This window comes from Flavobacterium sp. (assembly GCF_035299005.1).
Taxonomy (GTDB): Bacteria; Bacteroidota; Bacteroidia; order Flavobacteriales; family Flavobacteriaceae; genus Flavobacterium.
In genome coordinates this window covers 1-115343 of the sequence record NZ_DATGXL010000015.1, presented here as the reverse complement: position 1 = coordinate 115343, position 115343 = coordinate 1, and the positions used below count along the sequence as shown (strand labels likewise).

General features: G+C 31.7%; 113 protein-coding genes, 1 tRNA gene, 1 other RNA gene and 2 pseudogenes. 65 read left to right on the top strand and 52 right to left on the bottom strand.

Annotation, left to right across the window (positions count from 1 at the left end; translation table 11 throughout):
• Positions 1–106: 106 nt before the first annotated feature.
• The 4 genes from nirK to VK164_RS12085 are packed head-to-tail and all read left to right on the top strand — an operon-like array spanning position 107 to position 4300.
• A complete protein-coding gene (gene nirK, locus VK164_RS12100) occupies positions 107–1576 on the top strand; it encodes a copper-containing nitrite reductase (protein ID WP_262318204.1) in 1470 nt (489 codons plus the stop codon).
• 15 nt (positions 1577–1591) lie between these two features.
• Positions 1592–2377 (top strand): formylglycine-generating enzyme family protein, encoded by a 786-nt coding sequence (locus tag VK164_RS12095; RefSeq protein ID WP_324209598.1) that lies wholly within the window; start codon positions 1592–1594, stop codon positions 2375–2377.
• 23 nt (positions 2378–2400) lie between these two features.
• Positions 2401–2994 (top strand): SCO family protein, encoded by a 594-nt coding sequence (locus VK164_RS12090; protein WP_324209597.1) that lies wholly within the window; start codon positions 2401–2403, stop codon positions 2992–2994.
• 28 nt (positions 2995–3022) lie between these two features.
• Positions 3023–4300, top strand: coding sequence for an alginate export family protein (locus VK164_RS12085; RefSeq protein WP_324209596.1), 1278 nt, complete (start codon positions 3023–3025; stop codon positions 4298–4300).
• Between the two features lie 127 nt (positions 4301–4427).
• On the opposite strand, the gene ric is transcribed toward VK164_RS12085, so the two are convergent.
• Positions 4428–5150, bottom strand: a complete 723-nt coding sequence (gene ric / locus VK164_RS12080) for an iron-sulfur cluster repair di-iron protein (protein WP_324209595.1) — start codon at positions 5148–5150, stop codon at positions 4428–4430.
• Between the two features lie 164 nt (positions 5151–5314).
• On the opposite strand from ric, the gene VK164_RS12075 reads away from it, so the two are divergent.
• The 18 genes from VK164_RS12075 (at position 5315) to VK164_RS11990 (ending at position 21491) form a co-directional block, all read left to right on the top strand.
• The gene (locus VK164_RS12075; protein WP_324209594.1) at positions 5315–5749 is read left to right on the top strand and encodes a cytochrome c; all 435 of its coding nucleotides are present in this window, start codon (positions 5315–5317) and stop codon (positions 5747–5749) included.
• 16 nt (positions 5750–5765) lie between these two features.
• Positions 5766–7103 (top strand): cbb3-type cytochrome c oxidase subunit I, encoded by a 1338-nt coding sequence (locus VK164_RS12070; RefSeq protein WP_133606764.1) that lies wholly within the window; start codon positions 5766–5768, stop codon positions 7101–7103.
• Between the two features lie 108 nt (positions 7104–7211).
• A complete protein-coding gene (locus tag VK164_RS12065) occupies positions 7212–7997 on the top strand; it encodes a CbbQ/NirQ/NorQ/GpvN family protein (RefSeq protein WP_324209593.1) in 786 nt (261 codons plus the stop codon).
• A 12-nt stretch (positions 7998–8009) separates the two neighbouring features.
• Complete coding sequence (locus VK164_RS12060) at positions 8010–9776, top strand: nitric oxide reductase activation protein NorD (protein WP_324209592.1); 1767 nt, start codon at positions 8010–8012, stop codon at positions 9774–9776.
• 1 nt (position 9777) lies between these two features.
• Complete coding sequence (locus VK164_RS12055; RefSeq protein WP_324209591.1) at positions 9778–10749, top strand: DUF438 domain-containing protein; 972 nt, start codon at positions 9778–9780, stop codon at positions 10747–10749.
• Positions 10750–10760: 11 nt separating this feature from the next.
• The gene (locus VK164_RS12050; RefSeq protein WP_324209590.1) at positions 10761–11423 is read left to right on the top strand and encodes a carbonic anhydrase; all 663 of its coding nucleotides are present in this window, start codon (positions 10761–10763) and stop codon (positions 11421–11423) included.
• On the top strand, positions 11420–11989 hold the full coding sequence (locus tag VK164_RS12045; RefSeq protein WP_324209589.1) for a cytochrome c oxidase subunit 3: 570 nt from the start codon (positions 11420–11422) through the stop codon (positions 11987–11989). Before VK164_RS12050 ends, VK164_RS12045 begins: the two co-directional genes overlap by 4 nt.
• Positions 11990–11999: 10 nt before the next feature.
• The gene (locus VK164_RS12040; RefSeq protein ID WP_324209588.1) at positions 12000–12239 is read left to right on the top strand and encodes a cytochrome C oxidase subunit IV family protein; all 240 of its coding nucleotides are present in this window, start codon (positions 12000–12002) and stop codon (positions 12237–12239) included.
• 121 nt (positions 12240–12360) lie between these two features.
• Positions 12361–14151, top strand: coding sequence for a hypothetical protein (locus VK164_RS12035; RefSeq protein WP_324209587.1), 1791 nt, complete (start codon positions 12361–12363; stop codon positions 14149–14151).
• Positions 14152–14355: 204 nt separating this feature from the next.
• Positions 14356–14835, top strand: a complete 480-nt coding sequence (locus VK164_RS12030; protein ID WP_297868302.1) for a c-type cytochrome — start codon at positions 14356–14358, stop codon at positions 14833–14835.
• 61 nt (positions 14836–14896) lie between these two features.
• Positions 14897–16876, top strand: coding sequence for a Sec-dependent nitrous-oxide reductase (gene nosZ / locus VK164_RS12025; protein WP_324209586.1), 1980 nt, complete (start codon positions 14897–14899; stop codon positions 16874–16876).
• A 53-nt stretch (positions 16877–16929) separates the two neighbouring features.
• Positions 16930–17523, top strand: coding sequence for a hypothetical protein (locus VK164_RS12020; protein ID WP_324209585.1), 594 nt, complete (start codon positions 16930–16932; stop codon positions 17521–17523).
• A 2-nt stretch (positions 17524–17525) separates the two neighbouring features.
• Positions 17526–17951 carry a nitrous oxide reductase accessory protein NosL gene (locus VK164_RS12015; RefSeq protein WP_324209584.1) on the top strand — a complete coding sequence of 142 codons (426 nt, stop codon included), beginning with the start codon at positions 17526–17528 and terminating at the stop codon, positions 17949–17951.
• Positions 17951–19183 carry a nitrous oxide reductase family maturation protein NosD gene (locus VK164_RS12010; RefSeq protein ID WP_324209583.1) on the top strand — a complete coding sequence of 411 codons (1233 nt, stop codon included), beginning with the start codon at positions 17951–17953 and terminating at the stop codon, positions 19181–19183. The genes VK164_RS12015 and VK164_RS12010 overlap by 1 nt, the downstream gene beginning before the upstream one ends.
• Positions 19180–19902, top strand: a complete 723-nt coding sequence (locus tag VK164_RS12005; RefSeq protein WP_324209582.1) for an ABC transporter ATP-binding protein — start codon at positions 19180–19182, stop codon at positions 19900–19902. Before VK164_RS12010 ends, VK164_RS12005 begins: the two co-directional genes overlap by 4 nt.
• The gene (locus VK164_RS12000) at positions 19886–20653 is read left to right on the top strand and encodes an ABC transporter permease subunit (protein WP_324209581.1); all 768 of its coding nucleotides are present in this window, start codon (positions 19886–19888) and stop codon (positions 20651–20653) included. Before VK164_RS12005 ends, VK164_RS12000 begins: the two co-directional genes overlap by 17 nt.
• A 23-nt stretch (positions 20654–20676) precedes the next feature.
• A complete protein-coding gene (locus VK164_RS11995; protein ID WP_111567259.1) occupies positions 20677–21048 on the top strand; it encodes a group III truncated hemoglobin in 372 nt (123 codons plus the stop codon).
• Entirely contained in the window at positions 21048–21491 is a 444-nt protein-coding gene (locus VK164_RS11990; RefSeq protein WP_324209580.1) for a copper resistance protein CopD, read from the top strand. Before VK164_RS11995 ends, VK164_RS11990 begins: the two co-directional genes overlap by 1 nt.
• A 68-nt stretch (positions 21492–21559) precedes the next feature.
• On the opposite strand, the gene VK164_RS11985 is transcribed toward VK164_RS11990, so the two are convergent.
• The 3 genes from VK164_RS11985 to VK164_RS11975 form a co-directional block, all read right to left on the bottom strand.
• Positions 21560–22114, bottom strand: a complete 555-nt coding sequence (locus VK164_RS11985) for a fasciclin domain-containing protein (protein ID WP_324209579.1) — start codon at positions 22112–22114, stop codon at positions 21560–21562.
• 78 nt (positions 22115–22192) lie between these two features.
• Positions 22193–23410: a hypothetical protein gene (locus VK164_RS11980; RefSeq protein ID WP_324209578.1), complete on the bottom strand. Its 1218-nt coding sequence runs from the start codon at positions 23408–23410 to the stop codon at positions 22193–22195.
• On the bottom strand, positions 23410–23997 hold the full coding sequence (locus VK164_RS11975) for a Crp/Fnr family transcriptional regulator (RefSeq protein WP_324209577.1): 588 nt from the start codon (positions 23995–23997) through the stop codon (positions 23410–23412). Before VK164_RS11975 ends, VK164_RS11980 begins: the two co-directional genes overlap by 1 nt.
• Before the next feature lie 121 nt (positions 23998–24118).
• On the opposite strand from VK164_RS11975, the gene VK164_RS11970 reads away from it, so the two are divergent.
• From VK164_RS11970 to VK164_RS11960, 3 genes are all read left to right on the top strand, one after another.
• Positions 24119–24493 carry a hypothetical protein gene (locus VK164_RS11970; protein ID WP_324209576.1) on the top strand — a complete coding sequence of 125 codons (375 nt, stop codon included), beginning with the start codon at positions 24119–24121 and terminating at the stop codon, positions 24491–24493.
• A gap of 116 nt (positions 24494–24609) precedes the next feature.
• Entirely contained in the window at positions 24610–25455 is an 846-nt protein-coding gene (locus VK164_RS11965) for a hypothetical protein (protein ID WP_324209575.1), read from the top strand.
• Between the two features lie 63 nt (positions 25456–25518).
• Positions 25519–27504, top strand: coding sequence for a TonB-dependent receptor plug domain-containing protein (locus VK164_RS11960; RefSeq protein ID WP_324209574.1), 1986 nt, complete (start codon positions 25519–25521; stop codon positions 27502–27504).
• 25 nt (positions 27505–27529) lie between these two features.
• Here VK164_RS11960 and VK164_RS11955 read toward each other — a convergent pair whose 3' ends face one another.
• From VK164_RS11955 to VK164_RS11915, 9 genes are all read right to left on the bottom strand, one after another.
• Positions 27530–27967, bottom strand: coding sequence for an Rrf2 family transcriptional regulator (locus VK164_RS11955; RefSeq protein ID WP_324209573.1), 438 nt, complete (start codon positions 27965–27967; stop codon positions 27530–27532).
• A 93-nt stretch (positions 27968–28060) separates the two neighbouring features.
• Positions 28061–29386 carry a cbb3-type cytochrome c oxidase subunit I gene (locus VK164_RS11950; RefSeq protein WP_324209572.1) on the bottom strand — a complete coding sequence of 442 codons (1326 nt, stop codon included), beginning with the start codon at positions 29384–29386 and terminating at the stop codon, positions 28061–28063.
• A complete protein-coding gene (locus VK164_RS11945) occupies positions 29383–29814 on the bottom strand; it encodes a cytochrome c (protein ID WP_324209571.1) in 432 nt (143 codons plus the stop codon). The genes VK164_RS11950 and VK164_RS11945 overlap by 4 nt, the downstream gene beginning before the upstream one ends.
• Positions 29814–31337, bottom strand: coding sequence for an L-aspartate oxidase (gene nadB / locus VK164_RS11940; protein WP_324209570.1), 1524 nt, complete (start codon positions 31335–31337; stop codon positions 29814–29816). Before nadB ends, VK164_RS11945 begins: the two co-directional genes overlap by 1 nt.
• 6 nt (positions 31338–31343) lie before the next feature.
• Positions 31344–32279 (bottom strand): quinolinate synthase NadA, encoded by a 936-nt coding sequence (gene nadA / locus VK164_RS11935; RefSeq protein WP_324209569.1) that lies wholly within the window; start codon positions 32277–32279, stop codon positions 31344–31346.
• Positions 32280–32315: 36 nt separating this feature from the next.
• On the bottom strand, positions 32316–32750 hold the full coding sequence (locus tag VK164_RS11930; protein WP_264549169.1) for an RrF2 family transcriptional regulator: 435 nt from the start codon (positions 32748–32750) through the stop codon (positions 32316–32318).
• Positions 32751–32783: 33 nt separating this feature from the next.
• A complete protein-coding gene (locus VK164_RS11925; protein WP_324209568.1) occupies positions 32784–33506 on the bottom strand; it encodes an anaerobic ribonucleoside-triphosphate reductase activating protein in 723 nt (240 codons plus the stop codon).
• The gene (gene nrdD / locus VK164_RS11920; protein WP_111567273.1) at positions 33463–33627 is read right to left on the bottom strand and encodes an anaerobic ribonucleoside-triphosphate reductase; all 165 of its coding nucleotides are present in this window, start codon (positions 33625–33627) and stop codon (positions 33463–33465) included. The genes VK164_RS11925 and nrdD overlap by 44 nt, the downstream gene beginning before the upstream one ends.
• Positions 33608–35725, bottom strand: a complete 2118-nt coding sequence (locus VK164_RS11915; RefSeq protein ID WP_324209567.1) for a ribonucleoside triphosphate reductase — start codon at positions 35723–35725, stop codon at positions 33608–33610. Before VK164_RS11915 ends, nrdD begins: the two co-directional genes overlap by 20 nt.
• A gap of 747 nt (positions 35726–36472) precedes the next feature.
• Here VK164_RS11915 and VK164_RS11910 point away from each other — a divergent pair.
• The 5 genes and pseudogenes from VK164_RS11910 to VK164_RS12915 form a co-directional block, all read left to right on the top strand.
• The gene (locus VK164_RS11910; RefSeq protein ID WP_111565928.1) at positions 36473–36796 is read left to right on the top strand and encodes a hypothetical protein; all 324 of its coding nucleotides are present in this window, start codon (positions 36473–36475) and stop codon (positions 36794–36796) included.
• On the top strand, positions 36789–37631 hold the full coding sequence (locus VK164_RS11905; protein WP_324209566.1) for a hypothetical protein: 843 nt from the start codon (positions 36789–36791) through the stop codon (positions 37629–37631). Before VK164_RS11910 ends, VK164_RS11905 begins: the two co-directional genes overlap by 8 nt.
• Positions 37632–37783: 152 nt before the next feature.
• On the top strand, positions 37784–39583 hold the full coding sequence (locus VK164_RS11900) for a DUF6119 family protein (protein ID WP_324209565.1): 1800 nt from the start codon (positions 37784–37786) through the stop codon (positions 39581–39583).
• A 465-nt stretch (positions 39584–40048) separates the two neighbouring features.
• Positions 40049–40957, top strand: a complete 909-nt coding sequence (locus VK164_RS11895; protein WP_324209564.1) for a hypothetical protein — start codon at positions 40049–40051, stop codon at positions 40955–40957.
• A 214-nt stretch (positions 40958–41171) separates the two neighbouring features.
• Positions 41172–42110: pseudogene (locus VK164_RS12915) on the top strand (recombinase family protein); the annotation flags it as partial.
• A gap of 568 nt (positions 42111–42678) precedes the next feature.
• On the opposite strand, the gene ssrA reads toward VK164_RS12915, so the two are convergent.
• Positions 42679–43076, bottom strand: a transfer-messenger RNA (tmRNA) gene (ssrA, locus tag VK164_RS11890).
• A gap of 153 nt (positions 43077–43229) precedes the next feature.
• On the opposite strand from ssrA, the gene VK164_RS11885 reads away from it, so the two are divergent.
• The 3 genes from VK164_RS11885 to VK164_RS11875 all read left to right on the top strand — a co-directional run bounded on the left by VK164_RS11885 (position 43230) and on the right by VK164_RS11875 (position 48235).
• The gene (locus VK164_RS11885; protein WP_324209563.1) at positions 43230–44432 is read left to right on the top strand and encodes an NAD(P)-dependent oxidoreductase; all 1203 of its coding nucleotides are present in this window, start codon (positions 43230–43232) and stop codon (positions 44430–44432) included.
• 236 nt (positions 44433–44668) lie between these two features.
• A complete protein-coding gene (locus VK164_RS11880) occupies positions 44669–46768 on the top strand; it encodes a glycoside hydrolase family 97 protein (RefSeq protein ID WP_324209562.1) in 2100 nt (699 codons plus the stop codon).
• Positions 46769–46798: 30 nt separating this feature from the next.
• Positions 46799–48235 carry an MFS transporter gene (locus VK164_RS11875; RefSeq protein WP_324209561.1) on the top strand — a complete coding sequence of 479 codons (1437 nt, stop codon included), beginning with the start codon at positions 46799–46801 and terminating at the stop codon, positions 48233–48235.
• Between the two features lie 67 nt (positions 48236–48302).
• Here the strand turns inward: VK164_RS11875 and creD are convergent, their stop codons facing one another.
• The 6 genes from creD to VK164_RS11845 all read right to left on the bottom strand — a co-directional run bounded on the left by creD (position 48303) and on the right by VK164_RS11845 (position 52105).
• Complete coding sequence (gene creD / locus VK164_RS11870) at positions 48303–49592, bottom strand: cell envelope integrity protein CreD (protein WP_324209560.1); 1290 nt, start codon at positions 49590–49592, stop codon at positions 48303–48305.
• 13 nt (positions 49593–49605) lie between these two features.
• Positions 49606–49923: a hypothetical protein gene (locus VK164_RS11865; RefSeq protein WP_324209559.1), complete on the bottom strand. Its 318-nt coding sequence runs from the start codon at positions 49921–49923 to the stop codon at positions 49606–49608.
• A gap of 108 nt (positions 49924–50031) precedes the next feature.
• Positions 50032–50487 carry a hypothetical protein gene (locus VK164_RS11860; RefSeq protein WP_324209558.1) on the bottom strand — a complete coding sequence of 152 codons (456 nt, stop codon included), beginning with the start codon at positions 50485–50487 and terminating at the stop codon, positions 50032–50034.
• Positions 50488–50542: 55 nt separating this feature from the next.
• Positions 50543–50839: a winged helix-turn-helix domain-containing protein gene (locus VK164_RS11855; RefSeq protein ID WP_166236747.1), complete on the bottom strand. Its 297-nt coding sequence runs from the start codon at positions 50837–50839 to the stop codon at positions 50543–50545.
• 25 nt (positions 50840–50864) lie between these two features.
• Positions 50865–51491 carry a YiiX family permuted papain-like enzyme gene (locus VK164_RS11850; protein ID WP_324209557.1) on the bottom strand — a complete coding sequence of 209 codons (627 nt, stop codon included), beginning with the start codon at positions 51489–51491 and terminating at the stop codon, positions 50865–50867.
• Complete coding sequence (locus VK164_RS11845; RefSeq protein ID WP_324209556.1) at positions 51488–52105, bottom strand: hypothetical protein; 618 nt, start codon at positions 52103–52105, stop codon at positions 51488–51490. Before VK164_RS11845 ends, VK164_RS11850 begins: the two co-directional genes overlap by 4 nt.
• Before the next feature lie 84 nt (positions 52106–52189).
• Between VK164_RS11845 and VK164_RS11840 the strand changes: the two genes are divergently transcribed.
• Entirely contained in the window at positions 52190–52540 is a 351-nt protein-coding gene (locus VK164_RS11840) for a DUF1801 domain-containing protein (protein ID WP_324209555.1), read from the top strand.
• A 55-nt stretch (positions 52541–52595) separates the two neighbouring features.
• On the opposite strand, the gene VK164_RS11835 is transcribed toward VK164_RS11840, so the two are convergent.
• The 4 genes from VK164_RS11835 to VK164_RS11820 all read right to left on the bottom strand — a co-directional run bounded on the left by VK164_RS11835 (position 52596) and on the right by VK164_RS11820 (position 55332).
• Positions 52596–53441, bottom strand: coding sequence for a hypothetical protein (locus tag VK164_RS11835; RefSeq protein ID WP_324209554.1), 846 nt, complete (start codon positions 53439–53441; stop codon positions 52596–52598).
• A gap of 16 nt (positions 53442–53457) precedes the next feature.
• The gene (gene kdsA / locus VK164_RS11830) at positions 53458–54276 is read right to left on the bottom strand and encodes a 3-deoxy-8-phosphooctulonate synthase (RefSeq protein WP_324209553.1); all 819 of its coding nucleotides are present in this window, start codon (positions 54274–54276) and stop codon (positions 53458–53460) included.
• A 96-nt stretch (positions 54277–54372) separates the two neighbouring features.
• The gene (locus VK164_RS11825) at positions 54373–54828 is read right to left on the bottom strand and encodes a 2-dehydro-3-deoxyphosphooctonate aldolase (RefSeq protein WP_324209552.1); all 456 of its coding nucleotides are present in this window, start codon (positions 54826–54828) and stop codon (positions 54373–54375) included.
• Positions 54829–54834: 6 nt separating this feature from the next.
• A complete protein-coding gene (locus tag VK164_RS11820) occupies positions 54835–55332 on the bottom strand; it encodes a DUF4199 domain-containing protein (RefSeq protein WP_324209551.1) in 498 nt (165 codons plus the stop codon).
• Positions 55333–55435: 103 nt separating this feature from the next.
• Between VK164_RS11820 and VK164_RS11815 the strand changes: the two genes are divergently transcribed.
• From VK164_RS11815 to VK164_RS11800, 4 genes are all read left to right on the top strand, one after another.
• Positions 55436–56002 (top strand): YeeE/YedE family protein, encoded by a 567-nt coding sequence (locus VK164_RS11815; protein WP_324209550.1) that lies wholly within the window; start codon positions 55436–55438, stop codon positions 56000–56002.
• 2 nt (positions 56003–56004) lie between these two features.
• The gene (locus VK164_RS11810) at positions 56005–56418 is read left to right on the top strand and encodes a DUF6691 family protein (RefSeq protein WP_324209549.1); all 414 of its coding nucleotides are present in this window, start codon (positions 56005–56007) and stop codon (positions 56416–56418) included.
• An 80-nt stretch (positions 56419–56498) separates the two neighbouring features.
• A complete protein-coding gene (locus tag VK164_RS11805) occupies positions 56499–56765 on the top strand; it encodes a heavy-metal-associated domain-containing protein (protein WP_324209548.1) in 267 nt (88 codons plus the stop codon).
• A 63-nt stretch (positions 56766–56828) separates the two neighbouring features.
• Positions 56829–57263: a hypothetical protein gene (locus VK164_RS11800; RefSeq protein ID WP_324209547.1), complete on the top strand. Its 435-nt coding sequence runs from the start codon at positions 56829–56831 to the stop codon at positions 57261–57263.
• Between the two features lie 36 nt (positions 57264–57299).
• Here VK164_RS11800 and VK164_RS11795 read toward each other — a convergent pair whose 3' ends face one another.
• Together VK164_RS11795 and prmA are read right to left on the bottom strand one after the other, a co-directional pair.
• Positions 57300–57575, bottom strand: a complete 276-nt coding sequence (locus VK164_RS11795) for an ATP-dependent Clp protease adaptor ClpS (RefSeq protein WP_324209546.1) — start codon at positions 57573–57575, stop codon at positions 57300–57302.
• Positions 57576–57635: 60 nt separating this feature from the next.
• The gene (gene prmA / locus VK164_RS11790; RefSeq protein ID WP_324209545.1) at positions 57636–58469 is read right to left on the bottom strand and encodes a 50S ribosomal protein L11 methyltransferase; all 834 of its coding nucleotides are present in this window, start codon (positions 58467–58469) and stop codon (positions 57636–57638) included.
• A gap of 91 nt (positions 58470–58560) precedes the next feature.
• Here prmA and VK164_RS11785 point away from each other — a divergent pair, with 91 nt between their 5' ends.
• The 4 genes from VK164_RS11785 (at position 58561) to ygiD (ending at position 61976) form a co-directional block, all read left to right on the top strand.
• Complete coding sequence (locus tag VK164_RS11785; RefSeq protein WP_324209544.1) at positions 58561–59778, top strand: porin; 1218 nt, start codon at positions 58561–58563, stop codon at positions 59776–59778.
• Positions 59779–59911: 133 nt separating this feature from the next.
• The gene (locus VK164_RS11780; RefSeq protein WP_324209543.1) at positions 59912–60748 is read left to right on the top strand and encodes a CvfB family protein; all 837 of its coding nucleotides are present in this window, start codon (positions 59912–59914) and stop codon (positions 60746–60748) included.
• A gap of 1 nt (position 60749) precedes the next feature.
• On the top strand, positions 60750–61034 hold the full coding sequence (locus tag VK164_RS11775) for a hypothetical protein (RefSeq protein ID WP_324209542.1): 285 nt from the start codon (positions 60750–60752) through the stop codon (positions 61032–61034).
• A 63-nt stretch (positions 61035–61097) separates the two neighbouring features.
• Positions 61098–61976 (top strand): 4,5-DOPA dioxygenase extradiol, encoded by an 879-nt coding sequence (ygiD, locus tag VK164_RS11770; protein ID WP_324209541.1) that lies wholly within the window; start codon positions 61098–61100, stop codon positions 61974–61976.
• Here ygiD and VK164_RS11765 read toward each other — a convergent pair whose 3' ends face one another.
• Entirely contained in the window at positions 61977–63158 is a 1182-nt protein-coding gene (locus tag VK164_RS11765; RefSeq protein ID WP_324209540.1) for a serine hydrolase domain-containing protein, read from the bottom strand.
• A 21-nt stretch (positions 63159–63179) separates the two neighbouring features.
• On the bottom strand, positions 63180–64298 hold the full coding sequence (locus tag VK164_RS11760; protein WP_324209539.1) for a C1 family peptidase: 1119 nt from the start codon (positions 64296–64298) through the stop codon (positions 63180–63182).
• Positions 64299–64399: 101 nt separating this feature from the next.
• Here VK164_RS11760 and VK164_RS11755 point away from each other — a divergent pair, with 101 nt between their 5' ends.
• From VK164_RS11755 to VK164_RS11710, 10 genes are all read left to right on the top strand, one after another.
• Complete coding sequence (locus VK164_RS11755; RefSeq protein WP_166236766.1) at positions 64400–65239, top strand: 1,4-dihydroxy-2-naphthoyl-CoA synthase; 840 nt, start codon at positions 64400–64402, stop codon at positions 65237–65239.
• A 39-nt stretch (positions 65240–65278) separates the two neighbouring features.
• A complete protein-coding gene (locus tag VK164_RS11750) occupies positions 65279–65851 on the top strand; it encodes a PH domain-containing protein (protein ID WP_324209538.1) in 573 nt (190 codons plus the stop codon).
• A complete protein-coding gene (locus VK164_RS11745; protein ID WP_324209537.1) occupies positions 65844–67349 on the top strand; it encodes a PH domain-containing protein in 1506 nt (501 codons plus the stop codon). Before VK164_RS11750 ends, VK164_RS11745 begins: the two co-directional genes overlap by 8 nt.
• A 17-nt stretch (positions 67350–67366) precedes the next feature.
• Positions 67367–67582, top strand: a complete 216-nt coding sequence (locus VK164_RS11740; RefSeq protein ID WP_324209536.1) for a hypothetical protein — start codon at positions 67367–67369, stop codon at positions 67580–67582.
• Positions 67583–67646: 64 nt separating this feature from the next.
• Complete coding sequence (gene menA, locus VK164_RS11735) at positions 67647–68543, top strand: 1,4-dihydroxy-2-naphthoate octaprenyltransferase (protein WP_324209535.1); 897 nt, start codon at positions 67647–67649, stop codon at positions 68541–68543.
• A 17-nt stretch (positions 68544–68560) separates the two neighbouring features.
• Complete coding sequence (locus tag VK164_RS11730) at positions 68561–69238, top strand: metal-dependent hydrolase (RefSeq protein ID WP_324209534.1); 678 nt, start codon at positions 68561–68563, stop codon at positions 69236–69238.
• A 41-nt stretch (positions 69239–69279) separates the two neighbouring features.
• Positions 69280–70476, top strand: coding sequence for a tetratricopeptide repeat protein (locus tag VK164_RS11725; RefSeq protein WP_324209533.1), 1197 nt, complete (start codon positions 69280–69282; stop codon positions 70474–70476).
• Positions 70477–70490: 14 nt separating this feature from the next.
• Complete coding sequence (locus VK164_RS11720; RefSeq protein WP_324209532.1) at positions 70491–71054, top strand: TPM domain-containing protein; 564 nt, start codon at positions 70491–70493, stop codon at positions 71052–71054.
• A gap of 39 nt (positions 71055–71093) precedes the next feature.
• Positions 71094–72143, top strand: a complete 1050-nt coding sequence (locus VK164_RS11715) for an o-succinylbenzoate synthase (RefSeq protein ID WP_324209531.1) — start codon at positions 71094–71096, stop codon at positions 72141–72143.
• A gap of 102 nt (positions 72144–72245) precedes the next feature.
• Positions 72246–72827 carry a tRNA-(ms[2]io[6]A)-hydroxylase gene (locus VK164_RS11710; protein ID WP_324209530.1) on the top strand — a complete coding sequence of 194 codons (582 nt, stop codon included), beginning with the start codon at positions 72246–72248 and terminating at the stop codon, positions 72825–72827.
• A 35-nt stretch (positions 72828–72862) separates the two neighbouring features.
• Here VK164_RS11710 and VK164_RS11705 read toward each other — a convergent pair whose 3' ends face one another.
• Together VK164_RS11705 and VK164_RS11700 are read right to left on the bottom strand one after the other, a co-directional pair.
• Positions 72863–73237 carry a PUR family DNA/RNA-binding protein gene (locus VK164_RS11705; RefSeq protein ID WP_166236775.1) on the bottom strand — a complete coding sequence of 125 codons (375 nt, stop codon included), beginning with the start codon at positions 73235–73237 and terminating at the stop codon, positions 72863–72865.
• A gap of 69 nt (positions 73238–73306) precedes the next feature.
• Positions 73307–75073 (bottom strand): ABC transporter ATP-binding protein, encoded by a 1767-nt coding sequence (locus VK164_RS11700; RefSeq protein ID WP_324209529.1) that lies wholly within the window; start codon positions 75071–75073, stop codon positions 73307–73309.
• Positions 75074–75266: 193 nt separating this feature from the next.
• Between VK164_RS11700 and VK164_RS11695 the strand changes: the two genes are divergently transcribed.
• The 4 genes from VK164_RS11695 to yajC all read left to right on the top strand — a co-directional run bounded on the left by VK164_RS11695 (position 75267) and on the right by yajC (position 78162).
• Entirely contained in the window at positions 75267–76370 is a 1104-nt protein-coding gene (locus VK164_RS11695) for a Glu/Leu/Phe/Val dehydrogenase dimerization domain-containing protein (RefSeq protein ID WP_324209528.1), read from the top strand.
• An 83-nt stretch (positions 76371–76453) separates the two neighbouring features.
• A complete protein-coding gene (nusB, locus tag VK164_RS11690; RefSeq protein ID WP_414655552.1) occupies positions 76454–77395 on the top strand; it encodes a transcription antitermination factor NusB in 942 nt (313 codons plus the stop codon).
• Between the two features lie 11 nt (positions 77396–77406).
• Positions 77407–77883, top strand: a complete 477-nt coding sequence (locus VK164_RS11685; RefSeq protein ID WP_324209527.1) for a DUF1573 domain-containing protein — start codon at positions 77407–77409, stop codon at positions 77881–77883.
• Between the two features lie 9 nt (positions 77884–77892).
• A complete protein-coding gene (gene yajC, locus VK164_RS11680; RefSeq protein ID WP_324209526.1) occupies positions 77893–78162 on the top strand; it encodes a preprotein translocase subunit YajC in 270 nt (89 codons plus the stop codon).
• Between the two features lie 52 nt (positions 78163–78214).
• On the opposite strand, the gene VK164_RS11675 is transcribed toward yajC, so the two are convergent.
• The 3 genes from VK164_RS11675 to pepT form a co-directional block, all read right to left on the bottom strand.
• On the bottom strand, positions 78215–78793 hold the full coding sequence (locus tag VK164_RS11675; RefSeq protein ID WP_324209525.1) for a YdeI/OmpD-associated family protein: 579 nt from the start codon (positions 78791–78793) through the stop codon (positions 78215–78217).
• 76 nt (positions 78794–78869) lie between these two features.
• Positions 78870–81107 carry a M20/M25/M40 family metallo-hydrolase gene (locus VK164_RS11670; protein WP_324209524.1) on the bottom strand — a complete coding sequence of 746 codons (2238 nt, stop codon included), beginning with the start codon at positions 81105–81107 and terminating at the stop codon, positions 78870–78872.
• Between the two features lie 104 nt (positions 81108–81211).
• Positions 81212–82456: a peptidase T gene (gene pepT, locus VK164_RS11665; RefSeq protein WP_324209523.1), complete on the bottom strand. Its 1245-nt coding sequence runs from the start codon at positions 82454–82456 to the stop codon at positions 81212–81214.
• A gap of 96 nt (positions 82457–82552) precedes the next feature.
• On the opposite strand from pepT, the gene VK164_RS11660 reads away from it, so the two are divergent.
• The gene (locus VK164_RS11660) at positions 82553–84040 is read left to right on the top strand and encodes an aminotransferase class V-fold PLP-dependent enzyme (protein ID WP_324209522.1); all 1488 of its coding nucleotides are present in this window, start codon (positions 82553–82555) and stop codon (positions 84038–84040) included.
• On the opposite strand, the gene VK164_RS11655 is transcribed toward VK164_RS11660, so the two are convergent.
• The gene (locus VK164_RS11655) at positions 84037–84909 is read right to left on the bottom strand and encodes a lysophospholipid acyltransferase family protein (RefSeq protein ID WP_324209521.1); all 873 of its coding nucleotides are present in this window, start codon (positions 84907–84909) and stop codon (positions 84037–84039) included. The genes VK164_RS11660 and VK164_RS11655 overlap by 4 nt on opposite strands.
• A gap of 83 nt (positions 84910–84992) precedes the next feature.
• Between VK164_RS11655 and VK164_RS11650 the strand changes: the two genes are divergently transcribed.
• Both VK164_RS11650 and VK164_RS11645 read left to right on the top strand, forming a co-directional pair.
• Complete coding sequence (locus VK164_RS11650) at positions 84993–85619, top strand: rhomboid family intramembrane serine protease (RefSeq protein ID WP_324209520.1); 627 nt, start codon at positions 84993–84995, stop codon at positions 85617–85619.
• 47 nt (positions 85620–85666) lie between these two features.
• Positions 85667–86359, top strand: coding sequence for an SIMPL domain-containing protein (locus VK164_RS11645; RefSeq protein ID WP_324209519.1), 693 nt, complete (start codon positions 85667–85669; stop codon positions 86357–86359).
• A gap of 81 nt (positions 86360–86440) precedes the next feature.
• On the opposite strand, the gene VK164_RS11640 is transcribed toward VK164_RS11645, so the two are convergent.
• The 11 genes from VK164_RS11640 to VK164_RS11590 all read right to left on the bottom strand — a co-directional run bounded on the left by VK164_RS11640 (position 86441) and on the right by VK164_RS11590 (position 102685).
• Positions 86441–88231 carry an acyl-CoA dehydrogenase family protein gene (locus VK164_RS11640; protein ID WP_324209518.1) on the bottom strand — a complete coding sequence of 597 codons (1791 nt, stop codon included), beginning with the start codon at positions 88229–88231 and terminating at the stop codon, positions 86441–86443.
• A gap of 138 nt (positions 88232–88369) precedes the next feature.
• A complete protein-coding gene (locus tag VK164_RS11635) occupies positions 88370–89557 on the bottom strand; it encodes an acetyl-CoA C-acyltransferase (RefSeq protein WP_324209517.1) in 1188 nt (395 codons plus the stop codon).
• A gap of 45 nt (positions 89558–89602) precedes the next feature.
• The gene (locus VK164_RS11630; protein ID WP_324209516.1) at positions 89603–89959 is read right to left on the bottom strand and encodes a four helix bundle protein; all 357 of its coding nucleotides are present in this window, start codon (positions 89957–89959) and stop codon (positions 89603–89605) included.
• Positions 89960–90004: 45 nt separating this feature from the next.
• Entirely contained in the window at positions 90005–92395 is a 2391-nt protein-coding gene (locus VK164_RS11625) for a 3-hydroxyacyl-CoA dehydrogenase/enoyl-CoA hydratase family protein (RefSeq protein WP_324209515.1), read from the bottom strand.
• A 20-nt stretch (positions 92396–92415) separates the two neighbouring features.
• Positions 92416–92856 carry a MarR family winged helix-turn-helix transcriptional regulator gene (locus tag VK164_RS11620; protein WP_324209514.1) on the bottom strand — a complete coding sequence of 147 codons (441 nt, stop codon included), beginning with the start codon at positions 92854–92856 and terminating at the stop codon, positions 92416–92418.
• 122 nt (positions 92857–92978) lie between these two features.
• Entirely contained in the window at positions 92979–94760 is a 1782-nt protein-coding gene (locus VK164_RS11615) for a long-chain fatty acid--CoA ligase (RefSeq protein WP_324209513.1), read from the bottom strand.
• A gap of 123 nt (positions 94761–94883) precedes the next feature.
• Complete coding sequence (locus VK164_RS11610) at positions 94884–95744, bottom strand: DMT family transporter (protein WP_324209512.1); 861 nt, start codon at positions 95742–95744, stop codon at positions 94884–94886.
• A 2-nt stretch (positions 95745–95746) separates the two neighbouring features.
• Positions 95747–96538: a DUF3667 domain-containing protein gene (locus tag VK164_RS11605; RefSeq protein ID WP_324209511.1), complete on the bottom strand. Its 792-nt coding sequence runs from the start codon at positions 96536–96538 to the stop codon at positions 95747–95749.
• Positions 96539–96602: 64 nt separating this feature from the next.
• Positions 96603–100316 carry a phosphoribosylformylglycinamidine synthase gene (gene purL, locus VK164_RS11600; protein WP_324209510.1) on the bottom strand — a complete coding sequence of 1238 codons (3714 nt, stop codon included), beginning with the start codon at positions 100314–100316 and terminating at the stop codon, positions 96603–96605.
• Between the two features lie 162 nt (positions 100317–100478).
• Entirely contained in the window at positions 100479–101111 is a 633-nt protein-coding gene (locus tag VK164_RS11595) for a DUF1579 domain-containing protein (RefSeq protein ID WP_324209509.1), read from the bottom strand.
• Between the two features lie 20 nt (positions 101112–101131).
• A complete protein-coding gene (locus VK164_RS11590; protein ID WP_324209508.1) occupies positions 101132–102685 on the bottom strand; it encodes a hypothetical protein in 1554 nt (517 codons plus the stop codon).
• A 138-nt stretch (positions 102686–102823) separates the two neighbouring features.
• Here VK164_RS11590 and VK164_RS11585 point away from each other — a divergent pair, with 138 nt between their 5' ends.
• The 4 genes from VK164_RS11585 (at position 102824) to VK164_RS11570 (ending at position 105184) form a co-directional block, all read left to right on the top strand.
• On the top strand, positions 102824–103246 hold the full coding sequence (locus VK164_RS11585) for a hotdog fold thioesterase (protein WP_324209507.1): 423 nt from the start codon (positions 102824–102826) through the stop codon (positions 103244–103246).
• Complete coding sequence (locus VK164_RS11580) at positions 103246–104280, top strand: isochorismate synthase (protein WP_324209506.1); 1035 nt, start codon at positions 103246–103248, stop codon at positions 104278–104280. Before VK164_RS11585 ends, VK164_RS11580 begins: the two co-directional genes overlap by 1 nt.
• A 13-nt stretch (positions 104281–104293) precedes the next feature.
• Positions 104294–105010, top strand: coding sequence for a bacillithiol biosynthesis deacetylase BshB1 (gene bshB1 / locus VK164_RS11575; RefSeq protein ID WP_324209505.1), 717 nt, complete (start codon positions 104294–104296; stop codon positions 105008–105010).
• A gap of 98 nt (positions 105011–105108) precedes the next feature.
• A tRNA-His gene (locus VK164_RS11570) sits at positions 105109–105184 on the top strand.
• 55 nt (positions 105185–105239) lie between these two features.
• Here VK164_RS11570 and VK164_RS11565 read toward each other — a convergent pair.
• Positions 105240–106163 carry an SIMPL domain-containing protein gene (locus VK164_RS11565; protein ID WP_324209504.1) on the bottom strand — a complete coding sequence of 308 codons (924 nt, stop codon included), beginning with the start codon at positions 106161–106163 and terminating at the stop codon, positions 105240–105242.
• Between the two features lie 161 nt (positions 106164–106324).
• Here VK164_RS11565 and VK164_RS11560 point away from each other — a divergent pair, with 161 nt between their 5' ends.
• Complete coding sequence (locus tag VK164_RS11560; protein WP_324209503.1) at positions 106325–107233, top strand: hypothetical protein; 909 nt, start codon at positions 106325–106327, stop codon at positions 107231–107233.
• A gap of 4 nt (positions 107234–107237) precedes the next feature.
• Positions 107238–107774 carry a hypothetical protein gene (locus tag VK164_RS11555; RefSeq protein WP_324209502.1) on the top strand — a complete coding sequence of 179 codons (537 nt, stop codon included), beginning with the start codon at positions 107238–107240 and terminating at the stop codon, positions 107772–107774.
• Between the two features lie 120 nt (positions 107775–107894).
• Here the strand turns inward: VK164_RS11555 and VK164_RS11550 are convergent, their stop codons facing one another.
• From VK164_RS11550 to VK164_RS11525, 6 genes and pseudogenes are all read right to left on the bottom strand, one after another.
• Entirely contained in the window at positions 107895–108386 is a 492-nt protein-coding gene (locus VK164_RS11550) for a hypothetical protein (protein WP_324209501.1), read from the bottom strand.
• Positions 108387–109289, bottom strand: coding sequence for a DUF5655 domain-containing protein (locus VK164_RS11545; RefSeq protein WP_324209500.1), 903 nt, complete (start codon positions 109287–109289; stop codon positions 108387–108389). It lies immediately after the preceding gene.
• A 479-nt stretch (positions 109290–109768) separates the two neighbouring features.
• A pseudogene (locus tag VK164_RS11540) lies at positions 109769–110563 on the bottom strand (DNA-methyltransferase); the annotation flags it as partial.
• Entirely contained in the window at positions 110564–112852 is a 2289-nt protein-coding gene (locus VK164_RS11535) for a DGQHR domain-containing protein (protein ID WP_324209499.1), read from the bottom strand.
• A 5-nt stretch (positions 112853–112857) separates the two neighbouring features.
• A complete protein-coding gene (locus VK164_RS11530) occupies positions 112858–113760 on the bottom strand; it encodes a type II restriction endonuclease (RefSeq protein ID WP_324209498.1) in 903 nt (300 codons plus the stop codon).
• On the bottom strand, positions 113735–114646 hold the full coding sequence (locus VK164_RS11525) for a DNA adenine methylase (RefSeq protein WP_324209497.1): 912 nt from the start codon (positions 114644–114646) through the stop codon (positions 113735–113737). The genes VK164_RS11530 and VK164_RS11525 overlap by 26 nt, the downstream gene beginning before the upstream one ends.
• Between the last annotated feature and the right edge of the window lie 697 nt (positions 114647–115343).

Genomic DNA, 115343 nt, shown 5'->3' with positions numbered 1-115343 from the left:
TCAAACATGACTTTTGTCATATTAAAGGATGTTTTTGTCTTTTAAATTTGTCTCGTAAAACAATAATAAAAAACTGTTTATAACCAAAAAAACTAAAACTTTTATCATGAGTAATCTTATTAAAAAATCTATTGTTGTATTTGTAGCTTGTATCACAAGTATTGCATGTAAACAGAACAACGACAAAAATTCTAACTATGCTGATATTTCAGTTGGTGATGAAATGATTGCAGAATTAACAGCTCCTCCATTTGTACCCAAGCCAGTTGGAGATCGTTCTGCAAAAAAATTAATAGTAAACATGGAAATTAAAGAAATCGAAGGTGAAATGGCGGACGGTGTAAAATATGTTTACTGGACTTTTGGAGGTAGCGTACCAGGAAGTTTCATTAGAACAAGGGTAGGTGACGAAGTAGAATTTACATTAAAAAATCACCCAGACAACAAATTGCCTCACAACATCGATTTACATGCGGTTACAGGACCTGGAGGAGGAGCTGCTTCTTCATTAGTAGCACCAGGTCATGAAAAAACTTTTAATTTCAAATGTATCAATCCAGGATTATACGTGTACCACTGTGCTACAGCTCCTGTGGGAATGCATATTGCAAACGGGATGTATGGTTTAATTTTGGTAGAACCTGAAGGAGGTCTACCTCCTGTAGATAAAGAATACTATGTAATGCAAGGAGATTTTTATACTACTGGCAAATATGGAGAGCCAGGTTTGCAACCTTTTGACATGACAAAAGCCGTGGAAGAACATCCTGACTATGTTGTGTTTAATGGTAAAGTTGGTGCTTTAACAGGTGATAAAGCTTTAACAGCAAAGGTCGGTGAAACTGTTAGAATTTATATGGGTAATGGTGGTCCAAATTTAGTTTCATCGTTCCATGTTATTGGGGAAATTTTTGACAAAGTTCACATCGAAGGAGGTGATATGATTAATAAAAACGTTCAAACAACTCTAATTCCGGCTGGAGGTTCAGCTATTGTAGAATTCAAAGTAGATGTACCAGGAACTTTCATTTTAGTAGATCACTCTATTTTCAGGGCATTTAATAAAGGAGCCTTAGGAATGTTAAAAGTTGAAGGAGCCGAAAATTCTAAAATTTATTCAGGAACAACTCAAGAGGGAATTTATCATCCAGAAGGAGGTACTATTCAAAATATGCCAAAATCCGGAAACGGAAAAGATGTTGTGATGAATAAAACACTTGCACAACAAATAACTGATGGCAAAAATATTTATTCAAGAACTTGTTTTGCTTGTCACCAATCAGAAGGTCAAGGTATCCCATCAGCGTTTCCTCCTTTAGCTAAATCTGATTTCTTAAATGCTGACCCAAATAGAGCAATAAATGCAGTACTTCATGGATTAAGTGGTGAAATTACAGTTAATGGAAAAAAATTCAATTCAGTAATGACAAGTCAAAATTTAACAGACCAAGAAATTTCAGATGTTTTAACTTATGTATACAGCAGTTGGGGAAATAACAAAACGAAAGTTACTCCAGAAATGGTTAAGACACAGAGAGCAAAACCAGCTCCGAAGTCTAATAATGACATACATTAATACAAAAATTATATAATGGAAACTCAATTTATTAAACGATTTCACCACTGCCTAATTTTATTATTTTGGGTTTCCATTTCTTTTTCTCAGGCGCCTGAAGATATGGTAACTATAGGAGCTGGAAGTTACGTTCCTTTATATGGAACAGCAGATAAAAAACCAGTTAAAATTCAATCTTTCTTTTTAGATGTTTATCCTGTTACCAACCAAGATTATTTAGAGTTTACTAAATTAAATCCAAATTACAGAAAGTCTAAAATTAAACGATTATTTGCTAATACTACTTATTTATATGAATGGAGTGGAGATTTGAGTTTTGGGAATTTAAATTCAAATGCACCAGTTACAAATGTTTCTTGGTTTGCAGCAAAAGAATATTGTGAGTGTCAAGGTAAAAGACTACCAACATTAGATGAATGGGAATATGTCGCCATGGCTGACGAAAAAAGAAAAGATGCCAGAACTAGAGAAGAGTTCAATAAGTATATTTTGAGTTGGTACGAAAAAAATAAAACGTATAATAATTCAGTAGGAAAAACATTCAAAAATTATTGGGGTGTTTACGATATGCATGGTTTAGTTTGGGAATGGACTTTCGATTTTAACAGCATCTTTTTATCAGGAGAATCCAGAAAAGATAAAGATACCGATAAGGATTTGTTCTGCGGAAGCGGTTCTGTCAATGCAACCGATTTAATGAATTATGCCGCTTTTATGCGTTATGCTTTTAGAGGCAGTATAAAAGCGAATTATACTACAAAAAATTTAGGCTTCAGATGTGCTAAAAGCATCTCTAATTGAGTTTTCTATTAAAAAAATAAGTTATGAAAAAGATGATTTTACTAGTAATTGCCTCTCTTTTTATTTTAGGATGCAATTCAAAAGAAGAAAAACAAGATATAAAAGATAAACCTATAACCGATTTATCAATTTATAATTTGCCTGAAAAATGGACCAATCAAGACGGAAAAGATATTGAACTCAAAGAATTAAGAGGAAAAGTATTAGTTATGGTGATGATTTATACTTCATGCAAATCAGCTTGTCCAAGATTAGTAGCTGATATGCGAAATATTGAATCTAAAATTCCGAAAGAATACAAAGATAAAGTGCAATTGGTTTTAGTAAGCATCGACCCAACGGTTGACACTCCAAAGCGTCTAAAAGATTTCTCTATCGAAAATAAAATGACAGGAAATCAATGGGTTTTCTTGCGTTCAAATGAAGAAAATACCAGAGAATTCGCTGCAGTTTTGGCAGTAAATTACAAAAAAATATCTCCAATAGATTTCTCACATTCCAATATCATCAGTGTATTTAATGCTGAAGGTGAATTGGCATTCCAACAAGAAGGATTAGGAGTTAGTTACGATAAAACGATTTCAAAAATCAAAGAAGAAGCAGACAAAGTAGAGTAGTGGCTTCCCTAAAAAAAATCAATACAACATGAAACTTCAAAATAAAATGCTAGTTGCAGTTGCTTTTGCAATTTCTACAGTGGGTTCTTTTGCTCAAGAGTTAGAAGTGAACCTACAAATACGACCTCGTTTTGAATATCGAAACGGGTTCAAAGAATTAATGAAAGACAATTTTTATCCCACTTCATTTGTTTCCCAGCGTTCAAGAATGAATTTCTCCTATAAGCAAGAAAAATTTAAAGCTAATGTATCGTTCCAAAACGTAAGAGTTTGGGGTGATGTGGCTACAACTTCTGCATCAGACAAAAACGGAGTAGCATTATTTGAATCTTGGATTTCTTATGATTTCAATACCAATTGGACAGCAAAATTCGGTCGACAAGTACTTTCGTATGACAATCAAAGAATCATTGGCGGAATAGACTGGCTTCAACAAGGTCAAAGTCACGATGCGGTTTTGGTTACGAATAAGAAAAATAAGTACCAATTGGATTTCGGAGCTGCATTAAATAATAACAACGAAGCTCTTTACGAATCAGCATATGTGACGAACTACAAAAACATGCAGTTTATTTGGTTCAACCAAAAATTTTCAAAACTAAGTTTGAGCTTTTTAGCTCTGAATAATGGATACCAATATGAAAATTTAACCGAAAATAAATTCCAAGTTGCCTATTTGCAAACCATCGGAACTTATGGTAAATGGTATGCTTCAAAATTTTATGGTGATTTCGGTTTGTATGTTCAAATGGGTGAAGCTGCTGTATCTAATGATAAGGTGGATGTTGGTGCCTATTATGCGGGATTTAATTTAGGATACAAATTCACCAATTCATTTAAAGCCGAATTAGGTTTCGAATATTTATCAGGTAAAGATCAAAATGATACCGATTCTAAAGTAAAATCATTCACACCATTATTTGGAACCAACCACGGCTTCAATGGTTTAATGGATTATTTCTACGTCGGAAATCATAAAAATTCCGTTGGATTACAAGATTTTTATACCAAATTCATTTACGATAAGAATAAATGGCAAGTAACATTATCGCCACACCTTTTTTATAGTGCTGAATCGGTTTATAACATGACAACTTTAGAAAAACAAGACAATTATTTAGGAACTGAAATTGATGTAACAATATCTTATAAAGTGGATAAAAATTTTCTGATTACTGGTGGTATTTCAAAAATGTTAGCTAGTGATACTATGGAAGTCTTAAAAGGAGGGAATAACAGCAATTGCAACAATTGGGCATGGGTAATGGTATCATTTAATCCGCAATTGTTTACATATAAAAAATAGGTTAATTAATTATAAATAGGGTTATTGTTAATTAAAAAAGGACTGCTAATATAAAATTTAGCAGTCCTTTTACTTTAAAAAGAGTCGCCATGTAATTATAACGACTCCGTTTAAAGAACCTAATTAACTAATAAAACTTATCTTGTAAAACAACGGCACTTGGAAACAAAATATTATTTTCTAAATGAATGTGCGCATGTAAATCTGCTTCAAATTCTTGTAACATTTGGTACGTTACTTTGTACGTGTTACAAGCATCTGTAGGCGGTGTATAATTGTTTGATAATTCTACAATTTTTTCAAATCGTTCACCTTCATTTTCATGTTCTTCCATCATCATTGCAATTGGGTTGGCTACAGAACCAAATCCAGGAATATTTATAGGTGAATTATTTCTATTGGCTTCCACCATTTTTTTGATGAATGGAAATAAAATTAACTCTTCTTTTTTCATGTGTTGCGTTAATTCATCAGCACTTCTTTTGAATAATTTTTTAATTTCAAAAAGTTCTGGATGTTGTGCACCATGTACTTGCTCTAGCTTAATTAAAAACGAAAGCAATTGCGGGATTTTCTCTTCCACATAACGATGGTGTTTTTTTTCAATATAATCAATCAGTAAATCTAATTCCCAAGATTTAAAATCAATGCCTTGATTATTATTGGTAGATGTTACTCTTTCTAATTCATCTAAAAGAGCAAATTTATCTAGTCCTTTTTTTGCACATACTTCATCAATAGTTCGGTTCCCTTTACAACAAAAATCGATACCTAATTGGCTAAAAACACCAGCAGTTCTATAATCATCTGCTACTATTGTGCCTACTGTTTTGTTTGAATCTATAACCATGTTTCTATATTTAATTTAATAAAAGACAAATTTATCTTTAATATATTTTTTATTGTATGATTCTAATCATATTTAATGATTTTTTTTGTTGGTTATTTTGCTATATAATTAAAAAGGATAAAAATATCTTTAATTATAAATTATTCTTAACTAATATCTAAAATATGTTATCAAAATCACAAGCACGAGCATTTTTTTTAGGTGGAACAGTAGTTACCTTTTTAGTCTTTATTGGATTAACTATCTATTCGTTCATGCCTAAAAATGATCAAACTTATCATGAAAAGATTGATGCAAAAGTTATTCGAGGAAAAGAAATTTGGGAATCGAATAATTGTATGGGTTGTCATACCATACTTGGTGAAGGAGCGTATTATGCTCCAGAACTTACCAAGGTAATTGAAAGAAGAGGAGAAGGCTACGTAAAAGCGGTCTTACAATCTCCAGTTCCTTGGGGGCCAAAAGGCAGAAAAATGGTCAAATACGAAATGAATGATGCCGATGCAGAAGCGATGATCGCTTACTTTAAATGGATTGGCAACATTGATTTGAATGGTTTTGATCGAGTGGTTTCTCCTTTAGCTAAAGACAAAAAATAATCCAAAATATAGAGTTATGAAATATAAATCACAAAAAGTAGCGTATTGGTTCTTTGGATTATGCATGTTATTATTTGCATTACAAATTATCTATGGTTTTATTATGGGCTTTGCCCGAATTGGAATGGATGGTCTTCATGACTTTATTCCGTTCAATACAGCGAGAGCCGTTCACACTAATTTATTAGTAGTTTGGTTATTAACAGGTTTCATGGGGGCCGCATATTATATTATTCCTGAAGAAGCGCAACGAGAATTAGTTAATGTGAAATTGGCTTATGTACAGTTGATTTCCTTAGCAGTTGTTGGAGTTTTAGCTATCGTTGGGTATCACTTTAATATTTGGGAAGGCCGAAAATTCCTCGAAATTCCAAGAGAATTAGATGTTTTGGTTGTTATCAATGTCTTATTGTTCTTAGGTTTAATTTTAACCACTTTATACAAGGCTGAACGCAGAACTACAACCGCTTTAGTTTTAACAATGGGATTGGTTTTTGCAGCATTGTTATATTTACCTGGTATGATTTGGTTCGATAGTCAAGTTACCGATTCATTCTTCCGTTGGTGGGTAGTCCATTTATGGGTTGAAGGAGTTTGGGAACTAATCATGGGAGGTATTTTATCGTACTTATTAATCAAACTTACTGGTGTTGATAGAGAAGTTATTGAAAAATGGTTATATGTAATTGTAGGATTAACGTTCCTTTCAGGTTTATTAGGAACAGGTCATCATTATTATTATATAGGAGTTAATAAAATTTGGTTAATCGTAGGTGGAATTTTCTCAGCATTAGAACCATTAGCGTTCTTAGCGATGGCATTATTCGCAGTGTACATGTATAGAAAAGGTGAAAAATCACATCCAAACAAAATTGCTTTATTCTGGACAATCGGCGCTTCTATTGTATCTTTTGTAGGAGCTGGGTTATTAGGTTTTGCACATACATTACCACAAACGAATCTTTACACACACGGAACATTAGTAACAGCAATGCACGGTCACTACGCATTCTGGGGTGCTTATGCTATGATTGTTTTAGCAATCATCAGCTATGCGTTGCCCAATTTAACAGGAAGAAAACGTTACAACAATACAAGTGGTCATATGGCTTTTTGGTTGTCAAATGTGGGAATGTTAGGAATGACGGTAGCTTTTGGAGTTGCTGGTGTTGCTCAAGTATATTTAGAACGTAAAATGAAATTAGATTTCATGGATGTTCAAAATGAAATTGCAATTCACTTCGTAGTGTTACTGCTTTGTGCAACCCTTTTTACAACAGGAATTACATTATTCATTATTGAGTTTATCAAATATGGCAAACCCACAGATGAAGCACTTGTAAAAGAAGAATAGTTATTAATTATTTTGGTTAGAAATTTAAAATTAATAGCTAACCGAGACCAAGTGCCCAGAGTTGTCGCTGCCAGCATTTGGTTTCGGTTTTTTTTAAAATAAATTGTCATGATAGTAGCAGAAAAAACAAAATTTTATAAAGCAGTAGGTTCAGAAATTGAAGTTTTCAATCAGATTAACCAATTGCAATTGCCTTTATTATTAAAAGGGCCAACAGGTTCTGGAAAGTCTCGTTTTATCGAATACATGGCGAATGAATTGAATAAAACATTAGTCACCGTAAGTTGTCACGAAGAAACTTCAGCAACCGATTTAATTGGGCGTTTCATTATCAAAGGAGCCGAAACCATTTGGATTGATGGACCTTTATCCATAGCCGTAAAAAACGGATATATTTTATATCTAGATGAAGTTGCCGAAGCACGACCAGATGTCATCGTAGCCATTCACTCCTTAACCGATCACAGAAGAGAACTTTTCATTGATAAATTAGGAGAAACTATTAAAGCACATCCTGATTTTTTATTAGTCGCTTCGTTTAATCCTGGCTACCAAAAAGGATTTAAAGAATTAAAACCATCAACTCGTCAACGATTTGTAGCACTTTCATTCGATTATCCTAATACAAAAGTTGAAACAGAAATTTTAATTAACGAAACAGGAATTGAAGCTGATATTGCTCAAAAGTTAGTTACTATAGGAACTAAAATTAGAAATCTTACCGAATTAGGTTTAACCGAAACCGTTTCTACTCGATTATTAGTTGACGCAGCCAAATTGATCAACAACGGATTACCAAAACGATTAGCGGTTCACGTTGCCGTTGTAGAACCTTTAACAGACGAACAAGAAACCATTCAAGCCTTAAAAGATTTGTGTGATTTAATGATTTAAAAGAATTGAAAAATGGGCTTTGAATTAGATGAGATTATTTATAAAAAAGTACTCAAATACTTTAAAAACAAGCGACTAAATGATGTTGAAACTCTTAGCCGTCAAATCAACTTGTCTGATATTAAACCACGATTAACACTTTTTGCAAGAGCCATCTCTAGTGCTCCAATCGAAATTTTTCCTGCCGAACGCGAAGGGGGTTACAAAAACAAAAACTTTTTCTTACCAATTAATTGTTCGCTATTTCCAACAAAAGAAGAAAATCTAAAATTCTATTTTTTTAGAACTGTGTATTTGAGTGTTCAAAAACAATTGAATTTGAATTGGGATAACCAAGACATTTTACCTGAACTTTCTTTGGAAAAAGCTACAGAAACCGCACCATTGGTTTTAGAAAAAATGTTTCAGGATTATCCATCCATGCAAGAGTTTTATTATGATGCGGTGTCAAAATTACCCATCAATAAAAAAGATCAAACCATTGATTATTCTTGGTTGTACGGAAAATGGATGAAAAATACGCACGAAATTGAAGACGAAAATGTGTTGAAAAACTTTGATGACAATACTAAGAAAATTCAAAATAACGTAGTAGCCGAAACCACACTTCATGCGAAAGCCGTTGAAGAAATAGAATCGCTTGCGATTGACAAAAAACAACAAGAAGATTACGTATTAATGCACAGTTTCGAGAAAATTGAAACAGCAGAAGAATTCAACGGAAATTGGCGCGATTTTGATGGTGCCGATGATTTAGAACAACATCAAGAAGCTTTAGAAGAAATGAACATGCGATTCACCGTTCGTGTAGATGATATGGTGCATTCTGTTTATCAAGTGGATTTTGTCGAAAATACTTCCATAGCCGAAAGTGCTGAGGTAGATGAAAAAGGCTTCCATTTAAAATATGACGAATGGGATTTCAAAAAACGAAATTACTTAACAAACTTCTGTAAAGTATATCCGAAAACCCAACTTAAAACTCACGCAACTTATTATAAAAACACGATGGCAAAGTACAAAACCACTTTAAATGGTTTACGAAAAATGCTTACTAGCGTGAATAATAAAATGCAACAACAACGAAGACAATTACAAGGTGACGCTTTCGATTTAGACGCGTTAACCGATTTATATACCGATATTCATTCTGGAAAATCGCCAGACGAACGCATTTATTTATCCCAAAGAAAGAAAAATAAAGAAATTGCTATTTTGGTTTTGTTAGACATTAGTCTTTCAAGCGATGGTTATGCCGCTGGAAATCGGGTGATTGATGTAGAAAAAGAAGTTTCCATTTTATTTGGTGAAATTTTACATGAGTTCGACATCGATTTTGCGATTGACGGATTTTATTCCAAAACTAGAAATTTTACGACTTATCTAACTTTGAAAGATTTCAACGAAAGTTGGGACAAAGCCAAACATAAAATAGGAGCCGTCGAACCTAATGGCTACACCCGAATTGGTCCCGCTTTACGTCATGCCGGCGCTAGAATGGATCAATTGGAAACCAAAAACAAATGGATTATTGTGCTTTCCGATGGAAAACCAAACGATTACGATAAATACGAAGGGCAACATGGCATTCAAGACATTAAACAAGCGCTGCGAGAATTGAATGAACGAAAAATCAATTCGTATGCTTTAGCTATTGAAGCGCAAGCCAAATATTATTTACCGCAAATGTTCGGTCAAAATCATTATCAAATATTAACGTCTCCTGAAGCTTTACTTAAATCATTGGTAAAACTTTATGAGAAAATCAAACATCAATAAAATGTCAACATCAGAAACACATACAAACGTGATTGAAGGACATCCCATTCATACTTATTTTGTAGAAACCGATTTGATTCATCAATTATTAGAAGAATTAAATGCGATCAATCCAAAAGAAGAATTTCAAAAATTTTACAATGTTTTCAATCATTTAGCAACCGTTGAACGACGTTTTGAACGAAAAGAAAATCAATTATTTCCATTTTTAGAACAAAAAGGTTGGACAGGACCATCTCGAAATATGTGGTCGTTTCACGATACGATTAGGGAAATGTTTCGCATTGTTAGAAAAAATTTAGATGACCAAGATTTTACTTCTGCCAAGCACAATGCCAATTTGATTTCTCAAAATTTATATCGATTACTAGAAGTAGAAGAAAATGTGTTATTTCCAAATGCTTTAGAAATGCTATCTGATGAAGATTGGATTAAAATGCGAAAAGGAGAAGATGAAATTGGTTGGATGTTATCAGAAGCACCACCAAAATTTCCAAAAGAATCCGAATACATTCATCCTTCTCAAGATACAGAACGCAGAACCGATGTGGTTTTCAACGAAAATGCAGCACATTACGATGAAGGCTTCATGACAATTGAACAAGTAAATCTACTTTTCAAAACCTTACCAATCGATTTAACTTATGTTGATGAAAACGATAAAGTAATTTTCTACAATCGAGGTGAAGAACGCGTGTTTCCAAGAAGTGCAGGAATTATTGGTAGGGAAGTTCGTTTTTGTCACCCACCCAAAAGTGTGGATACCGTTTTACAAATTTTAGAAGCGTTTAGAAATGGCGAACAAAACGAAGCTTCTTTCTGGATTAACTACAAAGAACGCCTGATTTACATTCGCTATTTCGCAGTTAGAGATGCTCAAAAACTATATAAAGGCGTAATCGAAATGTCGCAAGATATTACTGATATCAAACAAATTAATGGCGAAAAGCGATTATTAGAATGGAATAATTAATTTAGAAAGTTATGAGAATTATAGGTACGATTTTATTCAGCATTTTTATCATTATTATTTTTTCTTGTGAAACAACAGAGCATCATCATGTTCCAAAAACAGCAAATGAAGCTTTGAAAGAATTAATGGCAGGAAACAAACGCTACATAAATAATGCACCTATACATCATGATTTTATTGATGAAGCGCACCATTCTGAAAAAGACCAACATCCGCACACTTTTGTATTGTCTTGTATCGATTCTCGTGTACCACCTGAAATTATTTTTGATCAGGGAATTGGAAATTTATTTGTTGCTCGTGTAGCTGGAAATATCGAAGACGACAATATTTTAGGAAGCATGGAATATGCTGTTCAGGTAAAAGGAACCAAATTATTGGTTGTGTTAGGACATTCCAATTGTGGTGCGGTTCAAGGAGCAATTGATAATGTGAATTTGGGACATCTAACCCAATTAACCAATCAAATCAAAGTGGCATTTAGTAATCACAGAACGTATCCATTACCCGAACATTTATCAGATGAAACGGGTCGGTTGAACGTGCTTTCCACCATAGATCACATTCTCTCTTCGAGCAAAATTATTAGAGAATTGGTCCATCAGAAAAAAATAAAAATAGTAGGAACATTTTACGATTTACACACCGGTAAAGTCGAATTATTACAATCATGAACAAAACAAAATCTATATATTATCCACCTGGAGGAGTTTTAATTTGGATAATCATTTATTTGGAACTCATCACTTTCGGAATGGCCATTTTAGCATTAGTTTATTACGGTTCGGAAGAACGAGAATTGTTTCACAATAGCAGTTTAAAACTGAATAAAACAATTGGAACAATAAATACAATTCTGTTGTTAACCAGCGGATTTTTTGTAGCCAAAGGAATTCATTTTTTTAAAGCCGCTAATATCAAAAAGACGTTGTTTTATTTCAATTGGGCAATGGTTGGAGGTTTCGGATTTTTAGTTTTAAAATCATTTGAATATTACGAAAAATTACAAGCCGAATTGCACATGGATTATAATTCGTTTTTTAGATTTTATTGGTTATTAACGGGTTTTCATTTTATACATGTTTTGGTGGGATTGGTAATTTTATTGCTAATTACATTTTCCATCAGAAAAAAACAAACCGAAGCATCCTTTGAAGACATCGAAGCAAGCGCCATTTTTTGGCATATGTGCGATTTAATTTGGTTGCTTTTATTCCCTGTACTTTATTTACTTTTTTAAATGTAAGATTATGAAAGACACTATTTCATCTACGTTTATTTTGTTGCTAGCACTTACCGTAATCGCTGCTTTTTTAGCATTAAATGTAAGTGCAGAAATTATGGCAACAAGGGTTGTGACTTTAGCTTTAATCAAGTTTTGGTTGGTAGCTTTTCAATTTATGGAATTAAAAAAAGCTCATCCTTTTTGGAAATATTTGATATTAGGTTTTGGTGGTTTGATGGGAATAATTTTAGTGATTTTACTCTAAACTTCTCCAATTTTCAAAGCATGATAATAATCATATATTAATCTGAAGGATTATATTTTATTTGTCACTATTTATTTTGTTAAGAAATAAATCGAATGCAAATATTAACCAAGAAAACAATATGACTTTACTAAAAAGCGTACACACTTTTCACATTCCTGTTATGGGATTGGCTTTCACTATTGATAGTCCGGTGCGAGTGGCGCAATACGGAATTGATTCCGTAATTTCGATTATGGATGACGATTTGATTGAAAAAATGACCGCTTTTTATGCTGAAAAATTCAAACAACCTTACGAAGAAATCTCGCAAAAAGTAGAAGATTTTAGAGCCAAAAGAATTACCAATTATTTGAATTTACTCGATACAGTTGTTACTCAAAAATTCGAAAGTTTTAAATCAGAATTGATTGAAAAAAGAACACAATTAGAAGATTTTATCGCTATTTTGCCAACAACTTCGGAATTAAAAATCAAATTAGAGCATTTAATTGATTCAGGAAAAAACAATATGATGGAATTGAAAGCAATCTTAGACCATCATTTTGCACCGGGAAGTATCGATGTGAATATCATGACAAAAATCGATAAAGATAATTTTAATGATGACGAACAATTACCAGTAATTTACAACGATGCTCATGCTGCTTTACGAGGTTTTGTAAACAGTACCACAAATTCATCGGTAGTTTTTTCTGCTGGAATGAATCCAAGAATTTACAGTTACATGGAAATTTTTGATGCTTTTTATCCCAATGCAAACGGAGAATTTCAAAAGAGAATCATTTTAAAAGTGAGCGATTTCCGTTCAGCGATGATTCAAGGAAATTTTCTAGCTAAAAAAGGACTTTGGGTTTCCGAATATCGAATCGAGTCAGGTTTAAACTGTGGCGGTCATGCATTCGCAACAGATGGATTTTTATTAGGTCCAATTTTAGAAGAATTCAAAAATAAAAAAGATGAATTGATTCAATCAGCCTATTCACTATTTACAAATGCTTTAGCATCAAAAAATAAAATAGTTCCAAACGAGCCACCTGTTTTAAAAATCACAGTTCAAGGCGGAGTTGGAACTGCGGAAGAGCATCAGTTTTTATTAGATCATTACCAAGTGGATGCTGTGGGCTGGGGTTCGCCGTTTCTTTTAGTTCCAGAAGCGACTTCAGTTGATGCAGAAACTAGAAAATTATTAGCCGATGCTAAAGAAAAAGATTTGTATTTGAGTAAAATTTCGCCGCTTGGAGTTCCGTTCAATACGATTAAAGGCATGACAAATGATTTCTTTAAAAGCCAACGTATAGCTTCTGGAAAAGCAGGAAGTTCTTGCCCCAAAAAATATCTAGCGTTAAGTAAAGAATACAAAAAAGAAGGTACCTGTACCGCTTCAAAAAAACATCAAGACAAGAAATTAGAAGAATTAGAAGCAAAACGCAATAGTATTTCGTTCGAAGCTTACACAAAAGAATACAATTCAATCACAGAAAAATCATGTTTGTGTGTGGGATTAGCAAATGCTAGTCATATCGAATTAGGAATTCCTATTAAAGGTCAAGCGCAAGGTGTTGTGATTTGTCCTGGTCCAAACATGGCTTATTTTTCTAAAGAATTTTCATTGAAAGAGATGATTCAGCACATTTACGGCAAGAAAGAAATCGAAAATCATACCGATAGACCTAATATGTTTGTGAAAGAATTAGGTTTATATGTTTCGTATTTATCAAACCAAATTAATGAAGTTTTCGAAATTACGCCCCAACAAATTAAAAAATGGGAAACATTTAAAACGAATCTTTTAAATGGAATTGAGTATTACAAATCAATTTTTCAAGAAAAGAATTCAAAAATTCAAAACGATATTTTACAATTGGAATTACAATTAAATAAATTAGAATTTAATACAATTTCTGTTTAAAAGATAATTGCTTAATAATGAGGGTTATGTAATTTTCATAAGTAGTTTTTTGCAAAAGGCTGTTTTCAATTTTTGGAAACAGCTTTTTTTTGTTCAACAATTGTTAATAATAAAGATAAAAATATCCTTTTTTATGATTGTAATCATACTTTTAAAGCGCTCAATTTCAGAAATTTGTAGTAATAATTTTAATATTAAAATATCATGAACAAATCAATTTTACTTGTTTTATCTCTTGCTTTAGCTGTAGCATGTGGTAAAAAAGAAGCATCTGCTGAAGACAATTATCAGCCAGGTGGAGGTGAAGCAACAACAGAAGCTGCTGATCCAGCATCGTATGATCCAAAACGTGGTGAAGGAAAATTTGACACTGTTGAATTAGGAGCTACTTTAGACCAAGCTATGGCAAAAAAAGGTGAAGAAGTTGCAGGTGTAAAATGTGCATCATGTCACAAAACAACAGATGAAAAATTAGTTGGACCAGGTTGGAAAGGTGTAACTGAAAGAAGAACACCTCAATGGATTATGAATTTTATTACTAATCCAGATCCAATGATTGACAAAGATCCTGAGGTGCAAGCGCAATTGGAAATTTGTTTGGTTCGTATGCCTAATCAAGGTGTTTCTGATGATGAAGCTAGAGGAATTCTAGAGTATATGCGTAAAAATGACGGTGTGAAATAAACGTAAAAGGGTATTGTGTTAAGTGAAAGTAATACGATACCTTAATTTAACTACATATATCATGAAAAATAAATTTGTACAGGCAGTTTTAGTAATTGCCCTAGGAAGTGCTTTGGTGACTTCCTGTAAACCAAAAAGCTCAGGAGATGCTGTAAGTGGCGATGCTGCTGAGAAGGCGTATGTTGCACCAGGAAAATACGATGAGTTTTACAATTTCGTTTCAGGTGGTTTTAGTGGACAATTAAGTGTTTACGGATTACCAAGCGGACGTTTATTCCGAGTTATTCCCGTATTTTCGGTTGACCCAGAAAAGGGTTGGGGATACAGCGAAGAAACAAAACCAATGTTAAATACCTCTCACGGATTTGTGCCTTGGGACGATTTACACCACACCGAAATGTCTCAAACTAACGGTGAAGTTGACGGTCGTTGGGTTTTTGGGAATGCTAACAATACACCGCGTATTGCTAGAATTGATTTAAAAACATTTAAAACGGCTGAAATTATTGAACTTCCAAACAGTGGAGGTAATCACTCTTCTCCATTCATTACAGAAAATACAGAATATGTGGTAGCGGGTACTCGTTTTAGTGTTCCTGCCGATTATTCTAATGGAGACGTTCCAATCAACACTTATAAAGAAAATTACAAAGGACACATCAGTTTTGTAAGCGTGGATAAAAAATCAGGAGAAATGGATTTGGCTTTCCAAATTGTAACTCCAGGTGTAAACTTCGACCTTTCGCATGCTGGTAAAGGAAAATCGCACGGATGGTTCTTCTTCTCGTGCTACAACACAGAACAAGCCAACACATTGTTAGAAGTAAATGCTTCTCAAAAAGATAAAGACTTTATCATGGCAGTGAACTGGAAAAAAGCGGAAGAATATATCAAAGCTGGAAAAGGTAAAAAACAAAAAGTGAAATATGCACACAACACTTGGGATGAGCATACGCACTCTGCAAAATCTACTATGAAAGATGAAGTATTGGTTTTAGATGCTTCTGAATTAAAAGATATTTGTTATATGATTCCTTGTCCAAAATCGCCTCACGGATGTGATGTCGATCCAACAGGTGAATTTATCGTAGGTTCTGGTAAATTAGCAGCTTTAATTCCTGTATTTAGTTTTGATAAATTACAATCAGCTATCAAAGGGAAAAAATTTGAAGGCGACTATGGAGGAATACCAGTTGTGAAATATGAAGCAGCTTTACATGGTGAAGTTCAAAAACCAGGTTTAGGTCCATTACACACTGAATTTGACGGAAAAGGAAATGCTTACACCACTTTCTTCGTTTCTTCTGAAGTGGTGAAATGGGATATTAAAACGTTAAAAGTATTAGATCGTGTTCCAACATATTACTCAGTAGGTCACTTATGTATTCCTGGTGGAGATAGTAAAAAACCATTTGGAAAATACTTAGTTGCTTACAACAAAATTACAAAAGACCGTTATTTACCAACAGGTCCTGAGTTAGCGCAATCAGCACAAATATTTGATATTAGTGGAGATAAAATGAAGCTAATTTTAGATTTCCCAACTATTGGTGAGCCTCACTACGCGCAAGCAGCTCCGGCAGATTTAATTCGAAACAATGGGCAGTTGAAATTCTATAAATTAGATGATAACAAGCATCCTTATGCTGCAAAAGGCGAAAAAGAAGCCAAAGTGGTTAGAGAAGGAAACAAAGTGCATGTGTACATGACGTCTATTCGATCTCACTTTGCTCCTGATAATATTGAAGGTGTCAAATTAGGTGATGAAGTATACTTCCACGTAACCAACTTAGAGCAAGATTGGGATGTACCACACGGATTCGCTATCAAAGGTGCTAACAATGGTGAATTGTTAATCATGCCTGGAGAAACTACAACATTAAAATGGGTTCCAGATAGAGTAGGAACGTTCCCATTCTACTGTACCGACTTCTGTAGTGCATTACACCAAGAAATGCAAGGATACATTAGAGTATCTCCAAAAGGTTCAAATGTTCCATTACAATTTAGTTTAGGAACAAACGTACCAGCAACAAAATAAATTTTTAACAAAAGGGGCAAAGTAACTTTTGTCCCTTTTTTAAACTCAATTGTATGGAAACTACAAAACTTGCTTTAGTTTCAAAAATCTTTTTATTTATCATCGCAGGATTGTTTATAGGCTCTTTATTCGTTCCTATGTGGCAAATTGATTTAGATGCGCCGCAATATCCTGAAGGATTAGTTTTAAAATTACATGCTAATAAAATTGGTGGTGATGTAGAAATCATAAATGGTTTAAATCATTACATCGGAATGGCAACTTTACATACCGAGAATTTTATCGAATTTAAAATTTTGCCGTACATCATTGGTGCTTTCGCATTGATTTCTATAGCTTTAATATTTATCAATAATAGAAAATTCGTATTAGCATTTTTCGGAACCTTTATACTTTTCGTTATCTTAGCAGGAGTAGATTTTTACCGCTGGAATTACGAATACGGACACAATTTAGATCCAAATGCCGCTATTAAAGTACCAGGAATGGCATATCAACCACCATTAATAGGATACAAACAATTATTGAACTTTGGTGCGTATTCAATTCCAGATACAGGAGGATGGATGTTAGTTGGTGCTGGTGTGTTACTATTTTATATTGTATTTAAAGAATTCAAATTATTCAAAAAGAAACAAATTATATAGTTATGAAGAAGATTGTACTTTTATTTTCGTCGCTTTTTATGATTGCTTGTGTTTCAAACGAACCAAATCCAATTAAATTAAATGTAGATACTTGCGAATTTTGTAAGATGACCATTTCAAACGGAAAATTTGGAGCCGAATTATTGACCAAAAAAGGACGCTACTATAAGTTTGATGATTTGTCTTGCATGTTGTTATACGCAAAAGAAAATGCGGATGTACAAGTACAATCTTTCTTTGTTAACGATTATGCAAAAGACAATACTTTAATTCCAGCCGAGCAAAGTTTTTACTTGCGCGGTGGTTCCATAAATTCTCCTATGCGAGGCAATTTTGCAGCATTTGCATCTGATAAAGACCAAGATGTTTTTCAAAAGCAACTTAATGCCAAAATGTTAACTTGGGAACAAGTTTTCACAATGTATTAATGAAAAAAATTAGTTTTATAGTATTTCTATTGTTTTTTTCAATTGGGAAAGCGGCTACTATTAACGTAGGTGCTAACTTTCCAGTGAAGAAAATCAAGCAAGCCCTTGCATTAGCAAAAGATGGCGATACGATTCTTGTACATTCGGGCATTTATAAAGAGGGAACGATTTTAATCAATAAAAAGATTTACTTTATTGGTAAGAACTTCCCTGTTTTAGATGGCCAACATAAAAAAGAAGTATTATCTATCAATGCCAATAATGTAGTGGTAAAAGGATTCAAAGTAATTAATTCAGGTCACGCCGCTTTAAATGATCCTTGTGGAATTCGCGTTTATGATAAAAATGATGTCACAATTCAAGGGAACATTCTCGATAATAATTTCTTTGGAATTTACCTTCAAAACAGCAATAATTGTATTGTAAAAAACAATGTTGTTAGAGCTTACGGTAAAGCCGAACAGTTAATCGGTAACGGAATTCATTGTTGGAAAAGTAATAATTTACAAATCATCGGAAATAAAATCACAGGTCATCGCGATGGCATTTATTTTGAATTTGTAACCCAATCTGTAATTTGGAGAAATATCTCTAACAATAACGTTCGTTACGGATTGCATTTTATGTTTTCTAATGATGATGCTTACATAACCAATGTTTTCAAAAATAATGGAGCAGGAGTAGCTGTAATGTTTACCAAAAACGTGAAAATGTTCAATAACTATTTCGAGGAAAATTGGGGCGATTCCGCTTACGGATTATTGCTGAAAGAAATTGCAGATAGTTATATTTTCAATAATCGTTTTGCTCGAAATACATCTGGAATCTACATGGAAGGAACTTCACGAATCAAAGTTGAAAAAAATAGTTTCGAATCGAATGGTTGGGGCATGAAAATCCAAGCGAGTTGCATGGAAAACGAAATCATAAATAATAATTTCTTGAAAAACACTTTCGATATTAGTACCAATGGAAGTTTGGTTTTAAATACGTTCAATGCGAATTATTGGGACAAATACGAAGGCTACGATTTGGACAAAGATGGAATGGGAGATGTTCCGTATCATCCGCTGAGTTTATTCGCGGTGTTAACTGAAAACACGCCTTCCGCCATGCTGTTATATCGCAGTTTTATGATAACGCTGTTAGATAAATCTGAAAAAGTATTGCCAAGTATAACACCAGATAATTTTGTAGATAATAAGCCTTTAATGAAGTCACTGCCGCTATGATTGAGATAAAAGAATTGCAGAAAAAGTTTGGAAAATTTGAAGTTTTAAAGAACATCAATCTTTCTTGTAAAAAAGGAGAATGTATCGCTTTAATTGGTCCGAATGGTTGTGGAAAAACCACTTTGATAAAATCAGTTTTGGGAATGGTGTTGCCAGATTCGGGTACGATTCATTTTAACGGAAATTCCGTTTTAGGTGAGTATTTGTATCGCGAAAAAATTGGATACATGCCACAAATTGGACGATATCCCGATAACATGACAATTGGTCAAATTATCGAAATGATAAAAAAGATTCGAAATTCAGCAGATGATTTGGATGAAGATTTGCTGCACGCTTTCGAATTAGAAAAAATGTTTGATAAGCAAATGCGCACTTTATCTGGTGGAACAACTCAAAAAGTAAGTGCTGTCCTAGCTTTTCTTTTTAATCCAGATGTGCTGATCTTAGACGAACCTACCGCTGGTTTAGATCCATTAGCAGCTGAGGTTTTGAAAGAAAAAATCATCAAGGAGAAAGAAAAAGGAAAATTGATTTTGATTACGTCGCATTTACTAAGTGAATTGGATGATTTAATTACCGAAATCATTTTTATGCAAGAAGGGAAAGTACATTTTCATCAAAAAGTAGAAGAATTAAAAGCAACTACTGGTGAAGAGAAGATTTCAAAAGCGATTGCCAAAATTTTAAAGAACAAACAAAATGAACCGAATCATTAAAATCATATTATCCGACATTATCCGAAACAAAATTGTTTTGGCTTACACGCTGATTTTGTCAATTTTATCATGGAGTTCTTTTGCATTGGAAGACAATTCATCAAAAGGATTACTGACGATTTTGAATGTAATTTTATTCACAGTTCCGTTGGTTTCCATTTTATTTGCTACGATTTATTTGTACAATAGTGCTGAATTTATTGAACTTTTGCTAAGTCAACCCATCAAAAGAAGAAAAATTTGGTTGAGTTTGTTTTTCGGATTGTCATCGGCTATGGTTTTTGCGTTTTTTATTGGAGCAGGAATTCCGTTGTTAGTCAATTCGCCTGATAGTATTGGTTTTATGATGTTGCTTAATGGTTGTTTGATTTCCATAATATTTGTCGCTTTGGCATTTTTGAGTTCGATTTTGACTAGAGATAAAGCAAAAGGAATTGGTTTAGCGATTATGATTTGGTTGTATTTCGCACTATTATTTGACGGAATGGTATTGTTCTTATTGTTTCAATTAGCCGAATATCCAATTGAAAACATGATGGTAGGAATCACCGCTTTTAGTCCGATTGATTTAGCTCGAATTCAAATTCTTTTGCATTTAGATGTTTCTGCTATGATGGGATATACGGGAGCAATTTTTAAAGATTTCTTCGGAACTTCAGTTGGATTAGTAGTTTCATTTGTTTTGTTGAGTTTATGGGCGATTATTCCGTTTTTCATTTCGATGAGAAAATTCAATAAAAAAGACTTGTAATTTTTATTTAATCAAATTACAAAATGAAAACAGATATTAGAAATAGAAAAGATATTGAACTTTTAGTCGATACTTTTTATGATAAAATCAAAACCGATGCAGTTATCGGTTTTCTGTTTACCGAAATTGCCCAGGTGAATTGGGAAACTCATTTGCCTAGAATGTACGATTTTTGGGAAAATATCTTGTTCTATACCGGAAATTACAACGGAAGTCCGATGCAAGTACACAAAGATTTACATAGTAAATGTCCTATGAATCCTGAACATTTTCAACATTGGGTAATCGTATTCACCACAACCGTTGATGAATTATTCGAAGGCGAAAAAGCCATTGAAATTAAAGAGAGAGCGCTCAATATTGCGAATGTTATCATGTATAAAACGTTAGCGTAATGTACCATCATTTTTTATTAATCATTCATTTATTAGCGGCAACCGTTTGGATTGGAGGTCATCTTATTTTAGCTTTTCGTTATTTACCTGAAGCAATAAAAACTAAGGATTTAGAGAAACTTAAAACATTTAAAGATAAGTTTGAACCTATTGGAATGCCATCATTAATTACTCTAGTCATTACTGGAATTTTAATGGCGTACGATTATGATGTTACCATCACCAAATGGTTTTCCTTCTCAAACGGAATTGAAAAAGTAATTTCCATTAAACTTATTTTGTTTATTACTTCTTTAGTATTAGCCATTTCAGCCCAACTTTTTATTTTTCCAAAACTTACACATAAAAGATACCATTACGTTACGATTCTTATTGTGGTGGTGACTTTAATAGCAATTTCAATGCTGGTTTTAGGCTCCTTAATTCGATTAGGAGGTATTTAAAATAAAAAGCGTAAACTGTTGAAGTCTACGCTTTTTACCTTTATAAAAGATGAATTAATAATTGTTTCTTATTTTGGAAGTAAAACATCGCCAATTACATGGATAATTCCGTTTGATGTTTCAATGGAAGCCACAATTTCGGAACCGTTTACGAATGTTTTTTCTCCTTGTTTCGTGATTTTTACTTTTCCACCAAAGACCATATCAAATTCTTGTCCGTCTTGCATGTATTCCGTTTTTAGCGAACCCACATAAGTATGATAGCCTAGAATGTTTTCTAAATCACCTTTTTTCTCTGGTTTTAATAGCCCTTCAACGGTTCCAGCCGGTAGTTTATCAAATGCGGAGTTAGTTGGAGCAAATACAGTAAATGGTCCAGCATTACTCAATGAAGTTACTAATCCTGCAGCTTTTACTGCAGTAACCAATGTAGTGTGATCTTTGCTTCCAATTGCAGTTTGCACAATGTTTGGATTTGATGTTGCATCTACTACATTTTCTTGTCCTCCAGTTGGTACTTCTGTAGATTCTGATGTTTGTTCTGATGCTGTTTCTTCGCCTTGTTTACATCCAAAGGTGATTAGTAAACTGGCTAACAATAAAGTTTTAATGGAATTTTTCATAATTTGAATAATTTATACACACAAAGTACTTGATTATCTGCTCATTATTTTATGCGTAGAATCATAAAAAATACTTTTTTATCCTTTTTTTGTATAAAAAGTTGTCCATAAAATACTTGCGAAAAGAAGTATGGCAATTCCGAACAAAGCTTCATTTATATTAGAAATTAAAGTATAACTTAAAGAAGCAACTCCTTGAATTCCCAAAACGACTTCATTTAAAACAACTCCAATGCTAAATAAGACTAATCCTAAGATCGTTTTCTTATTTACCGGAATAAAATCATTTACATAAATGTAAAACAGCAGAAAAAGAGAAATAATAGCTAATAAAATCAAGTGTAAATAAGCAATCACAATTGGTCTAAAGCCAAAGGCTAATTTACTAATTGCAGGAACGGTAGAGCCCAATTGCAATAAGAATTTCGCACTCAAAGCAAAACTGATAAATACAATCAAATATTTTAAATATCCAGGAAGGGTAACGAATGTAAATATATTTTCTTTAAAAATAGTTTTAAACAATAAATACCAAATTATAACTTGAACAATCGCCGAAATAGCTGTTAAAATATAAATTAGTAGTGGTAAATCTAACCAAAGCGTAGATAGAAAATATCCTGCAATACACGACCAAAATAACCAAATAAACGATTGTGAATAAATGCGATTTGAGTTTACTGTTATTTTTAAATAATCCAACAACAATCCCATGCAAGCAAAGAAAAACCAACCATTGTATTGAAAATGCAAATAATAATAAATGGAAGCCAAATATTCATTCTGATGAATGTTTTTAGTTGCCATCATATAAGCCAAAGCAAAAGTTCCTAAAGACGAAATCACATTAAAAAATAATCCAGCTTTGAACCATTTTGTTGCTACAGACGAAGTTTCAATTTGTTTGCAATCTTTAAAGAAAACATAAGCAAACCAATAAGAAACAAAAATAGAAAGGGTTGAAAAAGTAATTGAAATTGCACCATAACCTTGCATAATAAAGGAAATCAGCATTACATACGAGCAAATTAAATTCCCAATTAAAATAAGATTATATTTTTTAAATGCGATTTTATTGAGTGTATCGTGTTTTTGTAAAAAAGCGACTAGTAACGTCATTAAAGTATGGGTTACCCAACCTGCAAAAGCAAAATGAGAATGCGAATGTTGTAAACTTTTTTGATCGAGAAGTGGAAATTCAAACAGAATCTTGTAACGCATTAGAAGTCCTAATAATGCAACAAGCATCAGATTAAAAATCGAAAATCGAATCCAAAAAGCGGTTTTAAATGGCATCAGTAATATAATTTGTGATTAATAATTTCCACTTTATTCATTTTACTCATTCTTGAAAGTTCTCGAATTACCGTTTCTACACGCAAACCTGTAAAGTTGGCAATTTCTTGTCTTGTAAATGCTACCAATTCTTTATTAGGACAATCGGGGTTTTTGTGCGCATTTAGAAATGCTAAAATTCTAAACTCCGGTTTTTGATTTACGATGTCTTTTGTGGTTTTGGCTTTGGTGTGAATTCGAGTTGCCATCAAATTCAAGAATTGTTTCTGAATAGAAGGATATTCTTCTAAAATCTTTAAAAACTTCTCCTTCGAAATTTTTATTATTTTCGAATCTTTAAAGGCTACGGCAGTCGAAGGATACAGTTCATCAATAAACAAAGGTGGTTCTCCAAAACTCTGACCATTTTTAAAATAGCCTTGAGTAAACTCTTTTCCTTCGTCATTGGAGTTATACATTCTTACGCAACCATCAATAATTTGATAATAAAAATTCGCCGATTCCTCTTCATGAAAAATAATTTCATTTTTCTTGTACTCTTTGGCAATAGCGCCCCAAGTAAATAATAAATCTAAATCAATCTGCATAAAGTAGTTGTGTTGAAGGCTTTAATTCTTTTAGATAAAGCACAAATTAATTTCAATAAAAGTAAAAAAAATATGACTGAAATCATACTAAACCCTAATTTATTTGATGTAAATTTGTCCCATGAAACAATTACTAATCATATTAACTGCATTAATGTTCCTTAAGCCGATACTTCCGGTTTTAGAGTATGCTGTGAATTATGATTATATTGTTACCAACCTATGTAAGAATAAATCGAAGCCCAAATTAAAATGTAACGGGAAGTGTCACTTGGCAAAACAATTGGCAAAAGCTTCCGAAAGTAATTCTGAAAATTCTTCTGAAAAAAAGATATCTTTCGAACAAACCGAAATTGTATTTTTTCAGGAAATTCAACCTATAGAAATTAGACAAATTTATTTTTTAAATAAAACTTCTATTGGTAACAATTATTCTAACCTTTACTTTCACTTGAATGATTGTGCCTTCTTTCATCCACCCACATTTATTTCTTAATTAAATATTGGTTTTTGTTAGTTCATTTTCTGAATTAACCCACTCAACTTATATCCAAATTCGCCTGAAATCAAGTGTTTCAGATGCAATTGCAATCACTTTAATTAAAAAATATAATGAAAACTTCAATAAAATATATTGTAGCCATTTTTGCTATGGCCTTAACTTTCGTGTCTTGTTCAAACGATGATGAAACTACTGTAAATGAATTAGACGGAATTACTAAATTTAAAGAAATCACTAATGATACACACACAATAGAATTGTATTCTCACATGGGAAGTTTAGAACAAGGATACAATGAAATTAGCCTACGAATCAAAGAAAACGCAACCAACAATTATATAAAAAATGCAGAAGTAAGTTGGGCTCCACTAATGCACATGACAATGATGACACATGCATGTCCCTATTCAGCAGTAGAAAAAGTAACTGAAAATGGAACTTTATACGAAGGCTATATCATGTTTCAAATGGCTCAAAATGAAACCGAATACTGGGATTTAAAAATCGATTACACTATAAATGGTGTAGATTATACTGCTACAGATGTAATTGATGTGCCTGCTTCTGCAAAACGTAAAGTAAATACATTCACAGGTTCAGATGGTGTTAAGTATTTAGTGGCTTACATTGAGCCTCATCATCCAAAAGTAGCGGTTAACGATATGAAAGTTGGTGTTTGGAAAATGCAAAACATGATGACGTTCCCAGTTGTTGATGGTTATACCGTAAAAATAGATCCAAGAATGCCAAGTATGGGAAATCATTCATCACCAAATAACGTTCATGCGACTCAAACTTTAGCAGGTGGATTATACGATGGTAAATTATCGTTAACCATGACAGGTTATTGGAAAATCAACTTACAATTAGCCAACGCTGAAGGAACTATCTTAAAAGGAGAAGAAATTACAGAAACAGTTACTGCTAGTAGTATTTTCTTCGAAATCGAATTTTAATTTTTTACTTATAAAAAAGGTCGTTATGACTTAAATAGCGACCTTTTTTAAAATCTTTATATCATGAAAAAATTAGTTGTATTTTTTCTGTCACTTTCGTTTTGTTTTACTTTTAGTCAAGAAGTCGATTCTCTCAAAACTAAAGAACTTAAAGAGGTTTTGGTAGTAGGAACAAAAGCAGCGTTACACGTAAAGCAAACTAAAACACTCGCTACTTTAGACGAGTTTCTGCAAAGATCCACCAAAGTAGATTTAATCAAAAGAGGTGCTTATGCTTGGGAACCCATCATCAATGGAATGGCAACCGAACGAACCGTTGTTACCATCGACGGAATGCGAATCTTTGGCGCTTGTACCGATAAAATGGATCCTGTAACTTCTTATGTTGAAGTTTCTAATTTATCTGAAGCTACCATTTCTTCTGGGCAACAAGGTAGTTGTCATGGAAGTACGATTGGTGGTTCCATCGATTTAAAAAGAAACCAACGCCAATTTACTAATACCGGTTGGGAATTCTTCGTCAACTCAGGTTATGAAACGAATAATCGTCAGAAAATCATTGGTTCGGCCATTAATTATGCCGATAGTTTGTTATATGTGGATACCGATGTGATGTTTCGCGATGCTGAAAATTACAAAGCAGGAAAAGATAAAGAAATTCAGTTTTCACAATTCAGAAAATTGAATTTATCGACTACTTTTGGCTATCTATTGGCGTCTAATAAAAACATTGAAGCTTCAGTAATTTTTGATAGAGCAACTGATGTTGGTTATCCCGTATTACCAATGGATGTTTCGTTGGCGGAAGCTTTGATTACTTCAGTAAAATTCAATTACAAGCCTAATTTGGAGCAAATCGATAATTGGGAAACTAAATTGTATTTCAATACGATTACGCACACTATGGACGACACCAAACGTCCTGATGTTCCTATTCACATGGACATGCCAGGTTGGAGCGACACTTATGGTTTTTATTCTAAAGTGAATGGGAAATACAAAAAGCATCAATTTTTAGTCAATTTGAATTCGTTTTACAATCGTTCCGTTGCCGAAATGACGATGTATCCATCTGATCCAAACGAAAACTTAATGTTTATGTTCACTTGGCCTGATGTTCGTACGTTGTATGCAGGAATTTATTTGGAAGATAATTTTGAAATTAATTGTCATTCTAATTTGAAATTCACTACGAATTTAGGATTTCATAATAATAATGTTGCGAGTGATTTCGGCTTGCAAAGTTTACAGATTTTCTATCCAGAAATGCAAGCTTCAAAATCTCGATTCCTAAAAAGTTTTTCCACTAATTATTTCTACAACAAAGACGGAATTTCGTATGGATTCGGAATGGGTTATGGCGAACGCGCTCCATCAGTTTCAGAAGGATATGGTTTTTATTTATTCAACAGCTTTGACGGATTTGATTACATCGGAAACCCAAATTTAAAAAACGAAAAATCGGTAGAAGGAAATGCCAATATTGGATACAAAAATGCGAAATGGCAAACCAAAATATCAGCATCGTATTTTCACATTTACGATTTTATTATCGGAATTCCTGATGCTTCGGTAGCGCCTATGACTATTGATGCTAATGGAATAAAAGTCTATACCGCTTTAGATTATGCGGCTATTTTATCTTCTGATTTTACTGTAAGTTATCAATTATCAGATTTCTGGATTTGGAAAGGACAATTCGTTTATAATTTAGGAAAAGACAATGAAAACAACGGTTTACCTTTTATGAGTCCGTTTAATTACATGACTTCTTTAGGCTTTAGACCTGGAAAATTCAGTTCGGAATTACAACTAAAAGGAAATGCCACACAAACTGAGTACAACGCTTTTTATGGTGAAGATAAAACACCCGATTATGCAATTGTGAATGCTAATTTTGGTTATAAATTCACTTTTGAGAAATTAAAAATGATACTAAATACAGGTGTTGAAAACATCTTCGATGCCAGTTATACTACTTACACTGATTGGAATAATCTACCAAGAATGGGACGAAATGTATTTGTTAATTTGATGTTTCAGTTTTAAATACTACAAATTAGAAGAATTGGTTTTATAACGATTTCAAGAAAGTTTCTCCTGATTTAATTCCCAAAGCTAATTCTTCTAAATTCGTAGTTTCTAGCATTCGCGCTAATTCATCACGAATACTTTTGAATTTATCATGCACCGGACAAGGATGCGTTTCAGAACATTGCGATAAACCTAATCCGCAACCATGAAAAACCGCGTCGCCATCAATAGCATCAACGATTTCAACTAAGAAAGTCTTTTTAATTCTCTTTTTCGGAATATAAAATCCACCATTTACGCCTTTAACCGATTCGATAATTCCTGCTTTTACAAGTATTTGTAAAATTTTAGCTGTAAACGCTTGTGGCGAATCGATTTCTTTGGCGATATCAACAAAACCTACCTTTTTTTCTTCTAAGGAATGTTTGGCAATAAATATGGTGGCTTTTATAGCATAATTGCATGATTTTGAAAACATAGGCAATGATAAATTTGAAAGAATTAAAGGCCAAATATACAATGGAATTATGATATTTCACCTGATTTTTATCATCGTATTTTTAGGATAAATTTATTCTTCAATCTTTAATTCATTTTTCTTCCAAGATTGAATCAAAAGATATATGAAAAAACTCGCCATACTGAACATTAAAATCGTTCCCAAAATGACGAAAAGTAAAACCCAATTTCCACTGGAACTACTCATTTTGCTGAAGCTTTCCGAAGTCAATCCAGCTTGCCAAATCGCGCGTTGAACGCCCATTCCAATTAAGGAAATTAGAAAAAGTAATAAGGTAACTTGTACAATCCAAAATGCAATGCTGCCATACAATCGCCATTTTGCAGAGTTGAAAGTTGGTTTAATGAAGTAGAAAACACCTGCTAAAATTATCATGGTATTAATCCCAATGGTCGTTCCCATCGCATGCGCCACCGTGATATGCGTTCCGTGCGTATATAAGTTGATGGCTGGAATCGACATGAATAGTGCGAGTGTTAAGTTTATTGTTACCCAATAATCAGATGCCATTAAAAAGCGATAAGGGAAAAAGTAGTAAAACTGTTTATTTTCTTTGATTTGTTGGCTCCATTTGTAAAAAATACGAATCAAAATAATCCATTCGGTCATGCTCACTGCATAGGCAATGTAATGAATGTATTTTTCGGTTGGAAGCAAGTAAATATGGTGTCCCCAATTGAACATCAAATTAAACATTCCCAGAAAATACATGGCAAATGATAGTTTTTGATAGGACGATTTTTCATCGCCACTAATTTTTTCCATCAAGTAAAAAGCAACACCATAAATAATTTGATTGATAGCTCCCACGAGCGAACCATTTACTTTCCACTGAATCGTCATATCAGCAATGAAATGTTCTCTGAAATAAGGGAATATCCACAAATAATTTTCGATAAAAGTGAAAATAAAGAAGATAATTCCAGTAAGCCACATCCAATAATAAACAGGCCATTTCATAGAAAATCCAACCTGATGCAGATAGAAAACTAAAAAAACAATAAAGGAAACAAAGATTGGTAAAGCCCAAACGGGATTGAATTCCCAATATTCTCTTCCTCCAAAATCACCTGTAAAATAGCTGTAGAAAATTCCAATTAAAGCAATTACCCAAAGTGAAAAATGCAAGTATTGTAAAAAAGTACCAAAACGTGTGGTTTTCATTTTTGCAATAATCAAAGTCAGAAAACCCAATCCAGCAGTTATAATCCCCAAATAAGCGCTACTTACATGAAGCGGACGTAGCGATAAAAATCCCATAACACCCAATTTTGGTTGGGTAATGCGATAACTTTCGGAAGCTAAATGTCCAAAAAACAAGCCTAAAACAAACAACACAAGGGCTATTCTGATGAGCCAAATTCCAAAATTCTTCATTTCTTTTCTAAACTAAAAGTTCCTATTATTTCAGGTTGGTAATCTTGTGGATTTGATGTTCCGGTTGCATCTACATTTTTCAAAAAGTGTAAAAGCGCTTTCATTTCGTCATCCGAAATTTTAAAAGCAGGCATTTGTTTTACTCCCGATTTTATTATGCCTTTGATATACGCTTCATTGTTAGCAGTTCTAGAATACACATTGGTTAAATCCGGACCCAAATAACCGCCTAAGCCATACAATTGATGACACGTATGGCAGTTGTATTTTTGCCAAACCAATCGACCTTCAGCTACCAAATGAAGTTCTTTTTCAGAATAGGGAGTTGGGCTAAAAAGCGGAATGGCATAAATCCAAATGCTAAACGCTAGAAAGCAAACGAATAGCACTAAAAAAATGCGTTTTGGATGGGCAAATAGATTCAGCATTACGAAATAGTTTTTTCTTTTTTAACCGATTTTACGCGGTATCTTTTGGGTAAACAATCTTTTAAAATAATTTCTGCAGTTTGAATCAAATTATAAGTTTCACATAAAAACGGATGCGAATCATAATTTTTGAACTTCATTTTGAAGCGTTTGCTCATCTCGGTGACCATTTCATATACTTTTTCAGTATTTTTTCCCGAAGTGTACAAAGCATCGTATTTCATAAAATGTTGCAGTTGGTTTTTGAATTGCAAAATTTGGTCGTGATGAATGTTTTTATAACGAATGGGCGTAATTTCAGACTTATTCAATTTAATCGCATCTATTGATGAAATCAGGTAATTTGCTAAGTCATGCGCATAAACAATCGCTTCTAATAATGAATTCGAAGCCAATCGATTGGCACCATGAAGTCCGGTGTGCGAACATTCTCCAATGGCGAACAATTGTTTGATAGAAGTAGTTCCCGTTTCATCCACGACAATTCCGCCACATTGATAATGCGCTGCAGGAGTTATCGGAATTAAATCTTTGGAAACATCAATTCCATTTTCAAAGCAATAGTTGTAAACCTTTGGAAATTTCGTTTTAAACGTTTCTAACGGTAAGTGTCTTATGTCGAGCCAAACGTGTTTAGAATGTTCTTTCTTCATTTCGTCAGAAATGGCTTTCGAAACAATATCTCGAGTTGCTAATTCACCATCAGGATGATATTCGAAAACAAAACGCTCCATTTTATGATTTAAAATATGAGCTCCAAATCCTCGAATCGCTTCGGTAATTAAGAACGCCTGACTTTTATTAGGTTCGTAAAGTGCTGTGGGATGAAATTGAATATGTTTCATTTTTTCCAATTTAGCACCCGCTCGATATGCCATCGCCACACCATCTCCAGTAGAAACAAATGGATTAGAAGTAACGCTAAACACTTGTCCCGATCCACCTGTTGCTAAAACAGTTGCTTTTGCTACGATGGAAGTCACTTCACTTTTTTCATCAAATCCAATGATTCCGATGCATTTTTGATTATCTAGCAAAACATCTGTGGCAAAAAAAGAAGTTCTTATGGTAACATTCGCCAAATTTTGAACGACTTGAATCAACTTGGTTTCAATTTCTAATCCTGTTTTGTCTTTGTGGTGTACAATACGATTTTGAGAATGGCCGCCTTCTAATCCTAAATCCAATTCGCCTGAATTATTCTTATCTAATTCCACGCCCCATTGAATCAATTCTTGCAATCGGACAGGAGCTTCTGTAATCACGTGTTCAACTACTTTTTTATCGCAAATACCTTTTCCTGCAAGTAATGTGTCTTGAATATGTTGTTGGTAACTGTCTTTGATAAAGTCGTGTACTACGGCAATTCCGCCTTGAGCGTAATAGGTATTGCACTCGTCAATGGAAGTTTTACTAAGTAAGGTAATTTGTAGGTTTGGATTTTGTTCACTGAGATATTTCGCTAGGGATAATCCTGCTAATCCTGTGCCTACTATTAATATATCTGTTTCTAAATTTTGCATGATGTTTTAGTTTAGAGCTAACATTCTTTGAATAGGAATTAAAGCTTTTTCGATGATTTCGTTGCCCAAAAGCACTTCTGGACTTTCATCTTGTAAACATTGATAGAGTTTCTCTAAGGTGTTGACTTTCATAAACGCACACTCACTGCACGCACACGTATTGTCTTCTTTTGAAGGCGCTGGAATTAATGTTTTGGTTGGATTATCCAATTGCATTTGGTGTAAAATTCCCGCTTCTGTGGCTACGATAAAAGTGTCGTTTGTGATGTTTTTCACATGATTCAACATGCCTGATGTCGAACCAATGTAGTGTGCTACTTTTAAAATATGCGTTTCCGATTCAGGATGAGCAATGATGGTAGCGGTTGGATGTTTTTTATATAAGTCGATTAATTTTTCTAAAGAGAATGCTTCGTGAACAATGCAAGAACCTTCCCATAAAACCATGTCTCTTCCAGTTTCAGCAATTAAATATTTACCTAAATTTTTATCAGGAGCAAACACAATGGGTTGGTCTTCTGGAATGGAAGCAATCACTTTTTTAGCATTAGAAGAAGTGCAAACAATGTCAGTTAATGTTTTTATTTCTGCAGTGCAATTAATGTAAGTTACAACGGTATGATTTGGATATTTTTCTAAAAAAGTTTTGAATTCTTTGGGTGGACATCCATCGGCAAGCGAACAACCTGCTTTTACATCAGGAACGATTACTTTTTTATTAGGATTGACAATTTTAGCGGTTTCTGCCATGAAATACACTCCTGCAAAAACAATAATATCAGCATCCACTTGTGATGCTTTTCGAGACAATTCCAAGCTATCACCTACAAAATCCGCTATTTCTTGAATGCCTTCTTCTTGATAATAATGGGCGAGAATAACTGCATTTTTTTCTTTCTTTAGAGCAAGAATTTTTTCTTTTAAATCCGTAATTGTTTTCATTAAAGGATGTTTTTATCTTCTATATAAATAAATTTTTTAAAGCTTAAGGAAAGTCTCTCCAGTATTGAATTCACTTATCAAATCCAAAAGGGAAGTCTCTCTAAGAGTTTTCTTCAAATTTTCACGTAATGGTTTATATTTATGATGAAATGGACAAGGTTGTTTGTCGGAACAATCGTGAAGTCCTAAACTGCATCGGTCAAATAAGTCATTTCCGTCGATAGCTTTTACCAGCTGGTCTAATTTTATTTGTTTCAATTGTGCTTTTTCAATTTCAAATCCACCACCATTTCCTTTAATCGATTTTATGATGTCGGCTTTTACTAAACGCTGTAATATTTTAGCTGTAAAAGGTTCTGGCGATTCAATTTTTCTAGCAATATCCCGAATACCACAACGTTTGCCTGCAGACGATTCTGAGGCAATGTAAATTGTAGCTCGTATGGCATATTCACAGGTTTTCGAAAACATATTTAAAATTTACACAAAGTTAGGCATTTTAAATCATCGAATTATGATTTTAGTCATATTCTGATGAATATCCTTTTCCGAAATAGATTGCGAATCGGGGAGTGGTGCAATGGTGTTTTGATAGTTTCTAAAGTTTTGAATGAAATAGGTTTTATCGTAACCTAATTCTACTAAAACGTTTTGCATCGAAGCAATATCTTCAGGATTTAGTAAAGAAGAATGATATGTAGTACGAATTTCAAACGGAATAGAACTATTCTGAAGTAATTCAAAGCAAGAAATGAATTGTGAATAAAAATCCGATTTTGTAATAGCAAAAAATTTCTCTTTGGGACCTTTAAAATCCAAAGCTACATAATCAATAAGCTTTTCTTTAATTAGTTTTTCAAGTACTTTAGGCTGACTTCCATTGGTATCCACTTTAATTAAAAAACCTAAATTTTTGACTAATTTGATGATGGGTATAATGTCTTTATGAATCAAACATTCTCCACCACTAAACACAACAGCATCTAACAGATTTCTTCTGGTTTTTAAAAACGAAAAGATTTCGGAAAAGTAAAACAGGCCTTTCCCGAAAACTATTTCTGGATTGTAACAATAATCACATTTCATATTACACCCTGCAAACCATAAGATACAAGCCGATTTATCAGGATAATCTAATAGGGTGAAGGGTGTAAAACTATGAATGGCTTTTTTGTTTAGAAAATCAAGATTTACATTCTCTAAAATGGGTACGTTGTTTGTGTTCACCTTTTTTTCCAATATTAAAACTTTCTACGGGTCTGTGATAGCCCATTACTCGTGTGTAGACTAAACATTTGGTTCTTTTTTCATTGTGTTGAAGCAATGCTTCAGTGGTTTGTGTTTGCATAAGATGTTGTTTTTAAGGTTGCTAATAATTCTTCATCACATTTAGGACAATATTCGTGTTCGCCATTTAAATAGCCGTGTTTCGGACAAACGCTAAAAACAGGAGTCACAGTGATGTAAGGTAATTTGAAATTGGTAATTACTTTTTTAACGAAATTGCGACACGCTTCTATCGAACTCAGTTTTTCATTCATGTACAAGTGTAAAACAGTTCCGCCAGTGTACTGACATTGTAAATTGTCTTGCAACAACAAAGCTTCAAACGGATCTTCGGTATAATCTACTGGCAATTGTGAACTATTGGTATAGTAAATATTTTCACCTTCTCCTGCTTGAATGATGTTGGCATAACGTTTCTTGTCTTCCTTAGCAAAACGATAGGTTGTACCTTCTGCTGGAGTAGCTTCTAAGTTGTATAAATTACCTGTTGCTTCTTGATAAGCTCTCATTTTGGTTCGGATGTGTTCCAAAATTTCAGTTGCGAATACCATTCCGTAATCAGAAACAATGTCTTCTTTTCCATCGGTGAAGTTTTGAATCATTTCATTAATACCGTTCACGCCAATCGTGGAGAAGTGATTTCTGAAATGTGGCAAATAACGCTTGGTATAAGGGAATAATCCTCTATCATACATTTCCTGAATGAAAACGCGTTTTTTCTCTAAAGTTGCTTTCGAAATTTCTAACAAACGATCTAAATCGGAATATAATTTGGCTTTATTGCCTTTGTTTAGATAACCTAATCTTGCCATATTGATAGTAACCACACCAATACTTCCCGTCATTTCAGCACTCCCGAATAAACCGTTGCCTCTTTTTAATAATTCACGTAAATCGAGTTGTAAACGGCAGCACATGCTTCGTACGGCATTGGGTTTGTAGGCGTTTGGATTTTCAATTTTATTGCCGTTTTCATCATACATATATTGACTACCAATGAAATTCTGGAAATAAGACGAACCAATTTTAGCTGTATTTTCGAAAAGAATATCTGTGTTTTCTCCGTACCAATCAAATTCTTCGGTAATATTAACCGTTGGAATAGGGAAGGTGAAGGGTTGTCCATGCGCATCGCCTTCAGTCATAACGGTATAATACGCTTTATTGATGAGATTCATTTCTTTTTGAAAATGTTCGTAACGCATTTCAATTACATCTGAAACGCCTCTTTCTTGTGCTCTTTGTATAAAGTCATCATTGTTAATTCCCTTGAATAGATGTTGTTCGTTTCGTGTTGGAATTTGCTCTTTTAAATCGTCTGGAACTACCCAATCCAAAGTAATATTCGTAAACGGCGATTGTCCCCATCGTGCTGGAACATTCAAATTGTAAACGAAACTTCGAATCGCTTTTAAAACATCTTCATACGCTAAATTATCTTTGAAAACATAAGGAGCCAAATACGTGTCAAAAGAACTAAAAGCCTGAGCGCCTGCCCATTCGCTTTGTAAAATCCCAAGGAAATTTGCCATTTGTCCTAAAGCTTCTCTAAAATGATTTGGTGGTCTGCTTTCCACTCTGCCACGAACACCGTTAAAACCTTCATTTAATAAAACACGTAAACTCCAACCCGCACAATAACCTGTTAAGCAATCTAAGTCGTGAATGTGAATATCGCCATTTCGGTGCGCATAGCCTTCTTCTTTCGAATAGACTTTGTCTAACCAATAATTTGCAATGATTTTTCCAGCGACATTATTCACTAAACCTGCGTTGGAATACGAAGTATTAGCGTTAGCATTGATGCGCCAATCGGTTTGGTTGGTGTATTCTTCTATGGTTTGGGTGCTGTCAACATAAGTGGTGTCATCATTCAAGCCTAATACGTGTTCGCGTTGAAGTTTTCGTGTATGACGAAACAACATGAAAGAACGCATTACTTCATAATGTCCATATTCGTAAAGTGTTTTTTCAATTTTATCTTGAATATCTTCAACTGCCCAAGTGTCTTGATGTGACATCAATTGGAACACGGTTTCAATAACTTTTAGGTTTAAAGTTTCGCTTACACTGGCAAAAGCTTTTGTAATGGCTTCTTCTATTTTGAAAGGTTCAAAGGGTAAATACGTGCCATTTCGTTTGATTACAAATTTGTCCATATTGCAGAATTTTATTGTGGTATGGAGCAAATTTAGATATTAAAAAGACTTTTAAGTCTTGTTTGAATAAATAGTAATCAACAATTTAATTGTAATTATTGTTAATAAGTTGTTTTGTAAATAATTATTTTTAATCCACTCATAATTGTAAACGAATATATTTTGCTATTTAAAAAAAAAGATGAAGTAAATTGATTTTATAAATGATCAAAATATAGTTAGTTTAGTTATTGGTTGTCTGTTGATTTGGCTCAATAATTAATTTTTGGGAATATTTCTTTTTATTAATATGGTTTACGGTTTTCCGTAAAATTTATAAAACCCCTTTATTTACTTTAGCTCCCGAGGGTACCCCCGTAAAAATACCTGGTTTGAAAATCAGGTATTTTTACGGGTTGTATAGTACCTTTTTTTTAGTTATGTTTGGAAGTAAGTTTTTTATGACAATGGTTAATCAGAATCCAGAACAAATTGCTAGACATAAAATAGATAAGCAGTTGCTTGCTAGCGATAGTGTGATACATAAAAGTGTATCAACTTAGCGTATAGAGTACCAAAAATATTCAGCAGATTAAAAGCCATTTTGATGATTTATAAAAAATAACACACAACAATAGTTGAGCATATCTAACTAAAAACAGCTAGCTATGTTCAATTAAATAGCAAAAAAACTGAGCATATAAATAAGTTGCTGTAATATTAGAATTGACGACGACAAAATGAGAAATAATAATTTAAATAACAAAAGTGGAATTATTTAATGAAATCAATGAAATAATTTTATTTCAAACTTGGCTAGGAGCTTTATGCACACATTTATTATCATTATATAGTGATGATTTTAATGGCACAATTCCTTTTATAAAGAAGTTAATACCAAATAAATCAGAAGCATTCTATTTTAGAATTGATTTTGTCATATTACCTGTAATCGGTGCATTATTAGCATATGTTTTATTAGAACCTTCATCTCTAAAATCTTCAATTTTTGCTGGAATAAGTTGGAGTGGAACATTAATTGCAATATTGAGAAAAAATAATAACCAATTTGAAGCTTCCGAAAATGAATAATATAAATTACATATACATTATACCATTAATAGCTACATTATTAGTTGCTATTTACATATTTATTACTGCTAAAAATACAACTCATAATAAAAAGTCTAAATACCTAAATATAATATTAGTGATTTCTATACTATCAAGTGCATTACTTGTGAATTTTTATTACGATAAAGAATTTGAAAAGCAAAGTACAATGCTACGGGAAATATTAAATACTAATCTTAACTTAAACTTAAAGACAGATTTAGATAGTTTAGATGTAAACAAATTAGAATCTCTAAAATCTAATTCTCATACTTTAATTGATAGTATCTATTTGCAGAATATAGAATTAGAAAAGCTAAAAAAAGAAATTGAAAATCTTGAAAAAATTATCGGAGAAAAAGAAGAATTAAAAAATGACATTAACAAAAAAATAAAAATAAATAATTTTGAAATAGGCGAAATAAAAAGCTATAATCAAAAATTAGACGAAAAAATTCTTTACAAAAGAAAAGGTTACATGTCTTCAGGACAATCATCTAATTTTATTTTTGAATGTCCAAAAGATTATGAATCAGATATTTTAGAACTTAAACTAAAGTTTATTGATGAAAGTTTAGTTGACAAAATAGAATACATAACTATCTCCTTTTCAGAAAAAACAGGAGAAAGGAATTATGTAAGTATTAGTAATGAAGTCTTTAAACCTCAAAAAGATGTTAATGCTTTCAAAGTAAAGAATCATTTCAAAAATAATAAAGGAAAAAAAATAGATTTAGAAGTTGGATATACTCTTAAATCAGAAGCAAACAAAGAATATCCAGAATTTGAAAGAATTGTTTGTAAAAATTATTAAATACTACAGCTAACACACGTTTTGCGAGATTGCGAATTTTGTGGTAAATTCATGTTTACATTTCGTAAGAAATTTATAATTTAATATAAATAATCAGTTCCGAAGCTCGTAACCTCGCCAAGCGCCGGAATGTTATCTACAATTTTAAAAAAATGAGTACTGAAAAAGAAAAAATAAATCTGAAAATATTTTCAATTGATAAAACTCATATCGATTTAAGAGGTAAATCTTTTGAATCTATTGTAGAAATAATTACTAAAAATCATAAGATAAGTTTAAAAGCTCAAAATAAAGATTTAGATAGCTCAAAAAAATTAGTTGATTATAAAGAAGATAAATTCAATTTTTATTCTTATAACTTTAATAGAGAAAAAGAAAACTACTATTGGATTAATTTTTTACCAAAAGAACTTACATCCAAACACAATTTCAATGTAACAGAATTTTCTTATGTTCTTTTTATAGAATATAATAAAAAAATCTATTGTATTATAGGAGGTTCAGGTGCTTCTGTAATCAGAAAATATATAGATTCTAACTTTGGTATTGATTTTTATCAACATTTCGCAAAACCAAAAGAAGATCTTTTGATAGACCTATCTATGCGTTCAATTTCAGGAAATATATCTCAGAAAAAAAATACTTATAACAAAAATCAAACTGTATCGGAGTCTTTTAATTATTCAGAAATTCCTCAAAAACTAAAGATTTATGCTAGAGATGAAGTAAAAAATGTAATATTAAAAAACTTCATTAAAGGTGAAAAAAATCCAATATTAGAGATAGGAAATTATTTTAGCGTTCGTAAAAAAATCAATTATACATTTTTAAAACAACTAATAATTGATATTGATCTTATTACAAGTAATAAAGATACATATCACGAGTTAACATTATTTAAAAGAATTAAAGAAATCGATTTAATTGATGAGTTAGAAGCAGAGTTATTAAAACTTGTGATTGATGATGTATTATCTTTAAATACGGGATATTCACATAAATTAGTAGGCTCTGATATTATTGAATTGGTTCATCCAACCCAATTAGAAAAGTATTATGAATGTAATTCATTTGAAATAAAATTTCCCAGACAAAACAAAACTCATAAAACTTACAGTAGAACTGATTTATATTTTGAATCAATAAAATTTATTTTTGAAAATTGTGAAGATACTTATTCAAAATTTGAAATAGAACAAAGAGTTAAAAAGCTAAAAATTGATGGTTATAATTTGAATGAATTATTAACTTTCGAAACATTTATGATGCATTTAACATGTGAAATTCCTTACAAAGGAAAAAAATTCTTCAAAATTGACAAAAATTGGTATTTGCTTACAGATAAATATCTAGAACAAATTACAAACGATGCTGTTCAATATTATACCGACTTAAAACTCACTAAAAGATTGCTTAATCCATGGAAAGAAGGCGATGATGAAGACACTTATAATAAATCACATGAAAATTTAAATGATTATTACATTTTTGACAAAAAGTATGTGCAAAATATTGAACTATGTGACATTTTAGCAATCGTAGATAACAAAATTTATTTCATTCATGTAAAAAACCATTTTTTCACTTCAATGAGAGATTTATATGTTCAGGTAGTATTATCAGCTAAAAGATTATGGAATGATCTCAAAAACAATGAAAAAATTTCATATTTAGAAGATACTTTTGAATACTATAATAATTCAAAAGGGATTAAAAATAAAATAAATACAACAGGCATTATTGAGAAAATAAAAAATAATGAGCTTAAAATTCACTTTATTATGGCATATAATAATACATCTTATAAAGGGAAAAATGCCATAGATAAAATTAAAGCTTCGTCATCAAATATTGCTAAATATTCTTTATTACAATCTGCTAAAGAGATGAAGGAATTCGTAAATTTTGAATATAGTATGATTGACATTTCAGAATTGAATGAAAAACTATAGATAACAGCGGTTTGCTTCAATGGCTACTTCCTGATTTTCAATTAGAAAATCAGCTGCTGAATGAAATGTTTTGTTATGTTTTTATTTGCAGAAGAAATTATAGAAAACATAGAAGTAGGTTTGGAGAGTTTCAGAGCGATAATTGCGACTTTGAAAGGTTAATGACCTATGAGTTATAAAGAAAAACTAGTATCTCCTTAGTATGATACTAGTTTTTTTATATTTTTTGTCTATTTGAAAATACACTTAATTATATTAAAACGAATTAATACTTTTTAAAGTGTATTAATTTTGGTTTTTACTACTTTGTTTTTTTTACATTATTTTCTACTACTATTACTACTATTACTTTGGATTCTACTTTTTATTACGATTGATAGAAATTATTATTTTTTTTACTATTAAATAAAAGTTTGTTTTATTACAAACTTTTATTTATATTCGTCTTTTAAAAAGAATATTACTATGATTAATGTTGTAGATTATTTTTCTGTTTTAGAAAAGGCTCCTGATTTATTTAATAAAATTCAAGAAAAAGTGTTTTTGAAAACAGAAATCGATATTGTTTATTCTGATATAAAAAATTGGGAAAGATCAAATTTGTTATCTGAATATAATGAATCCGAAAAAGGAAACTGGAATAAAATTAGTTATTCTGAATATGTATGGATGAAAATTGTAGAACAATTAAAAGATTTTGGTTGTAATAACGAAGAAGTTTTATTACTAAAAAAACAAATAGTTAGTAAATTTAAAGTAAAGGACTATATTCTACTATTTGATGAAATAAAGAAAATTATTGGGGATAAAGATTTTGAAATATATTCTCAGTTATATATAGAATTAAACAATTCTGATCCTGAAAAAGAATTTAATTTTAATATTTTAGATATTTTTATAGTAAATATTATTTATACAGGAGAACAACTTTCTTTATTTATAAGAAAAGATGATTCACAACATTTTCTACCTTTTTCTAATACAATGTTAAAAGAATATAGTAATTATAGTATAAGTAGTTTAGTTGATGATTTTCTTAACTTTCCTTTCTATAATATTCCCATAAGTAATTATGTTTCTAAATTTTTAAGTAATAGAAAAGATGTAAATCATAATTTGTTTACTATGATAGTATCGGAACAAGAAAGTAAATTATTGAAAATTATAAGAAAGAATTTTGAAAAAATTAAACAAATAAAAGTAAAATATAAAACAGGTAATATTGAATTAATTGAAGTTACTACAATAAAAAAAGTTGCATTAGAAAGTAAAATAATCAATCACATAAAAAAGGCAGATTATAAAAAAATAACTATAGATATTGCTAACGGAAATATAGTAAACTTTGAAGATACCGAAAAAATAAAATTATGATACTGAAAAACTCAGATCAATAAATAAATAGTAAGCTTATCGTAAAAAACGAAAGTGATGCACATGTTAAGTAACATGGTTTCATTTAAGCAGTGTAAGAAAATTTTAAACAAAAATGAACTAAAGTATTCAGATGAAACAATTCAAGAAATTAAAGAGTTGTTAGAATACTTTGCAAAATTGACTGTAAAACAATATAATAAATCGAAAAGCAATGAAAAGAGCTGCCATAATGTGTCGTGTAAGTAGCGATGAACAAGCTAAAGGATATAGTTTGGACATTCAATATGAGCAATTGGTGAATTATTGTAAACGCAATAATATAGAAATTGTAAAAGAATATAGAGAAGACCATTCGGCTAAGAATTTTAATAGACCAGAATATCAGAAATTTCTAAGTTTTTTAAAAAAGAATAAGAATAGTATTGATTTATTGTTGATTACATCTTGGGATAGATTTTCCAGAAATTTAACAGACTCATTAATTATGATGAGAACTTTAGAAAAGTATGGGGTTGAGGTTCAGGCAATCGAACAACCAATTGACATGAGTATTCCTGAAAATAAGGCAATGTTAGCTATTTTTTTGGCTATTCCAGAGATTGATAATGATAGAAGGTCAATTAAAATTAGAGGGGGAATTAGAGCTGCTTTAAAATCTGGAAGATGGTCTAGGATGGCTCCAATTGGATACAAAAATTCAAGAGATGAAAAGAATAAACCAATTGTAATTCTTAGTCACAATGCAACTTTAATTCACAATGCATTTAAAGATTTTAGTGAAGGAAAATTACAAAGTGATATAATTAAAGATTTAAGAAAAAAAGGAGTAATTATTAGTAGAAGTAATTTTTCAAAATTACTAAGAAATCCATTTTACATGGGTAAAATAATTGTTCCAAAATTTGAAAATGAACCTACACAAATTATTGAAGGTATTCATGACGCAATTATTTCTGAAAATTTATACTACAATGTACAAGAAGTTTTAAGCGGTAAAAAATCAAATAAAAAAATAGGATATTCATTTCAAAGAGAAGAATTTCCTTTAAGAGGAATTTTGTTTTGTTCAAGCTGTGAAAGTAAGCTAACAGCAAGTAAATCAAAAAGTGCTACCGGCAGAAGATATTCTTACTATCATTGTAATAATTGTCACAAAGAGCGTTTTTCAGCTGAAATTGTCAATTCAAACGTTGAATCAATACTTTCTGAATTTAAATTCACTCAAGAATCAAAAATTTTGTATGAATTAATGATAAAAAATATGCTTCAATCAAAATCAGAAGAAAGTAGTTTATCAAAAGAAAAATTATCAATTCAATTAAATGAGCAAAATAATCGCATTCAGAAATTACAAGATTTGTATGTTGATGGAAATATTGATAAAGAAAATTATATGCAAACCATGCAACGCTATGAAAATGTAAAAAGAGATTTAGTTGATAAAATAGATTCAATTCAAGTGACTAGTTTTGAATATAATAATTGGTTGAAATCAGGAATTCACTTTTTGAATAATCTTGAGAGTTTTTATATTAACGGGGGAGTTAAAGAGAAACAAGCTATAATAAGTTCGATATTTCCAGAAAAAATTTATTTTTTTAAAAACAAATGTCGAACTCAAAGAATTAACGATGTTTTAAGATGTATGTTGTTGATTAATAATGGTTTGGAAAATAAAAAAAGTGGACAAAACTTCCAAAATTTGGAGTTGTCCACTTTAGTGGAGTCGGAGAGAATCGAACTCTCGTCCAAACAAGCAATCAAAAAGCTTTCTACACGCTTAGTTTCTTCTTGAATTTTCGACCAAAAGCAAGGCTAGAAACCGCCACTTTTAGCTTAGCTTTATAAATGTCAAGAAGGATTTAAAGCTTTACCTTCTCTAGGTTTACTTTTACGGTTCCCCTATATCAACCGCCATAAACCAAGGCTTTTGAGGAGAATCTAGCTTTCCTACCTTGTAGGAACTAGGCAAATCTTACTATAATTCAGATTAAGCAGCTAAAGCGTAATTATTTTCGCCGTTTATAAGTTCGTACATTTGGATTTACGAGCTAAACATACAACGCTCGACGTGCTTACTAATCAATTCCACTCGCTGTCAAAACCAGTCGACCCCATTGTGAAAATTAGTTTTTTGAATAACATATTCATCAAAAAGTGAGCCAAAAGTACTATCAAATTTTCAATAAAAAAAACTGTTGTGCAAACAAAGGTAAAAAGTTATATTTGTAACATTAATCAAATGTTTGGTTACAAAATAATTTTTAGCATGAAGTTTGGTATTATTAAAGAAAGAAAAAGCCCGCCAGATAGAAGAGTGGTTTTTACTCCAGAAGAGTTGGTTCGATTGCAATCTGAACATCCTGAGGCAGTTGTAAAAGTTGAAAGTTCAGATATTCGTGTTTTTTCTGATGAACAATACCAAAATTTAGGTATTAAAGTTGATACTGACGTTACAGATTGTGATGTTCTTTTTGGGGTTAAAGAAGTTCCAGTTGATGCTTTAATTCCGAATAAAAAATATTTTTTCTTTTCACATACTATTAAAAAACAACCATATAATCGTAAATTATTACAGGCAATTCTTGAAAAAAACATTGAATTGTATGATCATGAAACTATTGTTGACGCAACTAATAGAAGATTAATAGGTTTTGGTAGATATGCTGGAATTGTAGGAGCATACAATGGATTTAGAGCTTTTGGAATTAAATATGATTTATTCACTTTAGCAAAAGCAGAAACTTTGAGTGGAAAAGATGAGTTGATTGCTCGTTTAAAGCGACAAACACTTCCAAATATAAAAATTGTGCTCACAGGTCATGGAAAAGTTGGAATGGGAGCCAAAGAAATTTTAGATGGTATCAAAATCAAACAAGTTAATGTTACTGATTTTTTAGCTAAAAATTATACGCAACCTGTTTATACACAAATTGATGTTCTTGATTATAATAAAAGAATTGATGGACAAGTTTTGACTAACGAAGATTTTTATAAAAACCCACAAGAATATACTTCAGATTTTGGTCGTTTTACAAAAGTAGCCGATATATATATGGCCGGACATTTTCATGGAAATGGAGCACCTGATATTTTAACACGTGAAATGCTTCAAGCACCTGATAATAAAATCCAAGTAGTGGCTGATATTTCATGTGATGTGGATGGTCCGGTAGCATGTACTTTAAAAGCGTCGACTATTGCTGAACCATTTTTTGGCTATTTGCCTAGTGAACATAAAGAAGTTTCTTATACACATCCAGCTTCAATTATGGTAATGTCGGTTGATAATTTGCCTTGCGAATTGCCAAAAGATGCTAGTGAAGGATTTGGAGAAATGTTTATGCAACATGTAATTCCTGCTTTTTTTAATGGTGATAAAGATGGAATTCTTGAAAGAGCAAAAATGACAGAAAATGGTAAATTAACTCCCCGTTTTTCTTATTTGCAAGACTATGTTGACGGAAAATAATTTTAAAAAGATACACTTTCAAATCCCGATTATTTCGGGATTTTTTGTTTATTTTTAAAGTTAAAAATAATCTAAGCAAACGTTTTCGTTAATAACTATTGCAAAATGTGTTTGTTGGTAGTTGTATATAAATGTATTTTTATAAAAAATTGTTGTTCTTTTTTTAGAATTAGTGAATATATAAATCAAAAAAAAGAATGAAACTATCAAATTATAAATAATACAACATAATCCACATGAAAAAACTATCGCTATTTTTATTCTTGTTTTCAGGAATAATTGTTCAAGCTCAAAGTATTTTATCACCATCAAAAAATATCAGCTTAGAATTTAAACTTTCAAATGAAGGTAAACCAACCTATAAAGTGGTTTATAAAACTAAAGAAGTAATTAAGGAGAGTACACTTGGAATAGTATTGAAAGATAATCAAGCTTTAGAGACCGGTTTTTCGGTACTTAAACAAGAAGTGAAATCGGTAAATGAACCATGGAATCCTGTTCTTGGTGAACAAGCTACAATCCAAAATAAGTACAATCAAGTAATTTATTATTTGTCACAAAAAGCAACCAATAGAAAAATCAATATCATTTTTAAAGTATATGATGAAGGTATTGCTTTTAGATATGAATTTCCTAAGCAAGAATACTTAAACTACTTCATTATTTCTGATGAAAAAACTGAATTTAATTTGGTAGAAAATCACAAAGCATTTTGGATTCCTGGTGATTATGATAGTCAAGAATATGCTTACAATGAAACGAAAATTTCTGAGATTGACAATTCTAAACTAGATTTAAATAATGGAATAGGAGTAAAATCAATAGCTAGTCAATCTAGGGTACAATCGCCTTTAATGCTGAAATCACCAAGTGGTATTTATATGAATATTTTTGAAGCAGCAGTTGTAAATTACCCAATTATGCATTTAGATGTTGATACTAAAAACTATAGTTTAAAATCGAATTTAGTACCAAATGCTATTGGTGATAAAGCCTATTTGCAAACACCATGTATATCACCTTGGAGAACAATTATGGTTTCAAGTGATGCTCGCGATATTGTTAGTTCTAAAATGATTTTAAATTTAAATGAACCTTCAAAAATTGAAGATACTTCTTGGATCAAACCAATGAAATATGTTGGCGTTTGGTGGGAAATGCATGTAGGAAAGGCAACTTGGGATTATGCAGGAAGTCAAAATGCACAAAATGCAGCTGATGGTCAATTAAAACCGTCAGGAAAACACGGCGCAACAACTGCTAATACAAAACGTTATATTGATTTTGCTGCAAAGCATGGTTTTGACGGTGTTCTAGTAGAAGGCTGGAACGTAGGTTGGGAAGACTGGTTTGGAAATTGGAAAGAGAATGTATTTGATTTTGTAACACCATATCCAGATTTCAATTTAAAAGAAGTGAATGATTATGCTAAATTAAAAGGAATAAAAATGATTATGCATCATGAAACTTCTGGTTCTGTTGCAAATTATGAACGTCATTTGGATAGAGCTTTTGAGTTGATGCAACAGTTCGGTTATCCAGCTGTAAAATCGGGTTATGTTGGTAGAATTATACCTCGAGGAGAATTTCATGATGGACAAACAATGGTAAATCATTTTAATTTTGTGGCTCAACGCGCTGCTGATTATAAATTAATGGTAAATTCCCACGAAAGTTCGCGCCCAACAGGTTATAACAGAACATATCCAAACTACATTGCTGCTGAAGCGGCACGTGGAAATGAATTTAATGCTTGGTCAGTGGGAAATCCACCAATGCATGAAACTATTTTGCCGTTTACAAGACTTCTTGGAGGGCCAATGGATTATACACCAGGAATCTTCGAAATAAAAATGAGTTATTATGATGCTACTAAAAAAGAGCAAGTACATACAACATTAGCTAAACAATTAGCACTTTATGTTACAATGTATTCACCTTTACAAATGGCAGCAGATTTACCAGAAAATTATGAAAGATATCCTGATGCTTTTCAATTTATAAAAGATGTTGCTGTAAACTGGGACAACTCTATTTATTTAGAAGCAGAACCAGGAGAATACCTTACAGTAGCTAGAAAAACTAAAGGGAAAGATGAGTGGTTTGTAGGTGCAATTACAGATGAAAAAGCTAGAAACACAGAAGTTAAGTTAGATTTTTTAACTAAAGGGAAAAAATATAAAGCGACCATTTATCAAGATGGAAAAGACGCAGATTGGGAAAAAAATCCAAAATCGTATGCTATAAAAACTATACAAGTGACTTCAAATTCAAAAATTAAGTTAAATTTGGCTAATGGAGGTGGAACAGCTATTAGTTTCACTTTAGTAAATTAAACTAATAAAAAAACCAAACCAAACTAAATTATGAGTACAAACCAAATTAAAACAAACTGGGCACAGTTTATTCCTTTAGTAACTGTTTTCTTCTTTTGGGGTTTCGTTGCTGCGAGTAACGATATTTTAATCCCTGTGTTTAAAAAAGCCTTCGATTTAACTCAAGTGCAAAGTCAATTAGTTTCATTAGCTTTTTACATTGCATATACAGTAGGATCATTAATATATTTATTAATTTCTTACTTAACAAAAGGAGATTTAATCAATAGAATTGGTTATAAAAATTCTTTAGCCTTAGGATTAGCCATTTCTGCATTAGGAACTTTATTATTTTATCCGGCTGCAAATACGGGTTCATTTACATTAATGTTGTCAGGATTGTTTATTGTTGCTCTTGGATTTTCATTACAACAAACAGTTGCTAATCCTTTAGCAATTGCTCTAGGTCCAATTACGACAGGTTCTCAGCGATTAACATTAGCTGGAGGAATTAACAATTTAGGAACAACTATTGGTCCATTAATTGTAAGTTTTGCTATTTTTGGTTCTGCAACTTCTGGAAATACAGATATGAGTATTGAAAGTGTTAAGATTCCATATTTAATTTTAGGAGCTGCATTTTTATTAGTGGCTATATTACTTAAATTTTCTTCATTGCCAGATAAACCTCAAGCAATAGTAGAATCTGAGGGAGAATTAGCAACATCTAGAAGTTCTGCATTAAAATATCCACAATTAATTCTAGGGATGATTGCTATATTTGTTTATGTTGGCGTTGAGGTGTCTACTGCAAGTAATCTACCAGCTTATATGGAGAAAAATTTAGGTTTTTTAACTAAAGATGTTGCACCTTATATTTCGTTATATTGGGCCAGTTTAATGATTGGTCGTTGGACGGGTGCTGTTGAAGCATTTACAGATAATATGAGTATGCAAAAAGTATTACGTTTTATTGCTCCTTATCTTGCTTTTGGGGTGTTCTTATTTGTGAATGCTATTGCAAAGCATGATTTAACGCCATTTTACGTTTATGCTTTGATTATTTTGGTTTTAATTGTTGCAGATATTGCTAGTAAAGGGAATCCAGCAAGGATGTTATTGATATTTTCTGGTTTAGGAATTGCTGCGCTTCTTACTGGTATGGCTACTGATGGAATGGTTAGTGTTTATGCATTTACAAGTGTAGGACTGTTTTGCAGTACACTTTGGCCTTGTATTTTTACGTTAGCAGTTAGCGGTTTAGGTAAGCATACAAGTCAGGGTAGTAGTTTTTTAATAATGATGATTATGGGTGGCGGTTTTGTAAGTCTATTACAAGGTTATGTAGCAGATGTAACCACAATTCAATCAAGTTACATTATTGGAGTTTTATGTTTTGCATATTTAGCTTTCTACGCATGGAAAGTTTCAGGAATATTGAAAAATCAGGGAATTAGTTTTGATAAAAAAGTAAGTGGAGGACATTAAATAATTTGTCTTTTTTAATAAGTAAAAACTCCGAAAGATTAATTTTCTTTCGGAGTTTTTTAAATTATTATTTATTCCATTCTATCTTTCTAGAAAAATACATTACTGCTGCTAGAATTAGGAATAAACCAATACTGCCAACCAATAATGCATAATCTTCAAGTTGAATAATAACGTATATGAAGGTATATAATACTGTCAATGAAGTACCAATAAAAAGAGGAAACTTTTTATCTTTTAAAATGGATATAGAATACATTGATATTAATGCAATAACTGCGCTTGCTGCAATTCCATAAGCTAACGAGAAACTGCTATGTTCAGTAATTGAAATCAATAAAGTGTAGAACATAATTAACGCTATTCCAATCATAGTATATTGAAAAATATGGATGTTTATTTTACTTATAGATTGAATTAAAAAGAAAATTAAAAAGGTTAATCCAATTACTAAGAAGCCATATTTTGAAGCACGCTCATTTTGCTGGTATTCGTCAACAGGAGTAATAAAATCTACAGCTAAGCTATATTTGTATAAAGAAGGTAGCGATTCAAAATATTGTTGAGCAAAAGGTCTATTGAAATGTAATATTTTCCAAGTTGCTTTGAATCCTTCATCAGTAATTGTTCTACTATTTGGAGCATAATTCCCATTAAAATTAGGTGAATTCCAGTTGGAAGTCATGTTTACAGTAGTTGTTTTTCCAATAGGTACTATTTTAATTTGTTGACTACCATTAAAGGCAATATCAAATTTAAATGAAGTATCTTTTTGCATAGCGGTGTATTTAAAATAATTAGTCTCAAGGCTTTCTATGCTATCTGTAGTTTCAGAATTTGCGGGTTCAAAAGTTAGTTCTTGATTGTTTATTTTGATTTTAACTTCATCTTTTAAGCTTTTTAAATTAGAAGTTTTGATTACAATTTTTGAATGATTCCAATGAATGTTTTCGGGTGGGATATTTTTAAAGTTTGGATTTGAAAACTTGCCATTGTATTTCATTCGTGTAGTAAAAACGTTGGACTTATAAATGCTTCGTTCTAATGGTTTTTCCATCGTTGTTTGAATGTTGGCTTCCAAATTTTCAGGAAAGAAATAAGCAAAATTATTTTTCTTAGTAATTGGGTCTGTATAAAGTACTTTTAAAATTGGTCCATGAAAAGCAATTTTTTCACCCCATTTTGAGGTGGTTTCTGTAACGACTTCTTTTTGTCTAATGCTTCGTTCTGTTATTAATTCTTGAACTAAAGCTAGCGGAATTAATAGCACTAATGTTAGAATTCCTACCATTATCATTTTTGCTGTTGACGATTGAAAAATGGATGTTCTTGGTTGTTGTTGCATTTGATTTTCCATGATTGTTTAAAATTTAAAAAGATGAATTTGATGTTATAGAGTATATTATGATAAATAAATATGTTATTGCTACAGGTATATTAGCTAATAATATTATCGTTTGCTTTTCGATTGTTTTTCTCTTGTTTTGTTGAGTTATCCAATCATAGACTAGCTTTAAAAGCATAATTCCATTAATTGTAATGGCAGACATTACATAGAAAAATCCAATAATTAGTATTTCATCAAGGTTTTTAAAAGCAAAGAAAAGACCAAACAAAAATGTGCCAATTGTAAATGAAATAATTGCCATTTTTACTGCTATTGGCCATTTCAAAAAATCTGTTTCCATAACTTTATAGTTTTTAATTTAGTTTCTGTTGCGATGTTTTTTGTTACTTCTATGATTATAAAGCATATAATTCCTAGAATCATCGTGAGGTTAATTAGTTTGTTCATTTTATTTGATATTAAATGTTTGTTGAATATGTTGAATAGGAATAGATAATATTTTATAAAATTCTAAATCATAAAAACGATGCGCTTGTTTTCCTTTTTTATAGTTTCTAATGAAGCTTTTATATTCAAAAGGATAGAAGAGGAGTCCAGTACTTATTACAATAAATACAAATAGGCTTCTTTTTCCATTGCCTAGCAAATAAAATTGCATATCAATTTCGTCTTTTACAGTAATTCCTGTGTTTGTTAATACATGAAAAACATCGTGTTCTTCAAGACTAGCTTGTATATTGAAATTGTATTTCAATAAAAAGCAACCATAGTGAAAACCTAAGCTTTCTTCGGGCAATTTTAAAAAATCTTGTATGGTGATGTTCCAAGATTTCGTTTGTTTGAACATAAATTGATACGGCACTTTAATAATTCTATATAGTGTTTCAATAATAATTTCTTTCATTTTAAATATTTTAAAAGTACTTTGAATTTCAAAGTTGATATGTAAAAAAATAGAGTTAACTTTTTTTAATCAATTTTTCAAGTGCATCAATGTGAGCAGTAAAAGCGATTCTTCCTTCTTTGGTAGCACTATATTTTGTGTTTGGTTTTTTACCAATAAACTGTTTTTCAATTTGAATATAATTTTCTAATTCTAATGCTTTTGTATGCGACGCTAAATTGCCATCAGTTACGCCTAAAAGTTCTTTCAACATATTAAAATCTGCACTTTCATTGACCATTAATACCGACATAATCCCCAAACGAATTCGGTGATCAAAGGCTTTGTTGATATTTTGGATGATGTTGAGCATTTGATGGTAAAGGTATGAAGTAATATTAATAATTATCAAAAATGGTTTCAACCAATGTTGAATTATACAACTGTGATGGTGCTACAACCGCTTCATCATATGGAATATTATTTCCATATCGTTCTTTCATAATACTTTGAACTAATGGATTTTTAAGATTAAAATCTTTCAATTTTTTTGTTTTGCATAATTCAATATTTGCACCATTTTTATATATTTTCCAGACTAGTTCAGAACAATATATTTTTTCGTCAGACCATTCAAAATATAAATCATAATTTTTGTTATTCATTGTGTTTCCATAGGTTCTCATTTTTTTTAGAACTTCTGTTGTGAGTATTTTATTTGCGTTTTTCAATCTTTGAACCGCATATTTGGCATCCCTTCCTTGAGAAATCCAATCTTCAAATAGGGTCATTTTTACAGGTTGTACGGCTTCATACACGTAAGTTTTTCCATCTTCAATAAAAATAATACCACAATGCGAAAACTTTGAGTCAGTTGCAATTCTAACAGCTTCACATTGTTTAGATTCTGAAGTTTGATATATTATATCTCCATTCTGAAAAGTTGTACTTTGTACATCATTTTTTTTACAGTTAAAAGAAATAAAAAGTAACCCCGTAATAATTAATGTTAGAATTTTTTTCATTTTCTATCATATTTAAAATACATTAAACTTCCGTATAAAATGTGGCCAATTCCAAATCCTAACATCCAAAAAATCAATACATATTTATAAAAATATACTGCTAATAAACCGAAAACGGTGATTGTTATTCCTAAATATCTTACATCTCCTAAAGTATATTTACTTGCATTTATACAAGCCATTCCATAAAACAACAGTGTGGTTGGTGCTATTAAATCGTAATATTCACGCTGTAAAAAAATTATTATTAAAATCCCACCTGTAACTAAAGGAATTGAGAAATTAATAAGTAATCTCTTTGAAGTAATATCCCATAATTTTTCTCCTAACTTTCTAGATTTACTCATACTTAAATAGATTCCAGTTAATAAAGACGCTAGAATGACTGAAATTGCTATAATGATTAACTGTTTTTCTAATTTTTGAGCACTAACATAATTAGGATAATCAATCTTGAAATACTGATTTACTAAGAAATTGGCATAGCCACCACCAATCAAAGCATAAATACCTGCCAAAATTCCTGATAAACCACTTAATGAAATAAAACGAGATGATTTGTTCATCAATTTTTTTATTTCGGTAATGTCTTCTAAATAATTTTTATCTTCCATTTTAAAGTACTTTGAAATACAAAGTAAATAATAATAAATTTAATCAACAAACTTTTTTAATTATTTTTGATAAAATTAATTTTAATGAAACCTACAGAGGAATATATTTTACAGCAACCAATAGAATATCAAACAATGATGTTACATGTGTTGACTGTAGTTAAGCAAGAACTTCCGCAATCTGAAGTACTCTTTAAATGGGGAATTCCTTATGTTTATTACAACAAAAAACCATTTTGTTATTTAGCTCCTAATCAAAAAAGAAGTTTTTTAGATGTTGGTTTTGCTAAAGGTTTTCAACTAAAACGAAATCATGAAAAATTAGTTGATGAAAAGCGCAACACAGTTAAATCGTTACGTTATTTTTCGATTGAAGAAATTGATAATGTAATTTTGATAGATGTCATTCGTGAGGCAAAATTATTATACAAATAAAAAAGTCGCAAATTCAATTTGAACTTACGACTTTTAAAATGTTTTGAAAAATGGTTTAAATTCTAAAAATACCACCCACACTAATCATTCGTTGAAGAAACCAAAAATGTTGTTCTGCTTTGTCTGCTGAATCACTTGTGGTTCTAATGTCATTCATTTCAATATAACCACCTTTTAACTCTGTTTGAATGAAGAAATATTTGAAAAAGGTAAAATTCAATCCCGCTTTTGCAGATACACCATATCCAGCAATATGAAATTCATCATATCTTTCTTTTCCTAAAAGTTTAGTGTTTGTTTTTGGATATAACAATCCTGCCCCTAAGCCTTCAGTTATATTGATTTGGAATTTATCTGTATTTGGTAATCGAAATATACCTGAAATATCATCTACTCTCGAAAATTCTGTATTCACATAATTCAAACCATCAGTGTGTTCGAAGGTTAAAAAATCTTCATCTAATGTTAGTTCATTAGCAGTTGGATTTTCGTTATATGTGCCTGCATTTGGATAATAACCAGAATAATTTACAGTTCTGTCATTATACATTACATATTTCATATGATCAACACCAATGGAAATGTTGTAATGGTCTGTAATAAAATAACCTATTCTTAGATTAGTTTGTGGAATAGTCATTCGTAAAGGATTTACATAGTCGCAATGCCATCCTTTTGGTTTGTCATGCGCAGCTACATCATGAATAGTAAAGTCATAATCAGCACCCTTAAAACGAATATCTGATCTTGAATAAGATTCGCGGTTTCCTCCCCAAAAAATATAAAATTTACCTTTGTTTTTGCTCGTGTATTTTTCAGGATTTTCGACTGTTTCTTGCGAAAAGGTGTACTGTGAAAAAACACAAAAAGTTAGTACAGCCATTAAAAATGGATGTTTCATTTGAAGTTATAAAAATTTAAAATTGATTTACAGTTTTGCGAATAGCTACAAGTTTGGTCATTAATCCTTCGAAATAATCTAGGTGCAACATATTAGCTCCGTCACTTTTTGCATTTGCTGGGTCAAAGTGAGTTTCGATAAAAATACCATCTACACCAACTGCAATTCCTGCTTTTGCAATAGTTTCAATCATATCAGGACGACCACCAGTTACACCAGTTGTTTGATTGGGTTGTTGTAATGAATGAGTTACGTCTAATACTGTAGAAGCATATTGTTGCATGGTAGGTATTCCTCTAAAATCAACAATCATATCTTGATAACCAAACATAGTACCTCTGTCGGTTACCATTACGTTTTGATTATTGCAATCTAATACTTTTTGAACAGCGTGTTTCATACTCTCAGGACTCATAAATTGTCCTTTTTTTAAGTTAACTGTTTTTCCTGTATTAGCAGCAGCAACAACTAAGTCTGTTTGACGAACTAAAAAGGCTGGGATTTGTAAAACGTCTACATATTCAGCAGCCATTGCAGCATCTTCGTTAGTATGGATATCTGTTACAGTAGGTACACCGAATTCCTTTGAAACTTTTTGCAAAATTTTTAACGCTTTTTCATCTCCAATTCCTGAAAAACTATCGATTCTAGATCGATTTGCTTTTTTGAAAGAGCCTTTAAAAACGTATGGAATTTGTAATTTATCAGTAACAGTAACTAGTTTTTCAGCAATTCGCATAGCCATTTCTTCTCCTTCAATGGCACATGGTCCAGCTAGTAAAAAAAAGTTACCACTCTCAGTATGTTTAATTTGCGGAATGTTTTGTATATTCATTTGTGTTGATTTTGAAGTCGCAAAGATAAAAAGAAAAACCTTCTAAACAGCAGTTTAAAAGGTTACTTATGTTACAGAATTAAAAATTGTTTTTTATTATTCTTTACTTATCGTTTTTTTTATTCTAAATCCTTTTGGACACACTATTTTTCCTTTTTCAAAAGTATTGAAATAAAGTGTTACCTTTTTTTGACTTTCAAATGTAATTTCATAAACACCTATCGTACCAGCACCCATTAAACTGTTTTTGGTAGGAAAAGGGCAACAGGTTTCGATTTTTTTATAATTAATTTTTTCTCCATTGGGACCTTCTAATCCGTTAAAAAAATATTGAATGTTGATGTCTTCTTGTTTTTCATTGATAAAGCCAATATTTATTGGGTAGTCTTGATCATAGCCATACTTTTCATCTGTAGCATATTCTGTAATAAGATATGCTTTATCTTTTATCAAAGGACGAATTGCGGTGCTGTCAACATTTTTCAATGTCGATTTTGTACTTACACAGCTTGTTAGAAGAAGTGCTGTTACAATTGAAAAAAAATATTTCATGCTAAATTATTTACTTATTGAACCTGTAGTTTTTGTTTTTAAAAGATATGCAACAATCGAGCCAATTACAACACCAAATGATAATCCGTCAGAAATATTTTTCCAAATAGAGCTAGTTAAAGTGGTGAATTCTTTAGCTTCTTTTAATGTTAATTTTTTACTTAAAACAATTTGGTTTATTGTGTTTTCTAGGAAATCTGGACTAATAAATTCGTGAGTAATAAACTGAGTTATCGGACTAAAAATTACAATTATAAATGAAATTACAATGGCAGAAATTAATCCTTGTTTCCAGTTTATATTGTTGTTGTAATATTTTTTCTTTTTTTCAAGAAGGGCTAAAAAATATAGCACAAACGTTGGAAAAATATACAATAGGTTAAATAGTGGTTGCCATTTTATTTTCTCAGAATGAAAGCCTAATTCTTTTTCTAAAGTCATCCAAGCTAAGAAAATAATGATTGAGATGATTGCCCATTTAATTTCTATTGCAAATTTTTTCATGTTTCTATTTCTATTTATTGTTACATCAAAATTAGCCTAATTTGTAACATTTGTTACATAAACCAATCATAATTTCTATTTTTGTACAAATTTGCAAAAAAATATGGAATTTATCTACGGAACTTGGCATTGGTCTATTTCTGGTTTTTTAATTGGAATAACAATGCTTATTTTAACCTACTTTGGGAAATCGTTTGGAATGTCTTCAAATCTAAGAACATTATGCTCTATGGCTGGTGCCGGTAAGTTTAGCGACTTCTTTAAAATGGATTGGCGTGAGCAAAAATGGAGTTTGGCAATTGTATTAGGAACTATTGTTGGTGGATTTATTGCTTATCATTTTTTGTCAAATGGGAGTGGTGTTAATCTCAATCCAGAAACTATTACACAATTGCAAACATTAGGAATTGATGCGCCTAATGGTAAATTATTACCAGACGCAATTTTTAGTATTGAAATGTTGCAAACTCCAAAAGGATTTGCAATATTAATGATAGGAGGATTGCTAATTGGCTTTGGAACTCGTTATGCTGGTGGATGTACATCTGGCCATGCTATTTCAGGTTTGAGTAATTTGCAATTGCCTTCACTTTTGGCTGTAATTGGATTTTTTATCGGAGGTCTAGTTATGGCACATTATCTTTTACCAATAATCTTTAAAACAGCATAAGCATGAAGTTAGCTAGATTTTTTCTAACAGGAATTTTTTTCGGAATTGTTTTAACTAAAGCAGAAGCTGTTTCTTGGTATCGTATCTATGAAATGTTTCATTTTCAATCGTTTCATATGTTTGGAATTATTGGAACCGCTCTATTTACAGGGATTATAGGGTTACAAATTATAAAAAAGAAAAAACTAAAAGATTACAATGGTTTCCCAATTAAAATTATTGAAAAAGAGAGAGGTTTTTGGAGATATATTATTGGAGGATCGATGTTTGGTTTAGGATGGGCATTAGTAGGAAGTTGTCCTGGTCCAATTTTTATATTATTAGGAACTGGAACATATGCAATTGCTGTAGTTTTGCTAGGAGCTTTATTAGGGACATATATATACGGATTATTAAAAGATTATTTACCTCATTAAAGTTTCGTTAAAGTAACAAATATTGCATTAATATTGTACGTGGTTTTTGTAATTTTGAGAAGAATTAAAATCAAAATATTATGGAAACAACAATATATATACAAAATTTAAAATGTGGTGGTTGTGCAAATACAATTACTAAAAATATAACTTCAATTGAAAATGTGACTAATGTGTCGGTTAATGTTGAAGAAAGTTCAGTTACTTTCATATATGAATCTTTAGAGAAGTTAGTAGAAGTAAAAGATAAATTAAAGTCGTTAGGATATCCCGAAGATGGTGAAGCTAATACTTTAGGTTCAAAAGCCAAATCCTATGTGAGTTGCGCAATTGGAAAAATGAGTTAGATTTTGTTTTTATTACAAAAATGAATATTCATATACATTTGTTACAGTTATAAATTATTAATTATGAAAAAAAGAATTTTATTATTTGCATTTGTTTTATCGTCTTTGTTAACTTTTAATTCATGTAGTAGTGACGATAATAGTCCTTCAACTTCTGGAAATATAGTTGGTAAATGGGAATATTACAAAGAAGGAGAAATTGTAAACGGGAATGAATATTTAGATTTGTATGTGCATTCAGCAGGCTGTACTAAAGATTATTCTGAATTTAAATCTGATGGAACTTTTGTTGATTATTATTATAATGATGTTTGCTCACTCAATACTGATTCAGGAACTTATTCTAAAGTTGGTGATATCTTGACAAGAGATGATGGATTTGATGCGCAACAATACACAATACTACAATTAGATAATTCAACATTAAAAGTTAAGTTTACTTATACAGATGCAGGTGAAACTTTTACAAGTGTATTGATTTTTAAAAGAATAAATTAAATTATATAAAAAAGTCCCGATTTAATCGGGACTTTTTTATATAATTTCAGCGTTTAATCCTGCGTCTATTAGGCCAAGCCATTGAGGTTTTAACTCATCAATATGACCTGTCTTTACAGTACATTTTCCTTTATAATGAACTAATAAAGCACATTGTTCAGCTTGTAAATCATCGTGTTTACATACTCTTACCAAAGTATCAATAACATGGTCAAATGTGTTTACATCATCATTATGTAATACAATTTCATTGTTTACATCAACGGCTTCTTTTTCTAAAAATTTTTCTTGTACTTTTTCTATCGTGCTCATTTTCTTTTAGTTTGAAACTTGTATTACAAAAATAAAATTTAAATTGTAAACAACAAAATTCTATTTTCTGAATTTTAGTGCTACCCAATTATTTCTTTCAAATTTTTTTTCATAAATCAACCCTTTTGAAGTACAACTTTCTGAAATTACTGGAATATCTTCAGTGTAGAATCCACTTAAAAATAAAATCCCGTTTTCGTTTAAACTATTTACATAAGCTTGCATATCATTTAATAGAATATTACGATTAATGTTTGCAATAATGATATCATATTTTTTTCCAACTAATAAATCGGCATCACCCTCATATACAGAAATGTGTTTGCAATTATTACGTTCTGCATTTTCGATTGAGTTTAAATAACACCAATTGTCTATATCTATTGCATCAATAGGTTGTGCACCTTTCATTTCGGCTAAAATGGCTAAAATAGCAGTTCCACATCCCATATCTAAGGTTTTTTTATTTGTAAAATCTGTTTCAAGAATATGCTGAATCATCATGTGAGTCGTTTCATGATGACCTGTTCCAAAACTCATTTTTGGTTCAATTACAATATCAAATTCGGCATTAGTTTTTTCGTGAAAAGGAGCTCTTACGTAGCATTTTCCATCTACCTCGATAGGTTCGAAGTTTTTTTCCCATTCTTCATTCCAATTCACTTGCTCAATTTCTTCAAAAGTAAATTCAATTTTAAATTCTGGATTGGTTAATATTTGAATATCATCTAAAATATTTTCACTCCACAAATCTTTTTGAACATAAGCAGAAATTCCTGCTTCAGTTTCTATAAAACTTTCAAATGCCTTTTCTCCTAATTCAGCAATTAATATTTCACTACCTAATTCTAAAGGGCTGATAGAAAAATGATATCCAATATATATGTTTGACATAACGTTAATTTTTTACAAAGGTAATATTTACTTAACATACTTAACATTGATTTAATGTTAAGTTTGCACAAAATATACAACAACATAACATATGAAAAAATTAGTAACATTTTTATTACTGATAATCAGCACAATTGCTGTTGCTCAGGATGTAAAAGTAACCACAAAAGACAACGATTTAAAGTTGGCTGCACTTCCATATTATAGTTATGGAAAAGGACTAGGAATAACCTCACCAGATAGTTTATTTCAGTTGAATATTCGTTTTAGAATGCAAAATCGAGTAACTTTTATTCAAAATGAAAATGAAGATGCGGCATATTCTGGAGAAATTAGACGTTTGCGTTTGCGTTTTGATGGATATGTAGGAAATCCACATTTTTTATATGTAATACAATTATCATTTGCTCCAGGTGATGTAGGCGAAGTACATGATGGTGAAAATATAAATATTATCAGAGATGCGGCTATTTTTTATAGACCTAATAAACATTGGAATTTTCTTTTTGGGCAAACTAAATTACCAGGAAATCGCCAACGTGTAAATTCCTCTGGAGCACTTCAATTAACAGACAGAAGTATTAATAATGCTCGTTTTACAATTGATAGAGATTTTGGTTTTCAAGCCTATTATTTAAATGAAAATAAAGATAAATTTTCGTATAATGTAAAAACTGCTGTAACAACAGGAGAGGGAAGAAATTGGACTAAATCGGCAGATGATGGAGTTGCTTTGACTGGAAAATTAGAATTAATGCCTTTTGGTTCTTTCAAAAAAGATGGAACTAATTTTGAAGGAGATGTTGCAAGAGAGGAAAAACCAAGATTATTGCTATCTGGAGCTTTTCATCAAAATAATTTAGCGAGAAGAACACAAGGTCAACTTGGAAACGATTTGTTTGAACAAAAAACAATGAAATCAGTTCTATTAGACGCAATGCTAAAATATAATGGATGGAGTTTAATGTCGAGTTATATGTCGCGTTCTGCTAAAGATCCAATAGCTTTTAATCCAGATGATGTTACGGATTTTAATTATGTACCTGTTGGAAGTGGAATGGATTACCAATTGAGTTATGTATTTCCAACAAATTATGAAATAATAGGTCGTGTTTCAACACAAAAAATGCACGATGATATTAAAGCATTAACACCAGATTCTAAGCAATATTCATTGGGTGTTACTAAATATTTGTGGGAACATGCTTTTAAATTGCAAGGTGAAGTAACTTTGTCAGATTTAGATTATTTTGATGGTAGCAATAAACAAAATTGGTATGTTCGTTTTCAAGTAGAAATCGGAATCTAATTTATAGGAAATATCACGCAGAAACCACAAGTCAGTAATTGATTTGTGGTTTTTTTATTTTCTGTATTTTGATTTCTAAATTCAAACTTCTAATTTTTAAATTGCTTACCTTTGCACTTTATTTATTTTTATTATGTTACATATAGGAGAGTTCAATACTTTAAAAATTCTTAGGGATACTAAAGTTGGTTTGTTTTTAGGAAGCGAAGAAACACAAGAAGATGATGTTTTGTTACCTAATAAATATGTGCCAAAAGAATTTTCTATTGGTGATGATTTAACTGTGTTCATATATTTAGACCATGAAGAGCGTCCAGTTGCAACCACACTTAAACCTTATATTAAGCTGAATGAATTTGCACATTTAAAGGTGAATTATATGAACCAGTTTGGTGCTTTTTTAGATTGGGGATTGGAAAAAGATTTATTTGTTCCTTTTAAAGAGCAAGCACGTCCAATGGAGGTTGGAAAACGTTATTTGGTGTATATGCATTTGGACGAAAAAACTAATCGTTTGGTCGCTTCGAGTAGAACAAATAAGTATTTGACCAATGAAAATATAGAATTAGAGCCAAATGAAGAAGTTAATATTTTAGTATCTCATATTACAGAAGGAGGAATTAACGTTATTATAAATCAGAAATACAAAGGTTTAGCTTATAAAAATGAAGTGTATACTGATGTAAAACCGGGAATGAAAACCATTGGTTACATCAAAAATATTCGTCCAGATGGAAAAATTGATGTATTGTTAAGAAAAGTAGGAGTAGAAGCAATCGAGCCTTCTACGCAAATTATTTTAGACGAATTAAAATCAAATCGTGGTTTCTTGCGATTGACTGATAATTCTCATCCAGAAGATATTAAAACGGTTTTGAAAATGAGTAAAAAGAATTTCAAAAAAGCCGTGGGAAATTTATACAAGCAAAAGTTAATTGAAATCAAAGAAGACGGAATTTATTTGGTTTAATATGACAACAAAGAATAAAATATATCTTTTTCTTAGCCTATTTGTTTTATTACTAACGTTTGTTGCTATTTTTCAAAATTTTGAAACCATTCAATTTATTGGTTTTGAAACCGAAATCATATGGATTCCTATTTGGATTGCTGTCGTCATCTTACCACTTTTAAATTTATATGAAATAGCCAGTAATCCTTCTGATTTTAATGGCTATTATTGGATAAGTTTAGTTTTAAACTTATTGACAATTATTTTTATTCTTCGTTATTTTAAAATAGAGTTGTTTTCTTAAAATTTTCATTAAATGTTTTTTAATCAAAATTTTATCAATACATTTGTATATACAAATATTAAAATGAATCGAAAAGATTTTATAAAAATAATTTCAGGAGCAACAGCTATGGCATCAATTCAACCTTTATATAATTGGTCTAAATCATTGCATGAGGAAGACGAAAAACTTCCCGTTTTATTCATTGGACATGGTTCGCCTATGAATGCAATTGAAGACAATGAGTTCTCAAAACGTTGGCAACAAATGGGAAAAGAAATTCCAAAACCAAAAGCAGTTGTAGTAGTTTCTGCACATTGGTTAACTAAAGGAACAATGGTTACCGCTATGCCAAATCCAAAAACGATTCATGATTTTGGTGGTTTTCCGCAAGCATTATTTGATGTACAATATCCAGCATCTGGGAATCCTGAATTGGCAACTGAAATTCAAAAATTAATTACAAACCCAGCAGTAGAGTTAGACCACGATTGGGGATTAGACCACGGCACTTGGTCGGTAGTGAAACACATGTATCCAAATGCTGATATTCCGGTTTTACAGTTAAGTATTGATTACTATAAGCCAGCTGCTTATCATTATGAATTGGCTAAACAATTATTAGCACTTAGAAAAAAAGGGGTTTTAATTATAGGAAGTGGTAATATGGTTCATAATTTACGAATGGTAGCTTGGGATAAACTAAATCAACCTGAATATGGTTATGATTGGGCACTTGAAATGAATGCTGTTTTCAAAGATAAAATAACAAATGGTTTTCATAAAGAACTAATTCAATATGAAAAATTAAACAAAGCAGCGACTCTAGCAATACCATCGCCTGACCATTATTATCCGCTACTTTATATTTTAGCCTTACAAACAGAAAATGATAAAGTAGAATTTTTCAACGACAAAGCAGTTGGCGGTTCATTGACAATGACTTCAGTTAAAATAGGTTAATTATTCACCTTCTTCATCGTTAAATTCAAATGGATAGTCTCCAAATTTTGGTGCTAGACGTTTGGTTTGATATGGTTTTCTTGAAAATTTGTTTGAAATAGCAATTATAGTAACAGAATCTTTTTGTAAAGTTACGTAAGATGCTGTATTGCCATGCCACCAACCGTTGTGAAAGAAATATTTTTGACCTGTTTCAAATTCTAACATTCGAATACCTAAGCCATAATTTCTTGTACCTTTTCGTTCATAGCTATAACCTTTAAACATTTCGGCTTTCATTTTCTTGCTCAAGAATTTTTCGGAATAAAGTGCCAAATCAAATTGGAGTAAATCGCGTGGCGTTGAATAAATATTTTTATCACCATATACTTGGTCTAGAAATTCAAAGGCTAATCTTAGGTAATTATTTTTATAGGATTGACTAACATTTTCTTTGTTTTCTAAATTATCAAAAACAAATGTATGTTTCATTCCTAGTGGATCAAAAATCTTCTCTTGAAGCACTTGTGGATAAGGTTTTTTAGTAACTTTCTCGATAATTAAAGCCAATAAGGCATAATTAGTATTACAATATCCAAAGCGACTTCCAGGTTTTGATTCTAAACCAATATCTTTTGTAGCTAATAAGGTTAAAACATCTTGATTGGTCAAGGGTTTCTTTTTGTTCCACACACCTTTGTCATCAGTAAAGTAGGCATAATTTCTTAAGCCACTTCGATGATTTAAAAGCATTCTAACAGTAGTTTCTTTGTGAGGAAATTCAGGCAATAGTGTGGTTACAAAATCATCCAACTTTAATTTTCCTTCGTCAACAAGCTTTAAAACAGTTACGGCAGTAATTACTTTACTAACAGAAGCCAAGTGAATAGGTGTCTCAGCGGAGATTTTAATATCTTTTTCTTTATAGGCATAACCGCTGTAGTTTTCGTATAAGATTTCACCATTTTTAGCCACTAAAAAAGAGCCACTAAAATCTTTTGTATTGAATTTTTCATTGAAAAATACTTCTAAATCATCAGCTGTTTTTTTCTTGTAAACAGTTGTTAGCGGTGTAAAATCAACTGCATATTCTGAAACATTTCCATCTTTATCTTTGATGGTTGATTCTTTCTTTTTGTCGGGTTTGTTTTGGCAACTAATTAAAAATATAATAAATAGTAGGCTTGAAAATTTGTTAATCATTATATGGTAAGGAAATAGCTATTATAATTTTAATTCTTTCTTTGTTTTTTTATCTAAACCGTCTTTGTGTACCAAAACTGAGATGGCTTTTAATTTAATATAAGCAACACTCATATATACATATCCTCCATTTGCTACTTTTTTATCATCACTGCCCCAAGAGTTTTTTACTTTATAATACACATTTCCTTTTTGGTCTTTTACTTTTCCAACAATGTGCATTAAATGATCGTCTGTTGTAGAAAGATTTTCAAATTCTTGCTGGCGGAATTCAGGAGTTATATTTTTTTCAGTAATAATTTCGGCTAAACCAGTTTTAGTGTCTTCTTCTTTTTCTGGTATAAATGCTATACCATATTTTCCTGAAAAAGTTGCTTCCGAAACATCACAATCTAACGAAAGTGAATAGCCGTTTGCCAGTGCATTGTCTATGTTTGCAATAAATTCATCTAATGGTAAGTTGTACATACTTCCGTTTGAAAAATTATCAGGAATGTTTAAAATAAACGGTTTGTAATTTGCTTCATGTGTAAACGAAGTTATTGTTACATAATTTTCGGGTTTAATTTTAGCGAATTCTGCAAAAGATTTTGAAGTATAATTTTTACCTTCAAATTCAAATTTAGTAGGTATACTTCCTAAATAAATATCCAAGACAGCATTAATTGCTTGTTTCCAATTTGGTGATAATTTTTTCGCTGGATTTTCAACATATGTCTTTAGCATCGCTTCAAGTACTGCTACCATTTCTGCATGATTGTGTTTTGATTCGCCGTCATTCAAACCATCAAAAACGCTATTTGGAACCAAACCATATTTAGTAACACTATTTAAAACATCATGAGCTAAAGCACCTTCACTAAAATTTGCTTTTCCTTGGCGCATAACATAGTTTTCTGCCTTAGCCATATAGGTCGTTCTGGCTTGGAACATTTCGGAAAGGTCAATTTGTCTACCCGTTAAACGAATAATTTCGGACTCCAAAAATGAAGAAGTTGAGAAACTCCAACACGTTCCAGTGATGTCTTGAGAGATTACAGGTAGGCGTTCTACGTTAATAACATCTTGAAATTCATAGTTTTGAGCTGATGCACTAAATAGACCAGAAGCGAATAGAAATCCGATATATATATTTTTCATATGAGTAATTGTTTTGGACTTGCAATATAATGCAAAAAATGATTTATTTTTACTGAAATTTAGTTTTAACAAACAATTTCAATTGAATATATTATAATACTATGAGTACAATTAATTGGGTAACCGCAAAAGAATTTGAAGATATAACGTATAAAAAATGTAATGGCGTTGCCAGAATAGCATTTAATAGACCTGATGTGCGTAATGCATTTCGCCCAAAAACAACTAAAGAATTGATCGAAGCTTTTTATGATGCTCAAGAAGATACATCAATAGGAGTAGTATTGCTATCTGCTGAAGGACCAAGTTCAAAAGACGGCATTTGGAGTTTTTGCAGTGGTGGCGATCAAAAAGCTCGAGGTCATCAAGGGTATGTAGGTGAAGATGGTTATCATAGATTAAATATATTAGAAGTACAGCGTATGATTCGTTTTATGCCAAAAGCAGTAATTTGCGTTGTTCCTGGTTGGGCAGTTGGTGGCGGTCATTCACTTCATGTGGTTTGTGATTTAACGTTGGCGAGCAAAGAACACGCTATTTTTAAACAAACCGATGCCGATGTTACTAGTTTTGATGGTGGCTATGGTTCGGCTTATTTAGCAAAAATGGTGGGACAAAAGAAAGCCAGAGAAATCTTCTTTTTAGGTAGAAATTACTCTGCTCAAGACGCTTTTGAAATGGGAATGGTAAATGCTGTAATTCCTCATGCAGAATTAGAAGATACTGCATATGAATGGGCACAAGAAATTTTAGCCAAATCACCAACATCAATTAAAATGCTAAAATTTGCCATGAATTTAACTGATGATGGAATGGTGGGGCAGCAAGTTTTTGCAGGTGAAGCTACTCGTTTAGCCTATATGACCGATGAAGCTAAAGAAGGTAGAGACGCTTTCTTAGAAAAGCGTAAGCCAAACTTTGAAAAGAAGTATTTACCTTAAGAAAAGTCAGAATTTTGAAATTAGATAAAGAAAAATAGAATGACAAATTTTATAAACGAGACCATAGAAATTAACGAATTACCTAAGTTTGAGGAAATACAGTTGAATAGATTGCATCCCAATTATTTAAAAGTGATGTTGTTTAATTTTTCGTTGCTTATAATATTGATTTTAGGTGGTTTTGCAACAGTCTTTGTGGTTAAAAATGATGTTTTTTCTACTAAAATATGGGGGAGCATATTTGTTGCACTTCTCTTATTGTTAGGATTAATAGTTTTCTTTACAAAAAAAAGTTTTAAAAAAATTGGATATGCTTTTCGCACACATGATGCGATTTATAAATCAGGTTTGATTTCTGAAACTACCACAATTATACCATTTAATAGGGTACAACATGTAGCCTTACATCAAGGATTTATCTCTCGGAAATTAGGGTTAGCTTCAGTAGAGTTGTTTACTGCAGGTGGAAGCAGTTCTGATTTAAAAATACCCGGATTATTACTAGAAGAAGCTCAAAAAATTAAAAATTTGGTTTCTCAAAAAATAAATCCAACATCAGAAACAATTGAGATTGAACCTATAGCACCAGTAAATACAGATTCTAATGAGTAAATTAGCTGATTTTTCACAACCCCAACGACAGTCACTTCCTGGGATTGTAGTAATGTTTGCCAATACATTGCAAAAATCGGTTCGTGCATTTTGGCCTATATTATTAATTTGGATTGTAAAGATTGAAACACTCAATAAGTTTTTTGTTTTTGGAGGAATTACTGTTGTTATTCTAATTATTGCTTTAATTTCATATTTACAATATTATTTTTTCACCTTTCATATTGATGATGAATCGAATGAATTTGTAATTCAAAAAGGTGTTTTAAATAAAACCCGAATAACCATTCAATTGCATAAAATTCAACAAGTAAGCATTAATCAAAGTTTAATTCAGCGATTAGTTGGTGTGTATAAATTAGAAATTGATACTGCAGGAAGCGATAAAAAAGAAGCTTCAATAAGTGCAATTTCCCATGATTTAGCTACTATATTGAAAGAGCGATTGATTAATCATTCACAACTTGAAAAGAGCAAAATAGTTGAAACAATTCATGAGGAAAATACACCAACTTCATTTATTAAAATTGGGTTACTAAGTTTAATAAAAATTGGATTTACTTCAAATTATGTAAAAAGTTTTGCGCTGTTATTTCTGTTTTTTACTACTATTATGGAAAATTTACAGCAATTTTCTCAAAATGAAGTAATTAATGAAGATAAAGTAACGAGTTATTTAGATAAATTACCAATGCTAACTTCAATAGCAATTGTTCTAGGAAGTATTGTCGGATTAGTATTGGTTGTTAATTTGGTTAGAACTGTTATTAAATATTTTAATTTTACGATTCAAAAGAGCAAACAAGCAATTATTTTAACTTATGGGTTGATTTCTACAAAAAACACATTGTTGAATCCCAATAAGGTCCAAAAAATCAAGATTACACAAAACTATTTTCAGAAAAAATTTGATGTTACAACAATTGAAGTTCACCAAGCTTCAAGTGATGTAGAAAAAGTTAAAGAAAAAGACAAAATTGAAGTGCCTGGATGCACAGCTGACGAGCGTGATGCTATTTTAAATTTACTATACAGAAAACTTCCAACGAAAGAAGAATTATATTTACCTAATTGGAGAAAGTTAGCAGTAAATTCATTGTTTTTACTTATTTTACCACTATTAATTTCGCTAATAGTAACGCAAAATACTAATATCATTACTTGGAAAGAATGGATTTTGTACGCTTCAATTTTCATCTTTTTTTCAGGTTTATTACTTTGGTTTTCTTATAAAAATTACAAACTTTTTGTCTCAAATGATTTTATAATAAAACAGAATGGTGCATGGGACATTGAAAATAATATTGTGGAACCATATAAAATTCAGGCAATTACAACGCAGCAGTTCTTTTGGCAAAAAGGAACAAATATTGGTTCAGTAACTTTGTCTACTGCTGGTGGAACTATTAGTTTTTCAACGGGAAATTATACTGAAATTAAAAAACTAGTCAATCTTTGGTTGTTTCAAGTAGAAACTTCGGATGAGAATTGGATGTAAATATATAGATTAAAACCATGGAAGAAGATAAAAAACCAACTATTGACATTGTTATTTTTTTTGTTAGTTTATTAGTCATGTTTTTTTGGATTCTAACAAACAATATTAATGTTTATGAAAATAAATTTATTGGTATAATTGCAGAAATACTTTGGTTACCATTAATACTTTTAATTTTTGTATTACCAATTATGACTTTTGTTTTAATTTCTTCAAGGAAGTTCGAAAAATAAAAATTTTATTTCTATCATTAGTTATTCAAATTGTAATATTAACAATACAAATCGCAAAGTAAGAATGAACATAAAACCATGGATACAAGCCGCAAGATTACGAACCTTACCACTTTCCGTTTCTGGAATAATTGTGGGAAGTGCCTATGCTAATTATCAAGGATTTTCCGATTGGAGAATTGTGGTTTTAGCATTGTTAACTACTTTAGGTTTACAAGTATTGTCCAATTATGCAAACGATTATGGAGATGGTGTAAAAGGAACAGATGCTAACAGAATAGGTGAAAAACGTTTAGTTGCTGCAGGAATAATCACCGCTGAGCAAATGAAAAAAGCAGTTATTATTACCGCAATTTTCACTTTTATTATAGCGTTATTGTTAATTTACGTTGCATTCGGAAAAGAAAATTTTGCACTAAGTTTGATTTTCATATTGTTAGGAATTGGTTCAATTGGAGCTGCCATTAAATATACCGTTGGAAAAAGTGCCTATGGTTACAGCGGTTTTGGCGATGTATTTGTGTTTATTTTCTTTGGGTTAGTTTCAGTTATTGGTTCTAATTTTTTGTTTACACATTTTATCGATTGGAAATTGTTTTTACCCGCATCAGCCATCGGATTATTAAGTGTAGCAGTGTTGAATTTAAACAATATGCGCGATATTGAAAATGATACAATCGCTGGAAAAAATACATTGGTTGTAAAAATGGGGTTAGAAAAAGCTAGGATATATCAGCATTTATTAATTGTGATTCCATTTGTTTTACTATTTATATTTTCAATTGGAATTAGTAAACAAATATTTTTCAGTTTTTTTGTTTTTATTTTCTTTTTAAAGCATCTTGAAAAAGTAAGAAAATCAAAAAAATACGAAGACTTCGATCCAGAACTTAAAAAAGTAGCGCTTGGAACATTTGCTTTAAGTATATTGTTTTGCATAGCTTTAATCTTTCTAAACTAATCACTAAAATAAAAACTATGAAAATCACATTTTACGGACACGCTTGTATTGGAATTACAGTAAATGATGTTCACATTTTAGTCGATCCATTTATTTCAGGAAATCCAAAAGCTTCCCATATTGATATTAATACGTTAGAAGCTGATTTTATTTTATTAACACATGCTCATCAAGATCATATTTTAGACGCAGAGGCTATTGCTAAGCGAACAGACGCAGTAATTGTATCTAATTATGAAATAGCTTCGCATTTTGGAAATAAAGGTCTTAATTATCATCCTATGAATCACGGAGGTAGTTGGGATTTCGAGTTTGGAACAGTAAAATATGTAATCGCACATCACACTTCGTCATTCCCTGATGGAAGCTATGGCGGACAACCAGGGGGATTCGTTATAGAAGGTGAACATAAAAATATTTATATTGCTGGAGATACAGCTTTAACAATGGATATGAAACTTATTCCTATGCGAACCAAGTTAGATTTAGCGATTTTACCTATTGGAAGTAATTTTACAATGGATGTTGAAGATGCTATAATTGCTTCCGATTTTGTGCAATGTGACAAAGTATTAGGCTACCATTTCGATACTTTTGGTTATATTGAAATCAATCATGAAGACGCTAAACGTAAATTTTTCGACAAAGGTAAAGACTTAATGTTGTTAGAAATCGGACAAAGTATCGAATTGTAAACCTTTGGCATCCAAATTGTATTTATCTATTAAAAATTAAAATGAACAAAATTTTATTTACCGTATCAGCCTTACTATTTTCGGCTACTTTTTATGCTCAGACAGATGGTTTTTGGGATAAAGAAAGAGCTACAACAAAAGAAATAAGCCTTTCTGCAGGAAAGCGAGCATTAATAAAAACTGAAGATCTACCAGTTGGGACAACAGAATTTGTGTACCGAATCACACTTTTAGATGAAGGTCAAAAGTTGACATCTAGTTTAGTGTCAGTTTTAAAAGCAATTCCAGATCCAACTGGAATTAGCCAAGGAACTGCTGGCGCTATTCAATTAACATCAGCTATTTCTGGTGATGATAAATGTACATATGCTTTATTTCAAGAAGCAAACGCTGCAAATGTTTTTTTAAAAGATGGAAAAACAGACAAAGCTTGTTTTGAGCAAAAAGAAAAAGTAAATAAAGAAGCAAAATTAATTTCGTCTTCTTCATTATGTTTGACCAATTTGCCTAATTTATGGTTTGGATTTGAAAGCCAAAATTGGTTAATGAATCAAAAAATTGTTTTAGAAGTGGTGCCTTGGGTAGACTATAAAGCAAGTAGAGGTTGGGATAAAACGACTAAAAATGAAATTCTTACAATTGCTAAGAAACTTCCAGTTGTGTCTAAATTGACTAAAAAAGACCAATTCTATGCAGTTTTTATCGAAAATATGGCAAAAAAGTTTACTTATAGAGATTTTTTGCAATTGTTAACTGTGGAGAAAAATAATGCAATTGATAAGTTAACCGAAGAAAGTTTGAAAAGTACAGGCGAACTAAAAGCCTATTACGATATTATTCGTGAAAAATCATTTACTGCTTTTCAAAAAGGAAATTATGAAGAAGCGATTACTATTATTTCTACAGAAATGATGGTTAAGAATAGAGCAACTTACATTGATTATCGTATTTTAGGGGATTATTACTTATTTTCAAAACAATTCACCAAAGCAGAAGAAACTTATAACAAAGGTTTAAAGTTGAATCCTTCAGAAATTCATTTTCAGTTGAATTTAGCACATGTTTATCTGTTTACGGATAGAATTTCTGAAGCAAAGGACATTCATAAAAAATATGCCCATGAGAGTTTGTCAAATGGAAAAACATGGATTTCACAAACTAAGGCTGATTTTTTAGATTTTGAAAAAAAAGGATTGCCAAACGATAATTTCAAGAAAATTTTGAGAGTTTTAGAATAAATAATTCAAAGTCAATGTCTAGAATAAAAATAGGTTTTCTAATTATAATTTCACTTTTATCTTTTTCAATCAAAGCGCAAGATCATAATACTGCTACTAAAGATGATAGTTTAAAAACAAAATCTATAGAGTTATATAGACAATTGTTTTGGAATAAATTACCTAAACCTATTAATTGGACAAATGATTATGAAGCTATTTTTTCTAAGGATGAAGAGACTAAATTGAATCAAATCATAGCTGATTTTGAAAATGAAACAACGGTTGAAATCGCTATTGTAACCATTGATACAATAAAAGTTTCTAAAAATAAATTTGAGGATTTATCATTGCATATTGCTAAAACATGGGGTGTTGGTAAAAAAGAAAAATCGAATGGAATTTTAATTGCTATTTCTAAAGGATATAGACAAATAAGAATTCAAAACGGAGATGGAATTGTTCCAGTTTTATCAGACGATGAAACAGCAGAAATTCTTCAAAATCAATTTTTTCCATATTTCAAAAAAGAAAAATATTTTGAAGGAACCCAAGCTGGATTGTTAAAAATTATAGAGTTACTTAGAGAACGACTATAAAATTGTGATATTCTCAGATTAAAAGAACCAAAAATAGATATGAAAGCAACTTATAAAAAATACATTCTCAATTTCAAAAGACCGAGTGGCACTTCTCGAGGTGTGATGACTGAGAAAGAAACTTGGTTCATAATTTTAGAAGAAAACGGAAAAATTGGAATAGGAGAATGTGGTATTTTACGAACACTTTCTATAGATGATAGACCCGATTATGAAGAAAAATTACAATGGGTTTGTCATAATATTCATTTAGGTGAAAAACAACTTTTAGAAACGCTAATCGAATTCCCATCTATTCAGTTTGGGGTTGAAACAGCTTTCCGTTCTTTGGGTTCAAAAACGCCTTTTGATTTGTTTCCATCTGATTTTACTCAAGGTAAAAAAAGCATGCAAATTAATGGTTTGGTTTGGATGGGAGATGAGTCGTTTATGAAAGCTCAAATTGAGGAAAAATTAGTGCAGGGATTTACCTGTATAAAATTAAAAATTGGTGCCATAGATTTTGAAAAAGAATTGGGTTTATTACGGTTTATTCGCCAAAATTTTGATGCAAAAACGATTGAAATTCGAGTTGATGCTAATGGCGCTTTTTGTTTAAGTGAGGCTTTATATAAATTAAATCAATTATCTGGATTTGAATTACATAGTATAGAGCAACCTATTCAAAAAAACAATACTGACAAGATGGCAGAACTGTGTAAAAGCGCTCCTTTTCCTATTGCGTTGGATGAAGAACTGATTGGTGTATTTGGACGGGATAAAAAAGAAGAATTATTGGTTAAAATTCAGCCACAATATATTATTTTAAAGCCAAGTTTAGTGGGTGGATTTAATGGTGTTTTGGAGTGGATTTCTATAGCTGAAAAGTATAATATTGGATGGTGGATTACATCAGCTTTGGAGAGTAATATTGGCTTAAATGCGATTACTCAATTTACATATATTTTGCAAAATCCATTACCTCAAGGATTAGGAACGGGAAGTTTATATACTAATAATTTTGATTGTCCATTAGAAATTGAAAATGGAAAAATTCAATACAATCAAGAAAAAAAGTGGGACATTTCTAATATAGGATTAGAACTTTAATCTTCTTAATTTTGTATTCATAATTTTGTTATTAGTATCAGATTTAAAGTCAATCAAAAACAAACTTTTTTCTTTTAACTATTAACTTTTAACTTAAAAAAAATGTTTCGTTTAAAATTGCCAACCGACCCAAGATGGGCAAATATTGCTGAAGGAAATCTAGAAGAAATTTTAACTGACCATGCTTGGTGTGAATTAAAAGCTTCTTCAAATGCTATTATGCTTATTAATTTGTTACCAGAATTTACTGAAGTAACCACTGAGTTAACTAAAATAGCTAAAGAGGAAATGGATCATTTTGAACAAGTACATGAAATTATTAAAGCAAGAGGATGGGTTTTGGGACGCGAACGCAAGGATAGTTATGTAAATGATTTATTCAAGTTTATGAAGCCAGGAAATCGCAAGCATTTGATTGTGGAGCGCATGTTATTTGCAGCTATGATTGAAGCAAGAAGTTGTGAACGCTTCAAAGTGCTTTCAGATAATATTAAAGATGAGGAATTAGCTGTTTTTTACAAAGAATTAATGATTAGTGAAGCGGGTCACTATACTTCTTTCTTGCAATTTGCCCATGATTTAGCAGAAGAAGGTTACGATGTTAAAAAGCGTTGGGAGGAATGGTTAGATTTTGAAGCAAAAATCATTCAGAGTTATGGTAAAACGGAAACAATACATGGATAGTATAAAAAAAAGCCCTGAATTTCAGGGCTTTTTGATTAAATATCGTCAAAATCAATATTTGTAAAACTTTCGGCTGATTTTACTTCTTCAGTATTTTCAGCATAGTTTTCTCTTTTAAAATCTTTCTGATGTCTTTCAGAAATTACTTCTTCACCTTTTTGGTCTAAAACAAAATCAACCATTTCATCTAAAATTTCTCTGAAAGCGGCAAAATCTTCTTTGTATAAATAAATTTTGTGTTTCTTAAAATGAAAAGAACCGTCTTCTTCTGTAAATTTTTTACTTTCTGTAATTGTAATGTAGTAATCGTCTGCTTTTGTTGCTCTTACATCAAAGAAATATGTTCTTCTTCCTGCTCGCAATACTTTAGAAAAAATATCTTCTTTTTCTAACATTTCATTTTCTCTCATAATCCTACTGTCAAATTAATTAGTTATAGCGAATCAAAAATCTAAAAAAAAAATGTATAAAACAATAGTTTAGTTAATTTCTTTTTCTGAAAGTTGTTTTATATACAATTCTTTATAATAACCATTACTTTCTAATAGTTGATTATGAGTGCCTTGTTCTATTATTTTGCCGTCTTCTAGAATTAAAATCATATCGGCATTTTTTGCTGAAGAAACCCTGTGGCTCACAATAATAGTTGTTTTATCTTTGCAATAGTCTAAAAGGTTGTTTAAAATAACCTCTTCAGTTTCAGTATCTACTGCACTTAAACAATCATCTAACAGTAAAATAGGCGCATTCTTAATTAATGCTCTAGCAATCGAAACGCGTTGTTTTTGTCCACCCGAAAGCGTTATGCCTCTTTCTCCTAAGATAGTTTCATATTGTTCATTAAAAGTAATAATATTATCATGAACAACTGCTTTTTTAGCGGCTTCAATTACTTCGGTATCTGTAGCGTTTTCATTGCCAAATTTGATGTTGTTTTTTATGCTATCTGAAAATAAAAATGCATCTTGTGGTACCACGCTAATTTGATTTCTTAAGTCATACAAGTTTACATTTTTTATGGGTTGATTGTCAATGGTAATTGAGCCTTCATTTACATCGTATAGGCGACTGATTAAGGATAGTATTGTTGACTTTCCTGAACCTGTTTTTCCTAATATTGCTAAAGTTTTCCCTTTTTCGATAGTAAATGAAATATTTTCTAAAGCTTTGATGTTTGTATCTTCATAAACAAATGAAACGTTATTAAAAGCTATCGCTCCTTCAATTTTAGAATGTTCATTAGTGGTATTTTTAATTTCTGGTTCTTCTTTTAGAAACTCATTAATTCGCTTTTGAGATGCTTCTGCTTCTTGAACTAAAGAGGAAACCCAGCCTAATGAGGCTACTGGCCAAGTCAACATATTAATGTATAAAATAAATTGAGCAATTACACCAATACTTTCTATTTCAGGATCATTGTTAATGTACATGGAACCACCTACATAGACTACCACTAAATTACTCAAGCCAATAAGTAAAATCATTAACGGACCAAATAGTGAGTTCACTTTAGCCAAATCCATTGCCTTAGACTTACTTTCTTTTGTTAATTCAAAAAAATCATTTTGCTTTTTATTTTCAATTGCATAAGCCTTTATTACTCGCACTCCAGAAAATATTTCTTGTGTAAATGAAAATAAATTGGATAAATTTTGTTGAAAAGCACCACTTCTCTTATGAATTTCAGAACTGATTTTGAAAATACTATACGATAATAAAGGTAGTGGAAGTAAAGAATATAAGGTAAGCTTTGGCGAAATATTATACATATACACTACCACAATTGTAAATCGCATAATAGTATTTAAAGAGTACATAACGGCAGGTCCTACATACATTCTTACTTTACCTACATCTTCACTAATTCGATTCATCAAATCGCCTGTTCGGTTTCGCTTGTAAAAACTTTGTGTTAAATTTTGATAATGATTAAAAATTTCATTTTTCAAATCAAATTCAACGTAGCGAGACATTACAATGAGGGTTTGACGCATTAGAAAAGTAAAAAAACCAGCTATAATTGTGGTTGCCAGAATGTAAAGAATGTTTTTTAGTAAAGAATATTTTAATAGATCAACATCTTTATGTGTTGATTTTACAAAATCTTCAATCACTTTTATAGAGTTTCCAATAAGCTCTGGAGTAAATAAAGAAAATATTTGTGCGATAATGGTTATAAATAAGCCCAACAAGAAGCGATATTTATATTTGATAAAATATTTGTTTAAATATTGTAATTCTTTCATAGTATTTTTATATGTCATAACATTTTCTTATCAAATCCATTAAAAAGCTAATGTATTGATAATGAAGTATTATTCTTTTTTATAACATTTCATTGCTAAATTATTAAAAAATACATAATTTTTTAATTCATTTTAAAATTATCCGTAATATTGTAATCAAATATTGAATAATTTTCAACCCAAATCAAATCACATGACAGCAGATTTATTAAAAGCTAATGAGCTTCATAAAGTAGACCCAGTTTTTGGTCAAGTTTCTTTTGATGGTCATGAACAAGTTGTATTTTGTCACGACAAAGATACAGGATTAAAAGCAATTATTGGAATTCATAACACAGTTTTAGGACCAGCATTAGGTGGAACTAGAATGTGGAATTATACAAATGAGTGGGAAGCATTAAATGATGTTTTGCGTTTATCGCGTGGAATGTCTTTTAAAAATTCGATTTCTGGATTAAATTTAGGTGGAGGAAAAGCAGTTATCATTGGAGATGCTAAAACACAAAAAACACCTGAATTGATGACTAAGTTCGGTCAGTATGTAGATTCATTATCAGGAAAATATATTACTGCAGAAGATGTTGGTATGGAAACTAAAGATATGGATATTGTTAGTGAAGTAACAAAACATGTTGCTGGAATTTCTGTTGAAAAAGGAGGTTCTGGAAATCCATCACCAGTTACTGCTTATGGTGTGTTTATGGGGATGAAAGCTGCTGCAAAATATAAATTTGGCTCAGATAATTTAGAAGGTAAAAAAGTATTAGTACAAGGAATTGGTCACGTAGGTGAAGTGTTAGTGCAACATTTAACTGAAAGTGGAGCAATTGTAACAGTTACGGATATTAACGAAGATAGAGTGCATCAAATCGGTGCTAAATATGGTGCCAAAATATTTACAGGTTCAGATTTATATAGTGCAGATGTAGATATTTATGCGCCTTGTGCTTTAGGTGCTACAATTAATGATAATACAATTGATAAAATTAAAGCTTCAATTATTGCAGGAGCAGCAAATAATCAGTTAGCAAATGAGGCAGTTCATGGAAAAATTTTGAAAGAAAAAGGTATTTTATATGCACCAGATTTCTTAATTAATGCCGGTGGAGTTATCAATGTGTATTCTGAAATTGTAAATTGGTCAAGAGAGCAAGTGATGCAAAAAACAGAAAACATTTATAATACAGCATTAGAGATTTTCAAATTTGCTGACGATAATAATATTACAACACATCAAGCAGCTTTTTCAATGGCGCAAAAGCGTATTGATGATACAAAAAATGGATTAAACAAGTAATTCGTTTTAAATAAAATTGTATTTTTGCAGAGCGAAAGGAGTTATTCTTTCGCTCTCTTAATTTTATAAAGTTCTTAATTAGTATGTTAAACAGAAGACATATCCGCGTAAAAGTAATGCAAAGTATCTATGCTATGCATCAACACCAATCTGATAATTTAGATAAAGAAGAAAAATTCTTATTTCAAAGTATCGAAAACACACAAGACTTGTATCTTTTATTGCTTTCAGCACTTATTGAAATCAAAAAGAAAGAAGAAATTTACATGGAATTAGCTTCAAAAAAACATTTAGCTACTAAAGAAGAACGCAATCCAAGTTTAAAATTTGTTCAAAATAAAGTTTTAACGTTATTGGCCGAATCTGAAGCATTAGAAGAAGCATTAGAGGATCGAAAAATTAACAATTGGAAACAAAATGACGATATTATTTTAATGCTAATTGAATCGATTAAAGCTAGTGAATTGTATCAAAAATACATGCAAAAACCTCTAGGTAGCTTTGATGATGATAAATATTTTATAGCTGATTTATATACTGAAGTGATAGCTCCAAGTGATAAATTATACGACTATTTGGAAGATTATAAATTAACTTGGGTTGATGATTTGCCAGGAATTAATACTTTGATTTTAAAACAAATTAAACAATTAAAGTCGGTTGATGATACTTTGGTTGTTCCTAAAGTCTATAAGGATGAAGATGATAAAGATTTTGTGAAAAACCTATTTAGAAAAACAGTTTTAAACGAAGTTGAATTATCAAAAGAGTATATTGATAAAACACCAAATTGGGATGTTGAACGTATTGCAGAAATCGATACAATTATCTTAAAAATGGCTATTTGTGAATTGTTAAAATTTCCATCAATTCCTGCAAAAGTTACAATTAATGAATATTTAGAGATTGCAAAAGAATATTCTACACCAAAAAGTAGTATTTTTATCAACGGAATTTTAGACAACTTAGTCAAAGAATTCACCCAAGACGGGAAATTAAAAAAATCGGGTAGAGGTTTATTATAAAATTTAAAATTATGATGAAAAAATCAATTGGGTTTTTAGCCCTTTCAGTGGTTTTAATGACTACTTCATGCAAACAAGAGAGTGCAGCTGATAAAATTACTGATGCTGACATGAAAGCACTTGAGGCTGAAAAAGCATTAGGTGGAAAATTACCAAAAGTAAAACTAGATAAACTGGTTCATGACTTTGGAACTATTAACGAAGGTGATAAAGTAGAAACAGAATTCATTGTAACAAATGATGGTGAAGCGGATTTAGTAATTGCTGAAGCTAAAGGAAGTTGTGGATGTACTGTACCGCAACCACCAAAAGATCCTATTAAACCAGGAGATTCTGCGCCAATAAAAGTTTCTTTTAACTCTCAAGGTAAGCCTGGAGCACAAGAAAAAACAGTAACATTAACGACCAATACAGAAAATGGTCATGAAACATTTAAAATCAAGGCAAACGTAACACCAAAAGCGGGAATTGCCGCAACAAATAAATAATTTAAGTATATGAATGCAACTTTAATAATGCAACTTGTTCTAATGATTGCTGTGTTTTATTTTTTATTAATAAGACCACAACAACAAAGAGCAAAAAAAGAGAAAGCTTTTGAAAACGGATTGAAAGTAGGAGATAAAATTATTACTAAATCAGGAATTCATGGTAAAATTGCTGAAATGACAGAAGATACAGTGGTAATTGAAACAATGGCTGGAAAAATTAAAATGGAAAAATCAGCTATTTCATCTGAATTAAGTGCAAAATTAGCTGCTAAATAAGCTAAATATAATTATAAAAAAAGCCGAACTTCAATTGAAATTCGGCTTTTTTTTATCTGTATTTGTCGTTTAATCCTTTTCCTTCAAATATCATTGAAAGAGTTTTTTCTAGGCGAGCAAGTTGTGTTTTTTCTTGTTTGGCTGATGTAATGTGTTCAATAAATTCTCTTTGTTTATAGGGAGAAAATGCATTAAATTTTGTTTTTAATTCTAAATTATTGTCTAATTCTTTTTGAAGAATTTCAGGAATGATGGTTTCTTTTTTTTCTTTTGGAATCGTCAACCCTTTATCTTCAATTTCAATTGCCTCATAAATGTAGGATAAAATCAATTTTTCATCTATTTCATTTATTGATTTGAATCGCATTTGACGTAATGATTTTGTGTTTTCTTCATTAGCATTAATCAATAGTTTTTTTTCGTCTGTTAAAAAAACTCCATTGTAAAACCATATGCCAAAATAAGATTTGAAGCCACCAACACCGACTACATTTTTACTTTTGTGAGTATAAACAGGACCTCCCCATTTAGTAGTTTCTATAAGTGATGTTTTTTTAATGATGTTATGTAAAAGCTCAATTTCTTCAGCCCATTGGTTGGTTTTATTCCATTTATTTTCTTTTTCTAACATATACCTAATTTAATTATTTCAAAAATAATAAAATATGAGTTCATAAAAAAAGAGGAACTAAATCCTCTTTCTTGTTTTAAAATTTTACTTTAACAGTAATTGGTTTTCCAGCTCTTAGAATTGTAACATCTTTTTCATCACCAGCAGTTAATTTAGCTAAACAATCCATATAACTATATACTTCTTTGATTTCACAATCGCCAATTTTTATTAAAATATCTCCTTCTAAAATTCCAGCAGCATGTGCAGGGCGGTTTTCAGTAACACCATCAATATGCAAGCCATCTCCATGATCAGTATAATCAGGCATAATGCCCAAAGTTACTTTGTATTTTGGAACTGTTTTTCCTGCATTCATCGCGGTTTTAGTGAATTCAATTTTGTCTAAAGTTGCAATTTCATTTGATACTCTAAATACATAATCTACAATGTTTCTTACACCATAATAATTGATTTTATCTTCATCATCGCTAGGTTTGTGGTAATCATCATGTGTTCCTGTAAAGAAATATAACACCGGAATATCTTTTAAGTAAAAAGAAGTATGGTCTGATGGTCCTTGGCCGGTATTATCTAATGTAACATTGAATCCAGCCGGTTTGTTTTTGGTTACAATATTTGAAAAATCTGGAGCAGTTCCAATGCCTCCAACGACTAAACTTTTGTCTTTATCTAGGCGACCAATCATGTCCATATTTATCATAGTAACCACATTAGGATATAATGTTTTTAAAGTTTCAGCCATGTGTTTTGAACCAATTAAACCATCTTCCTCGCCAGAAAATAAAGCAAAAATATAGTTGACATTTTCTTTAGTTTTATTTTGAGAAAACATACGAGCTAATTCTAATACACCCGCTACACCCGAAGCATTATCATCAGCACCATTATGAATTTCTCCTGTAGAATTTGGTTGGGTTGAATGATTGTGCTCGTTTAATCCTAAATGGTCATAATGTGCTCCAATTACAATAGTTTTGGATGCTTTATTGTCTAAATAAGCAATAACATTTGTTCCACTATTAGATTTGTCATCAGCAGCGTTTGTGCTGTGCGGATTTACTTTTACTTTGTAATTAAATGTTTGTAAATATGATTTATTTGCATAAGGTTTTAGTCCCAAAGCTTTGAATTCTTTTACAATATATTCTGCTGCTTTTTTCTCTCCAGCAGAACCAGTTAATCGACCTTGTAATTCGTCTGAAGATAAATAAGAAATATGTTTTTTTAATGATTTTGGTTGCGCAATTTCTGCAGCATCACCTTCGACCCAATCAGCAATGAATACGTTAGTTTCTCTTGGTTTACTTTGCATCCTATTGCTAGAGAAAACTAATTTTTTACCATCAGGTGAAAACATAGGAAAAGCATTAAATTCACTATTCCAAGTAATTTGTTGCAAATTTTCTCCATCAATATCAATCATAAATAATTGAAAATCATAGCCTCTAGTAGAATGATGGTTTGAAGAGAAAATAATTTTTTTGTCAGATGGGTGAAAGTAAGGAGCCCAATTGGCTTTACCTAAATGCGTAATTTGTTTTAAATCTGAACCATCGATATTACAAGTATGTATCTCCATTTCTGACGGAGCAACTAAGTTTTGTGCTAATAAATCTTTATATTCTTTTATTGCTTCCGCTGTTTTTGGTCGCGAAGATCGAAATACTAATTTTTTACTATCGTGTGAAAAGAAACAACCACCATCATATCCTAATCCGAATGTAATTTGTTTTAAATTACTTCCATCAATATCCATTGTGTATAGTTCTAAGTCACCACTTCTGATACTTGTGAAAGCAATTTTTTTACCATCAGGTGAAACAACAGCTTCAGCGTCATAACCTGGTGTATTTGTTAATTGTTTAGTGATATTTCCTTTCAAATCAGAAATATAGATATCAAATTCAGGATAAATGGCCCACAAATATTTTCCATCAATTGGTTTTGGAGGAGCAGGACAAGCATGATCTGCGGCATGAGTTGAAGCATATAAAATATGTTGTCCGTCAGGCATGTAGTATGAACAGGTAGTTCTGCCTTTTCCTGTAGATACTAATTCTAAACTTTTTTCATTAAATTCTTGTGCTTGTAAATCCAACATAAAAATTTGGTCGCATGAAACACCAAATGCTTTGTTAGTAACTTGAAGTGTTAATTTATCTCCTTTTGGACTAAAGTAGGCTTCAGCATTATCTCCACCAAAAGTTAATTGTTTGATATTTTTTAAATGTTTTTCTTGTCCAAAACTTGTAATTGATGTAAAAAGCAATAAAATCAATAAACCATTTTGTTTGAAATTTAATTGGGACATATAGTTTTATTTGTAATTAATATAAATAGAGTGCTAATATACAAAAAAAACAAGCATTCAAAATGCTTGTTTTTGTAATAATTATCTCAAATAGAGTTGCTATATTATTTCTTTGTGCTAGCAGTAATTTCGGCAATTTTTACAATTACTTCAGTTGCTTTTACCATACTTTCGACTGGAACATATTCGTATTTTCCGTGAAAATTATGTCCTCCTGCAAAAATATTTGGACATGGTAATCCTTTGTAAGATAATTGACAACCATCGGTTCCACCACGAATAGGTTTAATTAATGGTTTGATGCCAAGTTCTTTCATCGCTTTTTCGGCAATTTCTACAATATGAAAAACAGGTTTTACTTTTTCTTTCATATTGTAATATTGGTCTTTTACTTCAGCAATTACAATTTCATCGCCAAATTGTTTTTTCCATTTTTTATTGAATTTCACAGCTAAATCTTGAACAAATTCTTTTCTTTCTTTGAATTTTTTAGCACTATGATCACGAATAATTAACTCAACAACAGTTTCTTCAATGCTTCCTGTGATTCCTACTACATGATAAAATCCTTCATAACCTTTTGTTTTTTCAGGAATTTCGTTCTTTGGTAATTTAGCAATAAACTGATTGGCTAAAAGCATTGAGTTAATCATTTTTCCTTTGGCATAGCCAGGATGTACGCTTTTTCCTTTGAATGTGATTTTAGCTCCAGCTGCATTAAAATTTTCATACTCTAGTTCGCCAATTTGACTTCCGTCCATGGTGTATGCCCATTCGCAACCAAATTTCTCTACATCAAATTTGTGTGCTCCACGTCCAATTTCTTCGTCTGGAGTAAAACCTACACGAATTTTTCCGTGTTTAATTTCTGGATGCTGAATTAAATGTTCCATTGCCGACATGATTTCTGTAATTCCAGCTTTATCATCAGCACCTAATAGTGTTGTACCGTCTGTTGTAATTAAAGTTTGTCCTTTGTATTGTAATAAATCTTTGAAATAACTCGGAGATAATACAATATTTTGTTTTTTATTTAAAACAATATCACCACCATCATAATTTTTTACAATTTGCGGTTTCACGTTAGCACCAGTAAAATCAGGAGTTGTGTCATAATGGGCTACAAAACCAATTGTTGGAACTTTATGTTTTACATTACTTTCTAGAGTAGCCATTACGTATCCATTTTTGTCTATGGTTACTTCAGTCATTCCCATTGCTTTTAATTCTTTAACTAAAAGATTAGCAAGGTCTAGTTGTTTTTTTGTACTTGGTGTAGTTTCTGAATTTGGGTCAGATTCCGTATCAATGGTTACGTAGCTTATAAAGCGATCGATAATGTGTTGCATGAATTTTTAAAATTTATACAAATGTACAAATTCAAATGATATTGTAATGATGCGTTTTTATAAAAAAATGTATCTTTGGAATCAAATTAGAATGCAATGATTACTACAGCAACAACAACTGAATTAGAACGTTATTTTAGTACTTTTAGAAAAGATATTATTGGTATCAATCAATCGTTTATTTCTCCATTTGGGGAACGAAAAATTATATACACGGATTGGACTGCCAGTGGTAGATTATATCGTCCTATTGAAGAAAAATTAATGAATGATTTTGGACCTTTTGTTGCGAATACACACACTGAAACCACAGTTTCTGGAACTGCTATGACAATGGCATATCATGAAGCTCGTCATATTATTAAGCACCATGTTAATGCAAATGTTGATGATATTCTTATTACTGATGGCACAGGAATGACGGGTGTTGTGAATAAGTTTCAACGCATTTTAGGGCTTCGTATACCTGAAAATTTAAAAGAATTTACTTCAATTCCAGAGGCTTTAAAACCTATAGTTTTCATTTCTCATATGGAACATCATTCTAATCAAACTTCTTGGTTAGAAACTATTGCAGATGTAGAAGTAATTCCTGCCAATGAGGAAGGGTTGTTTTGCGTTAATGAATTCAAACAATTACTTGAAAAATACAAACACAGAAGTTTTAAAATCGCCTCTATTACTTCTTGTTCTAATGTAACCGGAATAAAAACTCCTTATCATGAAGTTGCTAAAATAATGCATCAAAATAATGGTGTGTGTTTTGTAGATTTTGCATGTTCTGGTCCTTATGTAACAATAGATATGCATCCTGAAGATGCTGAAAGTTATTTGGATGCAATTTTCTTTTCACCACATAAATTTTTAGGTGGTCCTGGTACTTCGGGAGTATTGATTTTTAATAAAAATTTATACAAAAACAATGTGCCAGATTGCCCAGGTGGTGGAACAGTAAGTTGGACAAATCCTTGGGGAGAGCATAAATATATTGACAATATAGAAGATAGAGAAGATGGAGGTACTCCAGGCTTCTTACAAGTGATTAAAACTGCTTTGGCTATTCAGTTGAAGGAAAAAATGGGTGTACAAAATATTTTAGACAGAGAACATGAACTCGTTGATTATATTTTTTCAGAATTAAATTCAATAGATAATTTACACATATTAGCCAATCAACACCAAGATAGGTTAGGGGTAATTTCTTTTTACATTGATGATTTGCATTATAATTTAGGAGTAAAACTATTGAATGATAAATTTGGTATCCAAACGCGTGGTGGATGTAGTTGCGCAGGAACTTATGGGCATTATTTACTGCATGTAGACCAAGAAACTTCACATAATTTAGTTTGTCAAATTAGTTCTGGTGATTTAATTCAAAAGCCAGGATGGATTAGAATGTCGATACATCCAACAACTACTACAGAAGAAATCCAATATGTATGCGAAAGCATCAAATCCTTAGCCGTTGATCATAAAGAATGGAAGTTAGATTATATTTATAATGCTAAAACAAATGAATTTACGCATACAAACGCGCTAAATTCTGAAAAGCAAATGGTTGAAAACTGGTTTAAAGTTTAGTTTTTCTTGTGTTTCCAGCGTTTGTGCGTCCATAAATAAAATTCTGGTGCTTCATGAATTTGTTCTTCTACAAGTTGTAAAAATCTATCCGTAATATCATAGTTTGGAACAGATTTTACATCTTCAGAAAGTACTTCAAAACTTGCTTGGTAATAACCTCTTTTAATCTTTTTGGTTCTAAGAAATATTACATTCATGTCAAAACGTTTTGCTAGCATCTCAGCTCCTGTATGAACAGGGACTTCATGCCCCATAAAAGAAGCCCAATGATATGCAGCACTTGGTTTTGGAGATTGATCACTAGCAAATCCATATAATGACAAAATTCCTTGTTTGTGATTTTCAGCAATTGTTGGAATCGTCTCTTTTGTAGTAATTAATTCGGCTTTAAATTTTGAACGAATTTGTTTTACTAATTTATCAAAATAAGGGTTTGCTATTTTCTTGTAAATTCCAAATCCTTTATAATTGATATGATAATTCATTGAAACTACCCATTCATAACTAGCATAGTGCGCACAAAGTAAGGCAATACTTTTGTTTTGTTTTTCCAGTTCATGATATACCTCCATGTTTGTAAATGTAAAACGCTTTTCTACTTCTTTTTGAGAAATGGTAAGTGTTTTTATCATTTCTAAAAACATATCACACATGTGACTATAAAACTTTTTTTCTATGCTAAGTCTTTCTTTATCTGATAAATGGGGTAATGCTAAAGCAATATTTGCACGAACTGTTTTTTTTCTATATCCAATCAAATTATAGGTTAAAAAATAAACAAAGTCAGAAAATAAATAGAAAATTGGAAATGGGAGTATAGAAATCAACCAAAGTATTGGATATAATAATAAATAGATGAGTAACTGCATTTGTATATTTTTTTACAAATATACTTTTTTAGTTCTAAGTTAATTAGCCAAACTATTCTTAAATTTACAAAAAAATAAGAATAATGAATTTTATATTGATTGCACTTATCGTTGCAAACCTGCTCATTAGTTATAAAGGATTTAATGATACTTCATTTTTTAGAAAGCACGAATTTCACATCGGAAGTATTAAATCAGGTGAGCAATTCAGATTATTTACTTCAGGTTTTTTACATGTTGATTTCCAACATCTATTTTTTAATATGTTCACATTATACTTGTTTGCACCTTATGTTTTTATAAATCTTAGTAATTTGTATTTTCTATATATCTATTTTGGTAGTTTAATTGCTGGAAGTTTACTAACATTATATTTTCATAAAAATGATTATTATTACAGAGCCGTTGGTGCCTCGGGAGCAGTAACGGGAGTTATTTATAGCGCTATATTATTAGAACCAAATATTTATATGTATGGATTTATTCCAGGTTATATTTTTGGATTTGGCTATCTATTACTATCAATTTATGGGATGAAATCAAAAAGTGATAATATCGGACATGTGGCTCATTTTGGTGGCGCAATTGGTGGTTTTGGAATCACATTAGCTCGTGAACCTTATTTGATAACAAGCGAACCCATAACAGTTTTGGCATTGTTAGTTCCAATTGTTGTTTTATTTTTTATGGAAAAAACAAACAAATTATAACTTTTGGCACAAAACTTGAAAATGACTAATCATAAAAAGAATAGATTATGAAAAAATTAATTTTAGTACTAACATTATTGGGAACTATGGTACACGCACAAGAGGTAAAACAAATACCTCAAATTAGTATTTCTGGAGAAGGAAAAATAAAAGTAACTCCAGATGAAGCTTTAATTACGGTTTCTGTTGAAAATACTGGTAAAGAAGCCGCAGAAGTAAAAAAGAAAAACGATGAAACTGTTGACAAAGTATTAAAGTTAATCAAGCAAAAAGGAATTCCAACGGCTGATTATCAAACACAACGTGTAAACTTGTATAAAAATTACGATTATAACACAAAAAAATACAATTATGTGGCCAATCAAACCATTACCATTTATTTGAAAGATTTGTCAAAATATGATAAATTAATGATGGATTTAGTTGATAGTGGCATCAATAATATTCAAGGTGTGGAATTCAAATCATCAAAAATTAAAGAGTTTGAAAAAGAAGCACGGAAAAAAGCTATGCTAGATGCGAAACAAAAAGCGGATGACTATGTTTCGGTTTTATCTGGCCAAAAAGTAGGTAAAGCGTTGTTAATTTCGGATAATTCTTATACACGTTATCCGCAACCTGTTTTTGCAATGGCTAAATCAGTTGATACGGCTTACGAACAAATGCCAGAAAGAGAAACTTTAGCAATTGGTGAAATTGAAATTGTAGCAAATGTTTCAGTTACTTTTGTTTTAGAATAATCACATATTTTATCTCATTAAAAAAGCCACTACAATTCGTAGTGGCTTTTTTTAACAAACTAAACCAATTATATCACTGTATTAAAAAGCGTATTTATTTTCGCTAATAATTTTTGCAGCAATTTTTTCACGAAGACCAATTACATTTGGCATATTCGTATATTTTGTAAAACGTTTTAATCCCATTAACATCATGCGTTGTTCGTCACCTTCAGCAAAAGAAACAATTCCTTCTTTTCCTTTTTGGTTCACGATATCTACGGCATGATATAGGTATAATTTTGCCATAGCAATTTGCTCCTGAACTTTGTCTTCTCCTTCTTTTTTAGCTAATTTTTCCGTTCTAAGAATAGTACTTTCAGCCATGTAAATTTCGATTAAGATATCAGAAGCGGCCATTAATAATTGTTGGTGTGATTCTAACTCTGGTCCGTATTTTTGAACCGCAGCACCTGCAACCATTAAGAATACTTTTTTCAATTTGGCAATCATTTCTTTTTCTTCAGCAAATAATTCTGAATAATCTGGAACGTCAAATGATGGAATTCCCATTAGTTCTTCGGCAACAGCCATTGCTGGACCTAATAAATCCACGTGACCTTTCATTGCTTTTTTCACTAACATACCAACTGATAACATTCTGTTAATTTCGTTAGTTCCTTCGTAAATTCTTGCAATACGAGCATCTCTCCAAGCACTTTCCATTGGTGCATCTTCTGAGAATCCCATGCCACCAAATATTTGAATTCCTTCGTCTGTACAAGCTTGCACATCTTCAGAAACGGCTACTTTTAAGATAGAACATTCGATTGCGAATTCTTCAACACCTTTTAATTCTGCTTCTTGGTGTGAATTCCCTTCACTTACTCTAATATTAATTCTGTTTTCAATATCTGCAGCTGCTCTGTAAGTTGCACTTTCCCCAGCATAAGCATTTGTTGCCATTTCAGCAATTTTAGCTTGAATTGCTCCAAAACTTGAAATAGGTGTTTTAAACTGAACTCTTTCGTTAGCATAATGTACCGCTCCAGTAACTGTTCTACGTTGTGCTTCCAAACAAGCTGCTGCTAATTTAATACGCCCAACATTTAAAGCATTCATAGCAATTTTAAAACCTTCGCCACGACCTGCTAACATATTTTCTACAGGAACTTTTGTTTCGTTAAAGAAAACTTGGCGAGTAGAAGAGGAGCGAATACCTAATTTGTGTTCTTCGTCACCCATTGAAATTCCGTTTGAAGGATCATTTTCAACGATGAAACCTGTAATATTTTTATCATCTTCGATTCTAGCGAAAACTATCATTAAATTACAAAAACCAGCATTAGAAATCCACATTTTTCCACCTGTGATTTTATAATGCGTTCCGTCTTCTGAAAGAACTGCTTTTGTTTTTCCTGAATTTGCATCTGAACCAGCTCCAGGTTCTGTTAAACAATAAGCACCAAACCATTCGCCAGAAGCTAATTTTGGTACATATTTTTGTTTTTGCTCTTCTGTTCCGTATAAGGTAATTGGCATCGTTCCAATTCCAGTATGCGCTCCAAAAGCTGTTGAAAATGAACCCGTTGCTCCTGAAATATAATCACAAACTAAAACGGTGTTTACGAATCCCATTTCCATTCCGCCATAAGCAGCAGGAACAGCAACGCTTAGGTAACCCAATTCACCTGCTTTGCGCATGATGTCTTCAGTTAAAGCGTAATCTTTCTTTTCGAAGCGCTCTTTGTTTGGCCAAATTTCTTTGTCTACGAATTCGATAACCGAATCACGCATCATAACTTGTTCTTCATTGAAGTCTTCTGGTGTGAAGATGTCTTCGCATTTTGTTTCTTTTACAAGGAATTGTCCTCCTCTGATGATATCTGACATAACTTTTATTTTTTTAGAGAAAAGAAAATCTTAATTTCTAATCATTTATTGGTTAATTATTTTTTTGGAACACAGATTGAATGAATGGATAAAATTTTAAAAATTTCTCTAATTTTTCTAATCTGTGTTCCTTCTTTTTTATTTCAAAAATTCAAAAATTCCAGCAGCACCTTGACCTGTTCCAACACACATTGAAACGATTCCGTATTTGCTGTTTCTTAATCGCATTTCATCAAATAATTGAACGGATAATTTAGCACCAGTACAACCTAGCGGGTGACCTAAAGCAATAGCGCCTCCATTCACGTTTACGATTTCAGGATTTAAACCTAATTCTCTCACAACCGCTAAAGATTGAGCTGCGAAAGCTTCGTTTAATTCAATTAAATCGATTTGGTCTTGTTTTAATCCCGCTTGTTTTAATGCTTTTGGAATTGCTGTAACTGGTCCGATACCCATGATTCTTGGTTCTACACCTGAAGCAGCGTAGCTTACCATTCTTGCAATTGGTTCTAAGTTCAATTCTTTTACCATTTCTTCGCTCATGATTAATACGAAAGCCGCTCCATCACTCATTTGTGAAGAGTTTCCAGCCGTAACCGAACCATCAGCAGCGAATACTGGTCTTAATCCAGCTAAAGCTTCAACAGAAGTTCCAGCTCTTGGACCTTCGTCTTTATTCACTACGTATGATTTTGTTTCTTTTTTACCGTTTTCGTTGATAAACGTTTGTTCTACTGTGATAGGAGCGATTTGTTTATCGAATTTCCCTTCTGCTTGCGCTTTTAAAGCTTTCATGTGTGATTGATAAGCAAATTCATCTTGATCAACACGAGAAACATTGAATTGTTTTGCAACTGCTTCAGCTGTTAAACCCATTCCCCAGTAATAATCTTCGTGACCTGCAGCGGCAACTTTATAATCTGGTGTTGGTTTGTAACCACCCATTGGAATATAACTCATGCTTTCAGCACCACCAGCAATGATACAATCTGCCATTCCTGATTGAATTTTAGCCGTTGCCATTGCAATAGTCTCAACTCCAGAAGCACAATATCTGTTTACTGTAACTCCAGGAACATCCGTGATTTTTAATCCCATTAACGAAATTAAACGCCCAACGTTCAAGCCTTGTTCTGCTTCAGGCATGGCGTTTCCTACCATTACGTCATCAATACGTGTTTTGTCGAAATCAGGCAAATCCTTCATCATGTGTTCGATGGTTTCTGCCGCTAATTCATCAGGTCTTTTGAATCGGAATACCCCTTTTGGAGCTTTTCCAACTGCTGTTCTATATCCTTTTACTATATATGCTGTTTTACTCATAGTTGTTTTATTTAGTATATTGTATATTGAATAATGTATATTGATTTATTTCGAATCAATTGTACTTTGTAATTTGATTATCATGTTTTGAATATGTTGTATTTCAGATTCTAAAAATTTGAAATCAGATTCAATTATATGACCTAAATTTTTGCAAATTATTAGTTGTGTTTCAAACTCAAATGCAGAACCTAAAGATATTCCAAGAAAATTGCTAAAGTCTTTATCCGTTTTTCTACCACAACCTTCTGCAATATTAGATGGAATTGAAACAGCACATCTTCTTATTTGAGAAGTTAAACCATAAATTTCTTCTTTAGGAAATGATTGTGTTTTCAAATATGTTTCAGTAACTAATTCAATTGCTTTTTGCCAAACCTTTAATTCTTTGAAATAATTCATATCATTTAATTTACATTATACAATTTTACAATATGCATTATACGATTAATTACGTAATGGTTTCCCTTTGGTTAACATGTACTGAATTCTTTCTAAAGATTTTCTTTCTCCAGTTAATGATAAAAATGCTTCTCTTTCTAAATCCAATAAATATTGTTCAGAAACTAAAGTTGCCTCTGATAAATCACCACCAGCCATTACATAAGCCAGTTTGTTAGCAATTTTCTTATCGTGTTCAGAAATATATTTACCAGCTTCCATTTGGTCAGTTCCTACTAAGAACATACCTAAAGCCTGTTTCCCTAAAACTTTGATGTCTTTTCTTCTTACTGGCTGCGTATAACCTTGTTCCGCCATTTGTAACGCTACTTGTTTAGCTGTTGCGATTTGACGGTCCTTGTTCACGACCACTATATCTCTTCCTTTTTGTAAAACTCCAGTATCAAAAGCTTCATAAGCCGAAGTGGCTACTTTTGCCATACCAACAGTTAAGAAATATTCTTGAAGAACATTTAATTCTACGTCGTTTTTGCGGAATAAATCAGAAGCTCTTAACGCCATTTCTTTAGAACCTCCACCTCCTGGAATTACTCCAACACCAAATTCTACTAATCCGATGTATGTTTCTGCTGCGGCAACAGCTCGGTCAGCGTGCATGGTTAATTCGCAACCACCACCTAATGTCATTCCATGAGGAGCAGCAATAACTGGAATTGCAGAATAACGACAACGCATCATCGTGTCTTGGAACATTTTGATAGCCATGTTTAATTCGTCATATTCTTGCTCAACAGCCATCATGAAAATCATTCCTAAATTAGCTCCAACAGAGAAATTAGCGCCTTGATTTCCAATCACTAAACCATTGTAGTCTTTTTCAGCAATATCAATAGCTTTGTTGATTCCTTGTAAAACACCAGCTCCGATAGAATTCATTTTTGAAGTAAATTCTAAATTGATGATGCCATCACCTAAATCGGTAATGATTGCATCGCTGTTGTTCCATATTTTTTTGCTTTCGCGAATGTTATTTAATATAATGAAAGCATCCTGACCCGGAACTTTCTCTACTTTTTTGTTTATGATAGAGTAGAAGTGCGTTGCTCCATCTTTAATCGAATAGAAAGAAGTGTTTCCTGAAGCTAACATATCTGTTACCCAAGCAGCTGGTTGATAACCTTCCGCTTTCATTAATTCGATTCCTTTTTCAACACCGATGGCATCCCAAATTTCGAACGGACCGTTTTCCCAACCAAATCCTGCTTTCATAGCATCGTCGATTTTGTAGAAAGCGTCTGTGATTTCAGGAATTCTATTAGAACAATATTGGAACATGGAAGCGAAGTTTTTTCTGTAGAAATCGCCTGCTTTGTCTTTTCCAGTTACTAAAACTTTGAATCTGTCGATTGGTTTTTCAATCGTTTTGGTTAATTCTAAAGTTGCGAAAGAAGCTTTTTTATTTGGTCTGTAAGTTAAAGTATCTAAATCTAATGTTAAGATATCTTTTCCTTCTTTTTTATAGAAACCTTGTCCTGTTTTGCTTCCTAACCATTTGTTTTCCATCATTTTGTTAACAAATTCAGGAAGTTTGAATAATTCATGTGCTTCGTCGTTTGGACAATTTTCATAAATTCCGTTAGCCACGTGAACTAAAGTATCTAAACCAACTACATCAACCGTTCTAAAAGTAGCCGATTTTGGACGACCAATAACGGGTCCTGTTAATTTATCCACTTCTTCAACGGTTAATCCCATTTCCTTTACTTGGTGGAATAAACTTTGAATTCCGAAGATTCCGATTCTATTTCCGATGAAAGCTGGTGTGTCTTTTGCTACAACTGAAGTTTTTCCTAAGAATTTTTCACCATAACCATTTAAGAAATCCAATACTTCATTAGATGTTTTTGGACCTGGAATGATTTCAAATAATTTTAAGTAACGTGCTGGATTAAAAAAGTGCGTTCCACAGAAATGTTGTTGGAAATCTTCGCTTCTTCCTTCGCTCATAAACTGAATCGGAATACCAGAAGTATTTGAGGTTACTAAAGTTCCTGGTTTTCTGAATTTGTCAATTTGTTCAAAAACAATTTTTTTAACATCTAAGCGTTCTACTACAACTTCAATAATCCAATCTACACTGGCAATTTTTGCCATGTCATCAGTGGTGTTTCCTGTAGTAATTCGGTTAGCAAAACTAGTATGATAAATAGGAGAAGGCTTTGATTTTAAAGCATTTGCTAGATGATCATTTACCAATCTATTTCTAACAACTTTACTTTCTAAAGTTAATCCTTTTTTCTGTTCTGCTTCGGTAAGTTCGTTTGGTACAATGTCTAATAATAAGACTTCTACACCAATATTTGCAAAATGGCAGGCTATGCCACTTCCCATAATACCCGAACCGATAACAGCTACTTTTTTAATATTTCGTTTCATGTTGTTGATAGGGTTTGTTTTTATTTGTCGTTAAATATTTTTTTATCCGTAATTAGCTCATTAATGATTTCGGCTACTTCCATGAAATTTTGCAATTTTTCATCGGTTAAATTAGCTCTAACAGTATCGTTAAATCGTAATACTGTGTTTTTTGAAAGTTCTCTTTTTTCTTTACCTAGTTCAGTTAAATAAATTAGAACGCCTCTACCATCAGCTGGATTTTTTTTACGGATAATTAATCCTTTTTCTTCCATTGATTTTAAGGTACGAGTAAGACTAGTTGCTTCCATTCCCATTCGCGGACCTAGTGTGGTTGACGGTGTTCCATTTTCTCTATCAATGCTTAAAAGCGCAAAACCTGTCGCCATAGTAGCACCATATTTAGTCGCTTCTTCATTATACATTCTAGCAACTGCTTGCCAAGTATATCTTAATATATAGTCAATTGTTTTGTCTTGCATAATCTAAATTTGTCCAAATATAAAAAAAAATACTATGCACGCATAGTATTTTAAGATTTTTTTCTTGATTTAATGATTTTTTAACATTTAAAAAATGAAAATCCACCAAAAGGTGGATTTTTTTATTGTTCTCCGTAAATTTTAGTGTATAAGTTTAAATATTTTTCTTTAATTACTTTACGTTTTAATTTCATTGTTGGGGTTAAATGCCCGTCGTTAATTGACCATACATCTGGTGTAAGTTCAAAACGTTTTACTTTTTCCCAATTACCAAAGCGCTCATTATAATGATCGATTTCCTCTTGAATTCGTTTGATTACTACTGGATTTGAACAAATTTCTTCATTAGAATCACCTAATTTTACATCTGGATGTTTAATTGCCCAATCTTTAATAAAATCAAAAGCTGGTTGTATAAATGCTGCTGGCATTTTTTCGCCTTCACCAATTACCATAATCTGCTCAATAAATCTTGACTGTTTAAATGTGTTTTCCAGTAATTGAGGTGCTACATATTTGCCGCCAGATGTTTTGAACATTTCTTTTTTACGATCAGTGATTTTTAAGAATCCTTCACTGTCTATTTCTCCAATATCTCCTGTGTGGAAATATCCTCCTTTTAATACCTCATTAGTTTGTGTTTCATCTTTGTAGTAACCCATCATTACATTCGGGCCTTTACATAAAATTTCACCGTCTTCTGCAATTTTTACTTCAACACCATCTAAAACTCTACCTACAGTTCCTACTTTAAAACCTCTGTTTCTCATATCATTAACAGATACTACTGGTGATGTTTCGGTTAAGCCATAACCCTCCATAACTGGAATTCCAGCTGCTGTAAATACTTTGGTTAGTCTTGGTTGTAAAGCGGCACTACCAGATACTAGTAATTCTAACTCGCCTCCAAGCGCTTCTTGCCATTTTGAGAAAATTAATTTTCTAGCAATTTTTAATTGGAATTCATAGAACCAACCATTTTCTTGATAAGGTTTGTATTGGATTCCTAATCCAGTTGCCCAAAAGAATAATTTCTTTTTGATACCAGTTAATTCAGCACCTTTTGCATAAATTTTGTCGTACACTTTTTCCAATAAACGAGGAACAACTGACATTACATGTGGATGTACTTCTTTTAAATTGTCTGATATTTTTTCAATGCTCTCGGCAAAGTAAATTGAAATACCATAATATTGGTATAAATAAGTTAACATTCGCTCAAAAATATGGCAAATAGGTAAGAAACTTAATGCTTTAGTATCACCAGGTCTTAAAGGAACTCTTGGCGCACTTAGTAAAACATCTGAAACAATATTTTGATGCGATAACATCACACCTTTAGGTTTCCCTGTAGTTCCAGAAGTATATATAATAGTAGCTAAATCAGTTGTACTTACATTGTTTTTGCGGTCTTCTACAACATCTTGATTTGATGCATCGGCTCCAAGTTCGAGAATTTCTTTCCAACTTTTACATCCATCAATATCATTGTAGGAATAAATAGCCTTTAGATTTGGAATGTTTTTTTGTACAGCAACTAGTTTGTCATATACTTCTTGATCCGAAACAAAACAATAAGAAGATTCAGAATGATTTAAAATGTATTCGTAATCTTCAGATGAAATCGTTGGATAAATGGGAACAGTTTGTGCACCAGTTTGCAAAGCGCCAATATCTGTGATGTGCCATTCCGTTCTATTATTTGACGAAATGATTGCGATTTTATCATTTTTTTGAACACCTAAACGAAGTAACCCTCTCGAAATAGCATTAGCTTTATCAAGATATTCTTTAGTAGAGGTTTTTACCCATTGGTCACCATATTTAGTAACTAAAGCATCAGGTAAGTTATATTTTTCTAATTGGTGATAAGGAAAATCGAATAAGCGTGTAATATTGTTCATAATTCACAATTAATATTTGTTGCAAATTATAAAAATAAAACTAATTGTGCAATTTTTTAAACAATTGATAATCTTTAGTTTAATTTTTTAAGAATAATAAATTACTATGCAAGCCTACTAAATTTACTTTAATTGCGAAAGAGTAATGCAAATAATTGAAATTATGGCTAAAACAATTCCAAAATAGTTCCATTTGGTCATTTTTTCCTTAAATAGGAGTATTCCTGCTAAGCTTCCCAAAACAATTACTCCCATATTCATTCCTGCAAAAACGGTTGATGGATTTTCAGACAAGGCTTTGTGTGCTTTTAAATAAAATAGGATATTTCCAAAATTTAAAAGACCTAATCCGATGCCCCAAAGGCAGTTTTTGAATTTGATGTTTTCTTTTTGAAAGATAATCTTGTAGAATAATATTAAAAGCGAAACTACAAAAGCACCACAAAAAATAAAAAACAAGGTGGTTGTAAATGGAATACTACTTGAAGCGGCAACTTTTTTAAACAATGTATCTATAATTCCAAAACCAAGTAAAACCAATATAGGATACAATAATTTAGAAGGCGAATTTTTAATTTCAGATTTTTTAAATAACATGAAAAATATAGCTGAAAAACCAATAATTAAGCCAGCAATCTTATAACTGTTAAATGTTTCTTGAAAAATAAAATAGGAAGCAATTATAGGGATAAAAAGAGACAACCGTTGGGCAATATCTGTTTTAACAATTCCAGTATGCTTTATGGAAGTGTTTTGAAAAAGAAACACAATAGGCAATAATATAGAAAGACTAATCAATAACTCCAAAGGAAGCGCATTATTACTTTCTTTAATTTGAGGATTAAATAAAAAGTAAGTAAATAACAATGCTACACTATAGTTCCAAGTGATGATTTGAAAAATATGCAATGAATAACGTTTGGCTATTTTCAGTAATATTCCAACGGATACACTACAAATGACGCTTAAAATGACATACCACATAATTAGGCTCTATAGGATAAAGTTCCATATTTCCAATCACTTACATAGCCATATATCAACAGCATAAATACTACAATTTCAAAAAATATCAACAGTGTGAATACAACCATTCGGATTGAAAAATGTAATTTTTTATAGTAATCTTTAAACGTCTGGTAATAGCTAAAGATAGGAAAAAACAACACGGCAAACGAAGTAAAAAAACTAAAATAGCCAGATACTGAGTCAAAGTATTTTGTAAAATCTAATAACGAAATAATTGAATCTGCTGAAATAATCAAAAGCATTCCTAAAAAAGTAATTCCAGCTATAATAAAATGTTCGCTAAAATTTAATCTTCGTTTTCTAAAAAGTAAAAAGCTATTTACTGCAAATAACGGAACAAAAGAAAAGATCAAAATTTTGGCATAATCGGTAAAAAAATGCTCAAACTTTTTTCCAGTAACATTGCTTTCTTCTACAAAAGTTTTACCAATGTAAATTTCGGATAATTTATCGTAATAATTTGATAAAAACAGATTCAAACCAATTAACAATAGAATGAAATAGAAAACATTGTAATAACGAATTCTTTTACCTTCAATATAATCCAAAGCTGCTTTTCCAGGTCGAGTAAGCGATTCTTTGGCCGTAAAAAGCATTCCTTTTTCAACATGAAACAAACCATGTAACACATCATGAGCAACAAAATGTTTAAAGGTAATACGGTGTATGTCCGTTTTTTGCCCACAGTTATTACAAAAGTTTCCGCTGACTTCGCTTTCGCAATTTAAACACTTAGAAGAATGCCCCATTTTTATAAATTTTGAATCACAATATTACAAAAAAAATCAGCTTATTAAAAGCTGATTTTTAATATTATTTCTTATTCTCAATCCATTTTCTAGCGTTTACAAAAGCTTCTAGCCAAGGAGAAACTTCATCTTTTTGACCACGGTCTGGATAATGCGCCCAGTTCCAAGGGAAAGTCGAACGCTCAATGTGTGGCATCATCACTAAATGTCTTCCCGTTGTATCACACATCATAGCGGTATTGAAATCAGAACCATTTGGATTCGCTGGATAACCTTCGTAAGCATATTTAGCAACAATGTTATATTTTTCTTCTGAATAAGGTAATTTGAATTTTCCTTCACCGTGTGAAATCCAAACGCCTAATGTTGTTCCTTCTAATGTAGATAACATCACCGAATTATTTTGCTGAATAGTTACCGAAGTAAAGCCACTTTCGTGTTTGTTCGAAGTATTGTGGTGCATTTTTCCGTGAACTTCGTGTTCTGGATTGATCAATTCTAATTCCATTAACAATTGACAACCATTACAAATTCCGACTGAAAGCGTGTCTTCGCGTTTGAAGAAATTTTTCAAAGCTGTATTTGCTTTTTCGTTGTATAAAAATGCTCCAGCCCAACCTTTAGCCGAACCTAAAACATCAGAATTAGAGAAACCTCCAACAGCACCAATGAATTGAATATCTTCCAATGTTTCTCTTCCCGAAATTAAATCGGTCATGTGAACATCTTTTACATCAAATCCTGCTAAATACATAGCATTTGCCATTTCACGTTCTGAATTACTTCCTTTTTCACGAATGATTGCTGCTTTTGGTCTTGAACCAACAGGAGCAATGTCAGCCTGAGCTTGTCGAAGGGTTCCATCAAAATGCGTTGGGAATGTGAACTGTAATTTTTGGTTTTTATAATTGTCAAAACGTGCTTGCGCCATTCCGTTTTTAGATTGTTTTGAATCTAATAAGAACGATGTTTTAAACCAAGTATCACGAAGAGAAGCTACATCTAAATTTAATACTGAAGTTTCAGAAATAATTTCTAATTTTCCGTTAGTCGTAACTGTTCCTAAATTAAAAAATTCAACTTGATTTTCGGTTAATTGTTTTTCAAATTCTTCATTATTAGCTGGTTGTACAACAATTCCAATGTTTTCTGAAAACAATATTTTAACTAAATCTTTTTCTTTAAAACAATCAAAATTTAATGCCATCCCAGTTTCCTCAAAGTGAGGAATTTCCCCTTCGGGGGTTAGGGGGCTAAAACACATTTCTAATAAAGTAGTGATTAAACCACCGCTTCCAATATCGTGTCCAGCTTTAATTTTTCTATCTTTAATTAAATCTTGTAAAACATTGAAGGCTTTTTTAAAGAATTCCGAATTTTGAATCGTAGGAACATCATTTCCAATTTTATTCAACACCTGAGCAAATGAACTTCCACCTAATTTAAACGAATCTTGCGATAAGTTGATGTAGTAAATATTTCCTCCATTTCGTTGTAATACAGGTTCAACAACTTTCGTAATATTCGAACAATTTCCAGCGGCCGAAATAATAACCGTTCCTGGAGCAATTACTTCGTCATTTGGATATTTTTGCTTCATTGAAAGTGAATCTTTTCCTGTTGGAATATTGATTCCCAATTCAATAGCGAAATCAGAACAACCTTTTACAGCTTCATACAAACGAGCATCTTCTCCTTCATTTTTACAAGCCCACATCCAGTTTGCGGATAATGAAACCGATTGTAAACCATCTTTTAACGGAGCCCAAACGATATTCGATAATGCCTCAGCAATAGCTGTTCTTGAACCCGCAACTGGATTCACCAAGGCCGAAATAGGCGAGTGCCCAATCGATGTAGCAATTCCTTCTTTTCCTTTGAAATCCAATGCCATTACGCCGACATTGTTTAAAGGTAATTGTAATGGACCCACGCATTGTTGTTTTGCTACACGTCCGCCAACACAACGGTCAACTTTATTAGTTAACCAATCTTTACAAGCAACGGCTTCTAATTGTAAAACTTGACTTAAGTAGCTTCCAATATTTTCTTTTGAATATTCTAAATCGCTGTAATTTGTACTAACAGTTTTGTCCGTCATAATTGTTTTTGGCGAACTTCCGAAGAAGTCTTCCAAAGCATAATCCATTGGTTTTAAACCTGTAGATTTTGATTCGAATGTAAATCTATGGTCGTTGGTTACGTCACCTACTTGATACATTGGAGAACGCTCTCTGTCTGCAATTCTTTGTAAAGTTTCGATGTCTTTTTCACCAATCACCAATCCCATTCTTTCTTGCGATTCGTTTCCGATGATTTCTTTTGCTGAAAGAGTAGGGTCACCAACAGGTAATTTATCTAAATCAATTAATCCACCAGTTTCTTCCACTAATTCTGATAAACAATTCAAATGTCCGCCTGCTCCATGATCGTGAATGGAAACAATTGGATTGTTATCACTTTCTACCAAACCACGTATAGCATTAGCCGCACGTTTTTGCATTTCTGGATTCGAACGTTGGATAGCATTCAATTCAATTCCTGAACCAAAAGCACCTGTATCTGCTGACGAAACCGCAGCACCGCCCATTCCAATTCTATAATTTTCACCTCCTAAAATAACGATTTTGTCGCCTTCTTGTGGTTTCTTTTTTATCGCTTGATCTAATTTTCCGTAACCAATTCCACCCGCTTGCATGATTACTTTATCGTAACCAATTTTACGATTGTTTTCTTCGTGCTCAAAAGTTAAAATAGACCCTGTAATTAATGGTTGTCCAAATTTATTCCCAAAATCAGAAGCTCCGTTAGAAGCTTTAATTAAAATATCCATTGGTGTTTGGTACAACCAAGGTCTTTCAGTCATTCCGTTTTCCCAAGGACACTCATTTTCTAAACGAGAATAAGAAGTCATGTAAACCGCAGTTCCCGCTAAGGGTAACGAACCTTGTCCACCTGCTAAACGGTCACGAATTTCTCCTCCAGAACCTGTTGCTGCTCCATTGAATGGTTCAACTGTTGTTGGGAAGTTGTGTGTTTCTGCTTTTAAGGAAAGTACTGAATCAAATGCTGTTTCTTGGTAGAAGTCTGGCTTGTCAGCACTTTTTGGAGCAAATTGCGTTACTTTCGGTCCTTTAACAAAAGCTACGTTATCTTTATATGCCGAAACAATATCGTTTGGATTGGTTTCTGATGTTTTCTTAATTAATTTGAATAAAGAAGTTGGTTTTTCTTCGCCATCAATCACAAATGTGCCATTAAAAATTTTATGACGACAGTGTTCTGAATTGGCTTGTGAGAAAGCAAAAATTTCAGAATCGGTTAATTTTCTTCCTAATTTCGTAGAAAGATTGTTTAAATAGTCTACTTCTTCTGGGCTTAATGCTAAACCTTCCGATTTATTGTAAGCGTCAATATCTTCAATATCTAAAATAGGTTCTGGTTGGATATTAATCGTATAAATGTCTTGATGTAATTCCGAATACTTTTGCGAAAGCATTGGATCGAAATCAGTAAAATCAGCAGCTACTTTTTCAAATTCCTCAATACGAATAATACCTGAAATCCCCATGTTTTGGGTAATTTCAACAGCATTAGTACTCCAAGGCGTAACCATAGCGGCACGTGGTCCAACAAAAAAATCCGACAATACGGATTTTTCTATTTTATGTGCGTTGCCAAAAAGCCAATTTAATTTGTTGATGTCTTCTGATGAAATCTCGCTTTGCGTTTGAACTGCAAAAACAGTGTTGGATTGGTTTCCGAAGAAATGAATCATTGTAGTTGTGTTTTTAGAGACAAGTTTACCTTATCTGTATGTTTGTGTTGTTGTTGAAAGTGCAAATTTATTCTAAAAAGTTAGAAGTTCAAAGTTTTAAGAGGGCTTAAAAACAAAAAAAGCTGCTCTTTTTTGAACAGCTTTATAGTTTTTTGTTGAAAACTACATTTTTCGTTTCGAAACCACTTGCATCGATTTGAACTCTTTGCCATCTTCTAAAACGTCAAACATTTCCATTTTTTGATTATTGTCGTCAATGTATGTGAGAACTTCTTTTACTTTTTTAGCTTTTTTAGTGACTGGATCAACCATTTCACCATATAAAATGGTTGTTTTTGACTTTTCATCATATTTTCCTCTGGTTACCATCATTCCTGTCCCCATGTTATCTATCCAAGTAGATATAAATTCTTCTGTAGCGTTGTCATAAGCCACGGTTCCTTTTCCCTCAAATGGCATTCCAAACATATCTCCTGAATAGGTTCCTTCTTGATATTTACCACCCATAATCATTTTGTAGGTTACAGTAGCCGTTGATTTCATTTCTTGTGGATTGTCTGGTGACCAAAACGTTAATGCAGCATCCCAAGTTCCATTATCTTTTGCCAACATTTCATGCGCTTTAGACGGTGTAGCATAGTCGGTCCAAGCTTTGGCAACTGCTGCAGAATCTGGTTTTGTTGTTGCAGTAACTTCTTCGTTAGTGGTTGCTTCTCCTGGTTTTTGCGCTTCTTCTTTTTTACAAGAAACGAATGTTAAACCAATAATTAAAAGCGATAGAGATAGATTTTTCATAATTGTATAGTTTAAATGGATTAGTCAAAAGTGATCCAATTGTAGGCACCAATATCAGTAGCGCCAGTTCTTGGATTATTTAAAATATCATTAAAAGTGGAATAGGAAGCATCAGCCATTCCTTTTGCTGCTGAATCTTCTCCAATAATTAACTTGTTTTTGGTTGCATCTTTAAAGTCAGGCCGGTTTACTGTAGAATTGGTCGCAATGATACAAGTGTCAAATAATGAAGCATTTGAAAAGGCATACAAAGGATTGTTGGTAAACTGATTACTAAAATCGGCAAACTTAATTAAGCAATGGTCAAAATTATAATTGAATACACTTCCTTCTTTTAGTAAGTTAATGCCCAAATTACTAGAAGTATGAATAATGCAGTTCTTGAAGTTGGCTTTGGTTAAAGCATATAAAGCACTACCATCATAATCATCTAAAACGACTCCTGTTTGATTAGGTGCAGCCCAATAATTTGCAAACGTACAATGTACAAACTCATAACTTCCGCCAAAACTTCCCGCAAAGGAAGCTTCTCCACAATTATTTATCACAACATTTCGGCCTTCAATATTCCCAGTACGTGCTAAAAGTCCCACATTAGAACAATTATAAATTTGAGTGTTTTCAATATCTAACGTCGGTGTACCAGTGCCATCATTGCCTGAAACTAAAAGACCAACAGTTGCATTTTTTATTGTTAAGTGTTTGATTTGATTATCCGTGCTGCCTTGGGTGAGCCAAATCGTTCCCCATTGCCCTGGAACTTCCGAAAAATCAGGTTCCAATCGGTCGCCTTCAAAGATAACTTCATTTTCTAAGGCTGTTGTAGTAGAAGGCGTACCATTTACATGAATCGAAGCATTATTTGCAACAATCAAACCTGATTCGGCATGAAAATGAACCCTTGCGCCTGGGTCAACCACTAGTGTTTTGGTACTAGGAACCGCTGCATAACCATATATGACATAGGGTTTTGTGTTGTTAAAATGGAGTTCGTTACCATTAACAGGGTCTGCTTCATCCAAATATTGTCCTCGAATAGTTATCGGATTTCCTTCTTCATCTAACCCCAAATTGAGCGACTCATAAGTAAAAGTTTCATCAGGATTTTGAGTGCGTTGTGGAAAAATAAAATAGGCATCCTGAATTAAAGTAACTAATTCTACTTTCTGTGTATGGATTCCTTCACCAAACAAAATTTGATCGGTATATAAAAAGTCGGTTGGGTTAGCATCGGCTACATCAGCGGTTACTTCAATAAAAATAAACATACTGTCTTTTGCCAATAGCTCCACATCATCAAATACTTTTCCAGGCATACCATCAACCATCATGCGGTATTTTGACGCTTCTCCTTTTGCCAATTGTACTTTGGGAATCGAAATGTTTTTATCACTTTTATTATACACTTTTAAGGTGTAAGTACTCGAACCAATATTGGTAAAAACAGTGTCCAAATAAACCGTATCTTTAGAAAAACGCAAGCCTCCCGTACTCGATTCAAAATCAAAATCGTTTCGGCATGAAGTTAATGAAACGGCAAATCCTATTAATAATAAAAGTATATAACGACGCATGTATAGTTGATTTTTTGTAAAAGTAATTATTAATTTTAAATTTTTAAAAACAAAATAATAGTAAACACTTACTAAAACGTTAATTAGGATAAATTATTCTAGTTAGAATGATTATTTTTACACAAAAATTTAGTTTCCATGTTTGATAGAGAAAAAATGCTGCAATTGTGCAACGATTGGAGTAAAAACACCCTGATGAATACCTTAGATATTGTTTACACAGATGCTGGTGAAGATTTTTTAACCGCAACCATGCCTGTAAATCCAAGAGTACACCAACCTATGGGCTTATTGCACGGAGGTGCCTCAGTAGCACTAGCAGAAAGTGTTGGAAGTGCCGCTTCGTTAATGTTTGTAAATCCAGAAAAGCAAGAAGTGAGAGGCATCGAAATTTCTGCCAACCATTTAAAAAGTAAACGTGAGGGAATGGTAACGGCTACGGCTAAAATTATTCACAAAGGCGCAAGTTTGCACTTATGGGAAATTAGAATTGTAGACGAAGAAGGTAAGTTGATTTCATTGTGTAAATTAACCAATATGGTCTTATCTAGAAGACAATAATGAAAATTTTTGAAGAGATACACATACGATTAACCCAAGAAAAACCATTTGTTTGCTATGCCAAGCCAAATGAAAATACTTGGAATTTACTTTTGCAAAATAATAACGAAATTATCCAATTTTCAGGACAATCGGGATTTGTATTGCTGCCGTTTCATGAAGGAATAAAAGCCGTTATTCCCTTTGCAGAAAGTTCGTTTACAACGGGAACTATTGAAACCAATAAAGTAACTTCAGATACAATCCCAAACCTAAAACCACAAGGAAAAGCTGCTTTTGAAAAGTTGGTCGCTGATGGAATTGCCGCTATTAATACCAACAGCTTTGATAAAGTAGTCTTATCCCGAAAAATGATAATTACCGAACAAATAGCAATTGTAGAAACATTTAAAAATGTATTGTGTGCGTATCCATCAGCTTTTCGCTATTTGTTTTTTCATCCTAAAATCGGGTTATGGATGGGAGCCACACCCGAACAATTGGTGAAAATCAATCAAGACCAATTTGAAACCGTTGCTTTGGCTGGAACACAATTGTTTGTAGAAAATACAACTTGGGCAACCAAAGAAAAAGAAGAGCAGCAATTTGTGACCGATTATATAGTTTCAAATTTGGAGCAGAATGTTGCTAACCTAAAAGTTTCTGAACCTCAAACAGTTCAAGCAGGCAAATTAGCGCATATAAAATCCATAATAACAGGTAGTTTAACAACAACCTTCACAGCTATTGATTTGGTAAATACATTGCATCCAACACCTGCTGTATGTGGTTTTCCTAAAGAAAAGGCTAGAGATTTTATTCTGGCTAATGAAAACTACGACAGAAAGTATTACGCAGGTTTTTTAGGTGAATACAACAAAGACAAGCAAACGGATTTATTTGTAAATTTACGCTGTTTGGAGATTGATAATGACGTTGTAACCATTTATGTAGGTTGTGGCATCACAAAAGACAGCAATCCAGAAAAAGAATACATTGAAACAGAAAATAAATCCATGACCATGCGAAATGTTTTAGTAAAAAGTAAAAAGTAAAAAGTAAAAAGTTGTGAAATTAGATATATTAGCTTTTGGAGCACATCCAGACGATGTAGAATTAGGTTGTAGCGGCACAATCGCCAAAGAAGTTAGCCTTGGAAAGAAAGTTGGGATTATCGATTTAACCCGTGGCGAATTAGGTACACGCGGTTCGGTTGAAATTCGTAATGCAGAATCGGCTAAAGCTTCTGAAATCTTAGGGGTTTCAATACGAGAAAACTTGGACATGCGCGATGGGTTTTTCAAAAACGATGAAGCACACCAATTGAAAGTAATTCAAATGATCCGCAAATACCGTCCAGAAATTGTATTGTGCAATGCCATTACCGACAGACACATCGACCACGGAAAAGGAAGCAACTTGGTGAGCGACGCTTGTTTTTTGTCGGGATTGGTAAAAATTGAAACCGAATTAAACGGAGAAAAACAACAGGCTTGGCGCCCAAAAGTAGTGTATCATTACATCCAGTGGCAAACTATTGAGCCTGATTTTGTGGTAGATGTTTCGGGTTTTATGGTTGCTAAAATGGAATCAGTACAAGCGTATGGATCTCAATTTTATGACCCAAACTCTAAAGAACCTGTAACACCCATAGCTTCTAAGAACTTTTTAGACAGTATAAAATACCGTGCGCAAGACTTGGGAAGACTAGTAGGAGTGGAGTATGCCGAAGGTTTTACTACCGAGAGATATGTGGCTGTCAATAGCTTAGCGGATTTGAAATAAAATTGTAGTAAAAAAGTAAAAAAAATCTTTGCAAGATTGTAGGAAACACCTATATTTGCACTCGCAAAAGAATTAAGGTTCTTTTGTACAAAACAAATGGTGATTGTAGCTCAGTTGGTTAGAGCGTCGGATTGTGGTTCCGAAGGTCGCGGGTTCGAGACCCGTCTTTCACCCTTTAAATTAGAAAGCCCTGAATTTTCAGGGCTTTTTTTATGGAACTAACTTTCCTTTATATCGAAGTATCAATCTTATAGTGCATCGTAAACGTCATCACATATTGAATACCTACTTCGGTTTGATCGGGATGCATTACTTTGTCAAAACCGGCACTCGAAATACCATCATAGTAAAACGTCTTATTTTTTCGGGCAATTTTCTTTAAATAAGGATTGCGGTTGTTGTAATTGGTTTCTATTTCTGCCGTTTCAAAAGCTTGATACGTTTTGTATTGTGTTTTTGGAAATACCGTTGCAAATTCTTCCGTCGCAGTAGGGGTGCCTATAATTCGCTTCCCAAAAGCTTTCATATACCTAACTTTTTTCGCTTCGGCTAGCACCAATGCTTCCTCAAAAAGCGAAGTATGAATAGTATCGGTATCGTTGTTATAATACGCTACTTTAATCACATCATGAATCTCAAATTCTGAAGCCAATGCAATTATTTTTTCTAAACTGCTTACATTTGTGGTGGTAATAATAAGGTTCTTTTTGATTTCAAAGCCTTTCTCAATCTGCTTTGCCGTGTCTTCATTTACACTAAAATCATAAATTTTTGTCTGCGAAATAAAATCGATGTAGACCTGTTCCTTTTTCACACCTACTGATTTTATCTTTTCAATAAAACCCGCTATGCGAGCATTTATTTTCTTACTACAACCAGCCACCGTTTCATCCTCTTCATTTAAGCCTAGTGTCATTACAAAGCCATCCGCTTTTTTGTTGAGTAAAATTTTTACCGATACCGTCAAAACATTATCATTAATGGCAACCGTACTATGGTTGGGTAAGACTTCAGCATTGTAATTGCTATTGTAATTGTTGTTACCATACACTTGATTGCCGCTAATTTGCGCCAAACCATTCGAAATGGTAAGCAATAGCAAAGCAATAAGTAATTTTGATTTTCCGTGTGTTAGTTGTACTTGCGTTTTCATATGTTTAAATTTTTAAATGAATTAGAGGACAATAGTACGCCCAGCAATTCAATTTGGTATAGCAAAATAACTTTCCTTTGACTGTAAAGATTTTTCGCTACTTTTACAGTGGTTTTACAGTAATTACTACAAACTAAAAAACTACTTTTGAAACTGAATTAATGAGGCAACCAATAGAATTATTCCACAACCTTAAACAAGAGGTGCTTTTGACCTATCAAAAGCACTATCCTTATTTTGAAGGCGATTGGAAAACATTCAGTTCGCAAGACATTCAAAACCTGATTGGCTTAATTGAAACAAGGGTAAAGCAAACGGTGAGCGAAAAGTGGATTTACACACACTTGAAACCCGAAACCAACGAAAAACTACCACGTAAAGACATGTTGGATATTTTGTCGCAATGGGTAGGCTATTCGGGTTGGGACGAGTATGTGTTCAAACACAAAGCAACGGAAACAACCACAACACCAAAAGCCAAGACCAGTACAAAAAGAAGGATGTTTTGGATAGGAGGGACAGTCATGCTAGGGATAGCAATATGGTTTTATGCAGTAAATGGTTCAAATACAACACAAACTATCGAAGTAAAAAATGCTTTTACAAACGCCCCGATTGACAGCGAAGAAGTCAAAGCAGTTGTAGTGGAAAACGAAGTAGAAACACCAGTAACCATTGTTGATTCTAAGTTACAGTTGCCGTCAGAGAAAGATAGCGCTACCATAGTTTTAAAAAGTCCGTATTACAAAGACAAAACTATTGTGGTGCATAAAGAAGCAAATGCTCCAATTGTGCTACAACCCGACGATTATCCCATGATGTTGAAAGGCTTTATGAAATCGGACATCAAAGATTGGCAAACCCGAAAAGAGCAATTGCAAATGATATTAGCCGATGATTTAGAAGTAATTGTACTATTAAAAGATAATTTAGGCGCCGAATATTTCAACAAACAAGAATTTTCTGAACGTTTAATTGTACCCAGTGTAGCGCTTAAAAAAATGAAAGTGGTAGACATACATAGCAATGCAGACAATAAAATTCATTTTATACGCATAATTCAAGAATAATATGATGAAGCAATTTTTAATAGCAATCGGATGGTTTATATCATGTGCCGCAATGGGACAAAATGCAAATGTGCCGGCAGCTACCACCATAAAAGCCAACTTCACCATAGCTTCCATCAAAGCGTATCAGGAAAGTGCTACTTTAAAAGTGGCAGATTATTACCAATACTTAGGGTTGTTGTCCAGCAGCAATACTTCCGATGCTTTAAAAACAGAAGTTAAAGCAGCTTTGTTTACACTGTTTGAAGACAAAAATGTAACCGTGGCAGACATCACTACAACGACACCAACTACTATTGCTTTAGTGGATTTGATAACAAAAATTACCAATCAAAATTATAGTTTTACACTTTCAAACTACGAAAACTCTATCGTTGCAGCCGATTATTGGACTACCAAATACCAAGTAACCATCCAACAAAATGAAACCCAAACCGAACAAATTTACTTTCAAAGAGTCCTTTTCAAACCGACAACCAAAACCTTTGGCACCACAAAAAAAGAAATTTGGACCCTTTTTTTAGGGGAGGTTACGTTTTAAGACTATACTACTTTTCCCAACTCAATCCAGAAATAATGAATGGGTTGAATCTAATGGAGTTGCATAAATAATAGCTTTTTATATATATAAATTATAAGGTTTGACATTATGGAAATATTTTCAAACAATTGTATAGGGCTTACATTTTTCGAGAATTTCTAACATTGCTATATTTAACTTACTTAAATCAAACTTTTGACCACAAAATACTACTGTTTCATCAATTGTATTATAACCTCTTTTAGTATTTTGAGATGAAAAACTTAAATCAGGATTCATAGCTAAATCAATAAAAACACCATTTGCCCCTTCCTCAAACCATTTTGCAATGCGTTCGTCATAATGCTCAAAATGATTACGAAAAGTACGGTCACGCAATATGTTGTCATCTGATATATTTAACATTTTACGAAGTCTAACGCCTCTATCATTGTATTCTTTATTTGGCCAAAGGATTTTAGAAATATTTGCTGATGCAATTAAAATAGATTGAATTGAGGTCCATAAATCTATAGTGTCTTCATAAAACTTTAAACGTTCATATGCCTTTTGTCCTATTTTAACTTGTAAAACAATTTCACCAATATAGACTGTATCTTCAAACAATTTCATCTAAACAACTTGTTTAATCAAACTCATAACATATTCAAGATTATCAGTATTACTCACTATTAATTCATAATCCCCATTACCCCAATGTCCTGTTTCTGATACATCTTTTGTTAATCCTTTTGGGTCGTCTAATTGTCCTTTTTTCAAGTTAATGAATATTTTTAACCCTTTTTTCAAAACCACTATATCAGAAATATTCTTATCTTTTTTAAAGGCGATGTATAACTTTTTAGGAACAATTTCTACCTCATCAAACAGGTTTAAAATGGCATTTTTATACGTTTCATATAACTCAATTATCTCATCTGAAGCACCATTCAAATGGTCTTCTTCTGTGTAGACTTTTATCTCGGCTGTGACCGATTTAATTTTATCACTTTGTTGTGTTACAGGTTTGATACTCTCTGCCGACCTAGTTTTCTTTATTGGATTAATGCTAATAATATCATTTTCAAAACGCTTAATTTCCCATAACTCAATGGCAATGTCTTTGAAGTTAGTAGCCAAACGTTGATTTTCTGTAAAACTTGGTGAAACAAAAACAACTCTCGTTTGCGACCAATCTACTTTTCCACTATGTAAGTTCTTATTCAAAGTTTCATTATAAGTCAAAACAAAATCAGCTTTGTTCTCCAGCATTAAACTTAAATATGTAAAACCTTGGTCAACCACACTAACATTTTTATCTCTTTTATATTCTATGATTATAAAAGCATTAGATTGATTATCATACGCTAAAGTATCAATTCGCTTACCTTTAATACTAAACTCACTTTTTACAAACTCTAAACCAGTTAGCAAGCTTAAGTTTTGCTCAAAAAGGTTTTGAATTTCACGTTCCAATTTAAAAGGTTTCTCTTTTAAAGTATGTAATTGACTTTTATTGACTTGATATAAATTCATTTTTAAAAAATATTTTCACTTAAAGTTAATATTGGCAAATAATCAATTTGAGTTCTCTCATATTCCTTTTTGTAATCCAACATCCATTTTTTGATATGTTTGTTATTTTCTATTCTAAAATCTTGTTTAAAAGTATCTTTTAATTGAATTTCAAAATAATACTCTGTTGCTGAGTTTTCTTTTCCTTTTATTTTAGATTTATGTTTGTGCTGAATAGATTTAATTTCCCCAAAATATGAAGTTAAATAAAACGGTTTAGCGCGACCACCTGAATAAATTACTACTTTGTTAGCATTATATAAATCATACGGAAAACCTATTAAGTTATCTTGCTTATCTGTTGAATGAAAATAAAACGTTTTTTGTTTGCCTAGGTTATCTAAATCTTTACTTCTGATATAACCCAATACAACTTTTTCCTTTTCTTTTGGCTCTTCAGTTAAATACAACTCCAATTGCTTTTTCGTTTCAAAACCACTTATTTTCTGTTTGTATAGATTGGCTATCGATACATCTTCTATTTCTAGTTTTCGGTTTTTGCTAATTTCTAAAAACTCAGTTTCCATATCAATACCTAAAAACCTTCTGTTTGTTAAATTGGCTGCAATTCCTGTAGTGGAACTTCCTGCAAATGGATCTAAAATCCATGCGCCAGGCTTGGTAGATGCTAAAATAATACGGGTTAAAACAGACAAAGGTTTTTGTGTAGGATGCTTGCCACATGATTTTTCCCATTTAGCAATCGCAGGCAATTTCCAAACGTCCTTCATTTGTTTGTTGCCGTTTAGTTGCTTCATTAACTCATAGTTGTAGTAATGGGGAACCTTTTCTTTTTTACGCGCCCAAATGATTAATTCAGCAGAATGTGTGAAAAAACGACATGAAAAATTAGGTGGTGGATTGTTCTTTTCCCAAGTGATGACATTTAATATTTTAAAATCTAACTCTTGTAATAGTTGACCTATTGAAAAAATATTATGATACGTCCCACTTATCCAAATAGTTCCATTATCTTTTAATTTATCCCTAACTAACTTTAACCAAGTACGATTAAAATCATTGATAAAATCAAATCCTTCTGACTTGTCCCAATTACCTTTATTAACCGAAACAATTTGCCCACTTTGAATAGACAAACCATTGTTTGATAAAAAGTAAGGCGGATCTGCAAAAACCATATCAAATTTATGTTCAAAATGAGGCAAAAGCTCTTTGCAATCACCTTGTAAAAGGTAAAAGTTTTTGTCCTCGGATTTGAAATAGGGTTTAAGCATTTATCTTTGAAACTTATTTTTTAATTCTTTTCTAATAAGCCAATCATTTAGTTCATCAAGAAATGAAAGTTCTTCCTCTGTTACATAATAAGAATGAACATTTTGATTTCTTAAATGTTCGAGTTTAACCATCCATTTAGTTTTTTCTTCTTTTCCTCCACTAATTTTTTCTTCTCCAGGTCTTGTATATTCTTTTTCGAAAATTGTTTGCCAATTCTTTAATGCAATTTCTCTGTATGCTATTATTGTTAAGCAATCCCAATGTTCTACTTCCTTTTCATCATCTTCAAGACTTCTATTTTTTGTTAATGCATCTACAATTGCTTTATCTGCAACTTTTGGAGGAACACCTTTTTCAAACCATTTTTTTCCAAAATGTTCTTCAAGTTTTAAACGAAAATCATTTTTGAAATGTGTTTCAATTTCTCTAATTATTGAAAACGCTTTATCGTTGTATTCTCTTTCTTGTTTTTTTAAATACTCCTCCAATCCTTCAGGATTAAAATTTTGGTGAGTATCTTTTATTTTTTGTTGAAAAGTTCTCCAAAATTTTGTTTGACCACCTGCACCATATGTCTTTTTTAAAGATTCATGCTCTTCGAAGTCAATTGTTCTAATGTAATTAATGATTGGGTCGAGATATGTTTGAATTTCACTAACTATTACGTTTACATTATTGGCTTTAATTTCTATTATATTTTTTTGTTTAAGATGAAATAATATATCGCTTAGAATCAATATTATACCATAAATTCCATTGTTGCTTACTATTAAAGATTTGTCACTTTTCCAATCTTCGTTAACATTATTTGACAAATAATCTAGTGATTTTATGAAGAAATTTTTTAACCATTCAAAAGTGTAATCTAAATTACCATTATAAACCAATCCAAGTTCTTCAATTTTATTTTTAGAAACCTTTCCAATAAATTTACTTCTCTTGAGGGCTAATTTTATATTTTGAATTGTTAATTCTGCTTTATCTTGACCGATGTTTATCTTGCCATATAAAGGTGAATTTCTACTTTCTCCCAAAGTAATAGCAATTCTAGATGTTAAAGCATCTATTTGTTCATCATATCTTTCCGAAGTCCATAATAAATCTGCTTTTAATGTTTCTTTTAAGTCCTTAGATACAGCTTTTTGATTTTCATTTATTTGCATAAATAATTTGACCTGTTCTTCTCTACTTAAATTTACAAATGCCACAACTGGTATTGTATTAGTATCTTTATAAGTTGTGTTTGAATATCCATAAAGTCTATGTTGGCCATCAATAATGTATGCAGATTTATATTTTTTTGGAAGATGTAATATTCCAACATCAGAAATTGTACTTTTTACTTGAGTATCTGCACGATCAAACTGACAATTTTTTGCATCAACACTTATAACAATAGAATTAGGAAAATATCCATTATTATTTTCAATAAAATCTTCAACAGATTTTAGTCTTGATTTTTTTATTAGTCTTTGGTAGGTAGGCATCATATTTATATTTGCCTTATTTCTATGAAGCACATAGCTTATTTTTAATAGTTTTTCAGGTTCAATTGAAAAAGAATAATAAGTATGCCCTCCCATTTTCCCTCTTACGGCTGGAACCTTATTCTCCATTTGTGGAATTTCTTGACCGTCAAATATATTTCCTAAAAATTGATATTTACTCGCTTGCCCAATTTGAGAATATAATTCAAAAAAATATTCAATATTTTCATCATTTAAATGAAGACCTCCTATATTTTTCAACCTCCCTAAATCTTCGTCAGATATCGATAAATTTCTTGTTGCAAGAATAAATTTAAATTTTAGTTTTTCATTTGGGAAAAGGTTTTGTATAGACTTTCTCAGTCCATCCATTATTCCTTGATAACTCTCTAAATCTTTTTTAAAATCTCCTCTACTATTAGTTTCAGAGGATTTACATTCAATAATTAATATAGTTTCTTCATCCTTAGCAAAAACATCAATTTGTTTTGTTAATGATATTTCATTTTTATCATAAGGTAAATTAAAGTTTCTATCTCTGTTTAGAAATCGATAACCCATAAGTGCAAAAAGTGACCATACTTCATCTTCAAAAGCAACATCAAAAGTTTTTGGTTTCTTAACCTTTATAGAATTTTTAAATTCTCTTTCTATAACCCACCCATCTTGAAGATTAGCTTCTAGAAAATGAGGTTTAATACTTTCAAAAAAATATTCATTCTTTTTCTCTTTTAATATTTTTTGAGCTTCTTCATAATTTACAAGCTTTCCAAGAAGTGAAATTCTAATATCTTCTGTCATAATATTTAATCTATTATTATGTTTAAAAAATTTCTCTTCAACATTTCTAAATTCAACAAATAATCCGCTTTGTCAAAATATTCTCTTAATGGTTTTAATGTAGATTTCCAACCTGCACCATCTGTAACCCAGATAAAAGTAATGTTTTGAGCATTCCAATATTCATTCATTTTTACATATTCTGTAGCAGTAGATTTTAGTTTAGATCCACCGCCACCATAGAAGTTGCATTCAATAAAATAAAGTTTACCATTTTTATTAATAGCAAAGTCTAAATTACGAGAAGATTTATCAACTTGTATGTCAATGTTCCAATGAGTTTTTATCTTTTTAGCATTGGCTTGTGTCATGTATTCATAGCCTAACTCATCGCAAGCACTTTTTACAAAGGTTTCTACAATGTTTTCCATCATGGTGCCACCACGGTTTTTTCTTCCGTTGCTATCCAAACCTACTTCAACGCCTGTAACATAATCTACAAGGTTTTTAACTCGTTTGTCTTTAACTAAATCACCCAAACCAGACTGCATGAAAAAAGTAGTTAAGTCTTTGCAATCTTCCTCAGTAATAACTCTATGCTTAAAATCATAATCTTTATACAAAAACTCCGTAACATCTGAAAGCATAGATACTTTTGTATCTCTAAAAGCAATTAAAAAAGGAAAAGCTTTAACAACTTGAGGGTATTCTTTGATTAAATTATAAACTTCTGTTTCAACATCCTCTTTCCCAATCAAAACATTTAAAAGGTTCAATTCCTTCTCAATCGGTTTAATGTTTTTATGTACTTTTTCCCAATTAACAAAATAGTCCCAAAGCAAAATTCCTTTCTCTTTGAAACTACTAGTAATTTGGGTAAATAAAATATCGTCGCTTTCTAAATTAAGCAATTGACAAAGCTTGTTCATGCTGATAATTTGTAATTAATAGTTCGGTTAGTTTACCACGCTTAGCTCCGTTTGCATTAATACTTCTTCTTGCATATACTCGGTTAATATTAAATTCTTTGTAAATATCATCAAAGAAAGTATCTGTCATGTCTTTTCCTTTTACATCAGAGTTACTTAGCATCCAAAAATGACCTAACGTGTCCAATGTTTTACAAAAATCTCGTAATTCAATTTGTTCATTATCACCAAAATTATCTTTGGTATAAGTATTAAAACTAGATGTTTGACTTAATGGTTTATAAGGTGGATCAAAATAGAACAAGGCAGGATGTTCTGCATGTTGTAAGGTTTCTTTAAAATCTCCAGTTAAGATTTCTACTCTTTGTAACACTTTGCTAACTGCCATAATATTTTCCGTATCACAAATAGTTTGCTTCGTTGAATCTCCCATTGGAACATTAAACCCATTACTTTTATTTACGCGAAACAAACCATTGAAGCATGTTTTGTTTAAAAATATTAGCAAAGCTGCTTGAGTTATAGCATCTTTAGAGCGAGAGTTAAAAAGTGTTCTTTGTTCATTATAATAAACTCTTCTTCCTTCTGCATCATTTTCAAAAGAATGAAACTTTGTTTGAAATTTCTCTAAAACCGTTATAAGTTTTTTTGGATTTGAAGCTATGACTTTATAAGTATTGGTTAGGTCAGCATTAATATCATTAATAATTGCCTTTTCTACATTAGGAAAATTTTCCAAAATCCAAAACAAAACAGCACCTCCTCCAACAAAAGGCTCAACATAAGTAAACTTTTGTGAAGTAAATTCTCTTGGTAACGCTTTTTCTATATCGGTGATTAACTGGGTTTTGCCACCAGCCCATTTTAAAAATGGTTTTGCTTGCATATATTTTTATTTGCTAAATTCTATTTCCCCAAACATAAGAAAAAAAAAGGTGGTAAACAACCCGTAAAAATACCTGTTTTTCAAACCAGGTAAAAATACGGGGGTACCTTCGTCAGCTAAAGTAAATAAAGGGTTTTGATATATTTTACGGGAATCCGTAAACCAAAGGGTTAAAATTAAAAACGCGTAAAACCTATAATTGAAAGTAGAAAGTTTACAAACGACATACTAAAAAAATAATGAAAAAAAAGGGAACAAAAAGGTTGCCTTTTTCAATGTTAAATTTTATGAAATCTTGTCTACACAATCAAAATAAATACTATATTTACACTATAATTTCGTTAGAGTAGCTGGAACTACTCGAGGTCTTATTACAAAATTACGCTCAAAAATCGGGGTTCTAGCCAGTTTTTTTGAGCTTTTTTTATGCTTTTTTGGAAGATAAAAACAATAAAATCAATTTAAAAAGGGCGTTTTTTGATTCGTCAGGACGAAGTTAACGAATCATCAGGACGATAGAAAAGGTTTGTCAGGACAAGGCTAATTGTTTGTCCGCATGAAATTGTTATAATTATAACAAAAAAAAGACCCCGAGCACTGGAATACTCGAGGTCTTACTACATAATTACGCTCAAAGATCGGGGTTCTAGCTCGCTTTTCTGAATGACAAGTCATTCAATAAAGAACGCAATCTTTT

Coding starts and splice junctions, on each gene's coding strand:
- nirK (WP_262318204.1), top strand. CDS start 107: ATGAGTAATCTTATTAAAAAATCTATTGTTGTATTTGTAGCTTGTATC.
- VK164_RS12095 (WP_324209598.1), top strand. CDS start 1,592: ATGGAAACTCAATTTATTAAACGATTTCACCACTGCCTAATTTTATTA.
- VK164_RS12090 (WP_324209597.1), top strand. CDS start 2,401: ATGAAAAAGATGATTTTACTAGTAATTGCCTCTCTTTTTATTTTAGGA.
- VK164_RS12085 (WP_324209596.1), top strand. CDS start 3,023: ATGAAACTTCAAAATAAAATGCTAGTTGCAGTTGCTTTTGCAATTTCT.
- ric (WP_324209595.1), bottom strand. CDS start 5,150: ATGGTTATAGATTCAAACAAAACAGTAGGCACAATAGTAGCAGATGAT.
- VK164_RS12075 (WP_324209594.1), top strand. CDS start 5,315: ATGTTATCAAAATCACAAGCACGAGCATTTTTTTTAGGTGGAACAGTA.
- VK164_RS12070 (WP_133606764.1), top strand. CDS start 5,766: ATGAAATATAAATCACAAAAAGTAGCGTATTGGTTCTTTGGATTATGC.
- VK164_RS12065 (WP_324209593.1), top strand. CDS start 7,212: ATGATAGTAGCAGAAAAAACAAAATTTTATAAAGCAGTAGGTTCAGAA.
- VK164_RS12060 (WP_324209592.1), top strand. CDS start 8,010: ATGGGCTTTGAATTAGATGAGATTATTTATAAAAAAGTACTCAAATAC.
- VK164_RS12055 (WP_324209591.1), top strand. CDS start 9,778: ATGTCAACATCAGAAACACATACAAACGTGATTGAAGGACATCCCATT.
- VK164_RS12050 (WP_324209590.1), top strand. CDS start 10,761: ATGAGAATTATAGGTACGATTTTATTCAGCATTTTTATCATTATTATT.
- VK164_RS12045 (WP_324209589.1), top strand. CDS start 11,420: ATGAACAAAACAAAATCTATATATTATCCACCTGGAGGAGTTTTAATT.
- VK164_RS12040 (WP_324209588.1), top strand. CDS start 12,000: ATGAAAGACACTATTTCATCTACGTTTATTTTGTTGCTAGCACTTACC.
- VK164_RS12035 (WP_324209587.1), top strand. CDS start 12,361: ATGACTTTACTAAAAAGCGTACACACTTTTCACATTCCTGTTATGGGA.
- VK164_RS12030 (WP_297868302.1), top strand. CDS start 14,356: ATGAACAAATCAATTTTACTTGTTTTATCTCTTGCTTTAGCTGTAGCA.
- nosZ (WP_324209586.1), top strand. CDS start 14,897: ATGAAAAATAAATTTGTACAGGCAGTTTTAGTAATTGCCCTAGGAAGT.
- VK164_RS12020 (WP_324209585.1), top strand. CDS start 16,930: ATGGAAACTACAAAACTTGCTTTAGTTTCAAAAATCTTTTTATTTATC.
- VK164_RS12015 (WP_324209584.1), top strand. CDS start 17,526: ATGAAGAAGATTGTACTTTTATTTTCGTCGCTTTTTATGATTGCTTGT.
- VK164_RS12010 (WP_324209583.1), top strand. CDS start 17,951: ATGAAAAAAATTAGTTTTATAGTATTTCTATTGTTTTTTTCAATTGGG.
- VK164_RS12005 (WP_324209582.1), top strand. CDS start 19,180: ATGATTGAGATAAAAGAATTGCAGAAAAAGTTTGGAAAATTTGAAGTT.
- VK164_RS12000 (WP_324209581.1), top strand. CDS start 19,886: ATGAACCGAATCATTAAAATCATATTATCCGACATTATCCGAAACAAA.
- VK164_RS11995 (WP_111567259.1), top strand. CDS start 20,677: ATGAAAACAGATATTAGAAATAGAAAAGATATTGAACTTTTAGTCGAT.
- VK164_RS11990 (WP_324209580.1), top strand. CDS start 21,048: ATGTACCATCATTTTTTATTAATCATTCATTTATTAGCGGCAACCGTT.
- VK164_RS11985 (WP_324209579.1), bottom strand. CDS start 22,114: ATGAAAAATTCCATTAAAACTTTATTGTTAGCCAGTTTACTAATCACC.
- VK164_RS11980 (WP_324209578.1), bottom strand. CDS start 23,410: ATGCCATTTAAAACCGCTTTTTGGATTCGATTTTCGATTTTTAATCTG.
- VK164_RS11975 (WP_324209577.1), bottom strand. CDS start 23,997: ATGCAGATTGATTTAGATTTATTATTTACTTGGGGCGCTATTGCCAAA.
- VK164_RS11970 (WP_324209576.1), top strand. CDS start 24,119: ATGAAACAATTACTAATCATATTAACTGCATTAATGTTCCTTAAGCCG.
- VK164_RS11965 (WP_324209575.1), top strand. CDS start 24,610: ATGAAAACTTCAATAAAATATATTGTAGCCATTTTTGCTATGGCCTTA.
- VK164_RS11960 (WP_324209574.1), top strand. CDS start 25,519: ATGAAAAAATTAGTTGTATTTTTTCTGTCACTTTCGTTTTGTTTTACT.
- VK164_RS11955 (WP_324209573.1), bottom strand. CDS start 27,967: ATGTTTTCAAAATCATGCAATTATGCTATAAAAGCCACCATATTTATT.
- VK164_RS11950 (WP_324209572.1), bottom strand. CDS start 29,386: ATGAAGAATTTTGGAATTTGGCTCATCAGAATAGCCCTTGTGTTGTTT.
- VK164_RS11945 (WP_324209571.1), bottom strand. CDS start 29,814: ATGCTGAATCTATTTGCCCATCCAAAACGCATTTTTTTAGTGCTATTC.
- nadB (WP_324209570.1), bottom strand. CDS start 31,337: ATGCAAAATTTAGAAACAGATATATTAATAGTAGGCACAGGATTAGCA.
- nadA (WP_324209569.1), bottom strand. CDS start 32,279: ATGAAAACAATTACGGATTTAAAAGAAAAAATTCTTGCTCTAAAGAAA.
- VK164_RS11930 (WP_264549169.1), bottom strand. CDS start 32,750: ATGTTTTCGAAAACCTGTGAATATGCCATACGAGCTACAATTTACATT.
- nrdD (WP_111567273.1), bottom strand. CDS start 33,627: ATGCAAACACAAACCACTGAAGCATTGCTTCAACACAATGAAAAAAGA.
- VK164_RS11915 (WP_324209567.1), bottom strand. CDS start 35,725: ATGGACAAATTTGTAATCAAACGAAATGGCACGTATTTACCCTTTGAA.
- VK164_RS11905 (WP_324209566.1), top strand. CDS start 36,789: ATGAATAATATAAATTACATATACATTATACCATTAATAGCTACATTA.
- VK164_RS11900 (WP_324209565.1), top strand. CDS start 37,784: ATGAGTACTGAAAAAGAAAAAATAAATCTGAAAATATTTTCAATTGAT.
- VK164_RS11895 (WP_324209564.1), top strand. CDS start 40,049: ATGATTAATGTTGTAGATTATTTTTCTGTTTTAGAAAAGGCTCCTGAT.
- VK164_RS11885 (WP_324209563.1), top strand. CDS start 43,230: ATGAAGTTTGGTATTATTAAAGAAAGAAAAAGCCCGCCAGATAGAAGA.
- VK164_RS11880 (WP_324209562.1), top strand. CDS start 44,669: ATGAAAAAACTATCGCTATTTTTATTCTTGTTTTCAGGAATAATTGTT.
- VK164_RS11875 (WP_324209561.1), top strand. CDS start 46,799: ATGAGTACAAACCAAATTAAAACAAACTGGGCACAGTTTATTCCTTTA.
- creD (WP_324209560.1), bottom strand. CDS start 49,592: ATGGAAAATCAAATGCAACAACAACCAAGAACATCCATTTTTCAATCG.
- VK164_RS11865 (WP_324209559.1), bottom strand. CDS start 49,923: ATGGAAACAGATTTTTTGAAATGGCCAATAGCAGTAAAAATGGCAATT.
- VK164_RS11860 (WP_324209558.1), bottom strand. CDS start 50,487: ATGAAAGAAATTATTATTGAAACACTATATAGAATTATTAAAGTGCCG.
- VK164_RS11855 (WP_166236747.1), bottom strand. CDS start 50,839: ATGCTCAACATCATCCAAAATATCAACAAAGCCTTTGATCACCGAATT.
- VK164_RS11850 (WP_324209557.1), bottom strand. CDS start 51,491: ATGAAAAAAATTCTAACATTAATTATTACGGGGTTACTTTTTATTTCT.
- VK164_RS11845 (WP_324209556.1), bottom strand. CDS start 52,105: ATGGAAGATAAAAATTATTTAGAAGACATTACCGAAATAAAAAAATTG.
- VK164_RS11840 (WP_324209555.1), top strand. CDS start 52,190: ATGAAACCTACAGAGGAATATATTTTACAGCAACCAATAGAATATCAA.
- VK164_RS11835 (WP_324209554.1), bottom strand. CDS start 53,441: ATGAAACATCCATTTTTAATGGCTGTACTAACTTTTTGTGTTTTTTCA.
- kdsA (WP_324209553.1), bottom strand. CDS start 54,276: ATGAATATACAAAACATTCCGCAAATTAAACATACTGAGAGTGGTAAC.
- VK164_RS11825 (WP_324209552.1), bottom strand. CDS start 54,828: ATGAAATATTTTTTTTCAATTGTAACAGCACTTCTTCTAACAAGCTGT.
- VK164_RS11820 (WP_324209551.1), bottom strand. CDS start 55,332: ATGAAAAAATTTGCAATAGAAATTAAATGGGCAATCATCTCAATCATT.
- VK164_RS11815 (WP_324209550.1), top strand. CDS start 55,436: ATGGAATTTATCTACGGAACTTGGCATTGGTCTATTTCTGGTTTTTTA.
- VK164_RS11810 (WP_324209549.1), top strand. CDS start 56,005: ATGAAGTTAGCTAGATTTTTTCTAACAGGAATTTTTTTCGGAATTGTT.
- VK164_RS11805 (WP_324209548.1), top strand. CDS start 56,499: ATGGAAACAACAATATATATACAAAATTTAAAATGTGGTGGTTGTGCA.
- VK164_RS11800 (WP_324209547.1), top strand. CDS start 56,829: ATGAAAAAAAGAATTTTATTATTTGCATTTGTTTTATCGTCTTTGTTA.
- VK164_RS11795 (WP_324209546.1), bottom strand. CDS start 57,575: ATGAGCACGATAGAAAAAGTACAAGAAAAATTTTTAGAAAAAGAAGCC.
- prmA (WP_324209545.1), bottom strand. CDS start 58,469: ATGTCAAACATATATATTGGATATCATTTTTCTATCAGCCCTTTAGAA.
- VK164_RS11785 (WP_324209544.1), top strand. CDS start 58,561: ATGAAAAAATTAGTAACATTTTTATTACTGATAATCAGCACAATTGCT.
- VK164_RS11780 (WP_324209543.1), top strand. CDS start 59,912: ATGTTACATATAGGAGAGTTCAATACTTTAAAAATTCTTAGGGATACT.
- VK164_RS11775 (WP_324209542.1), top strand. CDS start 60,750: ATGACAACAAAGAATAAAATATATCTTTTTCTTAGCCTATTTGTTTTA.
- ygiD (WP_324209541.1), top strand. CDS start 61,098: ATGAATCGAAAAGATTTTATAAAAATAATTTCAGGAGCAACAGCTATG.
- VK164_RS11765 (WP_324209540.1), bottom strand. CDS start 63,158: ATGATTAACAAATTTTCAAGCCTACTATTTATTATATTTTTAATTAGT.
- VK164_RS11760 (WP_324209539.1), bottom strand. CDS start 64,298: ATGAAAAATATATATATCGGATTTCTATTCGCTTCTGGTCTATTTAGT.
- VK164_RS11755 (WP_166236766.1), top strand. CDS start 64,400: ATGAGTACAATTAATTGGGTAACCGCAAAAGAATTTGAAGATATAACG.
- VK164_RS11750 (WP_324209538.1), top strand. CDS start 65,279: ATGACAAATTTTATAAACGAGACCATAGAAATTAACGAATTACCTAAG.
- VK164_RS11745 (WP_324209537.1), top strand. CDS start 65,844: ATGAGTAAATTAGCTGATTTTTCACAACCCCAACGACAGTCACTTCCT.
- VK164_RS11740 (WP_324209536.1), top strand. CDS start 67,367: ATGGAAGAAGATAAAAAACCAACTATTGACATTGTTATTTTTTTTGTT.
- menA (WP_324209535.1), top strand. CDS start 67,647: ATGAACATAAAACCATGGATACAAGCCGCAAGATTACGAACCTTACCA.
- VK164_RS11730 (WP_324209534.1), top strand. CDS start 68,561: ATGAAAATCACATTTTACGGACACGCTTGTATTGGAATTACAGTAAAT.
- VK164_RS11725 (WP_324209533.1), top strand. CDS start 69,280: ATGAACAAAATTTTATTTACCGTATCAGCCTTACTATTTTCGGCTACT.
- VK164_RS11720 (WP_324209532.1), top strand. CDS start 70,491: ATGTCTAGAATAAAAATAGGTTTTCTAATTATAATTTCACTTTTATCT.
- VK164_RS11715 (WP_324209531.1), top strand. CDS start 71,094: ATGAAAGCAACTTATAAAAAATACATTCTCAATTTCAAAAGACCGAGT.
- VK164_RS11710 (WP_324209530.1), top strand. CDS start 72,246: ATGTTTCGTTTAAAATTGCCAACCGACCCAAGATGGGCAAATATTGCT.
- VK164_RS11705 (WP_166236775.1), bottom strand. CDS start 73,237: ATGAGAGAAAATGAAATGTTAGAAAAAGAAGATATTTTTTCTAAAGTA.
- VK164_RS11700 (WP_324209529.1), bottom strand. CDS start 75,073: ATGAAAGAATTACAATATTTAAACAAATATTTTATCAAATATAAATAT.
- VK164_RS11695 (WP_324209528.1), top strand. CDS start 75,267: ATGACAGCAGATTTATTAAAAGCTAATGAGCTTCATAAAGTAGACCCA.
- nusB (WP_414655552.1), top strand. CDS start 76,454: ATGTTAAACAGAAGACATATCCGCGTAAAAGTAATGCAAAGTATCTAT.
- VK164_RS11685 (WP_324209527.1), top strand. CDS start 77,407: ATGATGAAAAAATCAATTGGGTTTTTAGCCCTTTCAGTGGTTTTAATG.
- yajC (WP_324209526.1), top strand. CDS start 77,893: ATGAATGCAACTTTAATAATGCAACTTGTTCTAATGATTGCTGTGTTT.
- VK164_RS11675 (WP_324209525.1), bottom strand. CDS start 78,793: ATGTTAGAAAAAGAAAATAAATGGAATAAAACCAACCAATGGGCTGAA.
- VK164_RS11670 (WP_324209524.1), bottom strand. CDS start 81,107: ATGTCCCAATTAAATTTCAAACAAAATGGTTTATTGATTTTATTGCTT.
- pepT (WP_324209523.1), bottom strand. CDS start 82,456: ATGCAACACATTATCGATCGCTTTATAAGCTACGTAACCATTGATACG.
- VK164_RS11660 (WP_324209522.1), top strand. CDS start 82,553: ATGATTACTACAGCAACAACAACTGAATTAGAACGTTATTTTAGTACT.
- VK164_RS11655 (WP_324209521.1), bottom strand. CDS start 84,909: ATGCAGTTACTCATCTATTTATTATTATATCCAATACTTTGGTTGATT.
- VK164_RS11650 (WP_324209520.1), top strand. CDS start 84,993: ATGAATTTTATATTGATTGCACTTATCGTTGCAAACCTGCTCATTAGT.
- VK164_RS11645 (WP_324209519.1), top strand. CDS start 85,667: ATGAAAAAATTAATTTTAGTACTAACATTATTGGGAACTATGGTACAC.
- VK164_RS11640 (WP_324209518.1), bottom strand. CDS start 88,231: ATGTCAGATATCATCAGAGGAGGACAATTCCTTGTAAAAGAAACAAAA.
- VK164_RS11635 (WP_324209517.1), bottom strand. CDS start 89,557: ATGAGTAAAACAGCATATATAGTAAAAGGATATAGAACAGCAGTTGGA.
- VK164_RS11630 (WP_324209516.1), bottom strand. CDS start 89,959: ATGAATTATTTCAAAGAATTAAAGGTTTGGCAAAAAGCAATTGAATTA.
- VK164_RS11625 (WP_324209515.1), bottom strand. CDS start 92,395: ATGAAACGAAATATTAAAAAAGTAGCTGTTATCGGTTCGGGTATTATG.
- VK164_RS11620 (WP_324209514.1), bottom strand. CDS start 92,856: ATGCAAGACAAAACAATTGACTATATATTAAGATATACTTGGCAAGCA.
- VK164_RS11615 (WP_324209513.1), bottom strand. CDS start 94,760: ATGAACAATATTACACGCTTATTCGATTTTCCTTATCACCAATTAGAA.
- VK164_RS11610 (WP_324209512.1), bottom strand. CDS start 95,744: ATGTGGTATGTCATTTTAAGCGTCATTTGTAGTGTATCCGTTGGAATA.
- VK164_RS11605 (WP_324209511.1), bottom strand. CDS start 96,538: ATGGGGCATTCTTCTAAGTGTTTAAATTGCGAAAGCGAAGTCAGCGGA.
- purL (WP_324209510.1), bottom strand. CDS start 100,316: ATGATTCATTTCTTCGGAAACCAATCCAACACTGTTTTTGCAGTTCAA.
- VK164_RS11595 (WP_324209509.1), bottom strand. CDS start 101,111: ATGAAAAATCTATCTCTATCGCTTTTAATTATTGGTTTAACATTCGTT.
- VK164_RS11590 (WP_324209508.1), bottom strand. CDS start 102,685: ATGCGTCGTTATATACTTTTATTATTAATAGGATTTGCCGTTTCATTA.
- VK164_RS11585 (WP_324209507.1), top strand. CDS start 102,824: ATGTTTGATAGAGAAAAAATGCTGCAATTGTGCAACGATTGGAGTAAA.
- VK164_RS11580 (WP_324209506.1), top strand. CDS start 103,246: ATGAAAATTTTTGAAGAGATACACATACGATTAACCCAAGAAAAACCA.
- VK164_RS11565 (WP_324209504.1), bottom strand. CDS start 106,163: ATGAAAACGCAAGTACAACTAACACACGGAAAATCAAAATTACTTATT.
- VK164_RS11560 (WP_324209503.1), top strand. CDS start 106,325: ATGAGGCAACCAATAGAATTATTCCACAACCTTAAACAAGAGGTGCTT.
- VK164_RS11555 (WP_324209502.1), top strand. CDS start 107,238: ATGAAGCAATTTTTAATAGCAATCGGATGGTTTATATCATGTGCCGCA.
- VK164_RS11550 (WP_324209501.1), bottom strand. CDS start 108,386: ATGAAATTGTTTGAAGATACAGTCTATATTGGTGAAATTGTTTTACAA.
- VK164_RS11545 (WP_324209500.1), bottom strand. CDS start 109,289: ATGAATTTATATCAAGTCAATAAAAGTCAATTACATACTTTAAAAGAG.
- VK164_RS11535 (WP_324209499.1), bottom strand. CDS start 112,852: ATGACAGAAGATATTAGAATTTCACTTCTTGGAAAGCTTGTAAATTAT.
- VK164_RS11530 (WP_324209498.1), bottom strand. CDS start 113,760: ATGAACAAGCTTTGTCAATTGCTTAATTTAGAAAGCGACGATATTTTA.
- VK164_RS11525 (WP_324209497.1), bottom strand. CDS start 114,646: ATGCAAGCAAAACCATTTTTAAAATGGGCTGGTGGCAAAACCCAGTTA.